The following is a 115,343-nucleotide window of genomic DNA, read 5'->3' as shown; positions in this document are numbered from 1 at the left end:
AGGCTCCGGCGAAAACTGGGTAGAGGGTAGGTTAAATCAGTTGAAAGATATATTTGGAGGAAGATACAATGTTTATATCGGGTATAATGAGCAGGTTTCTCATGAGATGTATGCAGGAGCTGACTTCCTTTTAATGCCATCAAGGGTTGAACCTTGCGGGCTTAACCAACTTTATGCCCTCCGATATGGAACGGTTCCAATTGTACGGAGAGTAGGGGGGTTAAAGGATACGGTAATTGATGTTGGCGATGGCGGTTTCGGCCTTTGCCATGATCAAACCAGCGTTTGGGATGTAACGCAATCCATAAACCGTGCTGTTGATTTATACAACAATAAAAAAGCATTTAAAGCTGTGCGAAAGACCATGATGAAGATTGACCATTCATGGGATAGGGCAGCAACCAATTATATAGATTTATACCAAATATTAAAATAAGCTTAAACATGACTGACAAAGTTTTAGGCGTTATCCTTGGCGGTGGCCAGGGCTCTAGATTATCGCCACTAACACAAACACGTTCTAAACCGGCAGTTCCAATTGCAGGTAAGTACCGTTTGGTAGACATTCCGATTTCGAATTGCCTTAACTCGGGAATCCACCGTATGTTTGTGTTAACACAGTTTAATTCGGCATCCCTAAATAAACACATTAAAAACACCTATCACTTTAGCCATTTCAGTACGGCTTTTGTAGATATTCTCGCGGCTGAGCAAACCGTTCAGAATTCGGGTTGGTTTCAGGGAACCGCTGATGCTGTGCGTCAGTGTATGCACCATATTGTATCTCATGAGTTTGACTACATCTTAATCCTTTCAGGTGATCAGTTGTATCAAATGGATTTCAAGGACATGATTGAAAAGCACATTGAGGCGAATGCAGAAATAACCATTGCCACGATTCCGGTAACCGCGAAAGATGCCACTGATTTCGGTATATTGAAAGCAGACGAGGAAAACATGATCACTTCTTTCATCGAAAAACCCAAAACAGGTCTCGAAGACTGGGTTTCTGATACAGGTGAAGAAATGCAGGGCGAAGGAAGAAACTTTCTTGCTTCAATGGGAATCTATGTATTCAACCGAGAATACCTCATCAATATCCTGAATGAAAATGTTGAAGAAAAGGATTTTGGCAAAGAAATTCTCCCAAGGGCCATTACTGAAAGCCGGGTGCTTAGCTATCAGTATGAAGGTTACTGGACTGATATCGGTAATATTTCATCTTTCTTTGAAGCCAATCTTGGCTTAACAGATGAGATTCCTAAATTTAATATGTTCGATAGCAATCATACTATTTTTACAAGAGCAAGGATGCTGCCACCTTCAAAAATCTCAGGTACAACACTTGAGAAAGCAATCATCGCTGAAGGGTGTATTATTCAGGCCAGTAAAGTAGAGCATGCTGTACTGGGCATCAGGGCGCGCATAGGCCGTGATACAGTGATCACTAACGCTTACATCATGGGTAGCGATCGTTATCAGACACTAGAGGAAATACAAAGCGAAACCAATAAAGGAAATTCCCTGATCGGTATAGGCGACAGGTGTTACATAAACAACGCCATCATCGATAAGAATTGCCGCATTGGAAACGATGTTAAAATAAACGGCGGACCGCATCTTGAAGACGGAGATCATGAGCTCTATGCAGTAAAAGATGGAATTGTTGTGGTTAAAAAAGGTGCCGTTTTGCCTAGCGGAACAGTCATATAAAATCATCATTATCATTAACTAAGCCAGTTTGAATTCGTTCACTCTGGCTTTTTTTGTTTCTTTTAGCCGATAAAGCCCATTTACTTCCAACATTTTCGCCATAATCTTGTTAATCAATAAACACAAAATGAGCTTATGGCAGAACAACACCTTTATGAAACAGGAATAATAGGTAACTGTGCTTTTCTGGCACATGTAAATAAAAATACAGATATCTCATGGCTATGCTGGCCACGCTTCGATAGTCCTTTCGTTTTTGGAAGCTTACTTGATAAAAATAAGGGAGGCGAGTTTACCATTCTACCCCAGGGCGAGTTTTCGTCGACACAATATTATATTGAGAATACGAACGTCTTAAGAACAGAAATTACGGCCGAAGACGGGCGCTATCGCATTACCGATTTTGCCCCACGCTTTAGATTGTACGACAGGTATTTCAAACCCCTGATGTTCATCAGAAAAATTGAGCCATTAGAAGGGAATCCACGTATCACCATAAAGTGCCAGCCGGTATGTGACTACGGAAAGGGTAAAATGCGATCAAGCAGAGGGAGTAACCATATCGATTATCTGGGTTGCGATGAGAATATCAGACTAAGTTCGAATGTATCACTCACCTATATTATAGATGAAAAGGCTTTTGTATTGAATGAGACGAAATACCTGATCATGACGTACGGCCAGAATTTCGAAGCACCGATCATCAGCACTGCAGAAAACTTCCTTCGCGATACTGTTTCTTACTGGCGTTTGTGGATTAAACATTCCTCAATAGCGGGGTTTTACCAGCCCTTTGTTATCCGCTCTGCGCTGGTTTTAAAAATTCACCAGTATGAAGATACAGGGGCAATCATTGCAGCGAGTACCACAAGTTTGCCAGAATCACCCGGAAGTACCAGAAATTGGGATTACCGTTATTGCTGGCTGCGTGATTCTCATTATGTATTGACTTCCTTAAATCATATCGGCCATTTCGAGGAAATGGAGAAATACTTTAATTACCTTTCTGATATATCGCATGCTGAAGATACCCGTTACCAGCCGCTTTACGGAATTGCAGGAGAACGGGAGATCACGGAAACCACATTAGACCATTTGGAAGGCTATAGGGGTGAACAACCCATTCGCATTGGTAACCAGGCTTACGAACATATCCAGAATGATATATACGGACAGGTATTAATTTCCATGCTGCCTTTATATACCGATCATCGCTTCGTATTTTCTGAGCGTAGCGATTCCATAAAGTGGATTGAAAGTGTACTTTCTAAAATTGAAAGGACGATCGATGAGAAGGATGCCGGTATCTGGGAGTTTAGAAACATTGCAAACGTGCACTGTTACAGCAACCTGTTTCAGTGGGCTGGTGCTCAGGCTGCATTGAAAATGGCCAAAACTATCGGCAGCAAAAATTTTGAAGACAGGGCACAGGTGCTTATTGATAAAGCGGCTGCGCATATTGAAGCTTGCTACGATCCGATCAGGAAAGTATACACCAATGCAGTGGGGAGCCCGCATTTAGATGCCAGTACCCTTCAGCTAATCATGATGAATTACCTTGATCCGGCATCAGAGCGGGCTAAAGACCATTTAATTGCACTCGAGAAGGAACTTAAAACAGAGGACGGATTATTTTACCGCTACCTGCATGCTGATGATTTTGGCAAACCGAAAACAACCTTTTTAATCTGTGCATTCTGGTATGTGGAGGCTTTGGCTTGTGTAGGCAGAACGGATGAAGCCATTAAAGAGTTCGAAAACATCATTAAATACTGCAATCATTTATTGCTTTTTAGTGAAGATGTCGACGCGAAGACCGGTAGTCAGTGGGGTAATTTTCCGCAGGCTTACAGCCATGTTGGTTTAATGAATGCAGCTTACCGCATTGCAATAAAACTCGACAGGCCAATATTTCTATAAAAAAAAATATCCCGCAGTTCAAGGTGATGATGCTTTTACTTTTGCATCAACAGCTTAAGCTGCGGGATTTCTTGTGCTATAGGGCTTTGGATTTAGTCCCGCTCTACAAACTCTTCCTTAACCAGGCTCCACAATAATTTTCGTACTTCTTTGTAATCGTTAAGGTAATATTTTGCTTCAGATAAATTATTTCCCACCTTAACCGTAATGGCATCTTCAGGCAAAGCTTTAAAAATATCTTCGTCGGTATGGTCGTCGCCAAGAGCTATAATAAAATCCGGATACTTACCATAAAGCCAGTTCAAAGCAGCTTTACCCTTATTTACCTCGATGTTTTTAAACTCAATTACCTTATTCCCGGGCATGAGTTGAAGGCCTTTATCTGCCGCAAGAATTTTCATGTGACTAACAATTTCATTTGCCCTCAAATCGCCTAGTCCTTCTTCTGCTTTCCGGTAATGCCATACCAGTGAGTAGCTTTTTTCTTCGATAAATGAGCCAGGTGTTCTGTCGGTGTACGTTTCTAGTAATGCCCGGATTTCGCTTTTCCACTGGTCGGTAAGCAGTGGCAAGCAGTTCCATTTATCTTGCTGCGCCTTTTGCCAGGCCCCATGTTCAGCAATTAAATCAACCTTCAAATGGCCAAACCAGCTTTCCAACGTCTCGTGTCGCCTTCCACTGATGATCACAACTTTGTTTGCGGCATCCAGGGTAAGGTTTTCGATCAGATCGTATAATTCGTCGTCAGGAGAAGCATCATCAATATTTCCGGTAAAATCTACCAGTGTACCGTCGTAATCCAGAAATAAAACACGATCGTTTGTTTCTGCGTATTTAGCCGCAATAACTTCGTTCACAGCATTTACTGCATGTTTAGTTTGCAATGATTTTTGAGAATCTTTCACTTCGTTTAATCTTAAAATAAAATTGTTTACCCAATGTTTCACATTGAATTTTTCTACTATTGCACGCATGGCTTTCATGCGTTGCTGCTGTTCTTCTGAGGGCATTTTGAGCGCTGTTACGATAGCTTCCATAATGTCGCCCAAATTATTTGGATTTACCACTAACGCATCTGTCAACTCTTTGGATGCACCCGCCATTTCACTTAAAATGAGTACACCGTCTTCATTATTTCTACTGGCAACATATTCTTTGCTCACCAGGTTCATGCCATCGCGCATGGGTGTAACCAGACAAATATCGGCCGATGCATAAAGTGCAGATAAAACTTCAATTGGAAAAGACCGGTAAAAATAGTTTACCGGAATCCAGTTCATAGAACGGTACCGGGCATTCAGGTTCCCTACAAACTGGTCAATCTGATCCCGAAGCTCGCTGTATTGCGGAACGGTATCTCTTGAGGGAACAACAATCATAAAGAGCTCGATTTTCCCTATAAATTCGGGATGCATTTGCAGGAGCAATTCCAGGGCCTTTAAACGCTCCAGAATGCCTTTGCTATAGTCAAGTCTATCAATTGAAAGAATTATTTTCATATCCTCCTTGCCATTTCCGAAGTAATCAATTTCTTTTTTTACTTTTTCGGTCAACGTGAGTGATGAGAATTTATCGTAATCAATTCCCATTGGGAAGGCTTCGATCACAATTTGCCTTTCATTGCTGCTGAGTACGTTGGAAGATGAATTTACCGGGAGCAGGCGGGTTGCTGTGCTGATAAAGTGGCGCACATCATCGTAGGTATGGAAGCCAATTAAATCGGATCCTATCAATCCGTTTAACAGTTCTTCCCGCCAGGGAATTAACCTGAATATTTCGTAAGATGGGAAGGGGATATGCTGAAAAAAGCCGATGGTGGCATTTGGCAGTTTTTCCCTTAAAATTCCGGGAAGTAAGAGTAACTGGTAGTCCTGAATCCAGATCTTATCCCTTCTGTTGAGCACCTGCATGGCACTTTTAGCAAACTTTTCATTTACCGACTTGTAGCAGTCCCAATAACTTTGTTCATAATGCGCATAAGTTACCAGGTAATGAAATACAGGCCATAAAACTTCATTTGAAAAGCCTTCATAATATAAGTTTATTTCTTCCTGTGTAAGGAAAACGGGGTAGAGGTTAAGCTCCTGTAGTTTTTCTGTAACCTCCTGTTGGCGGTCATCAGGAACCTCAATTCCCGGCCAGCCTACCCAAATGGAATTGCCTGTTTTATATACGTCGCCAAGGCCGGTAGCAAGGCCGCCCTCACTAGGAATAAACGTATACTGATTGTTTTCTTCAATGATTTTAACGGGTAGTCTGTTCGAAATTATAACTGTCTTCATGCTTGTATTTGATGTATTCACATAAATAAAAGCAGCTAGCAACGGTTTTGTTTGAATTTTGTTTCGAAAGAAACATTCAAATGATTTTTCAGGGAGTTTCCCTAAAAGAATTGTTCACCGGTTTTTGGCCAGAGACAGGGCTAAAGCATTGTTGCGATTAACTTAAACATAGTTGAACACAAGGGAGAAAGTTGTCTGTTTGTTTGGACTGGAAACTACTTCGATACTGCCTCTATGCATTTTCATAATGTTACGGCTAATGGTTAATCCAATTCCCGATCCGTTTTTCCTGGTGGTGTAAAAAGGAACAAATATTTTTTCTAAATCTGCAGGCTCAATTCCCTTACCATTATCGGTTACATCGATATAAAGTCTGGTGTTTTCAAGCCGATAACTCACCGATATGTGTGGGTTTTCCTCTTCCTCAACAGAATAGATGCTGTTTGTGATCAGATTGATGAGCACTTGCTCCACCAGTTTCAGGTCGAGTTGTACCGTAATTTTAGAGGATGTTTGCGCCACATCCAGCACCACATTCTTAACTTTGGCAAAAGGCTGCATCAAAACTTTAATGTGCTTCAGGATTTCGCCTATAGTGTGCGATTCAAGATTTGGAGTTGGCAGTTCGGCAATAAGCCTGTAATCTTTCACAAAGTCCAGTAAGCCTGCAGATCGTCGTTTGATGGTACGCAAAGCCGTTTTTAAATCCTCCATTTCATCAATATCAAGATTCTCTTTATCTGTAACCATGCTATTTATGGTATCGGAGAGGGAACTGATTGGTGTGATGGAATTCAGAATTTCATGTGAAATTACACCTATCAAACGATTCCATGCTTCAGTTTCTTTCTGTTCAATTTCATCTTTAATATTTTGAAAACTAATAATTGTATAATTTTTACCATAAAGATTCAGAGGGATAACTTCTGTAGACAGTTGGATGAGTTTCTCCTGTATCTTCAATTCAAGGAAACGTTTCCCACCTGATGAAATCTGCTCAATTTCCCGGGCGAAAAGCGGAAGATGCTGTTGCAGGCGATGCCAGTATTTATATGCCGGCACGCCGAGTAAATTCGATGCCGCCTGGTTAAAAAATGCAATTTCCTCGCTATCCTGAGCAGTTTTGGTGTTATTGACTACAATGACTCCTACAGGAACCTGCTCAAGGATGGTCTTAATCAGCTGGAACATGGCTTCCTGTTCCATACGAATCTGTTTATGCACCTGAAGAATTTCGCTGAATGACTCATAGAGCTCAGGAAAACTTCCCCTCGTAGCCTTATTCTTAAAATTAAGTGTATGGTCGCGGGTTTTTACAGCCAGGATAAACCGCTTAATATCTGAGCGGATTTCATTAATGTAATAGTAAAGCGAGATAATTGCACCAACGAATATCAAGCTTACCCCAATAATCGTAAACCACAATTGTGTGTTGCTGATCAGATAGAACAAGAGGTAGCCCAATAGGTTAATAAGCACCAACCGGGAAATTAAACGAAAAGTAAAGCGTGTATAAAACATAGTGCTAAGCCGAAAATCTAAAGGTAGATGGTCATATTCCGAATTTCTCTATTCTTCTGTACAAGGCGGCACGGGTTAAACCCAGCTCTGCTGCTGCCTTTGATATATTTCCCTTGTGCTTGTCAATGGCCTTTTGCACCATCATTTTCTCCATATCTTCGAGAGCCATTTCATCTGGCATGGTATTAGTTTGTGCAAATCGCTGCGGACTTAATTGTAGATCCTCTTCGCTGATTTCATTGCCATCAGTCATAATTACAGCACGTTCGAGTACATGCTGAAGCTCCCTGACGTTTCCCGGCCATTTATAGCTCAGTAACACGTCCTGGGCTTTATGGCTTAAACTGCGTATTTCTTTGTGATATCTTGAGCTAAAAACCTGCATAAAGTGATTGGCCAGAAGGAGAATATCCTTTCCGCGTTTTCTTAATGGTGGCAGTAATAATTCCACAGTGTTGATGCGGAAAAGCAAATCCTGCCTGAAATTATTTTTGGCAACCATTTCATCCAGCGGCATATTTGTCGCAGTAATTAACCTTACATTTATTTTCCGCTCTTTGCTTTCACCTAAACGTGTTACGGTACGGTTTTGCAAAACGCTCAGCAGCTTGGCCTGCAACGGTAAGGTGAGATTTCCAATTTCATCCAAAAATATTGTTCCTCCATCTGCCAGTTCAAATCTACCCGGTTTATCTTCTTTTGCATCGGTGAACGCCCCTTTTGCATAACCAAACAGTTCACTCTCAAAGAGATTTTCATTTAACGATCCTAAATCAACGTGCATAAAAACCTGGTTCTTGCGTTGCGAATTTCCGTGAATCTCATAAGCAAAAACCTGTTTTCCTGTACCATTCTCTCCTAATATTAATACATTGGCGTCAGTTGGTGCCACTTTTAGCAAAGTTGTTTGCAGTTGCCTGATGCCATCAGCCTCTCCAACAATATGTTCGAAACCCCTGGTCATATCCTGATGAAGTGACGTATGTATTTTCTCCAGCTTTTTTACCTTTCTGGTCGACTGCCGAAGTTTTGATGCTGCGGAGAGGGTAGCAAACAGTTTTTCATTTTCCCATGGTTTCAGAATGAAGTCGGTTGCACCTTTTTTAATGGCACTAACTGCGAGTTCTACATTGCCAAAAGCAGTCATCAAGATCACCACATAATCTTTATCGATCGACAGAATGTGCTCCAGCCAGTACAAACCTTCACGGCCATCACTTGCACCTTTTTGATAATTCATATCAAGCAAGATGATATCAACCTCATTTTTGCTGAGCAAAACGTTAATTTCTTTGGGCGATTTACACGTAATCACCTGCTTTACCTGCTGTTTCAAAAACAGGCGGGCACTCAAGAGAATGTCATCATCATCATCGATAATTAAAACTGTGGCGTCTAACATGGATACTAAATTTGAAATACGAATTTAAATAAACTGTCCGATCCCGCACATAAACTGTTCGATAACGAACAGTAAAAATTAAATTAAATTATTAAAATATTGATATATAGTGTTTTAAATGCGATTTGGCCTTTTGGCACAAGCTTGGTTAATAAGCAATCAAACTGTATAGCCAAACAATGGACAAAAAGATAGAGAAGAAAAGATTCAGCACCAAAGCTTTGATAATGATAGGTGGAGCAGTTGCTTTCGTAGCAATTGTAATTTATGGCTATACCTTATCCTTGAAAAAAACATATAGCGCCGATGCTGATAAATTAACCATTAGCAAAGTGGAATATGGCGATTTTGAGGATGTGGTTCTGTTGAATGCCAGCGTTGTTCCGCTAACCTCAGTAATCGTAAGTTCATCAGAAGGAGGAACGGTTGCAGAAATTTTTACCGAGAATGGTGCATCAGTCGTAAAGGGAACACCGCTGTTGAGGATCTCGAACTCAAACGCCATGTTAAGTTATACCTCGAGTCAAACTGCGGCTACCGAGCAAATCAATCAGCTACGCAAATCGAGACTGGATCTCGAGCAAAACCAAAGGGTGTTAAATCAGGATGTTCTGGATGTGGAAAACAGCCTGAAGACAGCTGCCCGTCAGTACCGTCTGGACAGCTCGCTGTTTTCCAAAAAAGTGATCACGCTCCAGGAGTTTAATAAATCAAGTCAGGATTACGAATATTATCAGGGCAAACTTAAAATTGTCCGCCAGGCAATTAAGCAGGAGAACCAAAGCCGTAAAATGCAGCTTGCCCAGATAGATCAGTCGATGGGTCAGATGAATGAAAGTTTAGAGATGATTCGTAAAAACATTGAGAACATGACCATCAAAGCACCGGTTTCCGGCAAGTTATCCTCGTATGACCCTGTTATTGGTAAGTCGTACAGTTCGAACGAAATGATTGGGAAGATCGATGTGCTGCAAGGATATAAACTTCAGGCAGGAGTTGATGAATATTATATTAACCGGGTTAAAGAAGGGCAAACTTCAACCTGCGAATTCAATGGAAAAACATATAATTTAACCGTAAGCAAAGTTATCCCGGAAGTTACTGCGGGTCAGTTCCAGGTTGAAATGGTATTTAAGGGGGCAGCGCCTGAGGGCTTGCGACGTGGATTATCACTTCAAATAAAACTTACACTGTCTGACAATAGTAAATCGCTACTACTCGCGCAGGGTCAGTTTTTCCAGAGTACTGGTGGTTCGTGGGTATTTGTGGTAAACAATGGTAAAGCAATTAAGAAAAACGTTAAAATTGGAAGAAAAAACTACCTGTATTACGAAATATTGGACGGCTTACAGAAGGGGGATGGGGTGATAACATCATCATATGACCAATTTAATCAATATGACCAGGTTGAAATCAATAAGTAAAGCTAAATACTGATACAAAACGCTATGATTAAAATAGAAAATCTTGAAAAAGTTTACAAAACAGAGGAAATAGAAACAACGGCACTTAACGGGATCAATCTTCATGTTAAAGAAGGCGAATTCGTTTCCATTATGGGCCCCTCAGGTTGTGGGAAATCTACCTTACTGAATGTGATGGGCTTGTTGGATAAGCCGGAGAGTGGTAGTTACAAGTTTATTGATACCGAGCTTCTAACCTTAAACGACAGGGAACGTTCAAATTTCCGTAAAAGAAATATGGGTTTCGTTTTTCAGAATTTCAATTTAATTGATGAGTTAACGGTTTTCGAAAACATCGAATTGCCTTTGATTTACAATAAGATTCCGGCAGGTGAACGTAAAAAACTGGTGAACGAAATCATTGAAAGGATGAACATTGTAAACCGGAGCGGTCACTTTCCACAACAACTTTCGGGTGGTCAGCAGCAGCGTGTTGCAGTAGCAAGGGCTTTAGTAACGAAGCCGAAACTGGTTTTAGCCGATGAGCCTACGGGTAACCTAGATAGCTCGCACGGTAACGAAGTGATGGAGTTGCTTTGTGAATTAAACGAAACCGGAACCACGATTGTAATGGTTACCCACTCCAGTCACGATGCCAGTTTCTCCAACCGGATCATCAACCTGAAAGATGGTCATGTGATTTCGGAAAAGATAAATAAAAGCAAAAATGAGGAACTGATATAGATTGAATGGCAGACGGTTGCAAGCTTAAAGCGGTTAAACCATCTTGTTTTCTACTTTCGATTCCTCAAACTTAATAATAGTTTTAGTTTAATGATAAGCCACCGAATCTTTCTGGATAGGAAGATTCGGGTAAGGCGCTTAAGAAGCTGAAAGACTAATACTGAGAGACCAAAGCAATTTGCGGGTCTTGATACTAAATACTTGATACTATAAAATGTTCAGATTAAACTTAAAAATCGCGTTGCGCAACCTTTGGAGAAATAAAGGATTTACCCTGATCAATTTGGGTGGATTAGCCATTGGTTTGGCGAGTTGTATGGTCTTACTGCTTTATGTAGCTTATGAATACGGTTATGATAAACAGTTTACGGATTACGATAAAACCTATGTTTTGTATAATAATCAAAAAACATCAACCGAAACCTTCAGTTTCATGGCATTTCCTGGGAAGCTTAAAGAGGATGTGCGAACCAAAGTGAGCGGAGTTTCTAAAGTTAGCCGGTTATCCTACCCTGAATTTCAGTTGCTTACCTATAATCAGAATAATTTTAAAGCAAGTGCAAGTTTTGCCGATCCTGATTTCTTGAAAATTTTCGATTACAAGGTTTTGAAAGGCAATCCTGCGATATTTTTAAAGAACCCTGACGGTGTAGTTTTATCGGAATCGCTTGCAAAAAAGCTTTTCGGTAATGAAGACCCGCTCAACAAAGTCGTTAAGCTGGATAATAATGAAAGCTTAAAAGTGGAGGGGATAATTGAAGACCGGCCAAAAAACAGCACACTCGAAATCGATTATGTGCTTTCATGGAGTTTGTATGAAAAATTAAATCCCTGGGCAATAGACAGTCCATGGGGTAATAATTTTTGCATGATGTTTCTCCAGTTGGAGGATAATTCACGTTTTGATCAGGTAAACAATCAGCTACATGGTATGATTAAAGCTCATGATAAAGATGCAAATGGCGAACCTTTTATTCATCCGCTTTCGAAGTGGCATTTATATGAGAAGTTTGAAAATGGTAAAAATGTTGGTGGAAGAATAGACCAGCTTCGCATCTTTTTCCTTTTGGCATTTTGTATTCTTTTGATTGCCTGCGTAAACTTTATGAACCTTTCTACAGCAAAATCTGAGAAAAGATCAAGAGAGGTTGGCGTGCGAAAAGCAATCGGGTCAACAAGGAAAAATCTGATCGCCCAGTTTATGTTCGAGTCCATTTTACTCACTACATTAAGTATGTTAATCGCCTTTGTTTTAATTGAAGTCAGCTTACCGTATTTCAACAGTTTATTAGGCATCACCTTGCAAATTAACTATGCCGAATGGCAATTCTGGGCGGTGTTTTTGGGTTTAACGCTCACCACAGGCATTATTGCCGGCAGCTATCCCGCATTTTACTTATCATCTTTTGATCCTGTTAAGGTACTAAAAGGCTTTAAACTTGGTGGTGGCTCATCGCTTTCTATCCGCAAGTTTTTGGTTGTTTTTCAGTTTGTATTCGCAGCCTGTTTAATTGTTTGTACGGCTGTTATTTACCAGCAACTCAACTACATCAAAAATAAACCGATTGGTTACGACCGTAAAAATTTAATTCAGATTCCGACAGTTGGTGAACTTGGTAAAAAGGAGAAACGGCAGGTTTTAAAGGATGAATTAATAAAATCGGGAGCCGTAGTGGCCGTAACAGAATATAGTCAATCTTTAACCGGAGGAGGAAACAATACCTATGGCATTAACTGGCCAGGAAAAAACCCAAGCGATAAAATTCTTGTAAACACCCGATTCACAAGCGTGGATTTGACTAAAACCACTGGGATGGAGATTTTGCAGGGTAGGGATTTTTCTAAAGATTACGTAGATACAGCCAGCGTTTTGGTTAATGAGGCTATGGTAAAAGTGATGGGTATGAAAGATCCTGTTGGCAAAATGATCGACTGGGGGCAGCCATTGCGTATAATAGGCGTCATGAAAGATTACGTGATGGAGTCAGCCTATCAAAAACCAATTCCATTATTAATTGCTCAAAATCCTGATAGAATTACAACCATGGTATTGCGGTTGAATCCGCAAAATAACATTACAAATTCTTTAAGTACTATTAATGCAATCGTTAAAAAAATCAATCCGGCTTATCCGGTTGATGTAAAATTCGTTGACGATAATTTTGAGGCTAAGTTCAGAAACGAAAAGCTTTTAGGCACACTTTCAAACTGGTTTGGTGGTTTTGCTATCTTCATTTCCTGTTTAGGCTTATTAGGATTGGCACTTTTCATGGCCGAGCAACGTAGAAAAGAAATCAGTATTCGCAAAGTGTTGGGTGCAAGTACCACCAACATTCTTACCCTTTTAAATAAAGATTTTATCAAGCTGGTGGCTATTGCTAATATCATTGCATTTCCTGTGGCCTACATTATCATCAATAAGTGGCTCTCTGCATACGAATACCGCGTATCAATTTCGGCGTTACCCTTTATTACTGCAATCGGTTTATCTCTTTTAATTGCCATTCTAACGGTAAGCGTACAGTCGGTAAAAGTTGCCAAAGCTAATCCCGTGGATGCATTGAAATACGAATAATTAAGGCTATGCCTTCAGCCATCTAACCTTTCATCCCTCAACCCTAAAAAATATGTTCAAACTCAATTTAAAAATCGCATTGCGAAACCTTTGGAGAAACAGAGGGATCACAACCATTAATGTTGGTGGCCTGGCAATCGCTTTAGCAGCATTTATTTTAGTTGTAATGTATTTCAGTTATGAAACTGGTTTCGATAAGAATAACCCTAATTACGATAACATTTATGTGGTAGGAAGAACCGAACCCGATTTCACTACAAATTATACTTCCCCTCCCTTGGCTAAAGCCATAAAAAATAGTTTTCCTGAAGTAGAATTGGCGGGGATTACGAAAAAGGGCTTCTATGAATTGGCATTGAAAAATGGCAACAATGCACTTTTTGCCAAAAATTTTATGCAGTCAGACTACAGTGCGGCTAAAATTTTAAATTTAAAACCTACCGGCGGGCTTGAAAAGCCAAATGGCGAGATAGAAAGACTTTCATATTTGAGTAATGAGAACATGAAAACGCTTTTCCCAGATAAAAAAGACAACAGCCCGGAAATGGTAGCCGTAGGAAGTAGCAATTCGGGTATAAAAAGCAAAATAAATGGTTCCATCCTTAACGATTTACACTCTAACATCACTTTTGATGGAATATCAATCGCCAATGAGCTGGGACAGGGTGAAAACTATGGTTACAACAATTATACTACTTACATTCAGGTTAAACCGGGAACTGATGTAGCTAATCTTGAACAAAAAATTACCAATTTATATCGGTCTGAATTATTAAAGGGAGAAACCGACAAGAAAACGATTGAGGAGATAAAAAGTGTTTCTACGTTTTTAGATCCGCTTGCCAATCAGCATTTAAAACCAAAAGCTGGGAGTGACGCACCTTACAAGATATTACTCGCACTTTCTGTTCTGGGAATTTTGATTTTGGTTATTGCCTGTATCAATTTCACCAATCTGAGCATTGCACAGGCTACCAAACGTGCTAAAGAAGTTGGGGTTAAAAAAGTAATGGGCGCTTATCGCCTGCAATTGACAACTCAGTTTTTAGTCGAAATCTTTATGCAGTGTTTTGCCGCTACCATACTAGGTTTAATTGTAGCCGAATTGGTTTTGCCCGCATTCAATAATCTTTTTCAGATTAAGTTATCCATCTGGCATATTGATAATCATCTGTTTTGGCAGTTGCCGCTAATTCTTTGCATGATCACCCTTATTGCAGGTATTTACCCGGCAATGGTATTATCTGGTTTTAAACCTGCATTGGTACTTAAAGGGAATTTTTCGACCAGTAAACAAAGCTATTGGCTACGTAACGGTTTATTGGTTTTTCAGTTCAGTATTGCTGTTGTATTTATTATCGGTTTATTTATCATCAACTCGCAGCTTAAATATATGCGGAGCGAAGATTTGGGCTTTAGTGCCAATCAGGTGGTGTTTATTAGAAATATAGCATACTTTAACAATCCGGCCAAATTCGAACCCCTCAGAGAGAAAATCTTGAAAATCCCCGGGATTAAGTCGGCAACCGTGGCTACCGATGTGCCCGATGGCGCAGAAAACGGTTCGAACGGTTATACCGTGAACGCTGTAAATGCAAGCATCGATTTTGTAGATGTAGATTTTGATTATTTCGAAACCCTGAGTATTAAACTTAAGGAAGGGCGGTTTTTCTCCTCTGCTTTTAAAACAGATACTGCAAATTCTGCCGTAATCAATGAAAGCGCAGTAGCAAAATATGGGATTAAAAACCCTATCGGTCAAACCATTAGGGGCTGCAATACCGATTATAGAATAGTTGGCGTAGCTAAAGATTTCAAGGCACAGGGTTTTGAGAGCGCAGTTCAGCCAACCATTTATGCTATTAAAAATTCCTGCGGAAATGCTAAACTGCAAATCATGCTCAAAATCGAAGAAAACAAAATGGCCGATGCTTTGGCTGCCTTGAAATCGCAATGGCCGGAAATCAACAAGCTGGACGGAGAAGATTTTCGGTATGAATTTTTGGACGAGCTTTATGGAAAACTTTTCAAAAAACAAGAGCAGCTACAGTCCGTATTTTTTGCGGCGGCAACGTTAACCATTTTCATCGCGGTTTTGGGCCTGTTCGCTTTCGCGAAATACATTACCAATGGCCGTATCAAAGAAATTGCCGTACGCAAAATTCTGGGAGCGAGCGATATTCAGATCTTCAGACTCATAAACAGCTCATTTTTTTTAATGGTGCTTGTGGCCAATGTTATTTCGTGGCCCATAGCCTATATCCTCACTAAAAAATGGCTCGAAACTTTTGCTTACCGAATCGATTTGCCCATTTTACCCTTTATTAGCAGTGCGCTGATCACTATTTTATTAACCATCATTACCGTGAGCATCCAGGCCAATAAGGCTGTAAAAGCTAATCCTGTTGATGCACTTAAATACGAATAATTAAGGCTATACCCTCAACCATCTAACCTTTCATCCCTCAACTTAAAAGATATGTTTAGATTAAACTTAAAAATCGCATTGCGAAACCTTTGGAAGAATAAAACATCTTCTTTCATCAATGTTGTTGGTTTAGCTATTGGCCTGGCAGCCTGTTTAATGTTGCTGTTATATGTTTCATACGAATGGAATTTCGATAAGCAAGCTAAAAATTGGAAAAATGTGTATATGGCAATGACCAATGTTCCTGGCGAGGGGGGTAAAATTGCACATACTTTTAATGGTTCAACCACTGCTCTCGGGCCGCTGTTAAAACAAAATTTACCCGAGGTAAAATATGTTGCCCGTATGGATTATGGCAAAAAAAGCTTAATCGCCAATGGACAAAATAGTTATAAAAAAGACTCGAAGTTTGCTGAACCTGATATTCTTAGGATGTATGATTATCAATTTATCTCAGGCGACCCGAAAACAGCTTTACAAAACCCACTGTCGGTTATTTTAACAGAAAGCACAGCCAAAACCTTATTCGGAACGGCCGATGTGCTAAACAAATCGGTCCGTTATCAGGATAAAGATAACCTTACCATTACCGGGGTAATTAAAGATTTGCCGGAAAACAGTTCGAACCGTTTTGATTTTTTAATGCCATGGTCGTTCTATGAGATGGTTTACCCGGATGCTAAAGATTTGAACTGGAACAATTACAGTTTTGTAACCATGGTTTCGCTCAATCCCGATGCAAATATTGATTTAGTAAACCGTAAAGTAGAGGCTTTGGTAAAAGCAAATACCGAGCAAACCCCACAATCTCAACCTCATTTCTTATATCAGGCAAGTAAAATGCACTTGTTTGGCAAGTTTGAGAATGGCCAACCGGCAGGAGGAGATATTGAACAGATCTGGCTTTTTATGGGTCTTGCTTTCGGGATATTATTGATTGCCTGCATCAATTTCATGAATATGGCCACCGCAAAGTCAGAGAAAAGAGCCAAAGAAGTAGGCATAAAGAAAACAATCGGTGCAAACCGTACTTCACTTGTAATGCAGTTTTTAACCGAATCGATGGTGTTAACCTTGGTTGCGGTTGTGTTGGCCATAGCTTTATTAGAGCTGCTATTACCTGCTTTTAACCGATTGTTAAACATTAATCTGGGTATTTCATATTTCAATGCGGCAAGCTGGATCGGTATATTTGGGATTGTGATTATCACAGGATTAGTTGCAGGCAGTTACCCCGCATTTTATTTGTCGTCTTTTAACCCCATCCAAACTTTAAAAAGAAAGATCAGAACAAGCGGCTTTTTAGAGATTAGTTTAAGGCAGGTATTGGTTATCGGGCAGTTTTGCTTTGCCATCATCCTCATTATCTCAACTTTGGTGATCTATCGGCAGATTCAATACATTAAAAACAGGCCGGTAGGTTTCGATGTAAATGCCTTGGTCGAAATCCCGCAGGATGGTGAATTAAAAACAAAATTTGATTTATTTAAAACGGAAATGCTCAAGTCTGGAGCAATTACTTCGATGTATCAGTCATCTGTTAGCTTGTCCCACCGTGGCCGTAATTTCATGGATATCAAATGGGATGGGATGACCAAAACAGAAAATACGGTGATGTTTAATCAAGTGGCTACCACTTACGACTTTATCAAAACAAACGGAATCAAACTAGTGCAGGGAAGAGATTTTTCAAAGGACTTCGCTTCAGATACCGGTGCATTGGTGGTAAGCGCATCGGCCGTAAAAGTATTTGGCTATAAAAATCCAATCGGCAAAAAAGTAACCCTTTTCGGCACCACTGCCTATATTATCGGCGTTTTTGACGATTACGTGTGGGATTCTCCATATAAATCCAACAATCCACAGATTGTTTTTCTAAATCCCGCTCAAACCGGCACGATAACAATACGTTTGAACAATACCAACAATCTGCAACATAATATCGAAACGATTAACAGAATTACAAAGGCTTTTAATCCTGCCTATCCAACTGAAATTACTTTTATAAATTCATTATATCAGGACAAATATAAATCTGAAAAAACGCTTGGGATCCTTTCCAACCTCTTCGGCGGACTGGCAATTTTCGTCTCCTGTTTAGGCTTATTTGGCCTAGTGGCATATAGTGCAGAGCAAAGGACCAAAGAGTTTGGCGTTAGGAAAGTGCTCGGCGCATCGGTAACCAGCTTAATGCAGCTGCTATCAATTTCATTTATTAAAATGATTATTGCTGCCATCATCATTGCTGTACCGATAAGTTATTTCGCTATGGGGAAATGGCTGAATAATTTCGAATTTCACACCGAATTCAGCTGGTGGATTATTCCCGTAGCCGCGATCGGAACATTGGGCATGGCATTGATCACCGTAAGCTTCCAGGCTTACAAAACAGCTAAGGCCAACCCAGTAGACGCACTTAAATATGAATAAAGATAGGAAAGTGGAAGGTTTAAGGTGAAGGGCTAAAGCAACCAACACCTTCCAGCCTTCAAGCTTTTTAACCTTCAACCTTTAAAAATATGTTCAAACTCAACCTTAAAATCGCCTGGCGAAACCTTTGGAAAAACAAGGGTTATACATTCATTAATATTCTGGGTCTGTCTATAGGCATGGCCAGCTGTATCCTTATTTTTATTTTCATCCGCTATCAGATGAGTTTTGATGAAGGTTTTAAAGATCAGAACCGGATTTATCGCTTAACTACCAACTGGACTTCAGGAGATGGGTTTGGGGAATCGCAGGGCGTGCCGAAGCCCGCTCCGGATGCGTTGAGGAATGATTTTAAAAATCAAATTGAAAAGGTTGGAGCCATCCGGCAGGACGGCGGAATTATAAAAGTAAAAGATGTTTCTGGAAAGGAAAGAGTGAAAGTGCTGGAGGACGTGTTTTATGCAGACCCGGCGTTCTTCGAGATCATGAGTTTTAAGTGGCTACAGGGAAATCCCGATGAATCATTAACGGCACCTCACACGGTTGTTTTATCAAAGCAGATGGCTGCCAGGTTTTTTGGGGACTGGACTAAAGCGATCGGTAAAACCATCAATTACCAAAACAGAGAAAACTTTAGAGTAACTGGTATTCTTGAAGATATGCCTGAAAACACCTCTTTCCCCCTTAATATTGTGGTCTCGTATCAAACGTTTAGAAGTTATAAAGATGAGAAATTCGATCAGTGGGGAAACACCTCATCGAATGATGAGTGTTACTTCCTTTTAAAGAAGGGTGTATCAATTGATGAAATAAGAGCCGCACTACCTAAGTTTTCTGAAAAATACTTTGAAAAAAATGCGTCATCTAAGGAGGAAGTGAGCGCACAAGCCTTAACAGATATTCATTACAACGATAATCTGGGGAATTTTGCCAATAAAACAATGCCCCGCAAAGAACTTTATGGCCTGGCGATCATCGGTGTTTTTCTACTGCTTACAGCATGCATCAATTTTATTAACCTGGCCACAGCCCAGGCCGTTAGCAGAAGTAAAGAAGTTGGGGTTCGCAAAGTAATGGGCAGCCTGAAAAGACAACTGGTTGTTCAGTTCCTAACAGAAACGCTAACGATAAGTGCACTATCATTACTTGTTGCCTGCGTATTAACTGAAGTTGCTTTACCTGGTATGAAAAAGTTATTTCATGATGATATTTCCTTTAGTATCATTCAACATCCGGTGATTTTTATTTTTATGATTGCTTTGGTACTGGTTGTAAGCTTACTTGCTGGTTTTTATCCGGCGATGGTAATGTCGCAATTCAGTCCGGCTTTAGCTATCAAAAATAAAATTACCGCCAATGCAGGTGGCCTGAGTTTACGCAAAATATTGGTTATTGTGCAGTTCACAATTACTGTAGTGCTTATTATTGGTACACTGGTAGTATTGCGACAGATGAACTATATGAGAGAAAAGCCACTCGGTTTCAACCCCTCTGCAATAGCAATGGTGAGTGTGAGAAACGATAGTTTAAGTGTGTTGAAATACCAGGTGTTTCAGGAGCGGATCTCAAAACTGCCTGGCGTGGTATCTACCAGCTTTTGTAGAAATCCGCCTTCATCGGGCAACAATAACGAAAGCAATTTTAAATACAATGGTACTGAAACGGCCAATTTTCAGGCCAATACAAAAGTAGCAGATGAGCATTACTTCGACACCTTTGGGATGACATTTGTTGCCGGCAAAGGCTTTTCCAAAAGTGATACGATCAAAGAGCTCGTGGTTAATGAAACCATGCTCAAAAAACTGAATGTTGTTAACTTTAACGACGCGCTGGGTAAAAAGATCAGATTATGGGGGAAAGAGGGTACCATTGTAGGAGTAGTAAAAGATTTTAACAACCTGAGTTTACATGATCCGATATCACCCATAGTGATCGTGCCAATGAAAGAAAGTTACCGGAACCTCGCCGTTAAAATGGATAGCAGGCTCATCCTTTCGGTGATGCCACAAATAGAAAAAATCTGGAATGACACTTTTCCTGAGAATTTTTACAGCTCCTCCTTTGTTGATGATGATATCAGTCAGTACTACGAAACTGAAAGAATCATGGGAACTTTATTTAAATTTTTTGCGGGTGTCATCATTTTCATTTCCTTTATCGGGTTATTTGGCTTAATTTCTTTTGTGGCTACCCAGCGAACCAAAGAAGTAGCCATCAGGAAAGTACTAGGTGCTTCAACTATTGAATTGGTCAAAATGCTCAACGGATCATTTCTGGTCATGGTTTTTATTGCCAATATCGTGGCGTGGCCCCTGGCTTATTTATTCATTTCGAAATGGCTTTCAGGCTTTGCTTACCGCATTGATATCAGTATATGGCCATTTGCACTGGCGATGGTAATCTCCATGGTGATTACCTTAGTTACCGTAAGCCTCAAGTCTTACAAAGCTGCAGTAACCAATACCATTGATGCACTTAAATATGAATAAGGGCAGGAAGGTAAAGGGTTTTAAGGTTGAAGGCTTACGCGTCCGGAACCTTCTTGCCCTGAACCCTCCGGCCATCAACCTTACAAATATGATCGAACTAAAAAATATTGAAAAATACTATGCCTCAAAAGGCAATAAAAGTTACGTGCTTCGCAATGTAAGCGCGACTATCAGTCAGGGAGAATTTGTGTCCATTATGGGCCCTTCAGGAGCGGGCAAATCAACTTTGCTTAATATCCTGGGGATGCTTGAGGATCCAACTTATGGTACCTATGAATTTTCAGGTGAAAATGTAAACAGCCTCAGTGAGCGTAAAAGAATAGAACTTTATCGCAATCACATCGGTTTCGTGTTTCAGGCTTATCATCTGATAGACGAAATGACGGTTTACGAGAATATCGAAGCCCCGTTGTTGTATAAAAAAGTACCGGGTTCCGAGAGGGCCAGCAGGATTGCAGATTTATTGGATCGTTTCAATATTGTAGCTAAAAAAGATCTTTTTCCCAATCAGCTCTCAGGTGGCCAACAGCAGTTGGTAGGCATTGCCCGGGCTTTGGCTGCACAACCTACGGTGATCCTGGCCGACGAACCCACCGGAAATTTACAGTCGGTTCAGGCAGAAGAAATTATGACTTTGTTTAAAAAGCTGAACCAGGAAGACGGGATCACCATTATTCAGGTTACGCATTCAGAGAAAAATGCCACTTATGGCAATCGCATACTGCATATTGCTGATGGCGTAATCAAAGAAGATGTCGCAGTACATCACTAAATTGGTGATCATTTATACCAAATTAACCAATAGAGCTTTCTTAATAAAAATACTTTCTGCTGCCCCGTCGCATTCTTCTTCGGGGCGCAGTAAAATACGGTAATAAGTGCAACAGCGAAAACCCCTATATTTGCGCTATGCAAAAGTCCTTTACCGATCAGTTAGGAAATGAAATCACCATAAACTTCCCTCCTCAAAGGATTATTTCTGTCGTTCCATCCCAAACGGAACTCCTGTTCGAATTAGGGTTGGATCAGGAAATCATTGGGCTAACGAAGTTTTGCATTCATCCCATTGAAAAGTTTGCCGGAAGAACAAAAGTGGGAGGGACTAAAAAACTCAATATCGATTTAATCCGCGCAATGAAGCCCGACCTCATCATCGGGAATAAGGAAGAAAATACGCAAAGTGATATCGAAGAGCTTGCCAGGGATTTTCCGGTATGGATGAGTGATATTTTTACAGTAGAGGATGCCATGAAAACCATCAGTCAGATAGGAGGACTGGTAGATCGGGAACCCGAAGCCGCTTACCTTAATCACCTCATATCAGCAGGTTTTAACGATTTAAAGACACTTGCCCTACAGCACAATATTAATAAGAGGGTGGCCTACCTCATCTGGCGAAAACCATTTATGGCAGCAGGTTACAATACCTTCATCAATGATGTATTGTTAACAAACGGAATGACTAATGTCATCAGGCAAGATCGCTATCCCGAAATTACAATGGAGCAGCTGAAAGCTACTAACTGTGAACTGGTCTTGCTTTCATCAGAGCCGTATCCGTTTAGAGAAAAACATATTGAGGAAATTCAGGCTGCACTTCCTGATACCAGAATTATGCTGGTAGATGGAGAAATGTTCAGCTGGTATGGGAGCCGACTAGTGAAGGCGGTGCAGTATTTTTTTGAATTCCAAAAAGAACTTTATTAGCTTTCTGATGTTCCTTGGTTATAAATAAATAATTAACTGCATCATGAAAAAAATACTCATGTTAACCTTATTCGTAGCTGCCCTTTCTGGCTGCAGCTCAATGCAAAACACCAGTGGTTCTGATGTCGTTTCCCTAACCGGAAACTTACAGAAAATGGGTATAACTACCTACCAATATGGTACGCATACCATTAACTCGGGAGGGAGACCCTATGCCTTAAAAAGCAGTTCATTAAATTTAGATACGTATCTGGATAAACAGGTTTCTTTGAAAGGTACAAAGGTTTCAGGCTACCCTGTTGAAGGTGGTCCCGAGCTCATCGAAGTATCAGAAGTTATTGTAAAATAACATCAGGTTATTTCAGTCCGATTCTTTCTGCAAAAGCAGGTACGACGTAACTTTTCAATTCATTAAACGGAATGAATACCACAATCTGGCCTTGTGCATAGCTCGCTACTTCATAGGGGTTATACATAAAGGCCAGGCCCTTGCTGTTGAAGTAAAAATTGCCGTTTGGTTTGAGGAAGTTATCGAAAAGCACTGTGCTCAATGCCTCGCCGGTCTTAATATTGTATTGCTTTCTCAGGTTTTTTTCCAATAAGCCCTGCAAGGTAGTTGAATCAATTTTGACCACATCGCTCAGAATCATTTGTTTTCTATTCTGAACGTCAAGGCAATACATTGTACTGCTATAATTGCCATGTGCGCCTCCGGTATAGCTATCTGCCAGGAAATCAATCACCACATAACCGTGCTCGTTGTAAGCCAGAGATTGCTGACTGTTATTGGTATAATTCATCCACTGCATAAAACCCCGGTCCGGACCGTTTTTCTGCTGTTCTGCAATCTCCTTTTTGTAATCGCTAAAATAGGCTTCAGCAATGCTTTTAAAACCCGGTTCTCTATCTACCTTACCTAACCTGATTCCCGAAATTCGTTTTAACTGGTTGTCGAGCCATTTTTCATGCTCACCACTCTTAACCGGTTTAACATATTCAAAGCTGATGGTTGCAACGGGCGATTTGACCTGGCCATCAAAGGCCTTTACAGAATCTTCAACTATGCCTGCTTTAAATTCGTAACTTCCTTCAGGGTACTTTTCGGTAAGACTAACCGGAAAGGTTTTTGATTGATCTCCACTTGTCCAGCTTCCGCTAAAACCATTGCCCGTCCATTTCAGCAACAAGCGCGGTTGCTTTGCCGCTTTGTCAAAGTAATAATCATAATAACTGTTTTCAAACAATACAACACTGTCTTTACCGATAATAGTATCGGTAGATAAATTCAGCCAGTAACCGTCGTAGTAATAATCGCCATCGTAATCGCCGTCAATTTTCTGCAAGTTCATTACAACCGTTTTTCCCGCAATGGTTCCCTCCAGTCGCTTATAAAAGTTTTGTTCAAGTTCTTTACGTACAGTGGCGGTACTATCCGCTTCTGTACTACTTTGTTGATCCTCTTTGCTACGGTTACAGGCAGTTAATATCGATAACCCTAGCAGTGCAGGTAAGATGTATTTTTTCATAGTATAATAGATGACCTCACGTTAAACCTACATACGAAACTATGATTTTGTTTTATTAAAGCTCTTATTGATGCTGTAATATAGATTTTTAGCCGTGTATCTACCCGGATCTATAATTCTTCTAATGGTAAGGAGGGGATATTGTTCATCTCTCGCAGTCGAAAGAATGAAAGCGGCCTTGAAGCCATGTTCTTTGAGTTTATGTAAAGTCGACGATTTATACACACCATAAGGATAGGCAAAGTATTCTATTTTCTTACCCGTTATTTCTTCAAGTTTTCTGGTGGGTTCATCAATTTGTGTCTTCCAGTCTTCTTCAGTAAATTGTGCAAAGTTTTTATGGTCGTAAGTATGGCTGGCGATGGTATTACCCTCATCAGCTAATTGCTTAATCTGCGCTTTGGTCATGTAACTGATTCTGCCTTTTCTGCCTATAGATACCGTCATAATGAAATAAACACCTTTGAAACCATATTTTTTTAAGGTTGTATTGCCAACAGTAAACTGATCTTCATCGGTATCATCAAAACTGATGATGATTGGTTTATCAGGAAGTTTTGCGCCGTACACTAGGTAATTGTAAAGCTGGTCTGGCTGAATGGTATGATAGCCACTATCGGCCAGCATTTTAATATGTTCTCTGAATTTGTCTGGCGCAATGATATCGTCATGAGCCCGCTTACTGTCGCTGGCAATATTGTTTCTGATCTGATGATAGCATAAAACAGGCACTTCTCTCCGAGCCAGAATAGTTTTGTTATCTGCGGCTTTTCGGTTAACGCTATCTGTAACCTGTATTTCTGTACTGTCTTTTTTGTTTTGTGAAACCTGTTTTTTCGAATCAGCAGTGCAGGATCCGATAAGGGCCGGAATAACCATGGCCAGTAAGGAAAATCTTTTCATGAGAAGATATGTGGTGATATCAGGTAAAAGAAAACCGTTATCCTCAATAAGACAACGGTTTTATATGCTTTAATTTTAGAAACTGTTTTTTATGCTATTGCTTAATGTTTTTGGACTCCAGTAACCACTGGCAATTATCCTGCGGATAGTAAACAACGGATCTTTCTCGTCACGTTTGGTCGACAGCTGATAGGCCATTCTGAAACCGCGTTTCTTCAATTCAGGAATTCCTTCCGCGTTCCATAAACCAAAGGGATAGGCAAACTCAGTTATGGTCTTACCGGTAATTTCCTCCAGTTTTTTTGTGGGTTTGTCTAACTGTTCTTCCCAGTCTTTACCAGCATATTTTTTGAAGTTCTTGTGGTCATAGGTATGCGAGCCAATAACGTTCCCTTCATCCGAAAGTTGTTTGATCTGCTCTTTGCTCATGTAATCCACAAACTTTCCCTTTCTGCCAATGGAAACCGTCATGATAAAATAAACCGCCTTGTATCCCAGTTTATCCAGCGTTGGCCTTACAATCGTAAACTGATCTTCATCGGTATCATCAAAAGTAAGCATAATGGGTTTACTTGGCAGAGTGGCACCCGTATTAAGATAAGCATATAACTGATCAGGTAAAATGGTGTGGTATCCACTGTCCGACAGCATTTTCATCTGGTCCTTGAAATTCTGAATTTCTACAATGTAGTCTTTACCTACTTTTCCATCTGTAGGTTTCCAGTTTCTTACCTGGTGATAACATAAAATCGGAACCTGCTTGCGCGCAAGGATGGTTTTAGCATCTGCCACTTTTATCTTTGTAACATCTACAGCCGGACTTGTATCTTCTGTAGCAGGACTTGCCTGTTGGGTAGAATCTTTTGAACTTGAAGTCTCTGTTTGTGATTTAGACTGACAACTGGCCAGTAAAATGCTTCCAGCCGCTATAATGGTTAGTAATTTGTATTTCATTCTAAGTAAATATGTTTACAAAACTAGAAATTATGTCAAATATTCAACGTCAAATAAACTGGTGTTGATAACTATTTCATTTGGTAGAACGATGACCAAACTATCCGTTTTATTACAAAGTTGACTGATATTAATAGGCTATAATTAAATAATTTAGCAGTTCAAACAAACCTAGATGAATAAATTTTACAAACTCCTTTTATGCGGGCAGTTTCTGTCTTTAACCCTGGCTGCTCAAACTAAAACATTTACCATTACTGAGAATATTCAACCTCAACCTAAAGCAAATTACCAGCTGGCATCAAGATTTTCTCCAAATAAATTGAAAAAAATGGTGTATTCAACATCGGTTGATCCGCACTGGTTGAAATTAACCAACCGGTTCTGGTATACTTTTGAAACTCCTAAAGGTAAGTTTTGGTACCTTGTTGATCCTGCCGTAAAGACCAAAAAACAGCTTTTCGATAATGCCAAAATAGCATCTGATATCACCCTGATTGTACGCGATCCCTTTGATGCGGAACATTTGCCACTGGAGAATCTTAAATTCTCTCCCGATGAGAAAAGCGTAACTTTCGAAGTGAAAAGCACAATCGATGAGTTGAAAAAAGACCGCAAAGACAAAAAAGCGGCCGACTCCATGCAGAAAAAGATTTACTCGTTTAGGTATGAACTTGCCTCTGCCAAACTTACTGAAATTCCGAATTTCAGTAAACCAAAACCTAAGTCTGCATGGGGTTCAGTAGCTCCCGACTCATCTGCAATTATTTTCTCGCGAAACTATAATCTCTATTGGATGGATAAAGAGAATTACAAGAAAGCCGTTAAAAATGAGGATGATAGTACCATTGTAGAACATCAGCTCACAAAAGATGGTGTAAAGTTTTATTCTTACGGAAGTGATGGAGATGGAGAAAATAATGTTGAAAATGAAAAGAACAATAAAAAACGCCGCGGGGCCTATGTACTTTGGTCACCAAATGCCAGGTATTTCGTTTTAGACAGAACAGATTCACGTAAGGTAAAAGACTTGTGGGTAATCAATAGCGTAACGCCGGGCCGACCAACACTGGAGACTTACAAATATCAGATGCCGGGAGAAGCTGAAGCACCACAGGATGAGGTATTGCTTTTCGACTTTACTGCTAAAACCTATAAGAAATTAACTATTGCTGCTTTTAAGGATCAAAGTGTAGGTGTTTGGGGCAAGCCATCGCTGGCAAAAGACCGCGATAACGAATTCCGTCCATCAGTTTGGTTAGGTAACGACAGCCGCTTCTATTTTTCACGTACCAGCCGAGATTTAAAACGCATTGATATCGGTACGGTAGATATTGCAACAGGAAAAGTCTCACCACTGATCGACGAACGCTTCAATACCTATGTAGAAGTGAATCGCCCGGGTTTGGTGAATGATGGCAAAGAACTCATCCATTGGAGCGAACGCGACGGCTGGGCGCATTTTTACCTTTTCGATGGTAACGGTAAACTTAAAAATCAAATTACTAAAGGTGCTTTCCATTGTGAAAGTATTGTAAATGTAGATGAAAAAAACCGGGTTCTTTACTTCACGGCTAACGGAAGAGAGGCTAAGGAAGACCCATACTACCTGCATTTGTACAGCATCAATTTTGACGGTTCTAATATGAAGTTGCTCAATACAGGTGACTTTGATCATGCTTCAAGCATGAATGATAATAATACTTATTTTGTTGATAACTACTCGAGGGTTAACACCGCACCAAAATCAACACTATATGATAAAAGCGGCAAAAAAGTGATGGACCTGGAAACGACCGATTTATCACTGTTGATCACTGCAGGTTACAAATTTCCGGAGCCCTTTAAAGTGAAGGCTGATGATGGTATCACCGATTTATACGGTGTGATGTACAAGCCATTCGACTTCGATCCGAACAAGAAGTACCCGATCATTGAGTACGTTTATCCAGGCCCGCAAACTGAAGCAGTAAACAAAGCGTTTAGCAAAAGTATGGACCGTACGGAACGTTTAGCCCAATTTGGCTATATCGTAATTACAGTTGGTAACCGTGGTGGCAATCCATCGCGCTCAAAATGGTATCATACTTATGGTTATGGAAATCTTCGGGATTATGGTCTAGCAGATAAAAAAACGGCAATAGAGCAACTGGCTTCAAAGTATTCCTATATCGATGAGTCTAAAGTCGGCATAACCGGTCACTCTGGTGGTGGTTTCATGTCTACCGCGGCCATGCTGGTTTATCCTGATTTCTTTAAGGCTGCGGTTTCAAACGCCGGAAATCACGACAACAGCATTTATAACCGCTGGTGGAGCGAGAAACACCATGGTGTTAAAGAGGTAGTTTCTTTAAAAGGCGATACTTCTTTTAAATATAGCATCGATAAAAATCCTGACTTAGCTAAAAACCTGAAAGGTCATCTATTACTAATGCATGGCGACGTGGATAATAATGTTCACCCGGCCAACTCCATTCGGGTAGCCAATGCTTTAATGAAAGCTGGTAAACGTTTCGATTTCCTGATCATCCCCGGACAGCGTCATGGCTTTGGCGATATGACGGAATATGCATTCTGGAAACTCGCCGATCACTTTAATAAATATCTCATCGGGGATTTTTCTGAGCCCAGCGATGTTGACGTAGTAGAGATGGACAGGGACATTGAACAAAACGGAAAACAGTAGTTAATGTAATTTGCCACGGAGGTTCAGAAAAGCGCGTTGTGTATTCCGTGTTTCCGTGGCAAATTTAAATTCTCTAAATTACCCTCCTAAACTTATTTCTAATGACTAAACCCATTCTTTTTTTGGTAGCAGTTGCTTTTTGCTTTTCATCATGCAAGCAATCTGCTCAAAGCAATTCAGATGGACCAGATTCGTTGGCCATTAAAGCCATAAACGACTCAAGCCTTACTCAATATTTGTCTGTTATTGCTGCTGATAGTCTTCAGGGTAGGAAACCTTTCACCATCGGAGAAACTAAAACCATCAGTTATCTCAAAAAATCATTCGACGAACTTGGCCTTGAGCCGGGAAATGGCGATAGCTATTTTCAGGAAGTGCCCATGGTAGAAATTAAATCTGTACCCGACCAGCAAATGACGATAACTGGGCAAACGGGATTGGTAAATCTAAACTACTTGACCGATTTTGTTGCAGGCTCACGCAGGGTGCAAAATCAGGTTAGTATCAAAAATTCTCCTTTAGTATTTGCAGGTTACGGCATAGTAGCCCCTGAATATGGCTGGAATGATTATAAAAATCTGGATGTAAAAGGTAAAACGGTAGTAGTGATGATCAACGATCCGGGTTTTGCAGATTCAACTTTGTTTAAAGGGAAAAATATGACCTATTACGGACGCTGGACTTATAAATTCGAAGAGGCATCCAGACAAGGAGCTGCCGGGATTTTGATCATTCATGATACAGCCCCTGCAGCATATCCATGGAGTGTTGTGAGGAGCGGTTGGTCAAAATCCAAATTAACCCTGCAATCTGAAGATAATGGAATGAGTCGCACAGTAGTGGAGGGCTGGATTAGTCTGGAGAAAGCTAAAGCCCTTTTCAAACTCGCAGGACAAGACGAAAGTTTAATGGTTGCGGCTGCTAAGAAACAATTTAAGCCTGTAAACCTGGGTCTTACAACCTCACTCAATATCCAAAACAAAACCAGGAAATCGGTGAGCTACAATGTCATTGCTAAAATTACAGGCAGTAAGTATAAAGATGAAGCCATTATTTATTCTGCGCATTGGGATCACCTTGGCACAGGGGAGAAAATTTTAGGTGACTCCATTTATAACGGAGCTGTAGATAATGCTACTGGCGTGGCGTCTCTTTTTGAAATTGCTTCGGCCTTTAAAAAATTAGACAGAAAACCAGGCAGATCAATTTTATTCGTTTCTTATACAGGCGAAGAACAAGGGTTGCTGGGATCAGAGTATTATGCCAAACATCCGGCATTTCCTTTATCGAAAACCGTTGCCAATATTAACATGGACATGATGGGGATTGCCGGCAAAACCAAAGATATTGTGGTGTATGGTTACGGACAATCTGAAATGGAAGATTACGCGGCTGCATCTGCTAAAAAACAAGGACGTGTAATTGTTCCCGATCCTGTTCCTTCATCAGGTTTGTACTACCGGTCTGATCACTTTAATCTCGCTAAGTTTGGTGTTCCATCCTTATTTACGGGTTCCGGAGTTGATAACGTGAAAAATGGCCGGGAATGGGGCTTAAAACAGGTAGCCGATTTTACCAAATCCAGATACCATTCTCCACAAGATAATTTTGATCCCAAAACATGGGATTTATCTGGCATCACCGAAGATGTAAGAATGTTGTTTGATATGGGTTTTCGGATCAGCAATGAAGATACTTACCCGAAATGGAAAGACGGCTCAGAATTCAAGGCCATCAGAGAGAAGAAATAGGTTGAACATACAAAAGCCGCAGCTCCGCAGAATTAGTCATCTGCGCGGCCGCGGCTTTATTATTTAATCAGCGATTAAAAGTGAAACTGCACGCCTAATTTTGGAGCGAAGGTATCAGCTTCCAATCCGAATGAATTACTGGTAGTTTTTGCACCTGTAGCTTCTTCTTTAATCTGATTGTTAGCATAACCTAAACCATTTACAGAAACCTCTATACCAATTCTTTTAGTTGGGAAGAAAGCAAAACCTGGAGATACATTTACACCAATTGAGGTTGTAGATGCGTATTTTGAACCAGTATCGCCATTTGCATCAACAGTTTTAGCCGTTCCGAATGCCATAGGAACAGATAACTGTCCGAAGAATTTAAACTGGTCTGATAAACCTACATAGTAACGTCCGAAAGGAGATACCTGAAAAGCACCCACCTGGTTTCTGTTCAAAGCACCACCGCTAACCGTTTTGGAATAAGTATAACCAACACCGGTACCAATTGCAAAATTGTTGCCTACAAAGTAACCAATACTGGGAACAACGCTAAAGTCGATGTCCGACTTAACAGCACCTTCAACCTTTGAAGAACTGAAGCCAACGTTACCACCTAAAATGAATTTTCCTTTTTCAGTTTGTGCGTTTGCACTGTAGAACAATCCTGCTACTGCTACCAATGATAATAATAATTTTTTCATCGTTTTATTAATTATATATGTTAAAATTTATAGCCATTTTTACTTTTTTAATTTCTGACTATATTTGGATTAAAGTCAACAGTTATGCCGAAAAACCCTTTCAGCGTCATCAAAAAATCAGATTTTATCCAAGTTATTCATTAGTAAACAGATATAAATTTAGTATTAAATCAATATTATTTTATGGTGACTAAAAATCAATCAAGTGATTAATTTTTGGATTGTGACAGACTGACAAGCCGCTTTTTTTTGTATTATTGTCAGAATTATTTCGGTAGTTTTGACATCTTTTAGGAATAAATGATTTGCATCAGTATTGTTTCTACCCACCTTTTCCCCACCTTTCAGCCACCTTTTGCCCACATCAATCCCGCGGATCATAGTACATCGCGTTGGTAGTGCTTTACAATCTCGTTCCGCCTGCGTAACACTGTCTGCTAAAAATCTTTCAAAATTGCAAGGACATGTCTGCGGATTGAAAAAATATTTAATCGTTACATTTGAAGATATCAATATCCCATTATGACCGAAAATACTTCTACACAATCTTTAATCGAAAAAACAGTATTCCCGATTTTATTTGCACTGAGTTTTTCTCATTTATTGAATGATACCATACAGTCGCTTATTCCGGCTATTTACCCAATCATCAAAACCAGCTACCATTTAACATTCTCGCAAATTGGTTTAATCACTTTAACCTTTCAAATGGCAGCTTCATTGTTGCAACCTTTCGTAGGGCTCTATACCGATAAAAAACCTCAGCCTTATTCTCTTGCAATAGGGATGGGCTTTACCCTAACCGGATTAATTACCCTGTCGCAGTCGCAAAATTTTTACACCATACTCATGTCTGTGGCACTGATTGGAATAGGTTCATCTGTCTTTCATCCCGAAGCCTCCCGAATGGCACACGCTGCATCAGGCGGTAAGAGAGGCCTTGCCCAATCTGTTTTCCAATTGGGTGGCAATGCCGGAAGTTCATTAGGTCCGCTTCTGGCCGCCTGGATAATTGTTCCATATGGTCAGTTTAGCGTGGTGTGGTTTTCATTTATTGCACTATTGGCCATCGTCATCTTAACTTTTGTCGGGAACTGGTACAAGGGCTTTATTTTAGCAAGAGCGAAAACGGTTAATGCCCAAATTGTAATAAATCAGTTCTCCCGCAGGAAAGTGATATTCTCCGTATGTATATTGCTGTTGCTGATTTTCTCCAAATACTTTTATATGGCGAGTTTAACCAGCTACTTTACTTTTTATCTGATTAATAAGTTTCACGTATCTGTTCAAACTTCTCAGGTTTACCTTTTCGTATTTTTATTCTCTGTTGCCGCCGGAACCTTATTAGGCGGGCCAATAGGGGATAAGATTGGCAGGAAATATGTGATCTGGGCTTCAATTCTCGGTACAGCACCTTTCGCACTGTTACTGCCCCATGCCAGTTTGTTCTGGATTGGTGTTTTGATTGTTCCCATCGGAATGATTCTCGCCTCTGCTTTCTCAGCTATTCTGGTGTATGCCCAGGAGCTTATTCCAGGTAAGGTTGGACTGGTAGCAGGATTGTTTTTCGGTTTCGCTTTTGGAATGGGCGGAATAGGATCGGCACTGTTGGGTAAACTTGCCGATGCAAAAGGAATAAATTATGTGTTCAGCATCTGTGCTTTTCTACCCCTGATCGGACTGCTTACCGGCTTCCTGCCTAATATCGAAACAAAGAAGAAATAAAAAAAAATCCCGTAGATGATCATCTACGGGATTTTTTATCGGATCGGCCAGCTCTAATCTTGCTTCTGATTGATGAACACAAAATTGTGATCGAACATATCGAGTTTAATTTTACTCTCTTTGTCTACTTTACCTACCAGTATTTCCTTAGATAATTCGTTCAAGATTCTCTTCTGGATCACCCTTTTCAATGGTCTGGCCCCAAACTGCGGATCATAACCCAATTGCGCCAGCCAGTCTAAAGCTTCCTCACTGGCATCCATTTCGATGCCCATCTCTGCAAGGGTATGCTGAACCTGTTTGAATTGTAAAGCAACAATGTCCCTGATTTCGCTGCGGTTTAACGGTGTAAACATAATCAGTTCATCAATACGGTTCAAAAACTCTGGACGAATGGTTTGTTTGAGTACTTCAAACAATTCGTTTTTAGTTTTGGCAATCACCTCATCGCGGTTTTCATCGCTTAAATCCTTGAAGTTATCCTGAATCAGGTGCGCACCAATGTTTGAGGTCATGATGATAATCGTGTTCTTAAAGTTTACCGTCCTCCCTTTATTATCGGTCAGGCGGCCATCGTCCAATACCTGTAACAGGATGTTAAATACATCTGGATGCGCTTTTTCAATTTCATCAAGCAATACAACTGAATAGGGTTTACGTCTCACTGCTTCAGTTAATTGTCCGCCTTCATCATAACCAACATATCCCGGGGGCGCTCCAATCAGGCGGGAAACAGCATGACGCTCCTGATATTCACTCATATCAATACGCGTTAAAGCATTTTCATCGTTGAATAGAAATTCTGCAAGTGCCTTTGCCAGCTCTGTTTTACCCACACCAGTAGTTCCCAGAAAAATAAATGATCCGATTGGCTTCCGCTTATCCTGTAATCCTGCACGCGAGCGGCGTATCGCATCAGAAATAGCCTCAATGGCCTCATCCTGTCCAGCTACCCTTTGATGTAATTCCGCTTCCAGGTTCAATAATTTCTCCCGTTCACTGGCAATCAGCTTGGTAACGGGTATTCCCGTCCACCTGCCTACAACGCCAGCAATATCATCGGCAGTAACTTCTTCTTTCAGCATGCGGCTATCCGTTTGCTGACTCTCCAGATCTGCTTTCAACTTGGAAACCTGATCCTGCGCTTCTTTTATTTTACCATAACGGATTTCGGCAACTTTACCATAGTCTCCTGCGCGCTCTGCCTGCTCTGCCTCCAGCTTGTAGTGCTCAATAGCTTCCAGTTGGTTATTCACAGCATCTACCAGGTCTTTTTCACCCTGCCACTTCGCTTTGAATTCATCACGCTCTGCTGATAAATTGGCAATCTCCTCTGATAGATCTTTTACTTTTTTATCATCTTTTTCGCGTTTTATAGCCTCACGTTCGATTTCCAGACGCATAATTTCTCTGTCTAAAGCATCTACGTGCTCCGGTACGCTATCCATTTCCATGCGCAGCTTTGATGCAGCCTCGTCCATTAAGTCGATTGCCTTATCAGGAAGAAAACGATCAGCGATATACCGTTGGCTCATTTCAACTGCCGCTATTATCGCCTCGTCTTTAATCCTTACTTTATGGTGCGTTTCATAACGCTCTTTTAAACCCCGAAGAATAGAAATGGCATCCTGCGTATCTGGTTCCTCTACCATCACCTTTTGGAAACGGCGTTCCAATGCTTTATCTTTTTCCAGGTATTTTTGGTACTCATCAAGAGTAGTAGCGCCGATGGCTCTCAACTCGCCGCGTGCCAATGCAGGTTTGAGGATGTTAGCTGCATCCATCGCGCCTTCACCGCCGCCGGCACCAACTAAGGTATGAATCTCATCGATAAACAATACGATGTCGCCATCACTTTGTGTCACTTCTTTCACAACTGCTTTTAAGCGTTCCTCAAATTCGCCCTTATACTTTGCTCCGGCAATTAAGGAACCCATATCCAGTGAGAAAACAGTTTTGCTTTTCAGGTTTTCTGGTACATCACCCTTAATGATCCGGAAGGCAATTCCTTCAGCAATAGCAGTTTTACCAACACCTGGCTCGCCAATCAGAATAGGGTTATTCTTTGTTCTGCGTGACAGAATCTGGATTACACGACGAATCTCCTCGTCACGGCCAATCACGGGATCTAACTTTCCACTCTCCGCGTATTCGTTCAGGTTTCGTGCATACTTGCTTAATGCCTGATAGGTCGCTTCCGCATTCTGATCAGTTACACGGCTATCGCCACGCAATTCAGTAATTGCTTTTTTAAGGTCTTTTTCATTTACACCTTGTTCTTTCAACAGTTTTGATGTGCTGTCATTAATAGCAAGTATGCCTAATAGTAAGTGTTCTACAGATACAAACTCATCCTTAAAATCCTTTAAAAAAGTCTGGGCTTTTTGTAAAACACTATTGGTATTTGATGACAGATAGACATTACTTCCACTTACTTTCGGGAACCTGCCAATCTCAGCATCTAAGTTTTGATTTAACGAATTCAGATTAACGTTTAATTTCTTCAATACATACGAAACCACGTTTTCATCAACAGTAAGCAGGCCTTTTAAAAGGTGTGCTGTCTCAATAGCCTGTTGCTGATTGCCCTGGGCTATTTCAGAAGCCTGTTGAATCGCTTCCTGGGCTTTTATTGTAAAATTGTTGAAGTTCATATATTCGTTTTAATCAAAACCAGTGCCACAGCTATTTTGGTTTTTCAATCGGAAATTTTGTCGGTATGATGCTATTTTTAATGACTAAATTGCTGATATATAATGTTTTGTGCTGAAATTTTGTCGTTATTAATTTAGGTAAACCCCGCAGTTTCCATCTTCTGCAGGGTTTACCAAAAAAAACTATTTCCGTAAATGCTCAATTACATACTTTCCTGCCGAAAGTTCGATTTTATTCGGGCTGGTTTTCCCATTCACCTTGATCTCCATATTGCGAACAACAGGTAATTCCATACTTGCTGTAGAGTTGGGCGGGATTACAATTTCATACCTCACACCATTTACAGTCTTTTTCCAGCCACTGATAATTTTTCCATAAGGACCAATATGGCTGGCCTCGAAAGCATCCAGTCCCTCCATTACATGGGGATCCAGAATTACATGTTTAAAGCCCGGTTGTTTTTCATCAGGTTTGATTCCACCGGGAGACTTATACAACCAGGCACCGATCTCTCCGAACATGATATGGTTCATCGAGATATCTGATTTTGCATCAATAGGCCAGTTTTCGTACAAGGTTGTGGCACCGTTTTCCATCCACCAGCCCCAGCTTGGGTAAGTTTTCTGCGCGGCAACTTTGTAAGCCCAGTTGCTGTAACCATTTTCGCTAAGCGCATTTAAAATTGCTTTAGTACCCAGCAAACCTACATCCAGATGAAAGCCATCTGCTTCCACCCGTTTAGCCAGGTTTTCAGCAACCAGTGCAACAGATTCCTGAGGTACAATTTTCCAATATAACGGAACACTCATATCGGTCTGGATCCCCGAGCCATAAATGCCTTTCTCCTTGTTTAAGTATTTGGCATTAAAAGCATCTTTTATTTTTTTTGCCAGCTCGGTGTACTTTCTATAATCTTCATCCTTATTCAGAATTCTAGCAGCCTTGGCCAGAATTACTACATCCGCATAGTAATAGCAAGTTGAGGTCAGTTCTACAGGAGATTTGGATTTTACAGGTATCCAGTCGCCCAGTCCCCATGTTGTTAAGCCACTTGGATAGGTTTCATCAATGTGGTTAACGTATTTTCTGATGTTGTCATAGCAATCTGCCAGCAGTTTCTTGTCGCCATAAAACAAATAAACGTTCCATGGAATAATGGCTATTGTACTGGTCCAGTCCGGACCATTGCCCCATTCGTATCCCCAGCCATCCGTAGGAATAATGGAGGGAAGAACACCATTCGGCTGTTGTTCATCACGATGATCGGCAAGCCATTTCTCATAAATTGTAATACCATCAAATCCATACAAGCCTGTTTCTATAGCAATTTGTGCATCGCCTGTCCAGCCATTCTTTTCCCGCTGCGGGCAGTCGGTAGGGTAACCGAAAAGATTGGATAAGTATGAGTTATTGGTCGCGTAATAAATTTTGTTGATCACCGGATCCGATGATTTTACGTCACCCGTTGCCGGAACATCGCTATGCATAAAGTAGCCAACCAGGTCTTCTTTTTTCAATTCAACCGGAACAGAAGTCGTTACTTCAACATATTGAAATCCTTTATAGTTAAAATGCGGCATAAAACTTTGCCGGCCTTTTCCGTTTAATATCAGGATATCGGTTTGAAAGGGATCGGTATTATCTGTGGGCCGATAATGAGCATCGATATTTGAAATATCAAGCCTGCCGTTTGCATATAAACGTTCTCCATGTTTTAAACGAACGATAGTGCCATTCGGACCACCGATACTGATTTTACTCACCCCTGAAATATTTCTTCCTAAATCGAAAAGGTAAGTGGTATCATTTATTTTTTTAAGTGTTTTCGTGCTGATCTCCTCAACATTACGGATAGGGTGTAGCGCCTGGGCTACAATGTTTCTGGATGGGGCTGAACGGATCATGACTTCTTTCCAGTCTTTGTCATCAAAATCTGTTGTATTCCATCCCTGCTTTTCCATTCTGGCATCGTAATGTTCAGCAGTATAAATGCTGTTAAATACAATCGGACTTAAAGCGGTTTTCCAGTCCTTGCCTGATTTGATGGTTTCTATAGTACCGTCTTCGTAAGTAATGCGGACATCCAGGCAAAATGCCGGACGGTTACGCCAGGGTGCCCTGTCAAAATACCATACCGCGGTTGACTGGTGGTTGTACCATCCGTTCCCCAGCAGGACGCCAATGGCATTTTTCCCCTGTTTGATTGCATTGGTCACATCATAAGTCACATACAATGTTCTCCTGTCGAAACGAGTATACATGGGGTCCATACGGTGATTACCTATTTTATTTCCATTGATGGAAAGTTCATATAGTCCTGCTGCCGCAATGTATGCTCTTGCCGACTTAACTTTTTTGTCCGTGCTGAACGTTTTCCTGAAATAGGGGGCAGGTTTGAGTTTAATATTCTCATTGTCGGAAATCCATGCCCCTTGCCAGTTGCCCATATTCATCATTCCTGTTTCAAAGCTGGCAATTTTACCAAATTTCTTCTTGTTTCCGTTGAGTACATCTACCCGCCAGTAGTATTTGGTAAAAGGTTTTAGTAGATTACCCGAAAAAGTAGTGAGGTTGGCATCTGATTTATACCAGCCCGAATTCCACACCAACGATTTTTCTTTCACCAGTAAGGCAGAATCGGTATCAACCAGAATGCGGTAAGCGGATTGTTTCGCCCCATTACTTTCATCATCCATCTGCCAGGTAAAACGCGGATTGGGTGTGTCCAGCCCGGCAGGATTAACCAGGTATTCCGTTTTAAGCGCTGTTAAAGATTGCGCATTTGCATTTGAAAAATAAAAAATGGTAAATATTAATGTTGGAATCTGAATATAATTAAATCTCATAGTGCAATGGTTATCAAAAACTAAGGTATTAAAATAAAACGCCGCTAAATAAGTATCAACGATATTTTTACGCATAAAAAAAGCATCGGCCGCTTTAGTGCAGATGCTTTGATGTATTGAAGTTTCATTAACCGGTAAATCATTACCCATTAATTTTTCTTCTATCCTAGTATTTCTTTTAGTTTCTCTGTCTGATGATCAACCAGCTTTTGCAATGGTCCGGATGCCAGCATTTTCATCATCATATTTAAATCGGCAGATATGATGTGTTTTGCTATTGTTGTGCCATTTCCGTTATCGGCAAGCGTCCATTTCAGTTCAACATCAAATGGTGCTTTTTCAGATGGGATTGCTGTTAGCTCCTGGTTTTCGACGCGGCTGGAGATTTTGATTGCCAGTTTTGCCATGTTTTGAATGGTGAAACGCGCATCGTCTTCTGTAGATTCCCAGTTGTAGATATTTTCAGGCATCAGTTGCTGATGGTTGTTCATGTTTGATAAGAAAGCATAAACCTCAGCAACGGGCTTATTAATTTCTACAGCGCTCTCAATGATTGTCATTATATGTGTTAGGTTGATTTAAAAAGTCGGGCTTATGATTCAGAACTGGTTACCTGACCCCATTCCGATGGGTTTAATCGCCATTTGCCTAATAGTTCCATGTCGCTTTTAGCAATGATGCTGTGCTCAGCAGCATAGTCAATTAAAGCACCATAATTTGATAAAGTTAAATACCTGCATTTCGCAGCAGAAAAGTTCTCGTCTGCTTTTTCGAAGCCGTATGTAAAAATTGCAGCTAAACCAGCTACAGATAGTCCTGCTGCCCGTAATGCGTCTACCGCTTGTAAACTGCTCTTCCCGGTAGAAATTAAGTCTTCAATTACAACTACACGTTGTCCTTCAACCACTTCGCCTTCAATTAAGCTGCCAGTGCCATGTTCTTTAGCTTTTGATCTTACATAAATAAAAGGTAAACCTAATTCCTGTGCCACTAAAACGCCTTGAGGAATTCCCGCAGTAGCAACTCCAGCAATCACATCAACTGAACCAAACTCTTCCTGAATGGCCTGTGCAAGTTTCTGACGGATGTAAGTTCTAACCTGAGGATGGGAAAGGGTAATGCGGTTATCGCAATAAATTGGCGACTTCCAACCAGATGCCCAAGTAAAAGGATTATTAGGTTGTAATTTAATTGCCTTTATTTGTAATAAAAATTCCGCTACCTTTAATTCAATATCACTTTTATTATACATGGCCCAAAAATACAGAATTTATATTAACGATAACACCCTCTTTATATCAGATGTTTTGCCTGAACAAAAAGAAAAAATTCAACAGCTTGAATTTCAGGATTTTGATTTGCATACATTTTACAAAAAATTGAAAAACGGGTCTAAAAAAAGCTACATTTTTCTCACTAAGAATCCACAGGAAACCTTTAGAAAGCTTAAAAAGAACTGTGAAATTATCAAGGCAGCAGGCGGCCTGGTGGAGAGTGTAAATGGTAATTATCTCTTTATTTTCAGAAATAAAAAGTGGGATTTACCTAAAGGGAAACTCGAAGAGGGTGAAAACATGAAGGAAACTGCTGTTCGCGAAGTGGAAGAAGAATGTGGTATTAAGGTAGCCAGACGTGAGGAGAAACTTTGCAAAACCTATCACGTATATCCGATCGGTTCAAAAATGGTGATTAAGAAAACCAACTGGTACAAGATGAAAGTTAAAGGTGAGCCCAAACTGGTGCCCCAAAAAGAAGAAGGAATTGACCAGGCCGTTTGGTTAGATAGAAATCACATTGGTCCGGTGGTGAAAAACACCTTTCCGTCGATTATGGACGTGTTAAGGGCTGGAGGTATATTATAGCTGAAGCAATATAATAACCGGTCGTTTAGCTGATGCTTCGGCCGGTTTATAAGAATTTTAAGGCTTCTTGCGGTACAAAAGGACTTACATCGCCATGGTTTCTCAAAATATCACGAACTATGGTCGAGCTGATTGCCGAATATTCAGGTTTACTTAACAGCAGTATCGTCTCCACTTCCGGCATCATGGTTTGATTAATCTGAGCAATTGCCCTTTCATATTCAAAATCAGCAGCAGAGCGGATACCCCTCACCATGTAAGTAGCGTTAATCTTTCTGCAAAAATCGACAGTCAGCCCTTCGTAAGTTTGTACACCAATGTTCTCGTAACCTTTAAAAACGGTTTCTAAGATCTGCAGGCGCTGTTCTGCTGTCAGGAAGTTTTGCTTCGAACTGTTCAATCCAATACCAATTATAATTTTATCAAAAAGGGGAGTGGCACGCTGCAGAATATTTACATGTGCAATGGTGATCGGATCAAATGAACCTGGAAATAACGCTATTTTCATCAGTTATTAGGAATATTTCAAATATAAAAAAATCTCAAAAAGATTTTGCAGATTCGCCGGTATCCGGATTTGTTTCGGCAATAGCGATCTGCGTTAAAAATTAAACGTATTCAAAAAAACTAAATGATGAATTGCCATACTTACGTGTTTCTGTGTAACCAGGCTGGCTATTCAGTTTCATGTTGCTCTGATGTTCCACCACCAGTAATCCATCAGGTTTTAGTAAGCCCTGCTCTTTCACCATCACTGGAATCTGCGGAATGTTTGGCATATTATAAGGAGGGTCGGCAAAAATCAGGTCATAATTGCCAGTCATCTGCTTAAGCAATTTAAAAACATCACCTTTACGAACTTCTATCTGGTCGAACCCGTGTTTTTGTGCAGTGGTTTTTACCCAGTTCACACAACCATAATCCAGGTCTACCGCTACAATCTTTTCGGCCTGGCGCGAAGCAAATTCAAACGTCAGGTTGCCCGTTCCACAGAATAAATCGAGAACGGTGCAGGTTTCAAAATCAAACCGATTATTCAGGATATTAAACAGGGCCTCTTTAGCCATATCGGTTGTAGGGCGGACCGGCAGATTTGCCGGCGGTTGCAAACGGATGCCTTTTAATGTACCTCCAATTATTCGCATAAATCCAAAGCCAGTAATCCGCTGAAATAATGTTTTGGCATATCAGCTAATAGCTCGCTGTTTTTTGTGCCCGCGGGTAAAAAGAAATATAGGTTATTAAAGTATTTCAAAAGCGTATTATAATATTCATCATCCTCATTGATAATTCCCTGAAGGTATACCAGCGTAATTTCAGATAAGCCCAACTGCTCTATGATCAGCAACAAGAAGTAATTAAATTCCTCAGGGCTTTCCGATTCGTAGTGGTTCTGGAAATGTATTTTTCCACCTTTTATGAATAATACATTAAATGAATTGGCGGTAAAATCAATCACCAAACCATCTTCCGAAATATGTTTGTGGAGGGCCAGTAACGGTGATGATTGCGGATAAATCGCCGTATTTTCAGGAAGCGTGTTTTCTATCTTTTGATTCAATGAATAAATCGTGTGGAAGCCCAGCTCAGCATGCGGTATGGTGTGCAGTTCTTTGTCAGTTCCCAAAAACTTAGAATAAACCGAAATATTTTTGGCGTCAAACCATTCGTCAGGTACAAAAATGAAGTTTGAGGTATGAACGGCTGCTTTTACCTTAAGATACTTTCCGGATAAGAACTGATCGGTTTCGAAAGCGGTTTTCAGATCCTGTTCAAGATTAGTACAGCCTTGTTTATCAAAAATTAAATTAATCTCTTCCGAATCCTTGTTAAGCACTGCGTAAGAAAAGCTGTCATTTGTTATTTTTAATAATAAATGACAGTTGTCTGTTGCGTCAGCTTTAAAATCCGGATCGACTAATAAAAGGCTGTTGTTACTCATTGAAGCAAAAATAGCGTTTTTTAAGAATTAACCGCCACTCTAAATTAACAAAAGAAATAAACGGGAGGTAGGAGGGAGATTTTTACCAAAATCAAACCTTTCGCTTAACTGAAAATTAAAATAATCCGCTTAAATTCGAAACATGAGTTACAAGCCTACCTACAAAGCTGCAAACACTGTTTCGGCTAAAATTGAGCAACATTTTATTAAGCTACACGCAAATGCAGCGGCACAAGGTGAGGTAGATTTGGCCACTCAACCCGATAAACATACTATTGAAGCACTCATCGACGTTGCGTTTTGGAGTAGCCTGCGCAAAGAAGAGGGGCACTCACCCCGCATTTCTGTCGCATTTTTACCGCCTTCACAAACTTCGAAGCCTTTGAAATTTGCCCGGCCATTGCCCTTGAATGCAAATACGCTTACCAAAATTGCGCCTGGTGTGGAGCGATCAGGAATCCATCTCGGCGTTTGGGAAGAAGATGGAGAGCTCTATATCTGGGGAACCACTTTAAACATTCCAAATTTTTGCTTTGTTGTAGATGTGTCTGAACCCGGACTCATTGTAATTAAACACAGAAGGATTTACGGCATTGGAAAATATACCAACGTTGCCGTGCTAAAGGGAGAACAGATCAGGATTGTTGATGATACCTCCTGCACCAACCGCGATTGTCCGCCTATTTTAAAGGCACTCCTGGATTTAACAGTTCTGGCCAGCTGGAACGACCCGATCAACATATTGATTCAGTTCTCGGTATCGATGCGCAGCCACGGACGAGGCGGGGCACTGCTTATCGTTCCGAAAGGCGATGTTAAATGGGAAGATTCCATCATTCACCCTATCCAGTATCTGGTTGAACCACCGTTTTGCGGACTAGCCAACCTTGCCAAACAAAGTGGCAATCAAACAGAGATTTTTTCACAAGGTGCTTTGCGCCGGGAAGTTGAGCACCTTGCCGGATTGACGGCTGTTGACGGGGCAACCATCATCAATGAGGACTTTGAATTGGTAGCCTTTGGCGCCAAAATCGGCAGGGCAAAAGGTAAACCAACGGTAGAGCAAATCGCGTTCTCCGAACCAATTGTTGGTGGTGAAGATAAAATCCTTTATCCGGGGCAGCTCGGTGGTACCAGGCACTTCTCGGTGGCACAGTTTGTAAACGACCAGCCCCAGGCCATAGGTTTGGTGGCCTCCCAGGATGGTCACTTCACCATTTTCAGCTGGAGTAAACAGCAGAATATGGTAATGGCGCACCGAATAGAAACGTTGCTATTGTAACCAGGATTTAAACAAAACAGATGTACACAGATAAAAGTCAACTTATTGCAGATGCTTACGAACATAAACCCACCAAAGAACAGTTGCTTTTTTGCGAGCGCATGTCGAGGTTTTTGCAGGATGAAGACGAGCACCGTTGTTTTGTATTAAAAGGTTATGCCGGTACTGGTAAAACCACCTCGGTGGCAGCATTGGTAAAGGTATTGCTGAAGTTTAATCTACGAAGTGAACTACTCGCGCCAACTGGTCGAGCGGCAAAAGTAATGAGCCAGTATGCCAATAGGAAAGGCTTAACTATTCATAAACGGATTTACAGGAAAAGATCAGCAGCCTCACCCGAAATGCAGTTTCAGCTTGCCCCAAACTTATCAGAAAATACGCTCTTTATCATTGATGAGGCTTCTATGATTTCTGATGAATACAATGAAACAGGCTCGTCAATATTAATGGATCTGCTGGAGTTCGTGTACAATACTAAAAATTGTTTGCTGCTTTTTGTAGGCGACACAGCCCAGCTGCCGCCGGTAGGTAGCCTGGATAGCCCGGCACTTAATGAGCAATATTTAAAAGATAAGTTCTCACTCAGCATCACCTCGGTAGAATTGAAGGAAGTTGTCCGTCAGGAAAAGAAATCGGGGATTTTGGCCAATGCAACCATGTTAAGAAACCAGATTATTAAAAATCCTGAACACCCGTTACCTAAATTCCTCACAAAAAACTATACTGATATCTACAACATGGCCGGTGCCAGGCTGGTTGAAGGATTGGAATATGCTTACCGGAAATTTGGAATTGAAAATACACTGGTAGTTTGTCGCTCCAATAAATCTGCCAATATTTACAATCAGCAAATCAGATCAAGGTTGCTGTACCGGGAAGAAGAACTTACCGGTGGAGATCAGATTATGGTTGTAAGAAATAACTATTTTTGGCTCCCCGAAAATGAAGAAACCGCATTCATTGCCAATGGTGATATGGCAAAGGTAATCAGGGTGCGCAGGGAAGAAGAACGTTATGGTTTTCGATTCGCTGATGCCACCCTGGAGTTTCTGGATTTTCCGGCTGCAGGACAAATCAGCTGCAAAGTAATGCTGGATACCCTGAGCCTGGAATCGGCCAATCTGCCTTATGACCAGAATAAAAAGCTTTTCGAAGGACTGAACCAGGATTACGAACATATTTCCAATAAGCGGGAAAGGATGCTTGCCATTAAACAAGATCCTTTCTTTAATGCTTTGCAGATTAAGTTTGCTTATGCAGTAACCTGCCATAAAGCACAGGGCGGTCAATGGGATGCCGTTTTTACAGATCAGGGTTACCTCACAGAAGAGATGATTGACCTTGACTTTCTAAGATGGCTTTATACTGCGGTAACCAGGGCAAAAAAAGAATTATATTTAGTAAACTTTGCTCCACAGCTTTTTTCGAAAACGGCACAGGAAGATTACTTTTAGCAGGAGTCTATGCTTTACAGTTCCAGATACTTAACCGGAACTAAATTTTAGGTTATCTGTTGATCGATCGTTGATTGCAGTATATCGGTACAGGTCCATAGCAGATGGAAGGATCGATTAAAATCATTGTGAATGAGTTTATTTACCCTTTGTTCACCGATTGTCTAAGGAGATAAGTCGGAACTTCGAACTCTTTATACCAGAAACCAATTTGGTCACCACTGTTTTTCTAAAAATAAATCTAAATTGCCTGTATGAATATCGAATTCAATAAAAACGAAGACGTCAATAAGCAATTGGTTTACGAGTTAAAAACTAAGCTGAAAAAGATTTATCAAGGGGGTGGCGAAAAAAATGCCGCTAAGCAGAAGGAAAAAGGCAAACTACTTGCTCGCGAACGGATTGCTTACCTGATCGATAAGGATTCAAACTTTCTGGAGGTAGGGGCTTTCACCGCCGACGGAATGTATGCCGAGCAGGGTGGTTGTCCCTCTGCTGGTGTGGTTTGTGGTATTGGCTACGTAAGTGGCCGGCAGTGTATGATTGTCGCCAATGATGCTACCGTGAAAGCAGGGGCCTGGTTTCCTATGACTGCCAAAAAGAATCTTCGTGCGCAGGAAATAGCGATGGAAAACCGGTTGCCTGTCATCTATCTGGTGGACAGTGCCGGTGTTTACCTGCCCATGCAGGATGAGATTTTTCCCGACAAAGAACACTTTGGAAGAATGTTTCGAAACAATGCCATCATGTCGGCCGAAGGGATTGTTCAGATCTCCGCCATCATGGGGGCCTGTGTTGCGGGTGGCGCCTACCTGCCAATTATGAGCGATGAAGCCATGATTGTGGATAAAACGGGCTCGGTGTTCCTAGCCGGCTCATACCTGGTTAAATCTGCCATTGGCGAGGATGTAGATAACGAAACGTTAGGGGGTGCAACTACCCATTGCGAAATATCAGGAGTCACCGACTATAAGCATCCCAATGACCAGGCATGTCTCGATAGCATCCGCAACATCATGAGCATGCTCGGATCGCCACAAGTTGCCGGATTCGATCGGATTAAACCGCTAAAGCCCAAACACAATGAAGAAGAGCTTTATGGCATTATACCCGATAGCAGAGATAAACCTTACGAAGTAATGGAGGTGATTAACCGCCTGATTGATGGTTCGGAATTTGAAGAATATAAGCAGGGCTATGGACAAAGCATTGTTTGCGGCTTAGGGCGTATAGATGGCTGGGCAGTAGGCATTGTGGCCAATCAGCGAACAGTGGTGAAATCCAAAAAAGGGGAAATGCAGTTTGGTGGCGTCATCTATTCGGATAGCGCCGATAAGGCAGCGCGGTTCATTATGAACTGTAATCAGAAGAAAATTCCGCTGGTATTTCTCCAGGACGTAACGGGTTTTATGGTCGGAAGTCGTTCCGAACATGGCGGAATCATCAAAGACGGCGCTAAAATGGTGAATGCCGTAGCCAATTCTGTGGTACCCAAATTTACCATCGTAATGGGTAATTCTTATGGAGCAGGCAACTATGCCATGTGTGGAAAGGCCTACGATCCACGTTTGATTTATGCCTGGCCTACAGCAAAAATTGCCGTGATGGGGGGTGCACAGGCTGCCAAAACTTTACTCCAAATTCAGGAAGCTTCGTTGAAATCGAAGGGAGAGGAGATTTCCGCAGAGAAAGAGGCAGAACTATTAAAAGAAATTACAGATAAATATAATAGCCAGACTACCCCATATTATGCTGCTTCAAGACTTTGGGTCGACGGTATCATCGATCCTCTGGAAACCCGTAAAGTAATTTCCATGGGAATTGAAGCTGCCAATCAATCTCCGGTTACCAGAAAGTTCAATGTCGGAATGATACAAACATAAGCTTCCTTCGCTATGGCCTCACTTGTTAATAAGTAAACTATGTTGACAATGTACTCTTGTTAACAATCGTTTAATCCACTAAATTTGAGCCATAATTAATGAATTTCAAACACACAATATAATGTCACAAGAAAACGAACACGTACAGTGTTTAATCATAGGTTCTGGTCCTGCAGGATATACCGCTGCCATTTATGCAGCAAGAGCTGATTTAAAACCAATCATGTATACCGGTATGCAAGCTGGTGGCCAGTTAACGCAAACTACCGACGTAGAAAATTTTCCTGGTTATCCTCAGGGAATTATGGGTCCTGAAATGATGGAAGACTTCCGTAAACAAGCTGAGCGTTTTGGAACTGATATCCGTTTTGGTTATGTGAGTTCGGTAGATTTTTCTGCTGCACCGCATAAAGTTGTGGTTGATGAAATTAAAACCATTACTGCCGATACTGTGATTATTGCTACAGGAGCCACTGCAAAATGGCTGGGCTTGCCTAGCGAGCAACTTTACAATGGATTTGGTGTTTCTGCCTGTGCCGTATGCGATGGGTTTTTCTTCAAAGGACAGGACGTTGCCATTGTAGGTGCTGGTGATACTGCTGCAGAAGAGGCTACCTATCTGGCTAAACTTTGTAAAACAGTTCACTTATTGGTTCGCCGTGATGAGTTCAGGGCTTCAAAAGCCATGGTAAGCCGCGTGTTGGCTACTCCAAACATCGTTGTACATTACAATACTGAAACACAGGAAATCCTGGGCAATGGAAAAAACGTAACTGCCGTTAAGGTACTGGATAATAAAACCAACATCACTTCCGAAATTCCGGTAGAGGGTTTCTTCGTGGCCATTGGTCATAAACCAAATACTGATATTTTTAAAGGTCAGCTGGATATGGATGAAACAGGTTATCTGTTAACCAAGCCAGGTTCAAGCTTAACTAATATTGAAGGCGTATTTGCCTGTGGTGATGTTCAGGACATGTATTACCGTCAGGCAGTGACTGCTGCTGGTTCCGGTTGTATGGCTGCTTTAGATGCCGAAAGATACCTGGCCGCAAAAGAGCATCCGGTAGAAGCTTAATCTTAGCGCCTTAAAAAGTCAAAAGGAGAATTCAGAAATGGTTTCTCCTTTTTTTTGTTCGATTGTATGATCTTTGCATTGGTGGTTGATTTAAATAATACTTTTTGTGCGCTACAAGAGACAGGAAATGCCTTTGCGTGCTGTGAACAGGCGTTTGATAGGTTTTGTAACAAAAATGTGCTCTTTAATATCTTCACATATTCTATATCTTGGTTGTTTAAAACAAAACCTAATAATAAAACCAATCATGAACAAAGCATTATCGATTTTTATTGGAGTGTTAATCAGTACCAGTGCCTTTGCGCAGGGCGATCCCAATCTGGGGATTATTCCGGCACCAGTATCCATCACCCGGGCTAGCGGAAACTTTACATTAGATAAAACAACTGTTTTGGTTAATCAAAGTATTGATGGCACCAAAATGGCTGATTTACTAAACGCCTTTATCGTAACAAAAGCCGGTTTCGCACTCAGAGAGGCGAAGGTAACTGATCCTAGTCAGAAAACTATTGTATTGACCTCGTTTGGAGCCGATAAATTGCCTGCTGAAGGCTACACTATTAAAGTTACGGCAAATCAGTTTGTGATTACCGGTAAAGGCGCAGGACTTTTTTATGGCGTTCAGTCGGCTATGCAAATGATGCCTGATAAAGTAGCAGATAAAATTACCATACCTGCAGTAACCATTAATGATTATCCCCGTTTCGGCTACCGTGGAACCATGCTTGATGTTTGCCGCCATTTCTTCCCGATCTCTTTCATAAAAAAATATATCGACCAGCTGGCCTACTATAAAATTAATACCTTTCACTGGCACTTAACCGATGATCAGGGATGGCGTCTGGAAATAAAAAAATATCCAAAATTAACCACGGTTGGTTCCTCAAGAAATGGTTCAATTATTGGTAATTATCCGGGTAATGGAAATTACTTAAGAGAAGTTAAAGGTTTTTATACGCAGGAGCAGGCTAAAGAAATCGTTAAATATGCAGCAGACCGTTACATTACGGTTATCCCTGAAATTGAACTTCCGGGCCATGCATCGGCAGCCATTGCAGCCTACCCTGAATTGAGTTGTTTTCCTGATCGTGATACTTTTGTAAGCGATAAAACGCCATGGGCAGGCAGCAGAAAAGGTAAGCAGGTACAGCAAACCTGGGGTGTGTTCGATGATATCTTCGTGCCATCTGAAAATACCTTCACCATGTTAAACAATATTCTGGACGAAGTTATCGCTATTTTCCCTTCAAAATATATTCACATCGGTGGTGATGAGGCTCCGAAAACCTATTGGAAAGAATCACCTTTCTGCCAGGCTTTGATGAAAGAAAAAGGATTGAAAGACGAGCATGAACTACAAAGCTATTTCATTCAAACCATTGAGAAACATGTAAATGGAAAAGGACGATCCATTATCGGATGGGATGAGATTTTAGAGGGTGGTTTGGCACCGAATGCTACAGTAATGAGCTGGAGAGGTGAAGCCGGTGGTATTGCTGCAGCACAACAAAATCACGATGTAATCATGACACCAGGTTCAATGGGCTTGTATATCGATCATAAACAATCCAACTCTCCTGATGAACCTGTAACCATCGGTGGTTATGCACCTTACCAAAAGATTTATGCTTACGATCCGGTACCTCAGGTACTCACCCCCGATCAACGCAAATACATTAAAGGTGTGCAGGCCAATATGTGGACAGAATACATTAAAACCCCTGAGAAGGCAGAGAATCATGCTTTCCCACGCATACTGGCACTTGCTGAAATTGCCTGGAGCCCTGTAGAACGTAAAGACATTAAGAATTTCTCTGAAGAACGTTTGCCTGTACATCTGGCCCGTTTAGATAGAATGAATATTAATCTTTGGGTGCCAACACCAATCGGACAAAGCGACAAAACATTAAATGGTGGCGAGTTTACTATCGACCTGAAGGTACCAGTTAAAGGTGGAAAAATTTATTATTCTCTGGATGCTTCACGCCCTTCAGAAAACGCATTCCTCTACACAGCTCCTGTTAAAGTCAGCGTTCCTCAAGGAGAGAAAAGAGTGCTGAAAACCATTGTGATCGCACCAAGTGGAAGGAGAAGTGTAACAACTGAAACCATTCTGAATAACGGAGCAGCAGATGTTAAACCTGAAGCTAAGAAGTAAAATAAATTGCTTTAAATAGTTAAAATCATTATTTTGGGACAAACAAATACGCCCAAACAAAATGATCATTCCAAGAAATAAATTACAGCATCTTATGCTTATGGCAGGGATGCTGTTTTGTTTTGCATGTAACGAAGATAAACCAGCAGAAGTGAAAGCGGAAGTGCAAGTAGTACAAAAAAATCCCTTTAAGTTCTATAAAGATATTGAAGTAAAACCCGGACAAAATTTTGAGATTGTAAGCTGGGGCAAAGGGGTAGATTCTGTAGGTGGATACCAGATACTGATGTCGGATTCAATTAAAAACAACTACAAATCTGTGGCTGTGGAGCGAAAAGGGGTGATCAGTGATGCCTGGAATATGGATCTCGACAATGACGGGAACCCGGAGTTGTACATCCAGTTAATAAATAATGGAACGATGGCCGACCTTAACGTATTTGAATATGCAGGAGGGGGCTTCAACAAAATAAGTTTCCCTTCGCTGAGCTCGAGCCAGATAAAAGGATATAAAGGAAGCGATAATTTTTTTATTAAAAACGGCGATCTGTTCCGGTCGTTTCCGGTGAAGGATCCTGCAGATTCAACTAAAAGCATCATCAAAACTTACCAGTATAACCTGAGGGCTAATGGTTTTTCTGCCACTGAATTGAAAGACGATAGCGTAAAAGGTAAAAATTAAAATATCAGGACTAGTATTGAATGCACAGATATGGATCATAAAAATCAAAATTTCTCAGTTACCGATAGAATCAAAAGTTTTAAATACGCTTTCGGGGGCTTATGGTGTTTTATTAAAAACGACCATAATGGACGTGTACACCTCTTTGCTGCGCTATTGTCGATAGCCTTGTCCTGGTACCTCCACATCTCCGCACTGGAATGGATTGCTATCCTTCTGGTCATTATATTGGTTATCGCTGCTGAAATATTTAATTCCTCCATTGAAAAACTATCAGATGTAGTCTCTCCGGCATATCATCCTAAAATAAAGGTGGTTAAAGATCTGGCTGCTGCCGGTGTTTTGCTTATGGCTTTTCTGGCCATCGTTGTAGGAACGATTGTTTTTCTCCCTAAATTATTTTGCTGAATCGGCAAGGCTTGCCGCCCTTGATTCTTCAGTTTTATCCATAATAATCTGATTCCAGCGCGCCTGCATTTTATGATTACTCCCGTGCTCTGTTTCATCATCATAGTTGCGCTGCATCGTGTCGAAATAATTGCTGATTTCATTAGCAAGCTGAGAAATCTGAGCTTTGTAATTATTTACTGAATAGGTGCGGTTTTTAAGCACGCGTTCTGCCTCCATAAATAAGATATTCTGAATATCGGCATGTCCCTGCTCGTGGTGCAACAGATCAGCGCTTACCTGTGGATCTTTGATCTTATCCCACTTTACCCACGACCTTCCTTTATCCACACTCACTTCGTTTTTTAATTTAATGACTACCCTGTTTCGGTATACGGTAGATTCGTAGCTGTATTGCCAGGTCATGGAGGTAAGTGCGAAGAAAGGAGAACGGGCATCTGCTTTTCCCTTGAAATGAGTTTGCCAGTCTAGTTGAACGGGACCAGGGGTATCCTGTTTAAAACCAAACGTTAGTGGAATGATCAAACAAAAAAATAAAAGTGCAGTCAGCTTTTTCATCAGCATAAGGTTTCAGTATGTAGAAAAGCTAATGAAAAAACCGTGCCTAAATTACACGGGAGTGGAAATTTGATCGCTAAGCCGTTCAAACTTCTCAATAAGCAGTGCAATTCGTTCTTTCTCCCTTTTTATTACCGCTTTCCTTAAAATCGTTGAACAAAATAGAATCCATAGAAAGGTAAGTCCCACTGCAATTACTTTTTGAAATAAATTAAAGTACGCTAATATTTCGATGAAATAAAACATAAGGCCCAGCGAGAGTGCTACCGTATAAAACCAATACAAGGAATTATAAAGGCTGTAGCGATTCAGCTGGTATGTTTTCAAGTTATTCAGGTATTCATTGGGGTGAACGGTATAATCGTTCTTGGCTATCAGCCTGTGGTCACGGTAAAGAATCAGGGTATACACGCCAATGGCTATTAAGGTAATACTGATTCCTACGTGGGTAGTCCATGAGTCAAAGTGATAAAATGCCCACAATGCCGCAATCGCAATGAAGGATACCAGCATACCCAATAAGTTTAAGGTTGATTTAAACCTCAAACCATTCACTTCTTTTTTTGCCTGTTGCAGCATCTCATCAGCAGAAAACTTAACGTCTACCTCGTGCTTTTGCCACAACTCCTGTAATTGATCAAACGCTTGCATATTGGTTGTATAGTTCTGTTAATTTTTGTTTAATACGGTGAATTTTTACTCTAAGGTTGCCCTCGCTAATCCCCGAAATGTCGGCAATTTCGTGGTAGGGAAGTTCATCAAGAACCATGGTGATAATCAAACGGTCATTCTCCTCAAGCTTTGAAATGCATTTATAAAGTAGAGCCACCTGCTCATTTTTTTCTGAAAACTCTTCTATTTTGTTTTCAATGATATTGTCAGTCAGTTCATCTTTTGCCTGCCGTTTTTCCGATCGCAGATAAGTTAAACAGGTATTTACGGCAATTCTGTAGATCCAGGTAGAGATTAAAGATTTATTCCTAAACTTATCCAGATTCTGCCAAACCTTTAAAAAGGTTTCCTGTAACAGGTCGTTGGCAGCATCTGCATCGCCGGTGTATCCGTAGCACAGGTGAAAAATCTTCTTGGAATTAGAATCAAAAATCTGCTTAAATAACTTGTCTTTTTGCTCCATTTAGGTGGTTGTCGTTTTTTTTAGATAGAAGAGGCATCTCTTTGTTACAGAGAAACGGCAAATTAACATATTTTTTTCGGCCTGTTGACGATCAAAATTGCTTACCCCGCCTAAATATTGTAGTTTTACCAAATTAACGGAGCCACAAACTATTTTAATTCATGAAGAAAAACAAACTCACGCTTTTTATCTTTCTAGCGCTGATTGCTGGTATTGCATTGGGCTACATTCTAAATGTTAATTCTATTGATGTTTACAATCAAAATATTCTTAATGCAGATGCTAAAGTTAAAAGCATTGAAGTAAATATTGCCAAAACTACCGATACCACATCTGTGGTGTATTCCCAGCTTAAAGCAGAGCGAAAAGCCAATGCTAAAATCAAAAAAGAAAACGAGGATATCCGGGAAAAGAAGCTTGAATACTTTACGCTTTTGAGTGATATCTTCCTGCGTCTAATTAAAATGATTGTTGCGCCGCTCGTTTTTACAACCCTTGTAGTGGGTGTAGCAAAAGTTGGCGACATTAAAGCAGTAGGCCGTATAGGCGGTAAAACATTAGGATGGTTTATGGCCATGTCGCTCATGTCGCTGGTATTGGGGTTAATCCTGGTAAACCTTTTCGAACCGGGCAGGCACATGAAACTTACATTGCCCGATCAACTGGTTAATACAGGTATACAGAAAGCTGCCATGAGCGTGAAGGATTTCATTGCCCATGTATTTCCTAAAAGTATAGCTGAATCTATGGCTACCAATGAAATCCTGCAGATCGTAGTGTTCTCACTTTTCTTTGGTGTAGCTACCGCCGCAATAGGTGATCTTGGCCAGGTGGTCATCAAAGCTTTTGACGCCATTGCGCACGTAATTTTGAAGATGACGGGTTATGTGATGAACTTTGCACCATTGGCTGTTTTCGGTGCCATGACGGCAATTGTTGCCAAACAGGGTTTAAATGTGTTGAACACTTACGCCATCTTTATCGGTGAGTTTTATTTCGGCCTTGCCATTTTATGGTCGGTTTTGATTTTCTTAGGTTTCTTAATCCTGAAGAAACGCATTTTCCGTTTGGTGAGCGATATGAAAGAACCAGCCATACTGGCTTTTAGTACAGCCAGCAGCGAAGCGGCCTATCCGAAAACGATGATGCTTCTGGAGCGTTTTGGCTGTAAAGATAAAATTGTAAGTTTTGTACTCCCGTTAGGCTACTCTTTTAACCTCGACGGATCGATGATGTATATGACCTTTGCTTCTTTATTTATCGCACAGGCATATGGAATTCACCTGGGTTTTGAACAGCAAATTTCCATGCTGTTAATCTTGATGTTAACGAGTAAAGGAATTGCTGGTGTACCAAGAGCTTCTTTGGTGGTTATTGCTGGTACTATTGCCACTTTTAATATTCCTGAAGCAGGTTTAGCTTTGTTGATCGGTATAGATCCGTTATTGGATATGGGTCGTTCAGCTACAAATGTGGTAGGAAACAGCATTGCAACAGCGGTAGTAAGTAAGTGGGAGGGAGAACTTAAAGATGCGTAGTTTGCTTTCCAGGCAGGTGAATTATAGAAATATATGATTTTAGTATGTTTCGAAGCTCAAATAATTTTATCAGCTTTGCAGCATTAATTCACTTATTCAATAAATTACTCATTCACTCATTCAACAAACAATACCCGTGTCAAGTAGAGGAAAAAAAATATTCTTAGCCATTACCATCATCGTTCCGATGATTATTTACTGTTATATTTATTACAAGCCCATCATTCAGAATGCACCTTTTCGTAAAGACGATTTTGTATCGATGCAATTTAGGTATGGATTAAAAGATACTTTGGAAAATACGTATAACTCTGCTACGGGCGAATATCAGTATGTTAATAACAAAGATTCAGTCATCAGAAAAAAGGTTTTTTTAAAGGCTGATGATATTTTGTATATGCACAGAAAAGCCAATGAAATAGGGCTGTGGAATTTTCCTGATACTGTTGGTAAGAAGAGTGAAAAATCTAAAATGGTTCCTCGTTACGATATCACGTTCAACTATAAGAAAAAATCGAAACATGTGGTTATTTATGGTGATTTCGAAGGTAACCCAAAATTGCTTGATGCTGCGGTTGAGATGAGAAAGGTGGTTCAGGAAACATTGACCCTTGCAGAAAGGCGCTCAGCACCTCTTAAATAGACTTCAACGGGAATTAGATTCTCCTCTTTGATATACCGGCTTTAACATTTTTCTGGCTTCAGAATAAATGTTAGAGCCGTTCTTTTTTAGGGTTTTTTCGTATATTTACGATATATTCGTAATGATGGAAAAACTTACAATACAGGAAGAAGAAGCAATGCTGGCCGTTTGGCAGATTGGTAAAGGTTTTATTAAAGATTTTATGGATGCTATGCCAGAGCCAAAGCCACCCTACACTACGCTTGCCTCTACTGTTAAAAATCTTGAACGTAAAGGTTATCTGGTTAGTGAGCGTTTTGCCAATGCAAACCGGTACGGCGCTAAGGTAAAAGAGGCCGATTACAAGAAACGCTTTATGAGTGGTTTTGTAGATAACTATTTCAAAAGCTCCTATAAAGACCTCGTAGCATTTTTTGCGAAAGATAAAAAGATTAGTGCCGAAGAGCTAAAAGAGATCATCAACCTGATTGAGAATCCTGAAAAGTAAGTGTTATGCCACATTTATTTATCATTCTGCTTAAGATTAACCTGGTGCTGGTACTTTTTGCAACTGCCTACTACCTCGTATTAAGAAAACTAACCTTCTATGTCCTTAACCGGGCATTCCTCCTATTCGGTATCCTGTTTTCTACCTGCTATCCCTTTATTAACCTCACGGCGCTATTGAACGGGCAAAAAGGAATCCCTGAGTTTGTACCGGGATTAAACCAAAACGTCAGCGGACTTGTTCACATTACTCCGGTATCATTAATGTGGCAGCTAATCAGTCTAATTTTTTACTCAGGCGTGGTGTTTATGGGCATCAGGCTAGCCATTCAGTTTCTTTCTCTTTACAGGGTTCACCGGAAGTCCAGGCCAGCTATTGTAGAAAATAGCAAGGTACGTGTTTTGAAAGAGGAGCTGAGTCCTTTTTCTTTCTGGCAAACGATTTATATCAATCCTGATTTACATGCTGCAGACGAGCTGAATCATATCCTGGCTCACGAAAAAGTGCATGTAAAGGAGTGGCATACCATTGACATTATCCTTTCTGAAATAAGTGTGGTATTTTACTGGTTTAACCCAGGGGTGTGGTTAATGAAAAAGGCTGTCCGGGAGAATATTGAATTTATTACCGATGCGGAAATCATTAAAAAAGGAATCGATAAAAAAGCCTATCAGTACAGTTTATTAGGTGTAGGTGCATTGCAACATTCGGTAGCAATAGTTAATAACTTCAACCTTTCAGATCTCAGGAAACGAATTGTAATGATGAACTTAAAACGTTCATCGAATATAAACCTAACGCGTTACTTCCTCGCGCTGACCCTGTTGCTTTCCATAACTCTAGCTTTCACCGTTGATAAGAAAGATGTGGATAAAACCATTCTCCCGATTAGCCGGATGGTGAAACAAGTTTTGCCTGAAGTGGAAAAAACGGTTGTTATTAAACAGCCGGCCCGTATAAAGAAACAAATCCGTAAAAATGCTTCACCACATCATAAACAACCTATTGATTCTGTACAGAAGTTCAGTTTTGTCTTCAATACCAGCTTCGATACGGTTGATAGCAGTCGGCAGTCCATGGCGAATGAAATGCAAAAGCTGACAGGAAAAGCCATTAAATTTAAGATGAATTCTGTATCGAATGTAAGCGTACACCAGTTTGCCTTTAAAGATACCTTGAAGCTGGATCCCACGGTGATGACAATGGCTGTAAGCGATAAGCCAGGTGGAGCGCAAGGAGATAAAGCAACTAAACCGGTCAGGAAAATGATCTTTATCAAAACGATCAGTAAAACAAGTGATCGTGGGACAAGCAAGTTAGTCAAATCTGGTTCACCTGCTGAGATGGATTTCTATATCAATGGAAAAAAGGTTGAAAAGGAGGATGTGAAAGGTATCGATGTGAATCAGATTGCTGATATTCAGTTGTTAAAGAATAATACCAGTTCAATTTACATCAATACCAAACCATAATCAGCAAGGATCAAACAGCTTCCCAACAACGGCTATAATGCGTAATTGGGAAGGATCAATGTATTCCGCCTAAAAGTTAAACGTCGCTTTAAGCATTGCTACTCTCCCCGGAATCAGGTATGTTCCGGTAGTCAATGAGTTTGCCGAAAGGTAAATCGCATCGTATTGTTTGATGTTAGCCAGATTAGTCAGGCCAAACTCCAGATCCGTTTTTAGTTTGCTAAACCTGTATTTCACATTGACATCGGCGAATAAATAGTTCAGGTTTCTTTGGCTCGACTGATGTGTGAAAAGATGTTCCGCTGAAAGGTTCAGGTACACGTTGCTCATTAGCGTAACAGCAAGAGAGGACTGTTGCCTCAATTGCTGGAAATTCGTCGTAATGGCGTCTGGAATTTCTGCCCTGTTTTGGGTAACTGAATAACTGGCATTATACGACCAGTTCATAAAACCCGCTAATCTAGCTTCAAAACCAGCTTTATAGGCTACCGTATTAGACCGAAACGGAAGTCGTTCACCATTTTGCAACTGGTTATATCTGCTTTCTGAAATGCTAATCCCTGCGTTTGCAGTAGTTTTCAGGAGAAACAGGTACTTGCTCAAATTGGCATTGAAAGACAAGTTTTTGATGTGATTTTTAAATGGGAGCACAATACGCTGCTGGATATTATTGGTCAATGTGTAAGATGAGATGGTGTTGAGCTCCGTATCGCTATAATTCGCCCCGGCGTTAAAGAAAAACATCTGCATGGCTTTCCTGAAATTAAAAACCCCTCCAAGACTATGCGTTTTGGTTTCTGATATTGGCGCATTGTTCGCAAACAACGACCTGTAATTCTTCAGCACAGTGCCCCGGTAAATATCGTCGAGGCTACCGAGATCGTTTTTATAAAAGTAATTTGCTGTTATGTAGTTTTCAATTCCCGTTTGGTATTTCACATTTACAGATGGATTCACAAAAACTTTATTTAGTTTATTATCAAGCCCGTTTACCTGATCCCGATAAGCAATATGGTTATAGCTCATAGGTACACTCACACCGGCTTTTATTTTTTCATTTGTAAATTCATAGCTGGCATCAGCATAAATCCTTTGCTTAAACCAGTCCAAACTGTTGATAGCATTTTCCGAAGGCATGATGCTTTGATTATTTTGAATACGGTAAAGTTCAGTATCCAGGTTTTGCTGTTGAATATTAAAGCCGGTTTTATACGTTTGCGTAAAGCCCCCACTTACAAAAGCCAGCGAGGCATAATTGTTGAAATACCAGGTTGGTAATTTTATGTACTGCTTTAAACCCCGGTAAGGGTTTCCGCTATTTAAAATATCAGCATTTAAACCTGGACTAATATCAAGGGATTCAGACTGCGTGCTTCTGTTTAAATAAGAGTATAGATTAATCACTTGCGAAGATTTCAGCTTCTTTCTATAGTTGAGTTCATTTGATAGATCAAAGCCGTGCTGCCGAAGGGTTTGACTGGCCGCTATATTGTTGATTGAGAAATCCGAAACCGTTTTGAAAGGACTGTAATCAAGTACCAGGTTATTGTTTAGATAATCGGCGTCGGCATTTTTATTAAGATTGAAATGCGCCCGTAACCTTTGCGGGTTGATCTCATTATTCTGGAACTCGGAATAGCTGACGGTTTGACCGGCAAGATAAGTTTGGGAAAACTTGCTGTATTGCTGGCGGCGGTTGTCGTATATATAAGAAATATTGGCCCTCAATTGTAGATCCTGATTGAACTTATAAAGGTTGTTCAGGTTTAACAGTGCTGCCGTATTAACCAAATACCTGCTTTGGGGAAGTGAGGGTACGCCAGCTGCCCCGGTCGATAACAGTTTAGCAGGCTTGCTATTGTCGAGCCGCCTCGTATAGTCTTCCATATTATGCGAAGTTAAGTCGATACCCGGATCGTTGCCCGTGTTATTTGCCTTCACATTGTTGATGAATTTGAGTTTTTTGTTAAAAAGCATGGCCGTCAGATTTTCATCGAAGCGGTCGGGCGTACCAACTCCTGCAGTGGCATCACCCATCACCTTCATCTTGGCATCGTCTTTAATAACGAGGTTGAGTGCAACATCATCACTCATGTTATTTTTTCTCAGCATTTTGACCGGCTGATCATTCTGTATCACCTGTACTTTCTCTACAGCCCCATGCGGAACACTTTTCGTAGCAATGTTATATTTATCATCGAGCAGGTTATCCCCATCGACATATAGGTTGGAAATAGGCTTGCCATTATAGCTGATTTTACCATTTTCACTTATTTCTACCCCCGGCATCTTCTTGATAACGTCGCCGATGCTCCTGTCCTGTTGATCCGCAAAATCTGAAGTTCGGTAGTTTAGCGTATCACCATTTACTTTAAGCAAAGGGCTATTTCTTACAGTGACGGTTTCCAGGATGGTTTCGCTTCCCGATAAAGTGAAATCATATGCTTTGTCTAACTGGGTAACCGCTACCGATTGTTTCTGATATCCGATACTTGAGACTTCAATTTTGTAACCCTTAAGTTGTTCGTTTTTGAAGGGCAGACCGAACTCACCGTTTTTGTTAGTCCGCGTGAAAGCGATGATATTCCCTTCAATATCTTTGAGGTTAACATTTACTGATTCTATGCTGATACCCTTATGGTCTTTAACTGTTCCCCTGATCGGTTTCTGGGCAAACACAGTGGAAAACCCGATCATGAATAATCCTATTGCTGAGAGGAGCCTAGTCATTTTTTATCTGATAATTCGATCGGGTTATTGATTTCTTTTGTAGCTGAGGAACTCCTTCTCAACGGACCGGAAGCTGAATTGGATTTAAATGTTCCCTGAATTCCGTTTGCTGCCATTTGTGCCTGCATGAAGCCCTGAGGGTCCTGATCACGTGCGGCCTTTAATTTATCAAGCTCTTTTTTGGTGGTTTTTATGGCATCTGCCGGAAGTTTAATCTCATTACTTAGATAGGTCGTACTGGTTTCAATTCCTGCAATCTTAATGGTGCCTGCAGCGCCGTTTGCCGTGGTAAACTTTTGATCTCCATCATCTGCAAGCTGGGCATCGCTGGCTTTAACATTTTCCAGGCCTGCAAATTCGAATTTTACTTCATTCTTGTCGTCATAAGCATTGATGATTAAGCCAGGTAGCCCATTTAGTTTCCAGGGGCCGCTTTGAAAAGGTATTTCTGTAGCAAACCAGGCTATCCATTTTCTCCCTTTAAAATTTGCATTTGCTTTCTGGCAGGGGATGCCAGATATGCTCATGGTATCCCTTGATATCTTCCAGTCTATTACTGCTGCGGGTTCCTCAATCAGGTAATTGCTAAGCAGTTTTTCCTTACTGAACATTTTATGTTCGCTCGCGAAGAAGAACAGGTCGGCAGCCGTTATTGGCGATTTCATTTCGTTCTTGATTTCTATTTTCATATTGGAGCTGCCGGCCTGGTTTTTGAGTTGCTCCATGATCTGTGCCTTCGCTTTTATAGCCTGATTAAGCTTGTCGTAGCTGGTGTACACTGAAGCGTTTTTTCCAGTCACCAGCAACATATTCTCAATATGGGGTTTGTCACGCTGCGAAGTGTCCTGAATGTGTGTGAAGGTATACCTCACCCGAGCGAGTGCCTGATCAGGATTTTGAGCAAACGAAGCCAGAAAGCTAAACAGCCCAGCAGTAGTCATTAGAATACGTTTCATAAGATTTAATTTTTGATTACTATTTATTTATCGTAAATCTACGAAAAATTCGTAACAAAGTAAATGTTTTTGTATTGTATTTTATAGCTTAAAGGATGCCGTGGACATTAATAAGCAGGTTGGGAATTTAAAACCGGATTGGGGGTTTAAAAAATGATGTATAAAAAAAGGCCTGCAGATGCAGACCTTAATGTGTTATCCCGTAGAGCTTAATTCTCTTTTCTGCTCATAAATATTGGTTATCTTATTTTCTTTCTCAAGCGCTTCAGCTTCCCGCAATTCCTGCTGCATCACTTTGGCAATTTTAGTGCTGCCATCATGGCTCCAGCCCGGAGGGTTGAAGATGTATTTTACCTTATCAATAAATCTTGGTGCTTTCTTCACATCTGCACCTAGGGCAATAAATTCGTGGAAAATGATATTCATCGGTCCGGTATCTTTTGGTTGGGTGGTTAAGCCATATTTCACCTCATCTTCGGGTAACTCGGCCTGAAAGGTTCCAAACCACCTGTCCCACAAAATCAGCACCATTCCCATGTTTTTATCCAGGTACCGAATATTGCTGGCATGGTGAACGCGGTGGTGTGATGGTGTGACGAATATATACTCGTACCATTTTGGAAATTTGATATTGTACTGTGTGTGCACCAGGTTGCCGTAAATCTGCGTAACCAGATAGGCGAAAAGAATATCAACTGCTGTGAAACCCATAAATGCTAGTGGCAGGTAGAAGAATACACGGTATAGTGGCTCAAACACGGTAGAACGGAAACCCGTAGTTAGGTTAAAGTGCTCTGATGAGTGGTGCGTAACATGTGCTGCCCAAAAGAAACGCACATAATGTCCAACGGTATGTAAAAACCAGTATAAAAAGTCCTGCGCCAATATCAATACCAGCCAGTAAATCCAGATATTCTGGATCTGAAATAACCGGAACTGGTAGCAGTAGCTTAATAAAAAGAAAGTGCCGGTTTTGGTTGCCAGATTGATTCCAATGGCCGCCGTCATTAAATAAATGTTTGTCCAGGTATCGCGTTTGGTGTAAAGCTTCCTGTCGTGCAGGTAGCTGAAATACATTTCAACCAGGGTTAAAACGATTACAAAGCCAAATAATCCTACTACAGAGATATCACTTCCAGTAAATTTCATCTATATATAATTTAATGGTTTAAGGGGCATACCATCATGACTTTCAGGGATAAAAGCAAGCTGGTTTTTACCTATAAACTGTTATAATAATCCAAACTGCTTAAAATGTCTGCAGTACCTACACGACAGTTGAACGTGCATTTACCTGTTGTTTCTAAAAGGGAAAATAAGATGTTTCCATCTTCATTCTTTTTATCGCTTTTCATTAATTCAAGCAGGGATTCAAAGCTTTCCTTTTCAATATGATATTTTGGATACAGCGATAGAATATAATCGCTGATATCCTTTAATTCTTCTTTTGTAAGTGTGCTGTTTTTGATGGACAACGCTGCTTCGCAAATAAATCCTATGGCAATAGCCTCTCCGTGAGTTAAAGGACTTTCATCGTTTGCTAGTGAATAGCCTTCAACTGCATGTCCGATGGTATGACCAAAATTTAAAATCTTACGCAGATTTTTTTCATGCGGATCAATGGTGACCACTTCATTTTTAATTTCTACTGAACGGTAAATGTCTTCAGCCGACGGAGTCAGGTAACTGGTTGTTTTTAACTTTTCGTAATAAGGCTTATCGTAAATTAAACCATGCTTAATCATTTCAGCAAAACCAGATAAAAGTTCGCGTTCCGGCAATGTTTTCAGGAATTCAGTTTCGATAAACACCATTTGAGGTAGGGTAAACGTACCCACCATGTTTTTCACATTATCGATATCAATACCCGTTTTGCCACCAACTGATGCATCTACCTGCGAAAGTAAAGTAGTTGGTACGTTAATAAAGTCAATTCCACGCTTATAAGTTGAGGCAATAAATCCACCCATATCAGTAATTACACCACCACCAAGGTTAATCATCAGGCTTTTACGATCGGCTTCAAAATCGAGAAGTGTTTTCCAGATGCCAATACAGAAGTCAATATTTTTGTTTTCTTCTCCTGCCGAGGTTTCAATCAAATCGAAATCTGCGAAATCATCCATCAGCGATTGAAATACAGGTAAGCAGATTTCGCTGGTGTGTTCATCAGCAAGGAGAAATACTTTACTGTATTTGTTGCTGTTTAACAGGGTTTTTAAGGCATCTAAATTGCTTTCGAAATAAAGCGAATGGCCTGCGCTCGTTAAGGTTTGCATTATATTACTTCGATTTTATCTTGTTCAAAGGTGATGATGTCGCCAACCCTGACTTTGTAGCGTTTACGAAACTCTACTTCGCCATTGCATTTTACTGCGCCATCCATTACTGCAGCCTGGGCATCGCCACCTGTGCCAACCAAGCCGGTTGCCTTTAACAGTTGAATTAATGGAATAAATTCGCCCTCTAATTTGAATTGTATCATTATTGCTGCAAAAATACGATTATTTAGTTGTTTTTAATTTCTACAACCAATGCTTTTTATAATTTTGCATCCTGCTGACTTATTAAAACATAAATGATGGATTTATCCTCCAATAAACAACCAAACTTCGATAATACAGATGTGGCATTCCGCCAGAAAAGTAATGCTGAACTGAAAAAAGCCTACTGGCTTTTTAAAATGATCGGAAGCAATTTCTTAACTAAAGTTGGGCCTCCGATTACCAATTTCTTTTTAAACATCGGTTTACCCATTCAGGGTGCAATTAAAGCAACCATCTTTCAGCAGTTTTGCGGTGGCGAAACCATCAGGGAATGCGACAAGGCCATTGCCCAACTGGCAAAGGGCGGGGTAGGTACCATATTGGATTATTCTGTTGAAGGTGAAGAGGAAGAAGCAGTTTTTGATGAAACCTGTCAGGAAATTATTCGTACCATCCTCCGTGCCGACGGTGATGTAAATATCCCAATAACTGTTTTCAAGATTACTGGTATAGGACGTTTTGCCTTACTGGAAAAACTGGATGCCAAACAAGCTCTAAATGCAGGTGAACAAGCAGAATATGACAAAGTGAAGCTTCGTTGTGAAATGATCTGCAGAACGGCTTTTGACAAAGGCGTGCCGGTTATGATTGATGCAGAGGAAACCTGGATACAGGATACTATTGATGAGCTTGCTGTGGATATGATGCGTAAATTTAATCAGGAACGCATTATTGTGTATAATACCTACCAGATGTACCGCCATGATAAACTTGCTGATATGAAAGCTGATCACCTGATTGCAAAGGCTGCAGGTTTTATTTTAGGAGTTAAGATGGTTCGTGGCGCCTATATGGAAAAAGAGCGCAAACGTGCAGCTGAAATGGGTTATCCTTCACCAATTCAACCGGATAAGGAAGCTTCAGACCACGATTACAATGAATCACTGCGCTACTGTGTAGATCATATTGAAGAGATTGCTATCGTTTGTGGTACACACAATGAAGATAGCAGTCGTTTGCTTACCTATCTTTTAGATGAGAAAAAAATAGCTCATAACCATCCACATGTTTATTTTGCACAATTACTGGGGATGAGCGATAACCTGAGCTTCAACCTTGCCGATGCCACTTATAATGTTGCCAAATATGTTCCATACGGACCGATCAAAGCTGTAATGCCCTATCTGTTCCGAAGGGCACAGGAAAATACTTCAGTTGCCGGCCAAACTGGTCGTGAATTGGGGCTGATTGAGCGGGAGTTAAAACGAAGAAAACTCTAATTTCTTTGTCATTGCCGCAGATAGACAGTTCAAAAATTAATCAATCTGATTCTGTCAATCTGCGGCAAAAAAATATTGTCATTCTACTTCATCTGCTGACAGGCATTAATCTAAAATCCCGTTAGCTTTTAAAAGCGCTTCCAGCTTGGCAGGCTTTTCCGTCATTAGCAGGGTATTTAATCCTACTTTTTTTGCTCCCTCAATGTGTTGCGGACTATCATCAATAAACAACGTTTCAGCAGGATCCAGGTTATTCTCTTTTAAAACCTGCTCAAAAATATTGGTGTTGGGTTTACGCAGCTTCATTTGCTGAGAAAAGTAAGCCTTCTCAAAGTAATCATCGTAATTGTTTATTTCGAAAGTCGTTTTTAGATAATTTATGATCCAATTATAGTGTATTTCGTTATTGTTGCTCAGTAAAAAAGTACGGTATTTGTCTTTTACTTTCAGCAGCAATTCATGGTTTTCCTGTATGGTGCCAATCAGCAAACTGTTCCATGCATCGTCAATCTGCGCATCAGTTAGGTCAGGTTTATTGGCAGCCTGGCGAATGCCTTCCCTAAATTCTGCAGGAGATATCGTGCCGGTTTCAAAATCATCGAAAAGCTGATTATGTCCTTTATGGGCAAAGAAATTGTCTATATCTGTTATCCCCAGCTTTTCAAACGCAGCCTGTGTAATTCTGAAGTCGATATCGAAAATTACGTTACCGTAATCAAAAATGATGTTCTTAATGTTTTGCATAACCTGAAATTTGATGCAAAGATATTATCGGCTAACCATCTTCACGCATCATTTACATGATAAAATAAACAATTCCTAAACGGTACCGGGAATTCTTTATTTACTTACGCAAAATGCTTAAGGATTTGAGGATGATCCGGCTTCTGTCTACATCCGCTTTTACTTTAAAAATGAAGTAAAGAGCGTGGGGCTTAGCGTCTCTGATGAATTTAACAGGTATACCATCCTTGAATGTTGACTTACCTATAACCAAGCCTTTGAGCCCGTCAAGTCTGATCTCAACATTTCCGTTAACTCCGCTTTCCAGATTGGCAAATGCAAAGCCAACGCTTCCAATACGATTCAGGTCAATGTTTTTCAGTGCAATCCAGGCCGTCTCTTTCGCCATGATCAGCTTATTTCCCCCGAAAATGTTTTTCTTTTCGAATCCTTCAAAATCTGTAATATCATCAACTTCAATTTCAGTGTTTTTCTGGTATTGGAAATAACCTCCCTTATCTGCAGGATGTTCATTTGTGGAATAAAAGCTGCATAGAAATACAGCTGCAAGCCCAGTTAAAGCAGCAATAAATCTTTTGATCCTTTTCATGGTTGCTTTAAGCGATTTATTAGTCTAAATCTACTCATTTATCGTGAGTTTACGAAAGGATTTATTTTATCACCAGAATCGTACCGTCGCCTTTTAACTTATAGTAAAACTGTTTTTCTTCTCTCTTCTGTAAAACTTCGATTGCTGAAACTTCACCTTTCTTTCCGGTGTCGTCAGCAATTTTATCACCTTTCTTCACTTCTTCCAGTTCCTGGGTACTGGTTTTTTTGGTTAGCTTTTTCATATTGAGGATAGATTAGTAATATCTTAACAATATATCACCGTGTAGGTTTTAAGTATTAAGCACTTAGTGTGAATGGCAAAATTTAATAGCCACCATTTGATCTGCCATATTTCGTTAAGAATGATCAGGATCAAAGTGCCCGCACCGGGCGATCTGGTGTAAAATATCAGCATATCTATTAATTACAGACTAAAATCTATTTGTTGGCAAAACTTTTTAAATCTTTTTTATGTTTATCCATCAAAAAATTAAATTAATGCAGGGTGTAGTTAAGTTTTACAATGAGTCTAAGGGATTTGGATTCATTACCTCAAGTGACGGTCAGGAAATATTTGTTCATGTGACCGGGCTTGTTGATAAGATCAATCAAAATGATCACGTTTCTTTCGAAATTGTACAGGGCAAAAAGGGCCCGAATGCTGTTAATGTAAAACTAACCAGCGCATCATGAGATTGGGAACAGTAAAGTCTTATGATCCGCAATCAGGTCACGGACACATTACGCCTTCAGATGGCGGAAGAGAACTAAATGTTTTTGCACACGGCGTGCTGGATGAAATTCATCCGAATAGTATTGTTCAGTTTGATATTGAATTTACTAAACAGGGAGTTGAAGCTGTTCAGGTAAAATTGCTTTCCTCTTAATCGCATTAAATCTTTATAGAAATAGCCTCCAATTTGTTAATTTTGGAGGTTTTTTTATGGGTTCAGTATTATGTTCAAAATAATTTAAATTCCGTATGGTATTTTTTTGATTTTGAACGGATATAATAGTGAATCAAAATAGTTTGTCTAATGATACAGTTGGAGCCTATAAGCGGGATTTTTAAAAGAGATCGGGCGTTGCAAGCCGTATTTCCCATGCGGGTGTTGATTATAAAGGAAGGAGAAGGCTTTCTTTGTATGAATTCGGGAGATTATCAGCTTAAGGATGGACGGATTTTTTTTATACCTGAAGAGGGATTAGTACGTCTTGAAGGCCGTATTACATCGGGCTATTGGTTAAATTTCAGTAGTTTGTTATATTCTGAATTCCTGCTTCAGCATTTGGACCCCCTTGCAAAAAACTTATTTCTCAATTTATCCTTCCGCGATCTGGAAAAAGAATCGAAACAGACCTACAGCTTAATCGAACAACTCAAAAGAGACATCAAGGCAAAAAAAGACCTTTCTTTTTTAATGCAGTATATTTCGCTTTTTTTAGGCTTCACAGCTGGTTTGGATGGCTACCTGGCAGCGTGGACACTCGATGAGCTCGACCAGGTATTGCGTTTCCGCGCCATTCTGGAGCAATTTTTCAAAAGTGAACGATCTATTAACTTTTATGCAGAAGGAATGGGAGGAAGTCCGAAAAAATTAAATTCCTTTCTCCATAAGGTACTCGGAAAAAGCTTTTCGATGCTCATTAAAGAACGAATCATGAGAGAGGCTGAAGAACTGCTGATCCACAGTGATCATAGCGTTGATGAGATTGCTTCTTCTTTAGGTTTTGAAAGTGCAGCAAATTTTTGTTCTACTTTTAAGCGTCACCGCGGTATTACCGTTAATCAATTCACACATTTGGGTTAAAGTTAAAATCAAATATCGGGTATAAACTATAGCGGCGTTATTCTTCGAACAAATACCCGCTATATGCAAGTCCCTTAGCTACACTCTTGAAATTATCGCCCGAGTTTAAAGGAATATGGGGGAACTTCGATTTGAAAAGATCCTGAATGGCAGCAACCATCGATGTCCCTCCTGTCAAAAACAAACAATCGATTTCATCAGGTTGAACGTGATAGGTTTCCATGAAATGATTGAGGTAGTTTTCAATCCTGTTCACGTCCTTTTCTATGATGCTGTTGTACCGGGCCAAACTGATGTCTTCATCAATGTCTATACCCATGTTCGCATAATTGAAATTAGATACAGTTTGTTCGGAAAGTTCTATTTTTGTTTTTTCAATCGACCGGAAGAGCGAATAACCCAGATTGTTTTCAATCAGTGTGATTAAGTTTTTAAATTTAGGATCGTTACCCGAATAATAATAATAATCGTCAATCTCCCTTTTAATTTTCAACCCATTAAAAAAGTTCATCTTATCCCACGTACAGATATTGGCGAATAAAGATTTAGGAACGGTTAATACTTTGCCTTTTGTGGCTTCGTAGGTAGTGTTTTTGCCAAAATATGGCGTTCCCTTTTCCCACATAAAGGCCGAGTCCAGACTATCACCACCAATATAGATACCCCCTGAGGCAATCATATCGTTTTTACGGTCTTTGCTTCCAACCTTATCCGGATCAAGAATCAGGTAAGTAAAGTCGGTGGTTCCTCCACCTAAATCGGCTACCAGTACGCGTTCTTTTTTAGTAATGGTTTGCTCATAGGCGAAAGCAGCACCAATAGGTTCAAACTGAAAACGTACGTCGGTAAAGCCTGTATTCTCTGCGGCCTTTTTCAGGCGGCTTTGTGCTAAAGTATCCTTTTGTGTATTGTCGTCATCAAAGAAAACCGGTCGTCCAATTACAGCTTTTGTACAGTTTACGCCCGTAATCTCGTCGGCTTTGCGTTTTAAGTCTGTTAAAATTAAAGTAACCAGATCTGCTGCCGTATAGCGTTTATTGTGAATGCGCGTTTCAGTGAATGTGGTGCGGGATAAAATTTGTTTAATGGATTTAATGAACCGGCCCTTCATACCATCGTTTAAATATGCTTCAATCGCTTTTTCTCCCACAATATGGCTTTCTCCATCAACAAAGCTTTTGCTTTCGGTAAAATAAATCAGCGAGGGAATAGAAATGGTGTCTATAATTTCCTTCTTTTCTTCATCATAGATAGAAAGTGCTGAGTTGGTGGTACCAAAATCGATTCCGTATAAAAATTTGCTCATGTGTTGGGAGATTAGCGCTTAAAAATCGGGGGTTACGAAAGTATTAAAAAAAGCAGTTAAAGCATAATTAATTTTCGAAACTTATTATTTGTTAAAACGTTAACTTGTTATCTTTATACCATAAGCCAGCCTGTTCCCAATTGAAAAAAAAATTATTCCTGCCAGTTATCGTGTTGATCCAGATGCTGTTGTTAACAGATCGTTCAGCCGCACAAAATCACGCCGATACGGTTAAAACCGGAATCTATGTCACCAGCATTCATGATATCAATTTTAAGGATAAAGAATATACAGTAAACTTTTGGCTGTGGCTTAAATATAAAAATAAAGATTTCAATTTCGTTGAGAATCTGGAGATTCCCCAGGCTAAAACGGTTGATAAATCTTTCTCCACCATTGATACCAGTGGCAATGAAGTTTATCTCCTTATGAAGTTGCAGTGTGTAATGAAAGATTCCTGGGCGATTGATAATTTTCCTTTTGATCATCAAACATTGCGGCTATCCCTTGAAAACTCACAGTTTGATTCTAAGTCGCTTATTTTTGTTCCCGATACGATGGGTAAGCAGTTTGATCCGCGTTTCGCCCTTCGGGGATGGAATATAGATAGTTTAAAAACCTCGTCGGGTATCAAAATCTACGAAACGGCATTCGGAGATCCAGCTATTAAAATCCCACAAACTCAATACAGCAGCTATAAAGTCAAAATAGGTATTAGCAGAGATGCCATAGGCTTGTTCTGGAAAATGTTTCTGGGGATGTACGTGGCCTTCCTGATCGCCTACATGTGTTTTTATATCCATGCCGACAGCATTGATTCCCGTTTCGGACTGAGCGTTGGTGCGCTGTTTGCCGTTATCGGAAACAAGTACATTATTGATGGCTCGCTTCCCGAATCAACCACTTTTACGCTGGTGGATACACTACATGGCCTTACCCTGAGTTTCATACTGATTATCATCATTTCTACAGCCTATTCGCTAAAAATGATCAAACGCGAAAAGGTTGAAAAGGCCGCACGCTTCGATCGTGTCTTTGCATTTGTATTGCTGGCCGTTTATATCGTTTTAAATTTGTTCTTTATCATGGAAGCCCTTCATCCTTAAGTTTTTAAAACAATTCACTGGTGCCCAGGTGTGCATTTATAATCCTGGTAATGGCTTGTCCTAATTCTTTAGCATTGCCAAAGCCCACACTTTTAATCGCGGCAAGCTGATCGGCGGTTCTGGGCAGGCGCTCAGCAATGGCCAGCAAAGCCAGGTCTGACAGTACTGAATAATCCTGAACGCCACGTTGCAACGCCACTGTTTTTCTCCATTCTGATAAATTTTTGTACACCTGCGGATTGGAAATTTCTTTTGGTTTAAATGCCGGTTTCGGCACACTGCTTCCAGCAGGTTTTTTATTACTTGTTGCGTGGAAAGTGCTGATGTAATCATTTACGGAAAAAGGTATCCATGAAATCTTGAAGAGCGCCAGCTTAACCTTCAGCACATCCAGACAGTCGTTAAGTTTATTCAGCAATTTCTCTGAATGGGTGTCGCTGTAAAATTTAATAGCAACTATCTTATTGAGCAGCGTTATGGCATGTTCCAGTTTGGGAATGAAATAGACTGAAGCTTTTTGTAAACGTTCCATGAATGCATTTTCATTTGCGGGGTTGCTCGCTGTTAATATCTTTGAAAACTCCTGAGCCAGGAATTTATGTGCAATTTTGATCACTTCATTTTCCAGAATCTGGTTTCCCTCATCAAACAAAGTTACGAAAGCCTGTTTTTCATCTTTATCGATCAGTTTGGAATTCCCCAGCCTGGCCCAGTCTTTTGCCAGCAATGAAAAATCAAGTAACTCACGAATGAGGCCCCAGGCATATTCCTGACTATATTTCTCCAGTAAAATACGATCTGGTTTCTGCTGATGTGCAGTAGAGGTAAAACGGGTTACTTTCTCATCGGTCAGGATGTTTTCATTCTTTACCGGCGATTTTAGGATCAGTCCTTCCAGGCTACGGCAGCGACTGAGTGCCACATAAGCCTGCCCATGGGTAAAGGCTCCGCTTACATCTACAATTGCCTTGTCAAAAGTCAATCCCTGACTCTTGTGCACAGTAATTGCCCAGGCAAGTTTGAACGGGTATTGTGAAAAAGATCCGGTACTGGTTTCGTCTATTTTGTTTTCCTGACTACTCAGGCTGTATTTCACATTCTGCCAGATTTCACGTTCCACTTCAATTTCATGTCCATCGGCAATAAAAACTACTTTTATGGTGTCGGTACTAATTCCGGTAATCCTCGCGGCCTTGCCATTGTAATATTGTTTTTTGCCCGATGAATCATTTTTAATGAAGATTACCTGGGCTCCTTTTTTAAGCTTCAGTTTCTCATCGGTAGGGTAGGCATCCTTAGGAAAATCTCCGATTATCTGTGCATCGAACTCAAAAGTATCACCTTCCAGTTTCTCCAGGCAATTTTGATTAATCTCTGAAACCAGCTGATTATGTGTAGTTAGGGTGATGTAGTCGTCTTTCCATTCCTGGTCCAGTGATGGATCGTAGCGCTGGTTTAAGGCATCCAGTAAATCAGCGCTCAGGTGGTTCTCGCGCATGCCATTTAAGATGTTCAGGAAAACCGGGTCCGACTGACGGTAAACCTTTTCAAGGGTAAAAGTTACCACAGGCATTGATCGAAAAATCAGGCTGTCGAAAAAGTACGGACTGTTATAATATGCACCCAGAATGTGCCATGCGTCATGGAATATTGGCGACAACTGGTATAAGTCGCCGATCATCAATACCTGTACACCACCAAATGCCCTGTTCGAGCCTTTGACCCGTCTAAGTGTACGATCGATAAAGTCGATGATGTCAACCCGCACCATACTGATCTCATCAATAACGAGCAGCTCCAGGCACCTGAGCAGGCGTTGCTTTTCATCGGAATACCTCATTTGGTTACCATCCTGCTCATCGGCGTTGGGCACCAGCGGACCAAAAGGGATTTGAAAGAATGAATGGAGCGTAACGCCACCAGCATTTATAGCCGCAACAGCAGTAGGCGCAACTACAGCAAAGTTCTTGTTAGTGGTTTCCCTTATTTTGCGAAGCAGAGTTGTTTTTCCAGTACCCGCTTTCCCGGTCAGAAAAATGGGTTGGTTGGTATTGTCTAAGAAATCAAAAAGTAGCTGGTGTTCCGAATCAGGGCTATTCATATTAAGGCAAAAATAACCATTTGACTATTGTTAATGCGCCAATATTAGTTTGTTTTATCCACATTATACTCAAGGTTTTCATACACCTTAACCAAAATGTTATGTTATTTTCCCGATTAAAATTTTACTTTTAAAGCTTTAATTCATATCACTAAATCGATTAATCATACCCCAGCGCACATGATCAAAAAAATATTCAGTCTGGCCTTGCTCATCTCCGCTTCAACATTCTATTCCATTGCTCAGGATTATTCGGGTAGGGGGAACCTCAAATATGTTGATCCCAGAATTGGTAATGTGGGACAGCTGCTCGAGCCCACAAGGCCAACAGTTCAACTGCCTAACCAAATGATCAGGATGTTTCCCATGCGGAAAGATTATATGGATGATCAGCTGTCTGGTTTTCCGCTCAATGTTGTATCGCATCGTTTGGGTGAAGTATTTTCCATGATGCCTATCGCTGAAAAGCCTGATATCAATTCGTGGAGCAAACGTGCAACCTATGATCATGAACTTGAAGTGCTGCGTCCCTGGTACTACTCTACGTTTCTCATCGATCAGGATATAAAGGTCGAGTTTGTACCCAATCAAAAAACAGGCTATTACCGTTTCGAATTTCCGGCAAATGTACCTAAATCTATTCTGCTGGGTACTTATAACGATGGCCAAAGCGAGTATCGCTTTATTTCTAAAAATGAAATAACCGGTTTGGAAACTTACCACGACAAGGTTAAAGTATTCCTTTACGGGGTATTCAGTGACGGTGCGAGTGTTGGGGTAATCAAAAACGATCAGCTCAGTGCGGAGACTGTTGTCATGGGCGATCGCACTAAAAATGTTAAAGCTTATGTGAGCTTCCCTGCTAAATCGGCTACAAAGATTGAGTTCAGATATGCCATATCGTATGTTAGTGCCGCTCAGGCGCGTAAAAATTTCGACCGGGAATTCAGAAACCAAACTTTCGAAACGCTGGTGAAACATGGTGAAGAAGCCTGGTCTAAGGTAATTAATCAGACCAAAACTATTGGTGGAACTGAGGCTCAGAAACGGTCCTTTTATACGGCACTGTACCGTACGTACGAAAGGATGGTAGACATTACTGAAGACGGACAGTACTATAGCGGCTATGATAATCAGATTCATCAGACCACAAGGCCTTTTTACGTAGATGACTGGACTTGGGATACTTATCTGGCACATCATCCCCTCAGAACCATTCTCAATCCATTGCAGGAGGAAGATATGCTGAATTCATATGTTTCCATGTACGAGCAAAGCGGCTGGGTACCTACTTTTCCGGTATTGTTCGGAGACAATCCCTGCATGAATGGCTTCCATTCCACGCTCGTGTTTTTAGACGCTTATAATAAAGGTTTAAAGAACTACGATGTGCAGAAAGCTTATGAGGGCATGAAGAAAAATGCCGATGAGGCGACCATGATGCCGTGGAAAAATGGTAAGGGTGGGGCCATGGAACAATTTTACTATAAAAATGGTTACATACCTGCATTGAAGCCTGATGAAAAGGAAACCGATACGGCTGTACACTCGTGGGAGAAGCGGCAGGCAGTAGCTGTTACGCTTGGCAACAGTTTCGACGACTGGGCACTGGGAGAATTTGCCCGTAGCTTAGGCAAACAGGATGATTACCAGCGTTTCAATAAACGCGGCCAGAATTACAGAAACCTCTGGGATGCCAGCAAACAGATGTTTATGCCTAAAGATCAGCATGGCAAATGGATCAATATCGATCCGGTGTTTGATGGCGGTATGGGTGCCCGCGATTACTATGATGAAAATAATGGCTGGACTTATCTGTGGCAGGTGCAGCATGATATTAAGGGTCTCCAGGGGCTGTTCGGGGGCAGTCAGCAATTTGAGAATAAGCTAGATCAGCTTTTTCGTGAACCGCTGGGCAGGGCAAAATACGCTTTCTGGGCTAAACTTCCTGATGCTACAGGTTTAGTGGGGCAATATTCAATGGGTAACGAACCCAGTTTCCATATCCCTTATCTATATAACTTTACCGCTTCTCCATGGAAAACCCAGAAACGCATCCGCTTTTTATTGGATACCTGGTTTAAAGATAACATTTTCGGCATACCAGGCGATGAAGATGGGGGAGGGATGACTGCCTTTGTGGTGTTCTCGTCTATGGGTTTCTACCCGGTAACCCCCGGAATCCCACAATATACCATCGGTAGTCCGGTTTTTGAAGAGGTGACAATCGATTTGCCCAATGGTAAGAAGTTTGAGCTGGTTGCACACCACTGTTCGGTAATTAATAAGTATATTCAAAGCGCTACGTTTGATGGAAAGATATTTAATACGCCCTGGTTTACGCATGAGCAACTGATGAATGGAGGTAAGCTGGAACTTGAGATGGGCGCCAAGCCAAATAAAACCTGGGGTGTAGTGCGTTGAAAATGAGGCGGAATATTATTTTTTATAAAAATTAGCAAAAAACATTTTCGAAAATTGAATTCAAATTTGTAACATTGCACTCGCAAAAAACGCAAGTTTTTTCCGGGCCTATAGCTCAGTCGGTTAGAGTAGAAGACTCATAATCTTTTGGTCCCTGGTTCGAGCCCAGGTGGGCCCACAAAACCCTTCAGTAATACTGGAGGGTTTTTTTATTTAAAAAAACTGCTTTACAGACAATTCATTTGAAAATTTAAGTAATATTAAACAACAATGCTCCCTTAAAGGACTAAACAATGTTGAACCAAACCCTAAAAAAACTGTTTAACCGCGATCTGTATAAACTAAAAGCTGAAATTGAATCTTATCAAAACGAATCCAATTTGTGGATCATCAATGAAAGTGTAACCAATTCAGCCGGTAACCTATGTCTGCATCTGATCGGAAACTTAAATACCTATATCGGTGCTACTCTAGGTAGCAGTGGCTACATCAGAAACCGCGAACTTGAGTTTTCGTTAAAGGATGTCCCTCGCAGCGAACTGATCAAAAAAATAGACCAAACCATTGAAGTGATTAACCGAACACTTGATGGACTAACGATAGAAGAGATACAGTCAGAATATCCCACACTGGTATTCGAAGAGAAGACCTCAACCGAATATTTTTTAACTCACCTCACTACGCACCTGGCTTATCACCTTGGGCAAATTAATTACCACAGAAGGCTTTTGGACACAGTTAAGCTATAAAACAGGTTATTTAATCTCTTTCATTTAATCCAAGTTATAAAAAAAATGGCAGTCCCATCGCGGTTCTGCCATTTATCATTACTAACTTATTACTATATATTCTTATCCATTTGAGATAAGTTTTTTGTGCTGATTATTTCACAAGTCCGCTGCTTTCTGCGTTGAATTTGCTGTCAATAAGCGAAATCATTTCCTTCAGGTGAACACGATTTAATTCATTTATCCCTGGTTTTTTAAGGGTGGATTTGAATAAAGCCTGTTGTTTTCTAAGTTCGTTTCTAATCATTCCATTTAGATCCGTTACTGTAAAGCGATATGTATTTGGTGGATTAATTTGAACCATATCATTTGCAAAAAAGCCTTGCATCAATAAGCGCCACACATACAGTTTTTGCATATTTCTACGGTAGATATCGGAATTTTGTCCGTTGTACAATTCTTTGAAAATACCTTTATCCAGGTCGCTGAACATGTTGGATATGTTATACGCATTCCCTTTATCGTTCATCTCGTTAGTGAGCATTCTACTCAAACGATTCCTGGTAATCAGACTGTAAATCGCATCCTCTTGTACCGCGTTTAATTCAACGCCGAAAGTAATGTTAAGTTTATTTTCCAGGCTTTTATTCATCAGCCACGTTGGCGTTTCAAACACATTTTCATTTAGAAATTTAACAGCATCCCGTTGTTTCCATACCGGTGTTGTTTCCAAACGCAAGCCGGGTTCACCTGCCACTTTAGGGGTGTTATTTTCGCCTGCTACGTTTTTAGTTACATGGCCGATATATAAACCATACTGATCCCATACACCTTCATAAGCTGCAAATAATTTTCCGAAATCATCGCCAGGTACACTTACCCATTTCTCCAGCTGCGGAAGCATTCTCTTCAGGTTTTTAATGCCATAAGTGCTGGCCAGCATGGCATTGTCGCCCAGATCTTCATTTTGCGACCGCGGATCGAAAGGTTCACCTTCAAATCCGAACCATAAACGATGATTTTTTTGAAGTGAATCGCTTACCATTTTAACCAGCGACTTACTTTCTTCTTCGGCAGAACTGAATTCAGGATGCCAGGTGTACGCCCATTTTATTGCCCATTTATCATAATCGCCAATGCGCGGGAAAATCCCTTTCTGACTTATATGATCTTCTGGTTGCGCCACATAATTGAAACGTGCATAATCCATAATAGAGGGGGTATGTCCGTTAGCTTCTACCCAGGCTTTGTTGCGTAATTTTTCTACAGGCACAGTAGAACTCGAACCGAAATTGTGCATCAGACCCAATGTATGTCCTACTTCGTGAGAAGATACAAAACGGATGAGGTTACCCATCAGCTCATCACTGAAAGTGGCTTTCCTGGCCTCCGGGTCAACCATGGCTGCCTGAGCACGGTACCATTTCTGCAGTAACGACATCACATTGTGATACCAGAAAATATGGCTTTCGATAATCTCGCCGCTACGTGGATCGGAAGTACTCGGGCCCATTGCGTTTGCAATAGCAGATGGACGGTAGATAATTGCCGAATGGCTTGCATCATCAATGCTCCAGGTACTATCCTGCGCTTTGGTAGGTGCTTCTTTGGCCATGATGGCATTTTTAAAACCCGCTGCTTCGAAAGCTTTCTGCCAGTCGTTAATGCCTTCCATTAAATAGGGTATCCATTTTTTTGGGGTTACCGGATCGATGTAAAACACAATCGGTTTAGCCGGCTCTACCAATTCACCTTTTTTGTACTTTTCTACATCTTCAGGTTTGGGTTCCAGTTTCCATCTTTTAACATAAGTGGTCGTTTTCACCCCTTGCGGATCGGCATCGAAATCGCGGAAAGAAGTAGAGAAATATCCTACACGCGGATCAGCCAATCGCGGACGCATGGGTTGCGCATCCAATAAAACCAGTGATGCATTTAAAGTAACTGTATAGCTCGAACCGGTAGGGTTCATACCTGCGGCGTAGGTTTTTACCGAACCGATTTCAATATTTTTCGGGTAGGTGTGAATATAGTCAACATAACTTTTGTCGTTTTGCTGGGCACCCATTCCCGCCTTATCTTTAAACATCTTTTTTTGGAAATACAGTACATCGTTATCGCTGTTTAAAAATTCGGTTACGTCCACTACCATGGCCGATGAATCTTTAGGCATAGAGATAATCGGGAAAGCCGCAACAATGGCACTGATGTTGTTTTTTTGCTGGCTGGCAAACATCGTTGTTGTACTGTCTTTCGACAATTCGGCAAAGGAAATCCTTCGTAAGAAAAGCTTTTTATTTGGCCCTTTTTCAAACTGGAATACCGTTTCGCCAATTTGGTCGCCGGCATAGCCTGATGAACCATTACGCATATCAGCCGAGGCTTTGGCAATACGGCTTACAATCAGGATATCTCTTTTTAAGATCTGGTTTGGTACTTCGAAATAGTATTTATCGTCTTTCTGGTGTATGGTGAAAAATCCATGCTGAGTCTTAGTTCCTTTTGTTACAATCTCCGTATAAGGCTTTAAGCCTGTAGCTTTAGCCAGGCTGTCGGCTTTTTTCTTTGCCGGATCAATAACCGCGACTTTTGCAGCGGGGGCAGGTTTTTTTCGAAAAAGTGCACAGCCCGAAACGCCAGCTGTGATGCTGATGGCTGCAGCCATTAAAATGGTTTTTTGTTTTAACATGGGTAAATTCTATCTTGGGTTTTGTGTGATTTCAGGGTTGAGTGTAATGTATTTATCAGCTATGGCATATACATAGCGGTTACCGCCCGGCTCAAGGGTATAAGTATTCCCTTTAAATACACGGGTTACCGTGCTGATGAAACCGGAATCTTTATTCAGGCGGCGCTGATCGAACCAGCGGAAACCCCGGCCTACAAATTCGCGTTTCCGTTCATCAATTACCAGGCGCAACGCTTCATTGGCATTAGCAGCCGTTAGGTTTACATAGGTAGTTGCATTATCAAAACGTTTTTTACGGAAATCGTTCAATAGGGTCAGTGTAGCTGCGGTATTGCCGGCACGAGCCTGGCATTCTGCTTTAATCAGGATCATTTCGGGAACACTTGGACCTACATAACCACCGTCGCCGGTTAATACCGATTTATTATAGGCACGTGCAACTGTGAAATTACTAAATCTGACATTAGCGCCTGGTGCAGTAAGATAGGTATAGCGTAAGTCTTTGCTCTTATCGTAAATACTTTCTGCATCGGCACTCAAGGGGAACCCTGATGGATATTGAATAGTTCTTTTAACCATTAATTCTTCCGGGTTAAACGTCTTAGTAGGAAAGGTGGCCGTTGGCACTTTAAATACATTAAGATCCAGAAGTGTATTTTTTAATGCCAGCGCCAGATCAGCATAGCGTTGTGCCTGAATGAAATCCCGCTTATGCAGATACACACGTGCCAGTAGCCCATAAGCACCAACTTTTGAAGGATTGGTGTTGTAATCTGGCAAATCCTTCAAATTAGGGATAGCTGCCAGCAAGTCGTTTTCAATCTGATCATAAACATTTTGAACACTAGCGCGCGATAAGTCTGTCAGGAATTTCGGCTGCAGTATTAAAGGTACTGCGGGGTCGGTCGCGGCGGTAGCCCCATCATACTGCTTGCCATACAGATTAACCAGCGTGAAATAATCGTAAGCACGATTTACCAATGCGTACGACAGGCCTAACTGTTTATCAGCTTCGGCACCACTACTTCCCATAATACCCTCAATTACCGTATTCCAGATAAATATTTTCTTATAATTGGTTTGCCAGTCCAGATCTTCTTCGTTGGCACCATAAAATCTGTCAGCCCATATATAAGCATTTCCGGCTGGAACAGTTAATGTGTTTTGCCAGGTGGTTTCTGTAGTGCCGCAATCATCCCCTGAAAAAACAGGGTAGTAATAGCTTTGCTCGTTTGAAAACGAGTTATTCATCAACTGCATATAATCCACAGTTGTGCTCAATGCTTTTGTTTGCTCTGGCGGGATTTCAACATACTTCCTGCATGAGAAAATATTGAACATGGCAATAGCCAATATGATATAATTAATTTTTTTCATGATGGGGTTAAAGCGTTAATTTAAGGTTGAATACATAGCTCCTGGTCGGTGGAAGGTTGATAAATGAACCAGTCATTTGATAATCGGGGTCAATTTTCTCTCTATTGGCTACCCATAGTAAACCTAAGTTGGCCAAAGTAAATCCAGCACTCAAATTTCTGATGAATGGTGCTTTTTTAAGCATGTACTGCGGAACATTATAATTAAGTGAAATTTGCTGAAAACGGATATTTCCGGCATCCCTTACATTGAGGTCGCTATACATATACCTGGAAACGCTATTGAAATTAGTTCCGCTTAATCCAGGTACGTCGGTATTAGCCTCGTCGCCCGGTTTTTTCCATCTGTTTACTAATGCCTGGCTGGTGGCCAACAGACCGGAAGAAGATGCGTTATTTGGATAGTTGCTGCTATTGATGTTTTGGATCAGGAATTTATGCCCAAGGCTGTAAGTGATCCTCGTAAATAACTCAAAGTTTTTATAACTGAATACGTTTAAAAAGCCACCAAAGTAAGGAGCCGTAGTTCTTCCGACATAGGTTCTGTCTTCAGGTTTTATCGCTGTTGAAGCTGTTGACTTCACTATGGTGCCGTTAGCCGTATATATTTGTGACTGCCCGGTATTGTCTAATCCCGCCCAACGATAAACAAAAAGGTTATCCAGCGGATAGCCACTCGTGATGGTAGCGGTACCCACACTAACTGTGGTTGGAGGGAAACGGCTATCGGTAACCTCATTAGTATTATATGAAAAGTTGACCGTAGAAGACCAGCTAAATTTGTTGTTCTGGATAATTCTTCCTGTTAAACCTAAATCTACGCCATGACCAGCCAAAGATCCACTATTGAATTGTAAGGTACTAAAACCGTATGCTGAATTGATGGGTTGATTTATTAAAATATCAGTTGTTCTTTTACTGTACAAATCAAGTGCAAACGAAATACGATTGTTCAAAAACGAGGCATCAACCCCTCCATTTACCATTTTAGTGGTTTCCCAGCCTATATCCTGGTTAGCTGGGTTTGAAATCATAACATAGGCGAGTTGGGTAATGTTATCAACAAAACCAGAATTGATGGTAGTAAAATTGCTAGATGCTAAAGGAGGATTACCAGCAGTACCAACTGTTCCTCTCAGACTTAATGAACTGATCCAGTTTAGGTCGGTCAGGAACTTTTCTTTTTTAAGGTCCCAGCGTAAACCAGATGACCATAACGGGCGGGCACGGTCTCTTCTGTCTACACCAATGATATTAATATCATCAAAACGTACACTACCACTGATATAATACTTTTCCTTGAAGCTATAAGTTCCGTTACTGTAATAGGAAAGATAGCGGGTTCTGTTTTTAAATACTGTACCCTGACTTGTCAACCGGCCAGTTGATCCCGTAAGCGTATTATAACTGATTGTTGGAGTTACAGCAACTGAAGTGGATCTTTCTTCATCATAGCCATATAAGGTTTGCTCGCTACCCTGGTACTTTGATTCGCGGATTTCTGTTCCTGCAATCAAATCAAATTGGTGATCGCTGCCAAAGCTTTTATTTGCATTCAGCTGACCTCTTAAACCATAATCATCAAAAGTAGACCGGCTGGTTTTGTAAACGCTCCCTTTCGGAACACCATTTACTCTCAGATAACTTGAGTTGGTCAGGTTTAGTGGATTTGTTGAGTTGTTGATGAGATCTCTGGTTAAGTAACTGTTCAGATTCTGGTTGTTGATCTGATCGGCAATTGATTTTTGGTACTGTCCTGAAACAGTAACGTTTAACCAGGATGTAATAACTCCTTTTAGTGAAGCATTTAACCTGATGTTGTTTTTATTGGTAATGGTGTGGTTGTAATCAAGCTCATCAATGGCATTGTATGTCCAGGGTAACAGATTTTTGGTGCGCGTTAAACTATCTGAAACCCTTGTGGTGAAAGTAACGCCTCTGTAAATCCTGTTTCCATTCTTATCTACCAGCTGATCGTACGGCGCCATTCCGTAAATGCCAACGCCTAACGCCTGTAAAGCGGCTGCATTAACCTGGGCAGATTGATAGTTATACACTAAACCCGTATTAAGCGTGATGCGCTTACGAAGAAAATCATTTGTAAAACTGGTATTGATGTTATAACTCTTAGCGCTGTTACTTTTGTAAATAGGCTGGTCTTTAGTATAGTTTCCTGAGATATAGTATGAGCTATTATCTGTTCCACCTGAAAATGAAAGGTTATATTGTTGTGTAACGGCCCTTTGCAAAAGGTAGTCGCGTAGCTGATCCTGATTAGACCGGTTTCTCAATACATTTAAGGCCGAATCACGTTGTGCTGTATAGGCTGGATTACGCTTTGCTTTGAACATCCATTCCTGTGCTTCTGAAACAGGTGCAGAGCGGTAACCATTTGTTGGCGACGCAATGATGGCCGCAACCGGATCGCTCACAAAATTTTTGTCTACCAGTTCTTGTTCCAGATCAATATAATCGGAACTGTTCATAGCAGTTAATTTACTAAAATCTGCAGGCGCCGAAGTACTCACCATGCTGCTGAAGTTGATGGTATTGGCACCTCGTTTTCCTTTTTTGGTTGTAACAACTATTACACCATTGGCAGCCCTGGCCCCCCAGATAGATGAAGCCGCCGCATCTTTAAGAAAGGTAATGCTTTCGATATCATCAGGGTTAAACTGTCCCAGAATGGCATTTCCCGATGTATTGGTCACGATTGGATTGGATGGGTTTCCATTAATCCCATTTGAGGTTACGGAGGTAATGCTTTGACTGATGGCAGGAAATCCGTCGATGACAATAAGCGGAGCGTAATTGCTCAAATATGAACTTACTCCGCGAATTTGTATTTTGTTGTTTCGCAGGTCTACTGCTACACCCGGTACCGTTCCCTGGATGCCCTCTAATAAGTCAATTTTCGGGCGACGTTCGATATCTTTAGCGGTAAGTACACCAAAAGAACCTGTTGTACTTATTTTTTTAAGTGTTTGATATCCTGTAGACACCATCACTTCCTGCAATTCTTTAGTAGCCATCACCATTTTAATGGTCATGTTAGGACTCGCTTTCAATTCCTGTGTAACATAGCCAATGCTCGAAAATACGAGGATGGCGTCGTCAGGTAAACTGGCGAAGCGAAAAGTTCCATGCTCATTGGCCAGCACGGTGCGTGCAGTACCTTTAAGTGTAATGGTCACCTTCGGAATTTCAGCTCCAGTTTCTGCATCCAGAATCTTACCATCAATATCAATCGAAGAAAAAAAGTCTGCTACCTTATCAAAAAAAGGCTTGTCGGCTTTTTTAATGACTATGGTACGGTTGATGATGTTGTAGGTTAACGATTTTGGAGCCAATACTCTATCCAATACCTTTTCAAGTGGGGAATTGTCGAAAACAGCATCCACTTTCAGGCCATCATTTACTTTACCTTCCTGCCATAAAATGTTATATCCCGTTTGTTTTCTTATTTGTGAAAATAACTGCTTCAGTGTAGTGTTTCTCTGGTTCAATGATACATTTTGCGCAAATCCATTAGCGTGTACCTGCAGCAAAAAAGTAGTCATTAGTAAGATTGTTAGTTTCATCGCACGAACTATAGATTTATTAATCCAGGTAGGAGCCTCAGATCGGATTAGATCCTTAAATTTCATTACATTTGTAGTTTAGTGGTTTATTGTCTTGTTTGATACGTTACATGAATACACTAATTTTTTAGACCGGGAATGTTCGCAGCATTTCCGGTTATTCTTTTCAGTGCATTTTTAATGGGTAAAAAAATTAATCCATTACCGTTACCCTCCTTCCTGAAATTTTAAAATGAACTGATCCTGTCGATTCGAGTACCTCAAGTAACTCTGAAATATTTTTAAACCTGGAGGTACTTCCATTGAAAACATTATTTTTCAGTTTGTTGTCTTCGAAAACCACTTCCACATTATACCATCGCTCAACTTCTTTCATAATAGAAGCCAGATTCTGACCGTTAAAAATGAAAAGCCCGTTTTTCCATGCCATGATTTCTTCTACATCAGCAGCGCCTGTTTGAATAGCCAAGCCATTGTTGATGGCTACCTGGCCGGGTGATAAATAAGCAATCTGATTTGTTGAAGAGGAATTCTCTTTTAAAACCACCCGGACTGATCCCTCAAGCAGTGTAGTTTTGGTGAGGCTTTCACCCGGATAAGTATTGATATTGAAGTGTGTGCCCAAAACTTCAATACGCTGATTCGCGGAAATTACATGGAAGGCCAAACGCTCCTGACGCTTCTCATCCTGATACACTTTAGAGACTTCGAAATATGCTTCACCTGTTAATCTTACCTCACGTACTTTTGCAAAATGAAGCGGAAATTTAAGGGTTGACTGCGCATTTAACCATACTTTGGTGCCATCTGGCAGGTTAACCTGATATTGCCCCCCCTTGGGCGTAACAATGGTGTTTTCCAGATTGGCTTCGCCTGAACTGGCAGATTGATCAATTGTGTAAATCAGCTGTCCATGTTTAGCTTTGGCTATGGTGATGCCAGACTGGTGCAGTAATTGCCCGCTCGGTATCGCTTCAAGATCAATTTTCTTTCCGTCAGACAAAAGCAGCACGGCTTTGTTTCCACCCGGTGCAATATCGTGATCGTGTAACTGATTAAAACCCGAACCTGTTGTAGTGTAAAAATAAATAGTGATGGCGCAGGCCAGTAAAACAATAGCTGCCGCTGCATAGCGATAAAGCGGGGTAAATCGTGACACCGCATGTCCTGGCTTGAAATCCTGATGTTGTATAAGCTGCTGATAAAACTCCTCTTGTTCATTGGCGCTATGAAAACTTTCGTCCGTCGTAGCCGCCCATAACTGATCCAGGCCCCGCGCGAAATTCTCATCATTTGAATCCATTTTAAGCGTCCCCATTAATTCATCATATTCTGATCGGGTGATGGTTCCGTTATGGTGTTGATGTAACAGGTACTCTATCCGGGCAGATTTAATCATAGCTTTATATTCCCTTTATATCGGGTTTATAATAGCATTACACTTGAAACAGATTTTAGGACTAGTGTATTAGGATTTATTCCTATTTTTTCAATAATAAGCTTGAGATAAGTAAAAAACAACTCATATCAGAGATGTGGAAATGCATTCGCAAGGTTTTTAATGCAGCAACAAGGTGATTTTTCACAGTGTTTCTTGAGATTTGAAGCTTTTCTGCAATTTCATCATAATTCAGTCCCTCGTATCTGCTTAACTTGAATACAATCTGCTGTTGTTGGGGTAAAATATTTATGGAAGATTCCGTGAATCGCTGTAAATCTGATAAAAGAACTTTTTCTTCGGTCTGATTGCTCACTTTCTCCATGTCAAACCATAGCTGGTCCATCATTTTCTGTGAAGTAGAAATTTGCCGGAGCACATTCAGTGTTAACCTGCGCGTGATGGTGTAGAGGTAGGGTAAAATAGATAGTTGCTCGTTAAGCTTTCCCCGATGAATCCATACATTGATTAGCGCATCGTGTACCACTTCTTCGGCTTGCTCTTTATTTTTAAGAATCCGGAAACTAAAAGCATAAAGCTTCTTGAAATTCTGATCAAAAACTACCCGGAAGGCAGATTCTTTTCCTGCTTTCAAATCCAATATGATATCCTTCTCACTCAACACTTAATCGATCGTATAGCTTGTTAGGTTAATATTTGCTTACTGGCAGGCAAAAATTAAAAGGGTTTTTCGTGTAGACTGTGGTTCTCAGGGGGTAAGGCTGATTAGTTTGATAACAAAAATAATATAAATCACTGAAAATAAAAGAGAATAACGTAAATCATCCGGGCATATATTACTATGTTTCATTTATAATACAATAAATGCATTCCATTTCACTCCTTTAAGCCTAAAGGTTGTGATTAAACACTTGATTTCATATAATATGATTGCTATATTTAGCTTTCAACACCTAAAGAACTTAACACTAACTTATGAAGCCATATACCGTATCGCCATTGGAGGCGCGCAATAGAAATATGGCTTTCGAGTCCGATATTTCATCGTTTCTTTGTGCCTGGATGGTTAAGCAATCAAAACCTGGATTATTGCGGTTTGATCAGGATAATTCTGCTTATTTGGAAAACGATGCGCTGCGCGATTTTTTTATCAGTTCCGAAAATCCCATGGGTGAATTATTAAGTGACGAGCGCATCTTCCTTCATCTCAACCGCCCGGAACATCTGGTGTATTTCGACAGCATTAGTGGTGATCCTTTACTTTCGCGCTCAGAGCAGCGCATCTACAACCTTGCCCGGCGGATGGAGCATGTGGAGGTTCATATCCCTTTCCGGTCGGTGCAGCCCAATAAACAAACTGAAGTTGGTGATATTGCCGATATTGAAACTTACCCTGAAGATTCTGCTGAAGTACGATATAACAGTGGCAATCACTTCGCCAGCCGTCCGGCAAATGCAAATGTGTTTATTCAGAACAGTCAGTTTTCAACTATGAAATCTGAGGGAAATCTTCATGTGCTTTTCAAAAACGGCTTTCTGGAAGACAGGCTTCAGGAAATAAGGTCTTATCAATACCCAAAAGAAAATTTAATTCCTGGTCAGTTATTATTTTTTGTAATCTGTTCACGTCACTCCATCACTGAGGGGCACTTCGGAACATCCCTTGTTATAATTGATCCTCAAACACCTGAGTTTCCGAAGCGGATCTTAATATGTGATACCTTGTTGAAACAACTCCCTCAGCATCCGCGCTGGTGGCATCATTTCGTGAATGCTTATTCAAACGTATTTGGAGATGCAGCGAACGAATTGATAGAAGATGTTTCGCATCCGCTTCAAAAAGTAAATATAAAAGGTGATGACCCATTCAGGCACGATTGGGACTGCCCTTATTACGCCGCTGCTTTGGCAGATGCATTTTCAGGACTTGTAAAAAATAATGTCGAAGTGTTACTGCACGGATCATCTTTGGATGTACATATTGCCATGCGTCAGTACATGTCCGAATATTATGACCCTACAGGTGAAATTAAACCCAGGTCTGATATCCAGTTTTCAAACAGAATAAAGAGATGGCGAAGCGGACAGCAATTGATTGGCGAACTGAGAAATGGCCAGTACCATGTTATGGTAAATGGTTTATAAGCCGCAATCTGAACGTTCAGATACAAATACTGAAAAATAATACTGCTCTGAATTGTTTTCTATTGATTGTCTTTGATAGTGAATAGGAGGGTAGCTTCAGGATGAATCAGAGGGGATAAATAAGTATAAACGACAACCTGTTCAAGGTTGTCGTTTATGAACATAGCTTTATGATGCTGATGCATTATGATGAGTAATTGCCTCTCCTAAATTAATAACCAGGCCTTCGTCCAGATGATCCATCGTTTGCCATTTACTGCCGTTATGACCAGGTTCTGCATATATCACTCCGATTTTATTCTCTCCTTCGAAAACTCTGTAGATTCCATTAGCTTGTGGCTGGATTATGAACGTACCTTGCGATGTACTTACAATAAAATGATCGTGGTTCTCTACTGCAGGTTGGTCAAGCCCCTGTTCAGATTTTGCTTCTGATCGTGCGTGATCAATCAGTTGATGGATAGTGCTTTCTTCTTCCTTCCGATCCTCACTAATTGACTGGGAAATAACATTCGCAGATGAAATCTCTTGTTTTTTGGAAATCACATTTCCCCTGTCAAAATGGTGATGTTGGTAAAAATCAGCTTGATCAATTTCTATGATTTCTTCTTCTATTTTCAAGGCTGCCGGACTGCCAATTGCTGCTCTTATTTTCATTTCTGTATCCCTGGTTACTTCTCCAATGATATATCCAGGCATTCTGTCATACTGTACTTTATCCATTACAGGTATTATAACTTCCTTTTTATCGATCCCAAGCCTTGCAAACCCTATAGGGATTAAAATGGCCTTATTAGTTGATGCTGAAACGTCATTTTCAAGATCAGTAATGATATACCGGATGGCATTTTGCTCAGGGTCAAAAAGTAAATCTCTTACCTTTCCAACTGTGGTTTGGCTTTCGTCAACAACAGGCCATCCTGTTATATCGGCTTCTCCGTCACTAATGGCGTAATCTTCGTTGGCTAATTCCCTGAGGTTCAAATATTCTATACTTCCTGTGTTCATATCTTTTGATTTCAGAATAAATCATCTTATTCAAATTCTCAACATTACCCCAGCTAAATAGTTTTAAGATTGTTATTAAAGCCAGAACATCAATGTTAGAAATATTGCCGGCAATGTTTGATGAAATATTATAACAGTTCAATGTGCTTAAGACAAGAATCTGCTCTGTTCAGAACAGCTTCCTTAACTTTTACATCCATCTTGTCCCATATCCGGTAAACCATTGCAAGCCTGTGGTTATGCTCAAGCTTGCTTCTGTGCCTGTCATGAAAATCCCAATATAAGCTATTAAAAGGGCATGAATTTTCTCCTGTTTTATCGCTGCGGTCGTATTTACACTTTTCGCAGTAATTGCTCATTTTGTGAATGTAATTAGCTGAAGCCGTGTAGGGTTTTGATCCCGTAATTCCACCGTCCGCAAACTGGCTCATTCCCCTTGTGTTGGTAATTTCGACCCACTGTATGGCATCGATATAAATGCCAAGGTACCAGAAATCTACTTCGTCGGGATGGATGCCCGCAAGTAAAGCAAAATTCCCCGTAATCATCAACCGCTGAATGTGGTGGGCGTATCCAAATTGGAGTGATTGACTGATCGCATGCTTCAGGCAGTTCATGTGTGTTTCACCGGTCCAGTACCATTTTGGCAGTTTTCTGGTATGGTTGAAGAAATTCATAGATTCAAATTCCGGCATCTTCATCCAGTATATTCCCCTCATATATTCACGCCAACCCAAAATCTGCCTGATAAATCCTTCGATTTGATTGAGCGATATTGATTTTTTGTTTTTCCTCCAGTATTTAATTGCAGTATTCATCACCTCCATGGGTGAAAGCAGTTTGGTATTCATGCTAAATGACAGTCGGGAATGGTAAAGTGACCATTCTTCGCTGTGCATCGCATCCTGAAAAGTTCCAAAAAGTTGCAGGCCGTTTTCGCAAAAATAGTTCAAAAGCCTTAGTGATTGCTCCCGGTTTATCGGCCAGCCTAAATATTGAGCATCAACATTGCCAATAGTCACAATCTTAGCCCCGGTGATTCTGATCAACTGGGTCCTAACGTCATTGTCAAACAAGAGCGGGGGATTTGGTTTGTGATTCCTAGGAAGTTTTTTGCGGTTTTCCGCGTCAAAATTCCATTTACCACCATGTGGATCATCACCCTCATCGAGTAAAATATGATGTTTTTTACGCATGTTGCGGTAAAAGGTTTCCATCAGTAATTCTTTCTTTCCGGAAAATAATATGGCAACCTCGTCTCGGCTGGTGTAGAAGTGCTCTGTATCAAAGGCTCGATGAGCTATCCCCGAAGTATTACAAAAATGCTGTAGTTCATTGTCTAACCGGTATTCATCAGGCAACTGATAATGAAATTCTTCGATGCTAAATTTCTTCACCAGGTATTTTAAGTTATCTGCAAAACTTTGTCTGTTTTCAGCATCGTCAAGCTTGAGGTAAAGCGTTTCAAATCCTTCATCATTCAGTTGTGCTGCAAAATCTTCCATGGCGGCAAAAAAAGCACAAAGCTTTTGGATATGATGCCAGGCATAGTCGGTTTCTGTTCTCACCTCCATTAATACGTAAAGGGTATCGGTTGCAGGTTTGGCAAACCAAGAATGCTGCATGTTCAGCTGGTCGCCTAAAATTAGCCTTAATGTATGATATCGTTTGCGCATAACGGAGGTTAATAAAATTTATTCTTCTTAAAATGTTGTTTTAAGGTTGCCAAGACCACCGTTTACAGGTATAATTTGTCCGGTTATCCAACTGCTTTCTGTTGAAAGTAAAAATGCAATGGCAGCACTGATGTCCTTTGCTGTACCATACTTTCCTAAAGGATGTCTTTTTGCTGCAGCTTCCATTTTTTCGGGCGTGTTCAGAAGTTTTGAGGCAAGAGGTGTATCGGTCAAAGACGGCGCCACAACATTAACCCGGATTTGAACGCTACTTAATTCTGCAGCGAGTGAAATTGCCAATCCCTCAATCGCAGCTTTGGATGCCGCGATACTTGAATGGAAGGCCATTCCGGTTCTTGCTGCAACGGAACTGATGAGCACAATAGATGCTGAAGAAGAATTTTTCAATGATTTTAGTGATTGCTGAATAGATGAAGCTGCCCCGACAACATTCAGTTTAAAATCATCAATAAAGTCACTTTCCGAAATTCTTGCAAATGGCTTCAGGTTGATATTTCCGACACAGTAAACCAGTCCATCAAGTTCTTCAGGCAGGAATGAGGATAAAGCTGATGTAGAATCCACTACATCCATTTCCAGATATTCCACTGATTCAGGCCATAGGGTTGAGCGGCTTCTACAGGCTGCAAAAATATTCGCACCCTCAGCATTTAATAAATGAACCAGGTCTAAACCAATGCCCGAACTTGCACCCATAACAAGTATATTTTTGTTCTTGAATCTCATAAATAGTGATTAAGGTAATAATATATTTATGAACCAATCTAGCCGATTAAAGTTTATAAATAAACCAAATACTTTATTGAGTTCTCTAAGCGCCGTTGAATGTTGACGGAATGAAATTTGCCGGTTAAAAGCTTTTGTAGTAAATCCATTCGGCTTTAATATAGGACCATCCCCGAAAACATCAAACAATTTACAATGATTGTGCGTTCGCCAGATATTAATTAATTATTGAGCTGATGAAATTTCTTAAAATTATTCTTGTCTGTTTCTTTATTTCTACACTTGTTAGTTTAACGGGTGTATTTATTCTGCAATCTGCCCAGATCATTGGTACGGCCGATTCAGATATGAAAAATTTACCTTACGGCATTGCGATCGGATTTAACCTTTATCTTTTCCTGGGCACACTGTCTGTTTTTTTTAATCTTAATCAAAACATCCGGGAAAACTCACTCTGGAGCGCGCTTAGTTTTTTTCTTTTGCCTGCAATATTTTTATTATTATCACTATTTGCAATGTGGGATGAGGCCTGGCCAGGAGTCCTTTATGGGTTGCCATACTTTATTATCCTTTCCATTTGTTATCTAGGGTTCAGAAAGAATATGAGCAAAAAAATTATGTAATTTCCCCAATATTCGTTTTACCACGGCGATACACATCCCTAATTACTTTGCATAATTGATCTTTGATGATCAGTTTGGGGATATATGCAGCTACCCCAGCGGCACGCGCCAGGCTAACATTACCTAATCCGCAATAAAAGATTTAAAGCTCATATTATTTATTCATAAGGTGGCGTTAATCGTAACCAAATGTTTAATTCAGTCATGGTTTAGCGTAAGGCACTAATTAATCCATTAAAAATGATCAACGCTAATCTTTGAGCACATAGCTGCAAATCAGTTATTGATCTTAATCAAAAAAGGGTGATTGGGATATTGTTGCCAGGTTATAAGGAGTGTGGGTGCACCTGGTGCTTATTTACCTTATCAGCAATTGATACTTAAAATTAACTGACGAATCGGTAAAAAGCAAATAATACTAAACTTTAAAAGTAAAAAAGCAAAACCAATCATCCTTCTATAAGGTTATCTACAAACTTATACCTAACACTACACCACATGAAAAAAGAGGAAAGCGGCACTGCACCGAAATTAAGCACCAAATTGAATAAAGAAGATTCATCACCACTTCAGGAACTTTTCGCGGATGGTATTCGTGATTTATATTGGGCAGAAAACCATTTGGTCAAATCACTTCCTAAAATGATTTCTGCAGCAACCTCACCTGAACTTGTCGCTGCAATAGAATCTCATCTTGTTGAAACTAAAGATCACGTGACCAGGATAGAAGAAATCTTTACGCTTCTTAGAGAGAAACCCATAGCCAAAAAATGTGATGCGATGGAGGGGCTGACAAAGGAGGGAGAAGGAATAATTGAGGAAACCGAACCAGGAACGGCAACACGCGATGCCGGGATCATACTGGCCTCACAAAAAGTAGAACATTATGAAATAGCCTCTTATAATGGACTTTTTCAGTTGGCAACAACCCTCGGACTTACAGAAGTAGCAGACATCCTGGAAAAAACATTATCTGAAGAAAAACTAGCAGACAGCAAGCTTTCTGATATTGCAGGTAATGAAATAAATTATAAGGCCGCTGAAGAGGCATAAAAATTGAAACAGTATTTTTTTACATCAGCATTATGATAAACCAGGATAATAATAGCGCCACAGATAAGATTGCAATCAGAAAAGAATTTGAAGCAGGACTAGTTGAGGAAAAACTGACGGAGAATGGAATTCCTTTTTTCGTTATTAGGGACGGGCTTGACCTTGCTCAATATGCGCTTTTAGCCAAACAAGTACTGGAAGCAGAAAAATTAATTGCGCACGATTTCACATCCGATGTGGTTAATGAATCCGGAACGGAACGGAGGTCGTTCGATTATGAATCTGGCTGGTTTTTAGAAGGCATATCCGGGGGAGAGGTTGAATAGAATAATAAGTTTGATCTTGGAGTCAACAACAATCTCAACATCTTGTGTGTTCATTTATTCTGGTGAGACCTGTGGGGCCGAGGGGGTACAAATAGTGAGTTTAAATTAAATCAATATATTGTGAAATCTTTTTGCACTAAAATACTTCTTTCCGCTGTTACTTTGATCGTTTTATCAGCCTACACTACTGTTGCCAGGCCAGCATTTTATTATCAAATTAAAGTATATCATTTAAAAACTGCTGCACAGGAAAATACGATTGATACGTATCTAAAAACTGCTTATTTGCCGGCTCTCCACAGAGCAGGCATAAAAGATGTAGGCGTTTTTAAACCGATTAGTCAGGATACCTCGGAAAAGCTGATTTATGTTTTTATCCCCCTTAAAAAATTAACCGATTTGGATAAAATCAATATAAAGATAAGCCAGGATAAACAATATGCCGAAAGCGGTAAATTTTATTTAGGCGCTTCGTATAATGATGCACCTTATACCCGTATAGAATCTATTTTATTGAAGGCTTTTTCTGCTATGCCGGAGTATTCACTGCCAAAACTGACGGCACCTAAAAACGAACGGGTTTATGAGTTGAGAAGTTACGAAGCCGCTACAGAAAATCTTTCAGCCAATAAAATAGGGATGTTTAATGATTACGAAGTTGAGATTTTTTCGAAGCTGGATTTTAATGCAGTGTTTTACGGACAGGTCATTTCCGGCAGCAAAATGCCTAACCTCATGTATCTCACAACTTTTAACAATAAGGCCGATAGAGAAAAACACTGGGCGGCTTTCGGCCCGGAGTATAAAAAGATCAGTGGCTTACCACAGTACCAGCATAATGTTTCTAAAAACATAACATTATTTCTATACCCTTCTGACTATTCTGATTTTTAATACGTTTATGATTTTTAGCGACCAGGTAGAGGGTGTTCTTTCTTAATAAAACCAAAATTTTGTCTCGGGTAATCAGGTACTGAAAGATAACCTCGCGTAATAATTAACAGGGTTCTTACTTGGTTATAATTTGGGTTTCACTTGGTTCTTATTTGGCTAAAACCAAATAATACCCAGTTTAAAGGCATCTAAACCCGCTTTTTGAAGCAAAAATGCCCTCAGCCACTATTTAAACCTGGTTTACGATAGCAATTAATAATTAGGTGCTTATCACCTAACTAGCGTAAAAGAAAATAACTTTCTAACTAAAATAGGTGCCTGGTTCGTATTTAAGACTCACTTCACCTTCAGGATATAGCCCAGGCCATAAACATTTTCGATGCTTACCTGACCGGAAGCTTTGAAAAGTCGCCTTAACCTGGAGATGAACACTTCCAGGCTTTTGCCATTAAAATAATCGTCATTGCCCCATAATGCAATCAACAGGTCTTTTTTCTTCACCACCTGGTTGATGTTGGCAGACAGATGATCGAGCACCTCAGATTCTCGCACAGTTAACGATCTTTCTTTGCCATCGGGTAAAAGCACAAACAACTGATCTTTCTGATAGCTGATGTCGCCGATTGTAACAACGCTTTCCATAGCTTTTGAAACCATAGGTGTGTTAGGGAATTTATTAATAATGTTCCCGATGCGGAGGACCAGTTCCTCAATTTCAAATGGTTTAGAGATATAATCGATGGCGCCAATTTTTAGTCCCCTCATCCGGTCATGCTTTTCATTGTGCGCGGTTAAAAAGAAAAAAGCCTGGTTTGGATTTAGCTTTACAATTTCGGTACTTAGGTCAAAACCATTCATGTCAGGGAGTTGGATATCAATGATCATCAGCTTATTATCAAGTTGATGTTGCTGATAATACGCTAATGTGTCTGCGGCCGATTGAAACCAGCGCACAGTGAATCCCCTCAACTTCAGGTATTCTGAAACTACATTGCCCAAATCTACTTCATCTTCAATGATGACGATATCGTGTTTCATGTTGATTTCAGTTTGTATTAATGATAACAGACGCTTTGGGGATGTAGACCATAAATTCGGTTCCGGTTCCAATATCCGATTTTACGTCGATACGCCAGCCATGTAAATCTACCGATTGCTTAACGTAGTACAGTCCCAAACCCAATCCAGGTACGGTTTTATCCTTTTCTTCCCGAAAAAATTTATCAAAAAGTTTAGATATGTTAGCCGCTGCAATGCCCTTCCCGTTATCTTTAATGTGCAGAACGAAATCATCACTTTCTTCGCTGAGGAAGATAAACGTGTTTTTCACCGCATTTTGATTGTGTTTAAATGAATTATCGAGCATGTTTTGCAGCATGGTGGTAAACATAAAAGGATCAATCATTAATAAAATTTCGCTGTGATGCGGATCAAAAGTAATGGAATGTGGTTCAGGAACCTTAATTTTAAAATCATTTACAATGGTAAGTACGGCATAATTCAGGTCAGTTTCCTCCAGATTAATTTTATTGCTAATTTCTGAGATCTCCAGCATTTGATTAATGTGTGAATGCAAACGCAGGGCCTGGCGCTCTACAATATTTACTAATGCTTTTACACGGTTGCGGTCATTTAATACTTCGTCTTCATGCAGACTTTTACTGGCCACTAAAATGGTGGTAACCGGCGTATTGAATTCATGTTTAATGCTGTTAAGGAAGTCAGATTTCACCTCGGTTTCTTTCTTTTGCCGCATCCAGTTAATGTAGGTGTAATAATTGATGGCTACAATGATCGCAATGCACAAGGCTACCAGGAGGAAAGTGGGCAACATTTGCATTGCAACTTTTAATGGCCTGCCTGGGGCATCAACAAACAAATTGAATGTAATGCGGTAATCGTACATTAATGTTCCGCTAACCGAAAGGTTGGTTACCCGGTTTTGCAAATTCGGAAAGCCGAGTTTTCCATCGATAATTACACCAAAGGGATTAGCTGACGGAAGCAGAGTTTCATTATTGCTTTTATGGTTAAAAAGGAAAACGTTTCCCTTGTTCTTATTGAAGATAATCTCAAAGGATTCGAACGTGAGCAGGTACTGCAGATGTGGATCCAAGCTATTCCTTTCAACAATAGATTTGAAAATACTATCCATTGAACTTTCCGCCTTCAGGTGAAGGAGTAAGGTATCGGCTACCTTTGCTGCCAGCGCTTTAAAGTTTTTACCATCGCCATCATACGCTGCTTTTAGCCCAGCCATATTTCGGGATAAGATGCTGTCTATAATCTTACCTCCGCCCTGATAAAGCTTATCATCAGGAATGCTGCGGCCATATTCGTCATTTATTAAGGTTTTATCTTTAATCTGGTAATCCCTGTCGCGAAGTACATAGGTATTATAAGTTAATCTCAGCTGAACAAAAAGCAATATGAGAAAGCTTATCAATACGATGGATTTATAAAGGCGATCTTTCATATTTACCCCTAAAAATAGTGCTATTATTCCAAAATTTCATTTTGTTAAGTATCTGTTAGGCTTTCATTAGGTTTCCATTAGATAAATGGTTGATAGGTGTGCAGTATTTTTGAGTATTATAAATTATTAAAACAGTCTTTATACCACACAAATTGAATTAATATGAATATTAGAAAATTAGCAGTCATACTCCTTGTTCTTACAGTACTGATTTCGCGGGAGCGTGGTGCTGCCCAGCAAACAGTGGGTAATAAAAACCTAACAGATTTGCAGCAGGATTTTGTGAATTTGGGTTTTGGAATGTTTATCCATTACGGGATGCCAACTTTTATGGATCAGGACTGGTCTGATCCCGATGCTTCGCTATCCTTGTTTCAATCGCCAAAGCTGGATGCAGATCAGTGGGCAAAAGCAGCAAAGTCGGCCAATATGACTTACGGTTGTTTAACTACCAAACACCATAGTGGCTTTCCCATCTGGAATACCAAAACTACCAGTTACAACGTGATGAATACACCGCTGAAACGCGACGTGGTGAAAGAGTATGCAGATGCATTTCGTAAAAACGGACTGAAAGTGATGTTATATTATTCCATACTGGATACGCACAATGGCATCCGCCCAAACCAGATTACTCCTGCACATATTAAACTGATTAAAGATCAGATTACAGAATTACTAACCAACTACGGTGAAATTACCGCTCTAATTATCGATGGATGGGATGCACCCTGGTCAAGAATTTCTTATGATGATGTTCCATTTGAAGACATTTATTACCTGATTAAATCTTTGCAACCAAATTGTCTGGTAATGGATTTGAATGCAGCAAAATATCCGACTGAGGCACTCTTTTATACTGATATCAAATCTTATGAACAGGGCGCAGGTCAGTTTATCTCAAAAGAAAGCAACAAACTGCCAGCATTGGCTTGTTTGCCCTTACAGCAAAACTGGTTCTGGAAAACATCGTTTCCGACTACTCCGGTTAAAAATGTAGATGAGCTGGTGAATAAGTTCATTATCCCTTATAATGGTGCTTATTGTAATTTCATCTTAAATGTGGCCCCGAATAAAAATGGTTTGATTGATGATAATGCACTTGCCGCGCTGAAAGAAATGGGGAAGCTTTATAAGCGCTCTGCTAATCCGTCAAAATTGCCACCATTTTCGGCACCAATCATTTCAAGCAATATTGCAAAGCACGTAGTGAGCAATAGCAGCTGGAGCGATGACATGAATTTAATGGATTTTGCCAACGATGATAGTTTCAGGTCGAACTGGTCTTCGAATCCGGAGGTGAAAGCTCCCTGGTATGAAGTGAAGTTTGAAAAAGCCATGCCTTGCAATATGGTTGTCATTACTGCAGGTAACGCGTCGGGCGCTAAATACAGTCTCGAATATTTCGCCAATGGAAAATGGTCGCCACTTAAAGCGCAGGCAGCCGGGGAGAGAAAGGTAAGTATTTTTAGGTTTGAAAGGGTCTGGTGCGAGAAAATCAGGGTAAACCTGTCTGATTTCAAAGAAGCACCGGCAATAGCAGAGTTTGGAGTTTATAATGAAAGGAAATAGGCTTTGATTAAATAATATTCTATCGGATAGATCATTAAAACTACCTAAAAAAACTCCATCAATATTAAACATTCGGCATCCAGGCGTGTTACCTAATCATATGGTAAAACTTTCACAATCTGTTAATACGCTTTTGCTGTTCGTCCTGTCATTTGGGGGGCTTTATTTTGCATCACCTTTTTTAATTCCGGTTATTCTGGCTGCGGTACTATCAATGGTTTTTATCAGATTGTGCAGCTACTTTGAACGGAAAGGTTTGAGTAGAAATATATCTGCTTTGATTTGTATTTTTCTTTTTGTGCTGGTAGTCGGTCTGATTATTGGCTTGCTTTCGATACAGCTGGGAAGTTTTGCAGATAATCTGGACGCGATGGAACAGCGGCTTGTAAGGATGCTGGAGTCGCTGAAACAATGGATCAATGAGACGATTGGAATAAAGAAAGATACACAGCAGAAAGTAATCGACCAGAATACGAAAGGTAAATCCAGCAGCATGATCCTTTCGTTTGCGATGGGGATAGTAGGGATTTTAGTGAACACCATATTGGTTTTGGTATACATGTTTCTGTTTCTCTCCATGAGGCGTCACATTAAAAACTTTATCCTCAAACTGGTGCCCCGCAAAGAAAATGAAGATACCTCACTGGTGATCCATCAGGCGGGTAAGGTTTCGCAAAAATACCTGAGTGGGCTTGCAGCAATGATCGGAATGTTGTGGGTAATGTATGGCATTGGTTTCAGCATTGTAGGTGTAGAGAGTGCAATTTTCTTCGCCGTGCTTTGTGGGTTGCTGGAGATTATTCCATTTGTGGGAAATTTAACGGGTACTGGTTTAACAGTACTTGCAGTTGTAGCGCAGGGTGGCGATGCAAAAATGATCGTGGGCGTACTGATCACCTATTTTTTGGTACAGTTTATTCAAACGTATATTCTGGAGCCGGTAGTGGTTGGTGAACAAGTAAATATCAATCCATTGTTTACCATTATGGCTATCGTGCTCGGCGAACTGGTTTGGGGGATAGCCGGAATGATTCTGGCCGTTCCGTTACTTGGTATGGCCAAGATTATTTGCGACAGCTATCCCGAATTAAAACCATATGGTTATTTAATCGGACCAGAAAACCCTGGTAAACCCAATACCTCGATGATTGACTATGTGAAAAAGTTATTTGCGAAAAGATAGTATTAGATAATAGCAACGATCATAAAGTGGATGAAATTTAGGATCAATGAACCATTATTCTTCTTTACCCAGGCGCTCCAGTAACTCGTACCGTTTGGTTTGCTGCTCGGTTTCAATTACGCTGGCTTCCTGTATTCTAAGGAGCTTTCTGCCCTCTTCAGCACGATAGCGTGGCCACTCAACCTCGTTTGCTGCAGAAGGTACAGAGCTGTTGGGATTTCCGGTTTTGATGAAATTCACAAAATAACCCTGCATTTGTTCAGATACCCTGTAGTCGGCTTTTTGCCATGCATAATTGTCCTGAACATCCAGATTACCCAAGGCATATTCAATTTCAGAAGCATGAAAAGATGTTCCGGATATGGCACTGTTAATTAATTTTTTTATCAGTATTTGCAGAAAGCTGCCCTCGCGAATGGTTCGCGGATTAAGTCCGGGATGGGGATGGGCAAAAAGGTAGCGGTAAACCGACACATTGGGGTTTGTGGAATGGAGCTCCGCCAGTTTAAAGCTGCTGTAATTGATCAGCCGGTCACTCATCATTTCACCTGATGATTTTTTCAATTCAGCCTTGTTTCTTGACGGGTACAGGGCCAGCACTTCATCTGCGTGATCGCCGTAGAATTTTTTCAATGCCTTTTTATAGTTTTTATCGTTCATTTTACGAAGACGATAGAGGGCAAGGGCAGGTACTTCCTGGGCATTCCAGCCCATCAGTAGTGGAATTTTAGCTTGGTATCCTTTTCTGAAAGTTTCCTCCGGACGTTCAACCAGAAAATAACCATCAATTGTTGGTTTAAAGCGCCGAGGATTTCCTTTTTCAACAAGCTTCAATAATGTGATTGCGCTCATTGTACGAAGATCTGCTACGGAAGGCGATTTAGCCTGGAGAGAGATTTCTGTTCCCATGGCTTCAGATTTTTTAAGGGGAATAACCAGCGCTTTTGAATCCAGCAGCGAGCCACTTTCGGCAATCGCACCTGAAAATAATCCTTTAGAAAGCGGCGAAGCCATCAACGCGCTTACCGACTGGGCGCCAACAGATTCTCCTCCAACGGTAATTCTATTGGGATCTCCGCCAAAGGCCGCTATGTTTTCTTTTACCCATTTTATTGCAGCCAGCTGATCCATAAGGCCGTAATTTCCCGATCCGCCATAGGTGGTTTCTTTACTCAGTTCGGGGTGCGACATAAAGCCAAAAACGCCAAGACGGTAATTAATGGATACGTAAACGATTCCCTGTTTCGCCATGCTGGTTCCATCGTAAGCCACCTGCGAGCCGTCTCCATGGATAAATGAACCGCCATGGATATAAATATATACAGGTTTTCGCTCCTGATTCGAGGATGCTGAAGTCCATACGTTAAGAAAGAGGCAGTCTTCGCTCACTTTCTCCGATCTGAATTCGTAGAGTAGATTGGAATCCTGTATAGGACGGGCACCAAATTTATCAGCAGATCTGACGCCGTCCCACTTCGGTGCAGGTTGTGGGGCTCTCCATCTCAAATTACCAACTGGCGCTGCGGCATAGGGTATACCTTTGTATGCGAGTACATCCCGTTCGGGTCTGGTCCCTTGAAGCTGCCCCTGTGTAAGTCTGATCTTTGTGGTTAATCTGGATACTGGTGTTTCTGTAGCGATTGTGACGTTGGAAAAAAAAATAGCGAAGATGAAATAGATTACTGCTTTTAAGATAATGGTACGAGTCATAAAAAAATGGGTCAATGCTAAATTACATTAATTTGATTTATTCGGCGATTTCACAATTTTAGAAAGCATGCCCCTGAATATAAAATAATGAAAGGGCAGCATGGCGATCCAGTACAGCCTGCCCGCCAGTCCAAGGGGGCGGAAGGTTGCAGTTTGGTGTACATAGCCCTTTTCATCTATCCGGAATTCGAGCCAGGCCTCGCCCGGTAACTTCATCTCTGCATACAACAATAGCCGCTTCTGTTCCTTTGAAGAAAGAATCACACGCCAGAAATCGAGCGCATCACCAGGAGAAACCACGGCAGCATTTTTCCTGCCGCGTTTAAGTCCTACTCCTCCGAAAAGTTTATCCAGAAAGCCCCTGAACTCCCACAGCCAGTTGCCATAATACCAGCCGTTTCTCCCCCCAATAGAGAATATCCGGTTCAGTGCTTCATCAGGCTCTTTAGCCCGCATCTTCTGCTTGTCGGTTAAAACGCCAAAGGCCGGAACGGCAATATGTTCGGAGAGTCTCTTTTGAAAAATGCGATTATTTCCCGAGTCGTTCCAGCTGGAAAGCACCAGGTTCTGTTCGATTTTTTCAAAGGCCATGGCGATGGCCTTTTTATAAGGAATGAGGTCTATATTGAGTAATTCTGGCAGATCGTTTTTTTCCGGAATAACATCTACCTTCATGCTGTCGACCAGGTTTTTGGCGAGGGGATAAGAGGTGGAGGTAACGAAATAAAGCCAGTAGGAAGAAAGTTTTGGGCTGAAAACCGGAACAATGATGATTTTTCTCCGAAGCTTTCTTACTTCTGCAAACTGCTCAAGCATTTGTTTGTAATTCAATAAATCAGGTCCGTAGATGTCGAAATGCCTGTTATAGGTCTCTTCCTTGTTCAGTACGCCTGTTAAAAACTCAATCACGTTACGGATTGCCACAGGCTGACACCGGGTTTTTAGCCATTTCGGCGCTACCATGACCGGAAGTTTTTCTACCAGGTCGCGGATGATTTCGAAAGATGCACTGCCAGAGCCGATGATGATTCCGGCACGTAAAACGGTTAAAGGTGTTTTGCCTTCTTTTAAAGTGTTTTCAACGGCTTTCCTGCTTTCCAGATGCTTGCTTAGCTCTTTTTCGTTGATAATTCCGGAAAGGTATATGAGTTGTGCAGCCTTCGTAGTATCCAGAAAGGCTATAAAATTGCGGGCAGATTTTAATTCGGTATCGCTGAAGTTGCCTTTTTTACTCATGGAATGCACCAGGTAATAGGCGGCGTCGATGTCGCTGGGCACGTTGTGCAGTGTCTCAGGCTTCATCAGATCGGCTTCGACAATGTCGACCATTTCGGCTTTGAATGCCTTAATATCCAGTCGTCCCTTATCGCGTACCACGCATGTAACATGATGGCCCATTTCCAATAACACAGGAAGCAGTCTTTTTCCAATATAGCCAGTGGCACCAGTGAGCAGGATCTTCATATCCTGTTAACAACCTTTAATCCATATTGTTCCGCTCAGTGAACAATTGGAATATTGTTAAAAAGCCGCTAACTCTTTGGAAATATTTTCCAGCACTTTGAAACTGAATACTTGACGGCCATTGAGCCACCTTTGTATTTCGTCAGGGTTAATGTCGAGAGAAATCGCCAGATCATTTGCTGACAGGTGTTTTGCTTCAATTAGTGTTGCTGTTTTTTCGGCGAGTTCCATGTTTAATCTGTTGATTTCTTCAATAGCAGGGTTTCCGGTTTCTTCCAGCCAGATGGAAACAAAGTCATTTTCTTGCATGCGTGTAATAAATTTTGCGCAAAAGTATGGATAATGATTTGAGATGTAAAATCAATCATTCATCACATGGCCTTTCTCATCTTCAGATTAATTTGTTGCCCCTCTCTGTTTCTGATCCTGGATAAAGTTTCCTGTCTCATGCCCAGGTAACTCGCTACGCAGCGGAGTGGTAATTTCTCTATATCCATATTTTTATCATTCAGAAAATGGCGATACCGGTCAATTCCTGATGGAAGTCTGGCCAATAATGCCCTTTGAGATGCAGTATGGTATTGGAGTGCGAGAATCTGTCTGGAAATGACACTCGCTTCCGGAAATTCTGCGTATAATTTATCAATCAGCGTATAGGGAATACAAATTACCTCACAGTCTTCCAGCGCCTGAAGGAATTCAGGTGAATAAGTTGATACACCATCCGGATGTCTGATGGCACCGATCAGCTCGTTTCCAAAGCTAAACCAGGTGGTAATTTCCTTTCCACCCTGTTTGATGAAACCCCTTATAATCCCGCTGCAAATGAAGTAAAGGCATTCGTTGTTATCAATAGGCGATAGTAAGTATTTGCTTTTTTTAACATTCATGGCAAAAGCCCTTCCATCAAATGCTTTTTTATAGCTTTCGCTAATGGGATTAAATTGTTCCAGATAGCTGAATAGCGGAGACAAAAACGAACTTTGGTTCTGAAGTTTCATGGGACGTGGAAATTAAAAGGATGATTGGAAATTTATAGAATAACTAGTGAGTGGAAAGGAGGTGGAATGCGGTAAAGGTGTTTGATACCTCACACACATGACGCATTGGCGTAACATTACTGGCGATAAGTCCGTCTGCGCCCATTGCAATTTCAAAACTGACCACACTGTTCAGTTGGAGATTATGCTCATTGTTAGACAAATGAAAGGTAATATCCTGTTCATTCTCATCTTCGATAGTGCCTCGCCCAAATACGGGATCGATATATGTTACAATACCTTTTCGCATGTTTAGTTAGTTAGTTTGTTTGATGATTCGAATATAACAGCTTTGTTACGTATGCGCAAGAGCTTTATGAAGATTTTAAATTAATTCATGATTTCTTCATGTATTTTCAGAAAAATGAAGGATAATAGGAGGTTGAATGCCAGAATGTTAAAAGTATTACAGGATGATGCAGTAACAGGTGCCGGGATACTGCGCTTACACTGCCCCGAAAACTACAGGTGCATACAATTCGGGATTCATGCATGTGTATATGTCAAACCCGGATGAGTATAGCTTTAGAAGCTACAGACCAACGACTGATGATTATACCGCAAACTTATTTGATAGCTTGTACGAAGAAGGGCTAAAACCCGTATGCTTTTTGAAGTACTTCCCAAAAAAAGAAGAATTACAGAAACTCAGTTCAATGGCAACCTCCGAGATATTCATTTGGTGGCTGGTAAGCAGTAACTTTGCTTCTTTAACTACCATCTCATCAATCACTACGCTGGCCGTTCTGTTGGTGACCTGTTTAACCACCTGGGATAGGTGGCGTGCGGTAATGCGTAAGGCATTTGCATAATAGATGACCTGACGCTCGGTTTTGAAGTTTTCAGCTACCAGATTGATAAACCTGTTCGTTAGATCGGCTTTGCTGTCATGTACTACCGGGCTATACTGTCTTTTCCGGTTGTAAACGAGGAAGATATCGTACATAATTTTCAGAAAACTATTATGCGTGATATTCTCCATTTGAGGAATACTTTGGGGGGCATTCATCTTTTTATGCAGGCCCAGCATATCGTAATAAATGAAGGTATAATCCTCTTTGGTTAAGGTGAGTTTAAACGAAGGATTATCATGCGACATTTTATACACTTCTCCATAGTTGAAAAAAACACCCTGATTTAGCAGGTAGTTCTTGTCAAAGAAAATACAGATCATAGAGGCGCTTTTATTGTCGACTATCTCGTACACAGAATTGGGCGCAATTAACAGGAGCTCGCGTTGGTTCAGGGTCTGTGCGGCAAAGTTGATATTGATGCTCAGCTTGCCTTTGGTGATCAGGAGCAGAGCATAGCCAACTGTTCGTACAGGATTTCTAAAAGTGGGATGAGGGTGGCTGTTGGTAAAAACTTTGGTTAACAAGCCATTGTTCAAAGATAGGATCTCGTCGCAGGAACTTTCTTGTCGTGGCATTTTATAAACGGAGTGTTGCAGTAGATTCATTTGTTCTTCTTTATAATTTCTTAACAAATAGCATCTTTTGGTGCAACATTTGGCATATCATTTACGGAGGATGTTTAGGTGGCCGTTTTGGTTAAAAACAACTTCGGCAAATCTAATATCTGAGATCATAATTACAAGATATTTTTTATAAAATGACTAAATTCTGATTAGATTTAAATGTTTTGATTAAAAACGGATATATTAATAATAAGTTAAAAATCAGTGTTTTGTATCTTTTTTGTGTGGTAAAGAGCTGTTTTTAACCTTTTTACTTTTTTATAATAAAAGTCAGAATGTCAATTGGTCAATTCATTTAAATGTCACATTTTGCCAATCCTACATTTTGACCAATATATCCTACATATAAACCTTTTTTTGGCTTAAAATCTACGTTAAAATTGTGTTATCAAATCACTTGGTTTAGACGACCGGAATTAAGGTGTCTGGTTTTTTTACAAGTGATGCTTTTTCCTTGGGGTAACAGGAATTGATAAACACCTTTTAAACTGAAGAACAATAACGTTCAGCATGCGTAAAAAATTACAAGATAGAATCGCATCTTTTAAAGATGCAGCACTGATTAAGGAGCGGGGTTTGTATCCTTATTTCAGGTCGATTGAATCTGCACAAGATACAGAGGTAATCATCAATGGCCAAAAAGTGTTGATGTTCGGATCAAATTCGTATTTGGGCCTTACCAACCATCCAAAAATAAAAAAAGCAGCACAGGAAGCAATAGAAAAGTATGGAACGGGTTGTGCCGGATCGAGGTTTCTGAATGGAACGCTCGATATCCACCTGGAACTGGAAAAGCGGCTTGCTGATTATGTGGGTAAAGAGGCTGCGGTATTGTTCAGTACTGGTTTCCAGGTTAACCTGGGCGTAATTTCGTGTTTGCTCGATCGCAATGATTACCTGCTGCTGGATGAGTACGACCACGCTTCTATTATTGATGGAAGCCGTTTAGCATTTGCCCGTACCATTAAATATGCCCATAATGATATGGACGACCTGAGGAAAAAGTTAAGCCGCCTCCCTGAAGATGCGGCTAAGCTAATCGTTTCTGACGGGATCTTCAGTATGGAAGGGGATTTGGTAAACCTGACGGAAATGACTGAGATTGCCCGTGAATATGGTGCAAACATCATGATGGATGATGCGCATAGTTTGGGTGTTATTGGTTTCAATGGTTCTGGTACCGCTTCCCATTTTAACCTCAATGATGAAGTGGATCTGATTATGGGAACCTTCAGTAAATCGCTGGCTTCACTTGGCGGGTTTATTGCAGGAAATGCCGATACCATTGAATTTATTAAACACCGTGCACGCTCACTCATGTTCAGTGCAAGCATGCCACCATCGGCCGTTGCCAGTGTAATTGCAGCTTTGGACATTATTGAATCTGAACCTGAGCGCATCGATAAATTGTGGGCAAATACCAATCATGCCAAAAAACAACTTATTGAGGCTGGTTTTGATATCGGTGAAAGCAACAGTCCGATTATTCCGGTTTACATCAGAGACAATGATAAAACTTTTATGGTAACCAATATTTTGCAACAGGAGGGTGTTTTTGTAAATCCTGTTGTGTCTCCTGCTGTTCCTTCTGATGCATCACTTATCAGATTTTCGCTGATGGCGACACATAGCTTCGAGCAGATTGATATAGCCATAGAAAAATTAAAATTTGCATTTAAAGCCGTTAACGCCGACCTGTTAGGCGTACAATCATGATAGAAGTTGTAAAAGTTTCCGATAAGAAAGGCTTAAAAGCTTTTATCGATTTTCCTCATGCATTATATGCTCAGGATGTGAATTACGTTCCTGAGCTTTTTATCGCTCAGCGGGATTTGTTAAGCCCCGGAAAACACCCTTTTTACGAACATTCGCAGATACAGCTTTTTTTAGCTTATCAAAACAAGGAGATTGTAGGCAGAATTGCTGCAATCAATAACACCAACCACAATAAAACTTACGAGGTTACTGACGGTTTTTTTGGCTTTTTCGATTGTATTAACGATCAGGAAGTTGCAGGTCAGTTATTCAATGCAGCTGAAGCGTGGTTAAAGGCAAAAGGTCTGACCAAGGTTTTAGGTCCTGCAAACTTTTCTACCAACGAGGTATGCGGTTTACTGATCGATGGTTTCGACGGACCTCCGGTGGCGATGATGCCTTATAATGCCCCTTATTACCTTAACCTTTTGGAGGCTATAGGCTTTAAGAAGAATGTGGATTTGAGGGCTTACCGTTATACTGCCGGAAATTACAGTGAGCGATCAGTTAGGTTAATGGAGGGAATTGAGGAGCGCCTTAAACGGAATGACATTACCCTGAGAACCATCAACCTGAAAAACTTTGCAGCAGAAAGCGCAGCGATACGGGAAGTGTATAATAAAGCATGGGATAAAAATCTTGGTTTTGTACCGATGACGGATAAGGAATTCGACTACACGGCGAAAGACCTTAAAATGGTGCTGGATCCTGAGTTTTGCATTCTGGCCGAACAGCATGGTAAGATTGTTGGTTTCGCATTGGCAATTCCTGATATCAATCAGATTTTAATTAAAATTAAACGTGGGCGTTTACTGCCAACTGGTCTTTTCAAACTTTTACTGAACAAAAAGAAGATCGATGGAATTCGAATCCTGCTGCTCGGCGTAGTGGATGGTTACCGTAAAATGGGCATTGAAGCCTGTTTGTACGGAAGAATTATCAAACACTTTAAAGCCCGGAATATGAAATATGCCGAGGCCAGCTGGACACTGGATCATAACGACATGATCAATAAACCCATCGAAGATATAGGTGGACAACTGTATAGAAAATACAGAATTCTGGAAAAAGCAATATGAAAAAGCGGGTACTCATTACAGGTGCAACAGGATTTGTAGGTTTTCATCTGATTGAGGCAGCTCTTGCTGCTGATATGGATGTGTTTGCGAATGTGCGTCAATCGAGCAAGATTGATCATCTGCAGCATTATGCCATCAATTTCGTTGAACTGGATTTTGAGTCGATATACGCTTTAACGGCACATATCAATGAGTACCGGTACGATTACATCATTCACGCTGCGGGGGTTACCAAGGCAGAAAGCCTGGCAGAGTATAACAGGTTTAATGCTTCTTACACCAGAAACCTGGCTATCGCCGCAACATCGGCTGCACACCGGATTGAAAAATTTGTGTTTGTAAGCAGCCTGGCGGCATTAGGCCCATTAAGTAGCCCGGCCAGTCTTTTGGAGGATAGTGGTGCTTCCAACCCCGTAACCTACTATGGAAAGAGTAAGTTACTCGCCGAATCATACCTGAGCAATATCCCGATGTTGCCATTGATTGTGTTTCGACCTACAGCGGTTTATGGTCCGCGGGAACGGGAGATCCTGATTGTGCTGAAAGCTATAAAAAGGGGAATTGAAGTTTACCTGGGTAAAAAGGAGCAGCAATTAAGCTTTGTATATGTAAAGGACCTGGCCGAAATTATGGTTAGCGCACTAAATTCTGCAGTAACGGGCAAGGCCTATAATGTTTCTGATGGTGAAGTTTATGGACGGTCATCTCTTGCAGACTATACGAAAGCGGTACTCCTTAAAAAAACCTTGAAAATAAAGTTTCCACTTGGTGTATTAAAAGGCCTGGCCTGGTCGCTGGAAAAAGGCTTTAAGTTTTTCAACAAAGTACCGACACTCAACATTGATAAAATTAACGAGCTAACAGGTGTAAACTGGGCCTGTAATATCGAAAATATAAAAAAAGATCTTGGTTTTAAGCCCCGATACCAGCTGGAACAAGGATTAAGTGAAACAATAGATTGGTATCAGAATAATAAGTGGTTATAAGAATTTAATAAAAATAGAAATGACAGAACAAGTAAAATCAGCTAACGGAAAGCTTGGAATATTAATGCCAGGGCTGGGTGCGGTAGCTACAACGATGATTTCTGGTGTGGCTGCGGTAAAGAAAGGCCTTTCTAAACCTATCGGCTCGCTTACGCAAATGGGAACAATACGCATTGGTAAAAGAACAGAGAAAAAAAAACCTAAAATTAAAGATTTTGTGCCTTTGGCAAATCTTGAAGACCTGGTATTCGGCGGCTGGGACGTTTATGAAGATAACGTGTATGAGGCTGCGATGAATGCGAGAGTGCTTGATGCCAATTTATTGCGTGATGTGAAAGAGGAGTTGCAGGCGATTAAACCAATGAAAGCGGCTTTCGACAGAAATTATGTGAAGAACCTGGATGGTACGCATATTAAAGATATCGATAACCGTTATGAGTTGGCTTTAGCAGTAATGGAAGACATTAAAAACTTCAAGGCTGACAACAACTGTGATCGCATCGTTTTGGTTTGGTGTGGTTCTACTGAGATTTATTTCGAAGCTTCAGAGGTACACGAATCTTTAGCTGCTTTTGAGCAGGGATTAAAAGATAATGATGCCCGCATTGCACCAAGTATGATTTATGCTTATGCTGCATTGAAATTAGGTATTCCTTTTGCCAACGGTGCACCAAACTTAACTGTAGATATTCCTGCATTAATTGAACTGGCGAGAGAAACCAATACACCGATTGCCGGTAAAGATTTTAAAACTGGTCAAACCCTGATGAAAACCATTCTGGCTCCGGGTCTTGCTGCACGTTCTTTAGGTGTTAACGGCTGGTTCTCAGATAATATTTTAGGAAACCGTGATGGTTTGGTTTTGGATGATCCGGACAATTTCAAAACGAAAGAAGTTTCGAAGTTAGGCGTGTTGGAAGATATTTTTAAACCTGATCTTAACCCTGATTTGTATGGTGATATGTACCACAAGATCAGAATCAACTATTATCCTCCTCATGGTGATAATAAAGAGAGCTGGGATAACATCGACATTTTCGGCTGGTTAGGGTATAAAATGCAGATCAAAATTAATTTCCTTTGCCGCGATTCAATTTTAGCAGCACCTATTGTTCTGGATTTGGCATTATTCATTGATTTGGCTAAAAGAGCAAACATGTCGGGTGTTCAGGAATGGTTATCATTCTATTTGAAATCACCACAAACTATTCCTGGTGTACCTGCTGAAAATGATATTTTCAAACAATTGATGAAACTTCAGAATACCTTACGCTACATCATGGGTGAAGACCTGATTACGCATTTAGGTCAGGATTATGAAGAAGAAGTGATCGAAACGGCATAGTGTTCTTTCATAAAATCATATCAACCGGTCTGGGAATTGGCTACATTGGAAAAGGTGCAGGCACAGTTGCGGCTGTTGCTACCTGCTTTTTCTGGTGGCTTTTCCAGACCGATTATCCCAATCCATATTTATGGCCATTTCTAACAACCATGTTTTTGCTGGTATTAGGCATATACAGCGGAAACGTGGTTGAAGAAATCTGGGGGAAAGATCATCAAAGAGTGGTAATAGATGAGGTAGTAGGGATGTGTATTGCACTTTTGTATATCCCTTTAAAATGGCCTTACATTCTTATTGCGCTCGTGCTGTTTAGATTTTTTGATATTCTAAAACCCCTTTACATCCGCAAGCTGGAAGCGTTGCCGGGAGGCTGGGGTGTAATGGCAGATGATGTGCTGGCGGGTATTTATGCCAACCTGATCCTTCAGTTTATATTGTTATTCAATTTGCTGTAAATGGCTCTTCTTACCTACATAAAGGCTCAGGGATCTTCTTTGACTGCCTCTGCCGTCGACTTTTCTACTACCGTTATTGCCACTAATTTTTTTGGGTTATGGTATGTAATGGCAAGTGTTTTGGGGACAGTAAGCGGTGGTGTAGTTAACTTTTATGTAAACCGAAAATGGGTTTTCGAAAGCCAGTCGCCAAATATGAAAAGGCAAATTGCCAGGTACATCCTGGTATGGGTGGGTAACCTGATTATTGTTACGGCAGGCGTTTACCTGCTTACCCATTTTTTCAATCTCAATTACGTACTCTCCAAAATAATTATATCGGTAATAACTGGCTTAAGTTACAATTACATCATGCAAAGGCAGTTTATTTTTACAAACTAAATGAAAGCCATCAGTTTATTCTTTTTATCTGTGTTATCCTGCTTAATGCTGCAGTTTAATGCTTTTGCACAGCGAACCGTAGTATCGGGAACTGTGCGTGATGCCGCTACCAAAGAAACCTTACCAAATGTTACTGTTTTCTTTAGAGACACCAGGATTGCTACCCAAACAGATATTAACGGAAAATACACCATTGTTTCTCCTTCAGCGCAGCAGGCATTGAGTTTTAATTATGTAGGCTACCTTAATGTGAACAGAACGGTAATTCCTTCTGCTACACAGGAAATCAATGTTTCTCTGGCGTCAGATTCAAAATCACTTGATGAAGTAGTGGTTATCGGCGGTAAGAAAGTAAGGTACCGCAACAAAGACAACCCCGCGGTAGAACTGATCAGGCAGGTGATTGCACATAAAGATGAAAACAGGATTACCAGCTACAATACTGTAGCCTTTAAGAAATATGAGAAAATGCTGTTTTCAGTGAGCAATCTCTCTGATAAGTTTAAAAGTAAAAAAATGTTCCGCAATTACCAGTTTCTGTTTCAGGAACAGGATTCAACATTGGTTGGCGGAAAAAACCTGTTACCAGTTTACATTCAGGAGAGATTATCGGATCTGTACCTAAGTAAATCACCTGAGAAAAGTAAGACTGTTATTTTAGGGGAAAAACAGGTGAATTTTGATGGTCGTTACATAGACAATAAAGGGATGAAAACCTATCTTGAACGCATGTACCAGGATATCGACATCTATAAAAACAACATTTCTGTGGTGAGTAATGAGTTTCTTAGTCCGATTTCGGATGGTGCTCCGGCCTTCTATAAATTTTTTATTACCGATACCATCAAAAGCCAGAAGCCTGAGGTAATTGAGTTGTCTTTTACACCCCGCAATACCACAGATATGTTGTTTGAAGGGAAAATCTATGTTACCAACGACAAACATTATGCGGTTACAGGAGCATCTTTCGGGGTGAACAAAAACATCAATCTTAACTTTGTACGTGCGCTAAAGATCAATCTTAATTTTGAGCCGAACAGTAGTGGCAAGTACAGCTTATCGAAAAGCAACCTGATTGCCAATTTCGGCGTTGGCAAAACCAAAGGTATCGGTTTTACCGGCGATAGAACGGTGACCTTTAAAAATTACGAATTCGACGCCAAATTGCCTGATACCGTTTTCACCGGTAAAAGTACTGTTGTGGTGGCTGGCGCAGATAAAAAGAGCGATCAGTTCTGGGAGCAGAACAGGTTGGATACCATTTCTAAAAATCAGCTAAAGATTTATGGTAATATCGATACCCTGCAGAATCTGCCTTCCTTTAAACGAACCATGAAGATTGTGACCTTGTTATTTGCAGGGTACCAGAACCTCGGTCCTTATGAGATCGGGCCGGTAAACACCTTTTACAGTTTTAATAATGTGGAGGGACTCAGATTGCGGATAGGGGGCAGAACAACCCCTGAATTGAGCAAGCGCTACTATTTTGAGAACTATGTGGCCTACGGAATTAAGGATGAGAAATGGAAGTATTTCTTATCGGCAACTTATTCGCTGAACAACAAATCGATATATGAGTTTCCGCAAAACTACCTCCGGGCAAGTTTTCAAAGAGACACTAAAATTCCCGGGCAGGAGCTTCAGTTTGTGCAGGAAGATAACTTTTTGCTATCTTTTAAAAGAGGGGTGAACGACATGTTGCTCTACAACGACTTTTATCGTTTTGATTATGTAAAGGAATTTGAAAACCACTTTTCTTACAGCCTGGGATTGAAAAAATGGAGTCAGACCCCTGCTGGTGGCTTAAAATACCTGGACGGAAACAGCCGCCAGATTGATCGCCTGACTACGAGTGAAATTTCATTGCAATTAAGGTATGCACCTAACGAGAAGTTTTACCAGGGTAAAATTTACAGGGTGCCTATTGCCGACCGTTATCCGGTATTTAATTTGCGTTATACTGCCGGACTAAAAGGAGTGTTGGGAGGCGAATACAATTACCATAATTTAATGGGCAGTGTCGACAAACGGTTTTACCTTTCTCAACTGGGTTACAGCGATGTCTCAGTAGAGGGATCGTATATTGCCGGAAAGGTTCCGTTTCCATTGCTGGCTATACACCGGGCGAACCAAACCTATGCCTATCAGCTAAATTCATACAACCTGATGAACTTCCTGGAGTTTGTAAGTGACCATTACGTAAGCGTAAACATTGATCATAATTTTAATGGCTTCTTTTTTAATAAATTACCTTTGATTAAGAAACTTAAACTGAGAGAGGTTTTATCATTTAAAGCCCTTTATGGCGGATTGCGAGATGAGAACAATCCTGCGCTTAGTACAGGAGTATACCAGTTTCCAACCTTTGAAAATGGTTTGCAGCGCACCAATGCATTGGGAAACAAACCTTATATGGAGGGAAGTGTAGGTGTGGGAAATATTTTTAAGTTGTTAAGGGTTGATTTGGTGAAAAGATTCAATTATCTTGATAATCCTGATGTTTCTGAATGGGGCATAAGGGCGCGGGTTAAATTTGACTTTTAAATTGAAGAACATGAAAATGAGAGATCGCCTGCAACAAGGCATATATAAAGTCATTAATCCTTTTGTTAAAGGATTAATTAAAATCGGCCTTACGCCGAATATGGTAACCACTATTGGGTTATTGCTCAATATTGGCGTAGCCATTATCTTTGTGCTGGGCGCGGAGAAATCCAACCGTGGCGATATGTCATACATTGGATGGGGTGGAGCCCTGGTGCTTTTTGCTGGTCTTTTTGATATGCTCGACGGGCAGGTTGCCCGTTTGGGAAATATGAGCTCGAAGTTTGGTGCCATGTATGATTCGGTTTTAGACCGTTACAGTGAAATGATCATGTTCCTGGGCATTTGTTATTACCTGGTTTCTCACCATTATTTCCTTAGTTCATTGTTTGCCTTTATTGCCATGATCGGTTCGATGATGGTAAGTTATACCCGCGCAAGGGCAGAAGGACTGGGGGTAGAGTGTAAAGGTGGCTTAATGCAGCGTCCTGAACGGGTTGTAACGATTGGTGTTTTTGCCATCTCTTGTGGCGTTGCCGGACATTTTCTGGGTGGGGATTACAAAATCTTTATTCCCGGCGTTTCTTTTCATGTGTTTGAAACCATGTCGATATTCACCATGCCCATTACCCTGATGGCGGTAATGACCAATATCACTGCCGTTAAGCGTTTGCAGGAAGCTAAAAAAGGGCTGGAAGCGATGGAAAGGGAAGAACGTAAAAGTGGAATTAAAGCGGCAGTGCTTGTTGGGCTGTTCCTGGCTTCGGGTTTAGGCTTTGTAAATAATGCCCAGGCACAGGATGATCCATCGCCTCTTACCTTCCCTACGCCCAAAAACGTTAGCAATCAGCTTTTTTATGTGCAGCGCGATCCGAATACAAACACCATTATCTGCCAGCTTAATGTAGATAAATCTGGCGCGGTTGTAAAAGATGAACCAGTAAATGTTTTCTGGATAAGGTATGGTGATAACGGCGAAAAGAAAGAGCTGAGTTATATTCAGCGAAAGTTTGCCTATGGTATCCTTACCAAAGACCTGGGGAACGGTCAGTTTGAGTTGCGGTTTACCTCACATAAAAAATTACCCATGTACCTGTACAAATCGGCTACGGATAAAAAATACCATGTTTACGCAACCATTAACAATAAGAAGATGCAGCTGGACCGCATTTTTTTAAGAATTGAAGGGGGTTCATTCTGGCTTCCTAATGTGAAATATGTTGAAATAAAAGGGCATGATGCTGCGGAGCCCACAAAATCTTTAACCGAGCGTATCAAAATTTAATGTCTTTAAATCCATGAAAAAAAATTTCGTTTCTAATTCTTCAGCATCCATCAGGATGTTTAAGAATGATTTTTTGGAAAGTTTATCGAAAGTACGTTTTTACGTACCCCTTATCGTTTATGTTCCTGTAATCGTATTTCTGGCCTGGCAATCATTGTTTCAATTAGAAGTGCCTTTGATCAATTTTATGGGCTGGTTTTTAATTGGGCTGGGTATCTGGACCATCACCGAATATGTGTTACACCGTTATGTATTCCATTTTGAGCCAAAGGTGGAGTTTGGCAAAAGAATCCATTTCATTTTTCATGGCGTGCACCACGATTATCCCAATGACGCGAAAAGACTGGTGATGCCGCCCTCGGCAAGTATCCCGATGGCGCTGGGTTTCTATTTTTTGTTTAAATGGTTATTGCCTGTTCCGGGGCTGAATCCATTCTTCTCGGGCTTTATGGTGGGTTACCTGTTTTATGATATGGTGCATTATGCCCTTCATCACGCCAATTTTAAAAGCGGCTTCTGGAAAAAGCTGAAGCAACATCACATGTTACACCACTATTCAGATTCGACCAAAGGTTATGGTGTAAGCTGGACTTTCTGGGATCATATATTCAGATCGAACTTTGAAAAAAAATAACGTGCAGGAAATCAGTTTCGTTAATAACAGGTTTTATTCGCTGAAAAACATTTATACCGTTTCTCTGCTTGCAGTGGCCTATTTGCTGCTGTCATTTGTTCTCGTTGGCTTTAAAGTAGATCAGCTGGTGTTGATTTTTATTTTTGGTTCTCTTTTTTTTATTTCAAAAAATACAAGAAGGTTTATTTTGGGCTTTTCGATATTCATCGTGTATTGGATATTATTCGATTACATGAAAGCTTTTCCCAATTACCTGTTTAATGAGGTGCATATAAAGGGCTTGTATGAAACTGAAAAAAGCCTGTTTGGCATCAATGGTGGAGGTATGCTGCTTACTCCTAATGAATACCTGAAATTGCACCACATTGTGTTTCTGGATGTGTTAACGGGGTTTTTCTATCTGATGTGGGTGCCGGTGCCACTTGCATTTGCTACTTATCTGTTTTTCAAAAACAAAAATCAGTTTGTGAAGTTCTCGCTTACTTTTGTTTGGGTGAACCTCATTGGCTTTGTGATTTACTATCTTTTTCCGGCTGCACCACCGTGGTATGTACAGGAACATGGTTTTGGATTCATTGCCAATACTGCAGGTAATACAGCTGGCCTTGCCCGCTTCGACCAATACTTTAACATCAGTCTTTTTCAGGGCATATACAGCAAAGGTTCAAATGTGTTTGCGGCCATGCCTTCCCTTCATTCATCTTACCCGGTAATTGTTTGTTACTATGGCTTCAGAAATAAACTGGGTAAAATCAATGTATTTTTCGTAACTGTAATGTTGGGGATCTGGTTTTCGGCTGTATATACCAGTCATCATTATATACTCGATGTTTTGGCAGGGATAACCTGTGCTCTTTTCGGAATCCTTTCTTTTAATTATCTGATTAAAAAAACATCCCTTAAAAGCTTTATCACTTACCTGGTGAAACATATTTCAGAATAAACCCCTAATTTATTATACACCTTTTGGTGATAAAAGCTGATTTTCTCGTCAAAAGGGATTTAAAAGTCGTTTTGAGTTTAAATAAGTTAAAAAGTAGTTGAAATAGAGAGATTTGTAGTTCTATTTGCATGTATTAAAATAATAATTTTATATTTTTGATATACAAACAACTATCATATCCTTATTATTCCTTAATCATGACTGCAACAGAAAAATTTACCGTTGTAAAAACGTCCCCTGTGTGCCCAAAATGTAAAAATTTTGAAACGTACAGAATACCCAGAGGTTTTCTATTTAAGTCGA

At 40.6% G+C, this 115,343-nt stretch carries 94 protein-coding genes and 1 tRNA gene (1 of these 95 running past the window's edge); 52 read left to right on the top strand and 43 right to left on the bottom strand.

What is annotated here, in order from left to right; translation table 11 throughout:
* The 3 genes from AB669_RS01395 to AB669_RS01385 form a co-directional block, all read left to right on the top strand.
* Positions 1-436, top strand: the 3' end of a protein-coding gene (locus AB669_RS01395) for a glycogen synthase (RefSeq protein WP_047797479.1). The gene continues 977 nt to the left of window position 1, outside the view; only the last 436 of its 1,413 coding nucleotides appear in the window; its start codon lies beyond the left edge, outside the window; the stop codon is at positions 434-436.
* An 8-nt stretch (positions 437-444) separates the two neighbouring features.
* Complete coding sequence (locus tag AB669_RS01390; protein ID WP_047797478.1) at positions 445-1,713, top strand: glucose-1-phosphate adenylyltransferase; 1,269 nt, start codon at positions 445-447, stop codon at positions 1,711-1,713.
* A 135-nt stretch (positions 1,714-1,848) separates the two neighbouring features.
* A complete protein-coding gene (locus AB669_RS01385) occupies positions 1,849-3,633 on the top strand; it encodes a glycoside hydrolase family 15 protein (RefSeq protein ID WP_047797477.1) in 1,785 nt (594 codons plus the stop codon).
* Between the two features lie 92 nt (positions 3,634-3,725).
* On the opposite strand, the gene AB669_RS01380 is transcribed toward AB669_RS01385, so the two are convergent.
* The 3 genes from AB669_RS01380 to AB669_RS01370 all read right to left on the bottom strand — a co-directional run bounded on the left by AB669_RS01380 (position 3,726) and on the right by AB669_RS01370 (position 8,838).
* The gene (locus AB669_RS01380; RefSeq protein ID WP_047797476.1) at positions 3,726-5,915 is read right to left on the bottom strand and encodes a bifunctional alpha,alpha-trehalose-phosphate synthase (UDP-forming)/trehalose-phosphatase; all 2,190 of its coding nucleotides are present in this window, start codon (positions 5,913-5,915) and stop codon (positions 3,726-3,728) included.
* Between the two features lie 162 nt (positions 5,916-6,077).
* The gene (locus AB669_RS01375) at positions 6,078-7,394 is read right to left on the bottom strand and encodes a PAS domain-containing sensor histidine kinase (RefSeq protein WP_231582614.1); all 1,317 of its coding nucleotides are present in this window, start codon (positions 7,392-7,394) and stop codon (positions 6,078-6,080) included.
* Between the two features lie 73 nt (positions 7,395-7,467).
* The gene (locus AB669_RS01370; protein WP_047797474.1) at positions 7,468-8,838 is read right to left on the bottom strand and encodes a sigma-54 dependent transcriptional regulator; all 1,371 of its coding nucleotides are present in this window, start codon (positions 8,836-8,838) and stop codon (positions 7,468-7,470) included.
* 179 nt (positions 8,839-9,017) lie between these two features.
* On the opposite strand from AB669_RS01370, the gene AB669_RS01365 reads away from it, so the two are divergent.
* The 9 genes from AB669_RS01365 (at position 9,018) to AB669_RS01325 (ending at position 22,963) form a co-directional block, all read left to right on the top strand.
* A complete protein-coding gene (locus AB669_RS01365) occupies positions 9,018-10,262 on the top strand; it encodes an efflux RND transporter periplasmic adaptor subunit (protein ID WP_047797473.1) in 1,245 nt (414 codons plus the stop codon).
* A 24-nt stretch (positions 10,263-10,286) separates the two neighbouring features.
* Positions 10,287-10,985: an ABC transporter ATP-binding protein gene (locus AB669_RS01360; protein ID WP_047797472.1), complete on the top strand. Its 699-nt coding sequence runs from the start codon at positions 10,287-10,289 to the stop codon at positions 10,983-10,985.
* A gap of 214 nt (positions 10,986-11,199) precedes the next feature.
* Positions 11,200-13,560 (top strand): ABC transporter permease, encoded by a 2,361-nt coding sequence (locus AB669_RS01355; protein ID WP_047797471.1) that lies wholly within the window; start codon positions 11,200-11,202, stop codon positions 13,558-13,560.
* Between the two features lie 52 nt (positions 13,561-13,612).
* On the top strand, positions 13,613-15,988 hold the full coding sequence (locus tag AB669_RS01350) for an ABC transporter permease (protein WP_047797470.1): 2,376 nt from the start codon (positions 13,613-13,615) through the stop codon (positions 15,986-15,988).
* 51 nt (positions 15,989-16,039) lie between these two features.
* Positions 16,040-18,418, top strand: coding sequence for an ABC transporter permease (locus AB669_RS01345; RefSeq protein ID WP_047797469.1), 2,379 nt, complete (start codon positions 16,040-16,042; stop codon positions 18,416-18,418).
* Positions 18,419-18,507: 89 nt separating this feature from the next.
* Entirely contained in the window at positions 18,508-20,907 is a 2,400-nt protein-coding gene (locus AB669_RS01340) for an ABC transporter permease (RefSeq protein WP_047797468.1), read from the top strand.
* Positions 20,908-20,995: 88 nt separating this feature from the next.
* Positions 20,996-21,679 (top strand): ABC transporter ATP-binding protein, encoded by a 684-nt coding sequence (locus tag AB669_RS01335; protein ID WP_047797705.1) that lies wholly within the window; start codon positions 20,996-20,998, stop codon positions 21,677-21,679.
* 137 nt (positions 21,680-21,816) lie between these two features.
* Positions 21,817-22,614, top strand: a complete 798-nt coding sequence (locus AB669_RS01330) for a helical backbone metal receptor (protein ID WP_047797467.1) — start codon at positions 21,817-21,819, stop codon at positions 22,612-22,614.
* Positions 22,615-22,657: 43 nt separating this feature from the next.
* Positions 22,658-22,963, top strand: coding sequence for a lipoprotein (locus AB669_RS01325; protein WP_047797466.1), 306 nt, complete (start codon positions 22,658-22,660; stop codon positions 22,961-22,963).
* 7 nt (positions 22,964-22,970) lie between these two features.
* Here the strand turns inward: AB669_RS01325 and AB669_RS01320 are convergent, their stop codons facing one another.
* The 3 genes from AB669_RS01320 to AB669_RS01310 all read right to left on the bottom strand — a co-directional run bounded on the left by AB669_RS01320 (position 22,971) and on the right by AB669_RS01310 (position 25,997).
* Positions 22,971-24,140, bottom strand: a complete 1,170-nt coding sequence (locus tag AB669_RS01320; protein WP_047797465.1) for a DUF3298 and DUF4163 domain-containing protein — start codon at positions 24,138-24,140, stop codon at positions 22,971-22,973.
* 39 nt (positions 24,141-24,179) lie between these two features.
* Positions 24,180-25,043: a polysaccharide deacetylase family protein gene (locus AB669_RS01315; protein ID WP_047797464.1), complete on the bottom strand. Its 864-nt coding sequence runs from the start codon at positions 25,041-25,043 to the stop codon at positions 24,180-24,182.
* Positions 25,044-25,118: 75 nt separating this feature from the next.
* Positions 25,119-25,997 carry a polysaccharide deacetylase family protein gene (locus AB669_RS01310; protein ID WP_047797463.1) on the bottom strand — a complete coding sequence of 293 codons (879 nt, stop codon included), beginning with the start codon at positions 25,995-25,997 and terminating at the stop codon, positions 25,119-25,121.
* Positions 25,998-26,172: 175 nt separating this feature from the next.
* Here AB669_RS01310 and AB669_RS01305 point away from each other — a divergent pair, with 175 nt between their 5' ends.
* Together AB669_RS01305 and AB669_RS01300 are read left to right on the top strand one after the other, a co-directional pair.
* On the top strand, positions 26,173-28,683 hold the full coding sequence (locus AB669_RS01305; RefSeq protein WP_053058203.1) for a DPP IV N-terminal domain-containing protein: 2,511 nt from the start codon (positions 26,173-26,175) through the stop codon (positions 28,681-28,683).
* Between the two features lie 101 nt (positions 28,684-28,784).
* Positions 28,785-30,434, top strand: a complete 1,650-nt coding sequence (locus tag AB669_RS01300) for a M28 family metallopeptidase (RefSeq protein WP_053058202.1) — start codon at positions 28,785-28,787, stop codon at positions 30,432-30,434.
* A gap of 74 nt (positions 30,435-30,508) precedes the next feature.
* On the opposite strand, the gene AB669_RS01295 is transcribed toward AB669_RS01300, so the two are convergent.
* The gene (locus tag AB669_RS01295) at positions 30,509-31,123 is read right to left on the bottom strand and encodes an outer membrane beta-barrel protein (protein WP_047797462.1); all 615 of its coding nucleotides are present in this window, start codon (positions 31,121-31,123) and stop codon (positions 30,509-30,511) included.
* A gap of 522 nt (positions 31,124-31,645) precedes the next feature.
* Between AB669_RS01295 and AB669_RS01285 the strand changes: the two genes are divergently transcribed.
* Positions 31,646-32,848, top strand: a complete 1,203-nt coding sequence (locus AB669_RS01285) for an MFS transporter (RefSeq protein WP_047797460.1) — start codon at positions 31,646-31,648, stop codon at positions 32,846-32,848.
* 53 nt (positions 32,849-32,901) lie between these two features.
* Here AB669_RS01285 and clpB read toward each other — a convergent pair whose 3' ends face one another.
* From clpB to pyrE, 4 genes are all read right to left on the bottom strand, one after another.
* Complete coding sequence (gene clpB / locus AB669_RS01280) at positions 32,902-35,502, bottom strand: ATP-dependent chaperone ClpB (protein ID WP_047797459.1); 2,601 nt, start codon at positions 35,500-35,502, stop codon at positions 32,902-32,904.
* Positions 35,503-35,685: 183 nt separating this feature from the next.
* On the bottom strand, positions 35,686-38,349 hold the full coding sequence (locus AB669_RS01275; protein WP_053058217.1) for an alpha-L-rhamnosidase: 2,664 nt from the start codon (positions 38,347-38,349) through the stop codon (positions 35,686-35,688).
* 161 nt (positions 38,350-38,510) lie between these two features.
* On the bottom strand, positions 38,511-38,909 hold the full coding sequence (locus AB669_RS01270; protein WP_047797458.1) for an SRPBCC family protein: 399 nt from the start codon (positions 38,907-38,909) through the stop codon (positions 38,511-38,513).
* Between the two features lie 32 nt (positions 38,910-38,941).
* Complete coding sequence (gene pyrE / locus AB669_RS01265; protein ID WP_047797457.1) at positions 38,942-39,601, bottom strand: orotate phosphoribosyltransferase; 660 nt, start codon at positions 39,599-39,601, stop codon at positions 38,942-38,944.
* Here pyrE and AB669_RS01260 point away from each other — a divergent pair.
* Entirely contained in the window at positions 39,600-40,211 is a 612-nt protein-coding gene (locus AB669_RS01260; RefSeq protein WP_047797456.1) for an NUDIX hydrolase, read from the top strand. The genes pyrE and AB669_RS01260 overlap by 2 nt on opposite strands.
* A gap of 46 nt (positions 40,212-40,257) precedes the next feature.
* Here AB669_RS01260 and coaD read toward each other — a convergent pair whose 3' ends face one another.
* The 3 genes from coaD to AB669_RS01245 all read right to left on the bottom strand — a co-directional run bounded on the left by coaD (position 40,258) and on the right by AB669_RS01245 (position 42,153).
* Entirely contained in the window at positions 40,258-40,719 is a 462-nt protein-coding gene (coaD, locus tag AB669_RS01255; RefSeq protein ID WP_047797455.1) for a pantetheine-phosphate adenylyltransferase, read from the bottom strand.
* A gap of 100 nt (positions 40,720-40,819) precedes the next feature.
* The gene (gene rsmD / locus AB669_RS01250) at positions 40,820-41,356 is read right to left on the bottom strand and encodes a 16S rRNA (guanine(966)-N(2))-methyltransferase RsmD (RefSeq protein ID WP_047797454.1); all 537 of its coding nucleotides are present in this window, start codon (positions 41,354-41,356) and stop codon (positions 40,820-40,822) included.
* Positions 41,347-42,153 carry a DUF3822 family protein gene (locus AB669_RS01245; RefSeq protein WP_047797453.1) on the bottom strand — a complete coding sequence of 269 codons (807 nt, stop codon included), beginning with the start codon at positions 42,151-42,153 and terminating at the stop codon, positions 41,347-41,349. The genes rsmD and AB669_RS01245 overlap by 10 nt, the downstream gene beginning before the upstream one ends.
* 142 nt (positions 42,154-42,295) lie before the next feature.
* On the opposite strand from AB669_RS01245, the gene AB669_RS01240 reads away from it, so the two are divergent.
* From AB669_RS01240 to AB669_RS01205, 7 genes are all read left to right on the top strand, one after another.
* Positions 42,296-43,435 (top strand): putative sensor domain DACNV-containing protein, encoded by a 1,140-nt coding sequence (locus AB669_RS01240; protein ID WP_047797452.1) that lies wholly within the window; start codon positions 42,296-42,298, stop codon positions 43,433-43,435.
* A gap of 20 nt (positions 43,436-43,455) precedes the next feature.
* Positions 43,456-44,889 (top strand): ATP-dependent RecD-like DNA helicase, encoded by a 1,434-nt coding sequence (locus AB669_RS01235; protein ID WP_053058201.1) that lies wholly within the window; start codon positions 43,456-43,458, stop codon positions 44,887-44,889.
* Between the two features lie 254 nt (positions 44,890-45,143).
* Positions 45,144-46,772, top strand: a complete 1,629-nt coding sequence (locus AB669_RS01230; protein ID WP_047797451.1) for an acyl-CoA carboxylase subunit beta — start codon at positions 45,144-45,146, stop codon at positions 46,770-46,772.
* 121 nt (positions 46,773-46,893) lie between these two features.
* Positions 46,894-47,850, top strand: a complete 957-nt coding sequence (gene trxB / locus AB669_RS01225) for a thioredoxin-disulfide reductase (RefSeq protein ID WP_047797450.1) — start codon at positions 46,894-46,896, stop codon at positions 47,848-47,850.
* 247 nt (positions 47,851-48,097) lie between these two features.
* Complete coding sequence (locus AB669_RS01215; RefSeq protein ID WP_047797448.1) at positions 48,098-50,008, top strand: beta-N-acetylhexosaminidase; 1,911 nt, start codon at positions 48,098-48,100, stop codon at positions 50,006-50,008.
* Between the two features lie 61 nt (positions 50,009-50,069).
* The gene (locus AB669_RS01210; RefSeq protein WP_047797447.1) at positions 50,070-50,690 is read left to right on the top strand and encodes a hypothetical protein; all 621 of its coding nucleotides are present in this window, start codon (positions 50,070-50,072) and stop codon (positions 50,688-50,690) included.
* 30 nt (positions 50,691-50,720) lie between these two features.
* Entirely contained in the window at positions 50,721-51,098 is a 378-nt protein-coding gene (locus tag AB669_RS01205) for a diacylglycerol kinase family protein (RefSeq protein ID WP_047797446.1), read from the top strand.
* Here AB669_RS01205 and AB669_RS01200 read toward each other — a convergent pair.
* Genes AB669_RS01200 through AB669_RS01190 form a run of 3 tightly spaced genes read right to left on the bottom strand, consistent with a single transcriptional unit; the run spans position 51,087 to position 52,791 of the window.
* Entirely contained in the window at positions 51,087-51,656 is a 570-nt protein-coding gene (locus AB669_RS01200) for a DUF922 domain-containing protein (protein WP_197082299.1), read from the bottom strand. The two genes, AB669_RS01205 and AB669_RS01200, sit on opposite strands and share 12 nt — an antisense overlap.
* 51 nt (positions 51,657-51,707) lie before the next feature.
* Entirely contained in the window at positions 51,708-52,307 is a 600-nt protein-coding gene (locus AB669_RS01195) for a hypothetical protein (protein ID WP_047797444.1), read from the bottom strand.
* On the bottom strand, positions 52,294-52,791 hold the full coding sequence (locus AB669_RS01190) for an RNA polymerase sigma factor (protein WP_047797443.1): 498 nt from the start codon (positions 52,789-52,791) through the stop codon (positions 52,294-52,296). The genes AB669_RS01195 and AB669_RS01190 overlap by 14 nt, the downstream gene beginning before the upstream one ends.
* Before the next feature lie 161 nt (positions 52,792-52,952).
* On the opposite strand from AB669_RS01190, the gene AB669_RS01185 reads away from it, so the two are divergent.
* From AB669_RS01185 to AB669_RS01170, 4 genes are all read left to right on the top strand, one after another.
* Positions 52,953-54,329, top strand: coding sequence for a dicarboxylate/amino acid:cation symporter (locus AB669_RS01185; protein WP_047797442.1), 1,377 nt, complete (start codon positions 52,953-52,955; stop codon positions 54,327-54,329).
* A 136-nt stretch (positions 54,330-54,465) separates the two neighbouring features.
* Positions 54,466-54,972, top strand: a complete 507-nt coding sequence (locus AB669_RS01180) for a hypothetical protein (RefSeq protein ID WP_053058200.1) — start codon at positions 54,466-54,468, stop codon at positions 54,970-54,972.
* A gap of 121 nt (positions 54,973-55,093) precedes the next feature.
* The gene (locus AB669_RS01175; RefSeq protein ID WP_231582613.1) at positions 55,094-55,459 is read left to right on the top strand and encodes a BlaI/MecI/CopY family transcriptional regulator; all 366 of its coding nucleotides are present in this window, start codon (positions 55,094-55,096) and stop codon (positions 55,457-55,459) included.
* A 5-nt stretch (positions 55,460-55,464) separates the two neighbouring features.
* Positions 55,465-56,931 carry a M56 family metallopeptidase gene (locus AB669_RS01170; RefSeq protein WP_047797440.1) on the top strand — a complete coding sequence of 489 codons (1,467 nt, stop codon included), beginning with the start codon at positions 55,465-55,467 and terminating at the stop codon, positions 56,929-56,931.
* A gap of 69 nt (positions 56,932-57,000) precedes the next feature.
* Here AB669_RS01170 and AB669_RS01165 read toward each other — a convergent pair whose 3' ends face one another.
* From AB669_RS01165 to AB669_RS01145, 5 genes are all read right to left on the bottom strand, one after another.
* Positions 57,001-59,661 carry a carboxypeptidase-like regulatory domain-containing protein gene (locus AB669_RS01165; RefSeq protein WP_082120552.1) on the bottom strand — a complete coding sequence of 887 codons (2,661 nt, stop codon included), beginning with the start codon at positions 59,659-59,661 and terminating at the stop codon, positions 57,001-57,003.
* Positions 59,658-60,617: a GLPGLI family protein gene (locus tag AB669_RS01160; protein ID WP_047797438.1), complete on the bottom strand. Its 960-nt coding sequence runs from the start codon at positions 60,615-60,617 to the stop codon at positions 59,658-59,660. The genes AB669_RS01165 and AB669_RS01160 overlap by 4 nt, the downstream gene beginning before the upstream one ends.
* A gap of 195 nt (positions 60,618-60,812) precedes the next feature.
* Positions 60,813-61,766 (bottom strand): sterol desaturase family protein, encoded by a 954-nt coding sequence (locus AB669_RS01155; protein WP_047797437.1) that lies wholly within the window; start codon positions 61,764-61,766, stop codon positions 60,813-60,815.
* A gap of 71 nt (positions 61,767-61,837) precedes the next feature.
* Entirely contained in the window at positions 61,838-62,896 is a 1,059-nt protein-coding gene (gene aroB / locus AB669_RS01150) for a 3-dehydroquinate synthase (protein ID WP_047797436.1), read from the bottom strand.
* Complete coding sequence (locus AB669_RS01145) at positions 62,896-63,102, bottom strand: RNA-binding S4 domain-containing protein (protein WP_047797435.1); 207 nt, start codon at positions 63,100-63,102, stop codon at positions 62,896-62,898. Before AB669_RS01145 ends, aroB begins: the two co-directional genes overlap by 1 nt.
* A 93-nt stretch (positions 63,103-63,195) precedes the next feature.
* Here AB669_RS01145 and AB669_RS01140 point away from each other — a divergent pair, with 93 nt between their 5' ends.
* Positions 63,196-64,383 (top strand): proline dehydrogenase family protein, encoded by a 1,188-nt coding sequence (locus AB669_RS01140; RefSeq protein ID WP_047797434.1) that lies wholly within the window; start codon positions 63,196-63,198, stop codon positions 64,381-64,383.
* 105 nt (positions 64,384-64,488) lie between these two features.
* Here the strand turns inward: AB669_RS01140 and AB669_RS01135 are convergent, their stop codons facing one another.
* From AB669_RS01135 to AB669_RS01125, 3 genes are all read right to left on the bottom strand, one after another.
* Complete coding sequence (locus AB669_RS01135; RefSeq protein WP_047797433.1) at positions 64,489-65,127, bottom strand: HAD family phosphatase; 639 nt, start codon at positions 65,125-65,127, stop codon at positions 64,489-64,491.
* 100 nt (positions 65,128-65,227) lie between these two features.
* Positions 65,228-65,716 (bottom strand): carbohydrate-binding protein, encoded by a 489-nt coding sequence (locus AB669_RS01130; protein WP_047797432.1) that lies wholly within the window; start codon positions 65,714-65,716, stop codon positions 65,228-65,230.
* Positions 65,717-65,777: 61 nt separating this feature from the next.
* The gene (locus AB669_RS01125) at positions 65,778-65,960 is read right to left on the bottom strand and encodes a hypothetical protein (protein WP_047797431.1); all 183 of its coding nucleotides are present in this window, start codon (positions 65,958-65,960) and stop codon (positions 65,778-65,780) included.
* 229 nt (positions 65,961-66,189) lie between these two features.
* On the opposite strand from AB669_RS01125, the gene AB669_RS01120 reads away from it, so the two are divergent.
* From AB669_RS01120 to AB669_RS21365, 3 genes are all read left to right on the top strand, one after another.
* Complete coding sequence (locus tag AB669_RS01120) at positions 66,190-66,411, top strand: cold-shock protein (RefSeq protein WP_047797430.1); 222 nt, start codon at positions 66,190-66,192, stop codon at positions 66,409-66,411.
* Positions 66,408-66,605: a cold-shock protein gene (locus tag AB669_RS01115; RefSeq protein WP_047797429.1), complete on the top strand. Its 198-nt coding sequence runs from the start codon at positions 66,408-66,410 to the stop codon at positions 66,603-66,605. The genes AB669_RS01120 and AB669_RS01115 overlap by 4 nt, the downstream gene beginning before the upstream one ends.
* 150 nt (positions 66,606-66,755) lie before the next feature.
* Positions 66,756-67,529 (top strand): AraC family transcriptional regulator, encoded by a 774-nt coding sequence (locus tag AB669_RS21365; protein ID WP_053058199.1) that lies wholly within the window; start codon positions 66,756-66,758, stop codon positions 67,527-67,529.
* A 37-nt stretch (positions 67,530-67,566) separates the two neighbouring features.
* Here the strand turns inward: AB669_RS21365 and AB669_RS01105 are convergent, their stop codons facing one another.
* Positions 67,567-68,835: an Hsp70 family protein gene (locus tag AB669_RS01105; protein ID WP_047797428.1), complete on the bottom strand. Its 1,269-nt coding sequence runs from the start codon at positions 68,833-68,835 to the stop codon at positions 67,567-67,569.
* 140 nt (positions 68,836-68,975) lie between these two features.
* Here AB669_RS01105 and AB669_RS01100 point away from each other — a divergent pair, with 140 nt between their 5' ends.
* The gene (locus tag AB669_RS01100; RefSeq protein ID WP_053058198.1) at positions 68,976-69,941 is read left to right on the top strand and encodes a hypothetical protein; all 966 of its coding nucleotides are present in this window, start codon (positions 68,976-68,978) and stop codon (positions 69,939-69,941) included.
* Between the two features lie 4 nt (positions 69,942-69,945).
* On the opposite strand, the gene AB669_RS01095 is transcribed toward AB669_RS01100, so the two are convergent.
* Positions 69,946-72,042 (bottom strand): HRDC domain-containing protein, encoded by a 2,097-nt coding sequence (locus AB669_RS01095; protein WP_047797427.1) that lies wholly within the window; start codon positions 72,040-72,042, stop codon positions 69,946-69,948.
* Between the two features lie 180 nt (positions 72,043-72,222).
* On the opposite strand from AB669_RS01095, the gene AB669_RS01090 reads away from it, so the two are divergent.
* The 3 genes from AB669_RS01090 (at position 72,223) to AB669_RS01080 (ending at position 75,215) form a co-directional block, all read left to right on the top strand.
* Positions 72,223-74,466, top strand: coding sequence for a GH92 family glycosyl hydrolase (locus AB669_RS01090; RefSeq protein WP_047797426.1), 2,244 nt, complete (start codon positions 72,223-72,225; stop codon positions 74,464-74,466).
* A gap of 104 nt (positions 74,467-74,570) precedes the next feature.
* Positions 74,571-74,644: transfer RNA gene (locus tag AB669_RS01085), tRNA-Ile, on the top strand.
* A gap of 115 nt (positions 74,645-74,759) precedes the next feature.
* On the top strand, positions 74,760-75,215 hold the full coding sequence (locus AB669_RS01080; protein WP_197082297.1) for a DUF1572 family protein: 456 nt from the start codon (positions 74,760-74,762) through the stop codon (positions 75,213-75,215).
* A 133-nt stretch (positions 75,216-75,348) separates the two neighbouring features.
* Here AB669_RS01080 and AB669_RS01075 read toward each other — a convergent pair whose 3' ends face one another.
* The 5 genes from AB669_RS01075 to AB669_RS01055 form a co-directional block, all read right to left on the bottom strand.
* Positions 75,349-77,883, bottom strand: coding sequence for a zinc-dependent metalloprotease (locus tag AB669_RS01075; RefSeq protein WP_047797425.1), 2,535 nt, complete (start codon positions 77,881-77,883; stop codon positions 75,349-75,351).
* Positions 77,884-77,892: 9 nt separating this feature from the next.
* A complete protein-coding gene (locus AB669_RS01070) occupies positions 77,893-79,260 on the bottom strand; it encodes a RagB/SusD family nutrient uptake outer membrane protein (RefSeq protein ID WP_047797424.1) in 1,368 nt (455 codons plus the stop codon).
* Between the two features lie 7 nt (positions 79,261-79,267).
* A complete protein-coding gene (locus tag AB669_RS01065) occupies positions 79,268-82,840 on the bottom strand; it encodes a SusC/RagA family TonB-linked outer membrane protein (protein WP_231582612.1) in 3,573 nt (1,190 codons plus the stop codon).
* A 193-nt stretch (positions 82,841-83,033) separates the two neighbouring features.
* Complete coding sequence (locus tag AB669_RS01060; protein WP_047797422.1) at positions 83,034-84,239, bottom strand: FecR family protein; 1,206 nt, start codon at positions 84,237-84,239, stop codon at positions 83,034-83,036.
* 82 nt (positions 84,240-84,321) lie between these two features.
* A complete protein-coding gene (locus tag AB669_RS01055) occupies positions 84,322-84,900 on the bottom strand; it encodes an RNA polymerase sigma factor (RefSeq protein WP_231582611.1) in 579 nt (192 codons plus the stop codon).
* Positions 84,901-85,214: 314 nt separating this feature from the next.
* On the opposite strand from AB669_RS01055, the gene AB669_RS01050 reads away from it, so the two are divergent.
* Positions 85,215-86,384 carry a hypothetical protein gene (locus AB669_RS01050; RefSeq protein WP_053058197.1) on the top strand — a complete coding sequence of 390 codons (1,170 nt, stop codon included), beginning with the start codon at positions 85,215-85,217 and terminating at the stop codon, positions 86,382-86,384.
* A gap of 168 nt (positions 86,385-86,552) precedes the next feature.
* Here AB669_RS01050 and AB669_RS01045 read toward each other — a convergent pair whose 3' ends face one another.
* The 3 genes from AB669_RS01045 to AB669_RS01035 form a co-directional block, all read right to left on the bottom strand.
* Complete coding sequence (locus AB669_RS01045) at positions 86,553-87,392, bottom strand: PRC-barrel domain-containing protein (RefSeq protein WP_047797420.1); 840 nt, start codon at positions 87,390-87,392, stop codon at positions 86,553-86,555.
* Positions 87,393-87,520: 128 nt separating this feature from the next.
* On the bottom strand, positions 87,521-89,068 hold the full coding sequence (locus AB669_RS01040; RefSeq protein ID WP_047797419.1) for a cryptochrome/photolyase family protein: 1,548 nt from the start codon (positions 89,066-89,068) through the stop codon (positions 87,521-87,523).
* A gap of 27 nt (positions 89,069-89,095) precedes the next feature.
* The gene (locus AB669_RS01035) at positions 89,096-89,815 is read right to left on the bottom strand and encodes an SDR family NAD(P)-dependent oxidoreductase (protein ID WP_047797418.1); all 720 of its coding nucleotides are present in this window, start codon (positions 89,813-89,815) and stop codon (positions 89,096-89,098) included.
* A gap of 236 nt (positions 89,816-90,051) precedes the next feature.
* Between AB669_RS01035 and AB669_RS01030 the strand changes: the two genes are divergently transcribed.
* The 4 genes from AB669_RS01030 to AB669_RS01015 all read left to right on the top strand — a co-directional run bounded on the left by AB669_RS01030 (position 90,052) and on the right by AB669_RS01015 (position 92,711).
* On the top strand, positions 90,052-90,438 hold the full coding sequence (locus tag AB669_RS01030) for a hypothetical protein (RefSeq protein ID WP_047797417.1): 387 nt from the start codon (positions 90,052-90,054) through the stop codon (positions 90,436-90,438).
* Positions 90,439-90,936: 498 nt separating this feature from the next.
* Positions 90,937-91,491, top strand: coding sequence for a ferritin-like domain-containing protein (locus AB669_RS01025; RefSeq protein WP_047797416.1), 555 nt, complete (start codon positions 90,937-90,939; stop codon positions 91,489-91,491).
* A gap of 32 nt (positions 91,492-91,523) precedes the next feature.
* Complete coding sequence (locus AB669_RS01020; protein ID WP_047797415.1) at positions 91,524-91,817, top strand: hypothetical protein; 294 nt, start codon at positions 91,524-91,526, stop codon at positions 91,815-91,817.
* Positions 91,818-91,937: 120 nt separating this feature from the next.
* A complete protein-coding gene (locus tag AB669_RS01015; RefSeq protein ID WP_053058196.1) occupies positions 91,938-92,711 on the top strand; it encodes an NIPSNAP family protein in 774 nt (257 codons plus the stop codon).
* Between the two features lie 336 nt (positions 92,712-93,047).
* On the opposite strand, the gene AB669_RS01010 is transcribed toward AB669_RS01015, so the two are convergent.
* Together AB669_RS01010 and AB669_RS01005 are read right to left on the bottom strand one after the other, a co-directional pair.
* Positions 93,048-93,749 (bottom strand): response regulator transcription factor, encoded by a 702-nt coding sequence (locus AB669_RS01010; RefSeq protein ID WP_047797413.1) that lies wholly within the window; start codon positions 93,747-93,749, stop codon positions 93,048-93,050.
* Positions 93,750-93,756: 7 nt separating this feature from the next.
* A complete protein-coding gene (locus AB669_RS01005) occupies positions 93,757-95,187 on the bottom strand; it encodes a sensor histidine kinase KdpD (RefSeq protein ID WP_047797412.1) in 1,431 nt (476 codons plus the stop codon).
* Between the two features lie 162 nt (positions 95,188-95,349).
* Between AB669_RS01005 and AB669_RS01000 the strand changes: the two genes are divergently transcribed.
* The gene (locus AB669_RS01000; RefSeq protein ID WP_053058195.1) at positions 95,350-96,759 is read left to right on the top strand and encodes an alpha-L-fucosidase; all 1,410 of its coding nucleotides are present in this window, start codon (positions 95,350-95,352) and stop codon (positions 96,757-96,759) included.
* 100 nt (positions 96,760-96,859) lie between these two features.
* Entirely contained in the window at positions 96,860-97,942 is a 1,083-nt protein-coding gene (locus tag AB669_RS00995) for an AI-2E family transporter (RefSeq protein ID WP_047797411.1), read from the top strand.
* 54 nt (positions 97,943-97,996) lie between these two features.
* On the opposite strand, the gene AB669_RS00990 is transcribed toward AB669_RS00995, so the two are convergent.
* The 6 genes from AB669_RS00990 to AB669_RS21360 form a co-directional block, all read right to left on the bottom strand.
* Positions 97,997-99,652 (bottom strand): carboxylesterase/lipase family protein, encoded by a 1,656-nt coding sequence (locus AB669_RS00990; RefSeq protein ID WP_053058194.1) that lies wholly within the window; start codon positions 99,650-99,652, stop codon positions 97,997-97,999.
* 27 nt (positions 99,653-99,679) lie between these two features.
* Positions 99,680-101,116: an SDR family oxidoreductase gene (locus AB669_RS00985; protein WP_047797410.1), complete on the bottom strand. Its 1,437-nt coding sequence runs from the start codon at positions 101,114-101,116 to the stop codon at positions 99,680-99,682.
* A 57-nt stretch (positions 101,117-101,173) separates the two neighbouring features.
* A complete protein-coding gene (locus AB669_RS00980) occupies positions 101,174-101,425 on the bottom strand; it encodes a helix-turn-helix transcriptional regulator (protein ID WP_047797409.1) in 252 nt (83 codons plus the stop codon).
* Positions 101,426-101,487: 62 nt separating this feature from the next.
* Positions 101,488-102,117, bottom strand: coding sequence for a Crp/Fnr family transcriptional regulator (locus AB669_RS00975; protein ID WP_047797408.1), 630 nt, complete (start codon positions 102,115-102,117; stop codon positions 101,488-101,490).
* Positions 102,118-102,160: 43 nt separating this feature from the next.
* On the bottom strand, positions 102,161-102,406 hold the full coding sequence (locus tag AB669_RS00970) for a cold shock domain-containing protein (protein ID WP_047797407.1): 246 nt from the start codon (positions 102,404-102,406) through the stop codon (positions 102,161-102,163).
* Between the two features lie 303 nt (positions 102,407-102,709).
* Complete coding sequence (locus AB669_RS21360) at positions 102,710-103,615, bottom strand: helix-turn-helix domain-containing protein (RefSeq protein WP_082120551.1); 906 nt, start codon at positions 103,613-103,615, stop codon at positions 102,710-102,712.
* Between the two features lie 528 nt (positions 103,616-104,143).
* Here AB669_RS21360 and AB669_RS00960 point away from each other — a divergent pair.
* Genes AB669_RS00960 through AB669_RS00915 form a run of 10 tightly spaced genes read left to right on the top strand, consistent with a single transcriptional unit; the run spans position 104,144 to position 115,040 of the window.
* Positions 104,144-105,349 (top strand): pyridoxal phosphate-dependent aminotransferase family protein, encoded by a 1,206-nt coding sequence (locus tag AB669_RS00960; protein ID WP_047797406.1) that lies wholly within the window; start codon positions 104,144-104,146, stop codon positions 105,347-105,349.
* The gene (locus AB669_RS00955) at positions 105,346-106,467 is read left to right on the top strand and encodes a hypothetical protein (RefSeq protein ID WP_047797405.1); all 1,122 of its coding nucleotides are present in this window, start codon (positions 105,346-105,348) and stop codon (positions 106,465-106,467) included. Before AB669_RS00960 ends, AB669_RS00955 begins: the two co-directional genes overlap by 4 nt.
* Positions 106,464-107,453: an NAD(P)-dependent oxidoreductase gene (locus AB669_RS00950; protein WP_047797404.1), complete on the top strand. Its 990-nt coding sequence runs from the start codon at positions 106,464-106,466 to the stop codon at positions 107,451-107,453. The genes AB669_RS00955 and AB669_RS00950 overlap by 4 nt, the downstream gene beginning before the upstream one ends.
* Before the next feature lie 19 nt (positions 107,454-107,472).
* Positions 107,473-108,798: an inositol-3-phosphate synthase gene (locus AB669_RS00945; protein ID WP_047797403.1), complete on the top strand. Its 1,326-nt coding sequence runs from the start codon at positions 107,473-107,475 to the stop codon at positions 108,796-108,798.
* Positions 108,798-109,253: a phosphatidylglycerophosphatase A gene (locus AB669_RS00940; RefSeq protein WP_231582610.1), complete on the top strand. Its 456-nt coding sequence runs from the start codon at positions 108,798-108,800 to the stop codon at positions 109,251-109,253. The genes AB669_RS00945 and AB669_RS00940 overlap by 1 nt, the downstream gene beginning before the upstream one ends.
* Positions 109,254-109,634 (top strand): GtrA family protein, encoded by a 381-nt coding sequence (locus AB669_RS00935; RefSeq protein ID WP_047797401.1) that lies wholly within the window; start codon positions 109,254-109,256, stop codon positions 109,632-109,634.
* On the top strand, positions 109,635-112,178 hold the full coding sequence (locus AB669_RS00930; protein ID WP_047797400.1) for a DUF5686 and carboxypeptidase-like regulatory domain-containing protein: 2,544 nt from the start codon (positions 109,635-109,637) through the stop codon (positions 112,176-112,178).
* Between the two features lie 10 nt (positions 112,179-112,188).
* Positions 112,189-113,463 (top strand): DUF4833 domain-containing protein, encoded by a 1,275-nt coding sequence (locus AB669_RS00925; RefSeq protein WP_047797399.1) that lies wholly within the window; start codon positions 112,189-112,191, stop codon positions 113,461-113,463.
* A 13-nt stretch (positions 113,464-113,476) separates the two neighbouring features.
* Entirely contained in the window at positions 113,477-114,097 is a 621-nt protein-coding gene (locus AB669_RS00920) for a sterol desaturase family protein (RefSeq protein ID WP_047797398.1), read from the top strand.
* Positions 114,084-115,040 carry a phosphatase PAP2 family protein gene (locus AB669_RS00915; RefSeq protein WP_231582609.1) on the top strand — a complete coding sequence of 319 codons (957 nt, stop codon included), beginning with the start codon at positions 114,084-114,086 and terminating at the stop codon, positions 115,038-115,040. The genes AB669_RS00920 and AB669_RS00915 overlap by 14 nt, the downstream gene beginning before the upstream one ends.
* Positions 115,041-115,343 lie beyond the last annotated feature (303 nt).

Origin of the sequence: Pedobacter sp. BMA, from assembly GCF_001027745.1 — a bacterium.
Classification (GTDB): domain Bacteria; phylum Bacteroidota; class Bacteroidia; order Sphingobacteriales; family Sphingobacteriaceae; genus Pedobacter.
Note: the sequence above shows the minus strand (reverse complement) of the source record. Positions and strands in the feature narration are given on the sequence as shown.

Bases quoted from the DNA above. Each gene is read 5' to 3' on its own strand.
- AB669_RS00920 (WP_047797398.1), top strand. From the start codon at position 113,477: ATGAAAAAAAATTTCGTTTCTAATTCTTCAGCATCCATCAGGATGTTT.
- AB669_RS01215 (WP_047797448.1), top strand. From the start codon at position 48,098: ATGAACAAAGCATTATCGATTTTTATTGGAGTGTTAATCAGTACCAGT.
- AB669_RS00975 (WP_047797408.1), bottom strand. From the start codon at position 102,117: ATGAAACTTCAGAACCAAAGTTCGTTTTTGTCTCCGCTATTCAGCTAT.
- AB669_RS01390 (WP_047797478.1), top strand. From the start codon at position 445: ATGACTGACAAAGTTTTAGGCGTTATCCTTGGCGGTGGCCAGGGCTCT.
- AB669_RS00990 (WP_053058194.1), bottom strand. From the start codon at position 99,652: ATGACTCGTACCATTATCTTAAAAGCAGTAATCTATTTCATCTTCGCT.
- AB669_RS01200 (WP_197082299.1), bottom strand. From the start codon at position 51,656: ATGAAAAAGCTGACTGCACTTTTATTTTTTTGTTTGATCATTCCACTA.
- AB669_RS21365 (WP_053058199.1), top strand. From the start codon at position 66,756: ATGATACAGTTGGAGCCTATAAGCGGGATTTTTAAAAGAGATCGGGCG.
- AB669_RS00925 (WP_047797399.1), top strand. From the start codon at position 112,189: ATGAAAATGAGAGATCGCCTGCAACAAGGCATATATAAAGTCATTAAT.
- pyrE (WP_047797457.1), bottom strand. From the start codon at position 39,601: ATGTATAATAAAAGTGATATTGAATTAAAGGTAGCGGAATTTTTATTA.
- AB669_RS01025 (WP_047797416.1), top strand. From the start codon at position 90,937: ATGAAAAAAGAGGAAAGCGGCACTGCACCGAAATTAAGCACCAAATTG.
- AB669_RS00970 (WP_047797407.1), bottom strand. From the start codon at position 102,406: ATGCGAAAAGGTATTGTAACATATATCGATCCCGTATTTGGGCGAGGC.
- AB669_RS01155 (WP_047797437.1), bottom strand. From the start codon at position 61,766: ATGAAATTTACTGGAAGTGATATCTCTGTAGTAGGATTATTTGGCTTT.
- AB669_RS01145 (WP_047797435.1), bottom strand. From the start codon at position 63,102: ATGATACAATTCAAATTAGAGGGCGAATTTATTCCATTAATTCAACTG.
- AB669_RS01360 (WP_047797472.1), top strand. From the start codon at position 10,287: ATGATTAAAATAGAAAATCTTGAAAAAGTTTACAAAACAGAGGAAATA.
- AB669_RS01305 (WP_053058203.1), top strand. From the start codon at position 26,173: ATGAATAAATTTTACAAACTCCTTTTATGCGGGCAGTTTCTGTCTTTA.
- AB669_RS01075 (WP_047797425.1), bottom strand. From the start codon at position 77,883: ATGTTAAAACAAAAAACCATTTTAATGGCTGCAGCCATCAGCATCACA.
- rsmD (WP_047797454.1), bottom strand. From the start codon at position 41,356: ATGCGAATAATTGGAGGTACATTAAAAGGCATCCGTTTGCAACCGCCG.
- AB669_RS01105 (WP_047797428.1), bottom strand. From the start codon at position 68,835: ATGAGCAAATTTTTATACGGAATCGATTTTGGTACCACCAACTCAGCA.
- AB669_RS01065 (WP_231582612.1), bottom strand. From the start codon at position 82,840: ATGAAACTAACAATCTTACTAATGACTACTTTTTTGCTGCAGGTACAC.
- AB669_RS01295 (WP_047797462.1), bottom strand. From the start codon at position 31,123: ATGAAAAAATTATTATTATCATTGGTAGCAGTAGCAGGATTGTTCTAC.
- AB669_RS01205 (WP_047797446.1), top strand. From the start codon at position 50,721: ATGGATCATAAAAATCAAAATTTCTCAGTTACCGATAGAATCAAAAGT.
- AB669_RS00945 (WP_047797403.1), top strand. From the start codon at position 107,473: ATGACAGAACAAGTAAAATCAGCTAACGGAAAGCTTGGAATATTAATG.
- AB669_RS01060 (WP_047797422.1), bottom strand. From the start codon at position 84,239: ATGATTAAATCTGCCCGGATAGAGTACCTGTTACATCAACACCATAAC.
- AB669_RS01315 (WP_047797464.1), bottom strand. From the start codon at position 25,043: ATGAAAAGATTTTCCTTACTGGCCATGGTTATTCCGGCCCTTATCGGA.
- AB669_RS01350 (WP_047797470.1), top strand. From the start codon at position 13,613: ATGTTCAAACTCAATTTAAAAATCGCATTGCGAAACCTTTGGAGAAAC.
- AB669_RS01030 (WP_047797417.1), top strand. From the start codon at position 90,052: ATGAAATTTCTTAAAATTATTCTTGTCTGTTTCTTTATTTCTACACTT.
- AB669_RS00995 (WP_047797411.1), top strand. From the start codon at position 96,860: ATGGTAAAACTTTCACAATCTGTTAATACGCTTTTGCTGTTCGTCCTG.
- AB669_RS01340 (WP_047797468.1), top strand. From the start codon at position 18,508: ATGTTCAAACTCAACCTTAAAATCGCCTGGCGAAACCTTTGGAAAAAC.
- AB669_RS01275 (WP_053058217.1), bottom strand. From the start codon at position 38,349: ATGAGATTTAATTATATTCAGATTCCAACATTAATATTTACCATTTTT.
- AB669_RS00980 (WP_047797409.1), bottom strand. From the start codon at position 101,425: ATGCAAGAAAATGACTTTGTTTCCATCTGGCTGGAAGAAACCGGAAAC.
- AB669_RS01230 (WP_047797451.1), top strand. From the start codon at position 45,144: ATGAATATCGAATTCAATAAAAACGAAGACGTCAATAAGCAATTGGTT.
- AB669_RS00985 (WP_047797410.1), bottom strand. From the start codon at position 101,116: ATGAAGATCCTGCTCACTGGTGCCACTGGCTATATTGGAAAAAGACTG.
- aroB (WP_047797436.1), bottom strand. From the start codon at position 62,896: ATGCAAACCTTAACGAGCGCAGGCCATTCGCTTTATTTCGAAAGCAAT.
- AB669_RS01095 (WP_047797427.1), bottom strand. From the start codon at position 72,042: ATGAATAGCCCTGATTCGGAACACCAGCTACTTTTTGATTTCTTAGAC.
- AB669_RS01115 (WP_047797429.1), top strand. From the start codon at position 66,408: ATGAGATTGGGAACAGTAAAGTCTTATGATCCGCAATCAGGTCACGGA.
- AB669_RS01285 (WP_047797460.1), top strand. From the start codon at position 31,646: ATGACCGAAAATACTTCTACACAATCTTTAATCGAAAAAACAGTATTC.
- AB669_RS01335 (WP_047797705.1), top strand. From the start codon at position 20,996: ATGATCGAACTAAAAAATATTGAAAAATACTATGCCTCAAAAGGCAAT.
- AB669_RS01125 (WP_047797431.1), bottom strand. From the start codon at position 65,960: ATGAAAAAGCTAACCAAAAAAACCAGTACCCAGGAACTGGAAGAAGTG.
- AB669_RS01385 (WP_047797477.1), top strand. From the start codon at position 1,849: ATGGCAGAACAACACCTTTATGAAACAGGAATAATAGGTAACTGTGCT.
- AB669_RS01050 (WP_053058197.1), top strand. From the start codon at position 85,215: ATGAAGCCATATACCGTATCGCCATTGGAGGCGCGCAATAGAAATATG.
- trxB (WP_047797450.1), top strand. From the start codon at position 46,894: ATGTCACAAGAAAACGAACACGTACAGTGTTTAATCATAGGTTCTGGT.
- coaD (WP_047797455.1), bottom strand. From the start codon at position 40,719: ATGAAAATAGCGTTATTTCCAGGTTCATTTGATCCGATCACCATTGCA.
- AB669_RS01140 (WP_047797434.1), top strand. From the start codon at position 63,196: ATGATGGATTTATCCTCCAATAAACAACCAAACTTCGATAATACAGAT.
- AB669_RS01120 (WP_047797430.1), top strand. From the start codon at position 66,190: ATGTTTATCCATCAAAAAATTAAATTAATGCAGGGTGTAGTTAAGTTT.
- AB669_RS01345 (WP_047797469.1), top strand. From the start codon at position 16,040: ATGTTTAGATTAAACTTAAAAATCGCATTGCGAAACCTTTGGAAGAAT.
- AB669_RS01020 (WP_047797415.1), top strand. From the start codon at position 91,524: ATGATAAACCAGGATAATAATAGCGCCACAGATAAGATTGCAATCAGA.
- AB669_RS01380 (WP_047797476.1), bottom strand. From the start codon at position 5,915: ATGAAGACAGTTATAATTTCGAACAGACTACCCGTTAAAATCATTGAA.
- AB669_RS01170 (WP_047797440.1), top strand. From the start codon at position 55,465: ATGCCACATTTATTTATCATTCTGCTTAAGATTAACCTGGTGCTGGTA.
- AB669_RS01330 (WP_047797467.1), top strand. From the start codon at position 21,817: ATGCAAAAGTCCTTTACCGATCAGTTAGGAAATGAAATCACCATAAAC.
- AB669_RS00955 (WP_047797405.1), top strand. From the start codon at position 105,346: ATGATAGAAGTTGTAAAAGTTTCCGATAAGAAAGGCTTAAAAGCTTTT.
- AB669_RS01310 (WP_047797463.1), bottom strand. From the start codon at position 25,997: ATGAAATACAAATTACTAACCATTATAGCGGCTGGAAGCATTTTACTG.
- AB669_RS01010 (WP_047797413.1), bottom strand. From the start codon at position 93,749: ATGAAACACGATATCGTCATCATTGAAGATGAAGTAGATTTGGGCAAT.
- AB669_RS01370 (WP_047797474.1), bottom strand. From the start codon at position 8,838: ATGTTAGACGCCACAGTTTTAATTATCGATGATGATGATGACATTCTC.
- AB669_RS01070 (WP_047797424.1), bottom strand. From the start codon at position 79,260: ATGAAAAAAATTAATTATATCATATTGGCTATTGCCATGTTCAATATT.
- AB669_RS01270 (WP_047797458.1), bottom strand. From the start codon at position 38,909: ATGACAATCATTGAGAGCGCTGTAGAAATTAATAAGCCCGTTGCTGAG.
- AB669_RS01000 (WP_053058195.1), top strand. From the start codon at position 95,350: ATGAATATTAGAAAATTAGCAGTCATACTCCTTGTTCTTACAGTACTG.
- AB669_RS01240 (WP_047797452.1), top strand. From the start codon at position 42,296: ATGAGTTACAAGCCTACCTACAAAGCTGCAAACACTGTTTCGGCTAAA.
- AB669_RS01160 (WP_047797438.1), bottom strand. From the start codon at position 60,617: ATGAAACGTATTCTAATGACTACTGCTGGGCTGTTTAGCTTTCTGGCT.
- AB669_RS01195 (WP_047797444.1), bottom strand. From the start codon at position 52,307: ATGCAAGCGTTTGATCAATTACAGGAGTTGTGGCAAAAGCACGAGGTA.
- AB669_RS01165 (WP_082120552.1), bottom strand. From the start codon at position 59,661: ATGACTAGGCTCCTCTCAGCAATAGGATTATTCATGATCGGGTTTTCC.
- AB669_RS01245 (WP_047797453.1), bottom strand. From the start codon at position 42,153: ATGAGTAACAACAGCCTTTTATTAGTCGATCCGGATTTTAAAGCTGAC.
- AB669_RS00950 (WP_047797404.1), top strand. From the start codon at position 106,464: ATGAAAAAGCGGGTACTCATTACAGGTGCAACAGGATTTGTAGGTTTT.
- AB669_RS21360 (WP_082120551.1), bottom strand. From the start codon at position 103,615: ATGAATCTACTGCAACACTCCGTTTATAAAATGCCACGACAAGAAAGT.
- AB669_RS00930 (WP_047797400.1), top strand. From the start codon at position 109,635: ATGAAAGCCATCAGTTTATTCTTTTTATCTGTGTTATCCTGCTTAATG.
- AB669_RS01130 (WP_047797432.1), bottom strand. From the start codon at position 65,716: ATGAAAAGGATCAAAAGATTTATTGCTGCTTTAACTGGGCTTGCAGCT.
- AB669_RS01325 (WP_047797466.1), top strand. From the start codon at position 22,658: ATGAAAAAAATACTCATGTTAACCTTATTCGTAGCTGCCCTTTCTGGC.
- AB669_RS01035 (WP_047797418.1), bottom strand. From the start codon at position 89,815: ATGAGATTCAAGAACAAAAATATACTTGTTATGGGTGCAAGTTCGGGC.
- AB669_RS01175 (WP_231582613.1), top strand. From the start codon at position 55,094: ATGATGGAAAAACTTACAATACAGGAAGAAGAAGCAATGCTGGCCGTT.
- AB669_RS00935 (WP_047797401.1), top strand. From the start codon at position 109,254: ATGGCTCTTCTTACCTACATAAAGGCTCAGGGATCTTCTTTGACTGCC.
- AB669_RS01300 (WP_053058202.1), top strand. From the start codon at position 28,785: ATGACTAAACCCATTCTTTTTTTGGTAGCAGTTGCTTTTTGCTTTTCA.
- AB669_RS00960 (WP_047797406.1), top strand. From the start codon at position 104,144: ATGCGTAAAAAATTACAAGATAGAATCGCATCTTTTAAAGATGCAGCA.
- AB669_RS01080 (WP_197082297.1), top strand. From the start codon at position 74,760: ATGTTGAACCAAACCCTAAAAAAACTGTTTAACCGCGATCTGTATAAA.
- AB669_RS01235 (WP_053058201.1), top strand. From the start codon at position 43,456: ATGTACACAGATAAAAGTCAACTTATTGCAGATGCTTACGAACATAAA.
- AB669_RS01320 (WP_047797465.1), bottom strand. From the start codon at position 24,140: ATGAAAAAATACATCTTACCTGCACTGCTAGGGTTATCGATATTAACT.
- AB669_RS01210 (WP_047797447.1), top strand. From the start codon at position 50,070: ATGATCATTCCAAGAAATAAATTACAGCATCTTATGCTTATGGCAGGG.
- AB669_RS01005 (WP_047797412.1), bottom strand. From the start codon at position 95,187: ATGAAAGATCGCCTTTATAAATCCATCGTATTGATAAGCTTTCTCATA.
- AB669_RS01045 (WP_047797420.1), bottom strand. From the start codon at position 87,392: ATGAACACAGGAAGTATAGAATATTTGAACCTCAGGGAATTAGCCAAC.
- AB669_RS01135 (WP_047797433.1), bottom strand. From the start codon at position 65,127: ATGCAAAACATTAAGAACATCATTTTTGATTACGGTAACGTAATTTTC.
- AB669_RS01090 (WP_047797426.1), top strand. From the start codon at position 72,223: ATGATCAAAAAAATATTCAGTCTGGCCTTGCTCATCTCCGCTTCAACA.
- AB669_RS01355 (WP_047797471.1), top strand. From the start codon at position 11,200: ATGTTCAGATTAAACTTAAAAATCGCGTTGCGCAACCTTTGGAGAAAT.
- clpB (WP_047797459.1), bottom strand. From the start codon at position 35,502: ATGAACTTCAACAATTTTACAATAAAAGCCCAGGAAGCGATTCAACAG.
- AB669_RS01185 (WP_047797442.1), top strand. From the start codon at position 52,953: ATGAAGAAAAACAAACTCACGCTTTTTATCTTTCTAGCGCTGATTGCT.
- AB669_RS01190 (WP_047797443.1), bottom strand. From the start codon at position 52,791: ATGGAGCAAAAAGACAAGTTATTTAAGCAGATTTTTGATTCTAATTCC.
- AB669_RS01040 (WP_047797419.1), bottom strand. From the start codon at position 89,068: ATGCGCAAACGATATCATACATTAAGGCTAATTTTAGGCGACCAGCTG.
- AB669_RS01260 (WP_047797456.1), top strand. From the start codon at position 39,600: ATGGCCCAAAAATACAGAATTTATATTAACGATAACACCCTCTTTATA.
- AB669_RS01365 (WP_047797473.1), top strand. From the start codon at position 9,018: ATGGACAAAAAGATAGAGAAGAAAAGATTCAGCACCAAAGCTTTGATA.